The organism is Pedobacter cryoconitis, from assembly GCF_014200605.1.
GTDB lineage: Bacteria > Bacteroidota > Bacteroidia > Sphingobacteriales > Sphingobacteriaceae > Pedobacter > Pedobacter cryoconitis_B.
The window spans coordinates 1-115343 of sequence record NZ_JACHCE010000008.1; the positions used below are offsets into that span (position 1 = coordinate 1).

105 protein-coding genes, 1 tRNA gene and 4 pseudogenes (1 of these 110 running past the window's edge) are annotated in these 115343 nt (G+C 37.9%); 56 read left to right on the forward strand and 54 right to left on the reverse strand.

All coding sequences use genetic code 11. The annotated features are described in order from the left end of the window. The coding region (locus tag HDE68_RS20380) for a toll/interleukin-1 receptor domain-containing protein (RefSeq protein ID WP_183884090.1) at positions 1-462 on the reverse strand (462 nt) is incomplete at its 3' end. Between the two features lie 318 nt (positions 463-780). On the opposite strand from HDE68_RS20380, the gene HDE68_RS20385 reads away from it, so the two are divergent. From HDE68_RS20385 to HDE68_RS20415, 7 genes and pseudogenes are all read left to right on the forward strand, one after another. Further along, positions 781-1404, forward strand: a complete 624-nt coding sequence (locus HDE68_RS20385) for a hypothetical protein (RefSeq protein ID WP_183884091.1) — start codon at positions 781-783, stop codon at positions 1402-1404. A 34-nt stretch (positions 1405-1438) separates the two neighbouring features. Next, the gene (locus HDE68_RS20390; protein ID WP_183884092.1) at positions 1439-1963 is read left to right on the forward strand and encodes a hypothetical protein; all 525 of its coding nucleotides are present in this window, start codon (positions 1439-1441) and stop codon (positions 1961-1963) included. Positions 1964-1981: 18 nt separating this feature from the next. Then, the gene (locus HDE68_RS20395) at positions 1982-5269 is read left to right on the forward strand and encodes a sacsin N-terminal ATP-binding-like domain-containing protein (protein ID WP_183884093.1); all 3288 of its coding nucleotides are present in this window, start codon (positions 1982-1984) and stop codon (positions 5267-5269) included. A gap of 178 nt (positions 5270-5447) precedes the next feature. Continuing rightward, positions 5448-5738: a helix-turn-helix domain-containing protein gene (locus HDE68_RS20400; protein WP_183884094.1), complete on the forward strand. Its 291-nt coding sequence runs from the start codon at positions 5448-5450 to the stop codon at positions 5736-5738. A 231-nt stretch (positions 5739-5969) separates the two neighbouring features. Further along, the gene (locus HDE68_RS20405; protein WP_183884095.1) at positions 5970-6377 is read left to right on the forward strand and encodes a mobilization protein; all 408 of its coding nucleotides are present in this window, start codon (positions 5970-5972) and stop codon (positions 6375-6377) included. Beyond that, positions 6362-7624 (forward strand): relaxase/mobilization nuclease domain-containing protein, encoded by a 1263-nt coding sequence (locus tag HDE68_RS20410; protein ID WP_183884096.1) that lies wholly within the window; start codon positions 6362-6364, stop codon positions 7622-7624. Before HDE68_RS20405 ends, HDE68_RS20410 begins: the two co-directional genes overlap by 16 nt. A 10-nt stretch (positions 7625-7634) precedes the next feature. Further along, a pseudogene (locus HDE68_RS20415) lies at positions 7635-8981 on the forward strand (YWFCY domain-containing protein); the annotation flags it as partial. 138 nt (positions 8982-9119) lie between these two features. On the opposite strand, the gene istB reads toward HDE68_RS20415, so the two are convergent. Next, positions 9120-9866: an IS21-like element helper ATPase IstB gene (gene istB, locus HDE68_RS20420; RefSeq protein WP_183870316.1), complete on the reverse strand. Its 747-nt coding sequence runs from the start codon at positions 9864-9866 to the stop codon at positions 9120-9122. A gap of 23 nt (positions 9867-9889) precedes the next feature. Then, positions 9890-11419, reverse strand: coding sequence for an IS21 family transposase (gene istA / locus HDE68_RS20425; RefSeq protein WP_260171820.1), 1530 nt, complete (start codon positions 11417-11419; stop codon positions 9890-9892). A 305-nt stretch (positions 11420-11724) separates the two neighbouring features. Between istA and HDE68_RS20430 the strand changes: the two genes are divergently transcribed. Together HDE68_RS20430 and HDE68_RS20435 are read left to right on the forward strand one after the other, a co-directional pair. Continuing rightward, a complete protein-coding gene (locus HDE68_RS20430) occupies positions 11725-12543 on the forward strand; it encodes an ATP-binding protein (RefSeq protein WP_183884099.1) in 819 nt (272 codons plus the stop codon). Positions 12544-12928: 385 nt separating this feature from the next. Next, positions 12929-13330 (forward strand): response regulator, encoded by a 402-nt coding sequence (locus HDE68_RS20435; protein WP_183884100.1) that lies wholly within the window; start codon positions 12929-12931, stop codon positions 13328-13330. Positions 13331-13350: 20 nt separating this feature from the next. On the opposite strand, the gene HDE68_RS20440 is transcribed toward HDE68_RS20435, so the two are convergent. The 4 genes from HDE68_RS20440 to HDE68_RS20455 form a co-directional block, all read right to left on the reverse strand. Beyond that, entirely contained in the window at positions 13351-13851 is a 501-nt protein-coding gene (locus HDE68_RS20440; RefSeq protein WP_183884101.1) for a hypothetical protein, read from the reverse strand. Positions 13852-13883: 32 nt separating this feature from the next. Further along, entirely contained in the window at positions 13884-15059 is a 1176-nt protein-coding gene (locus tag HDE68_RS20445) for a hypothetical protein (protein ID WP_183884102.1), read from the reverse strand. 19 nt (positions 15060-15078) lie between these two features. Further along, positions 15079-19416: an NACHT domain-containing protein gene (locus HDE68_RS20450; RefSeq protein WP_183884103.1), complete on the reverse strand. Its 4338-nt coding sequence runs from the start codon at positions 19414-19416 to the stop codon at positions 15079-15081. Positions 19417-19877: 461 nt separating this feature from the next. After that, positions 19878-20852: a hypothetical protein gene (locus HDE68_RS20455; protein WP_183884104.1), complete on the reverse strand. Its 975-nt coding sequence runs from the start codon at positions 20850-20852 to the stop codon at positions 19878-19880. 119 nt (positions 20853-20971) lie between these two features. On the opposite strand from HDE68_RS20455, the gene HDE68_RS20460 reads away from it, so the two are divergent. The 4 genes from HDE68_RS20460 to HDE68_RS20475 all read left to right on the forward strand — a co-directional run bounded on the left by HDE68_RS20460 (position 20972) and on the right by HDE68_RS20475 (position 26432). Further along, positions 20972-22831 (forward strand): ATP-dependent nuclease, encoded by a 1860-nt coding sequence (locus HDE68_RS20460; protein ID WP_183884105.1) that lies wholly within the window; start codon positions 20972-20974, stop codon positions 22829-22831. Then, complete coding sequence (locus HDE68_RS20465; protein ID WP_183884106.1) at positions 22831-24729, forward strand: ATP-dependent helicase; 1899 nt, start codon at positions 22831-22833, stop codon at positions 24727-24729. The genes HDE68_RS20460 and HDE68_RS20465 overlap by 1 nt, the downstream gene beginning before the upstream one ends. 77 nt (positions 24730-24806) lie before the next feature. Then, positions 24807-25178 (forward strand): hypothetical protein, encoded by a 372-nt coding sequence (locus HDE68_RS20470; RefSeq protein ID WP_183884107.1) that lies wholly within the window; start codon positions 24807-24809, stop codon positions 25176-25178. Between the two features lie 6 nt (positions 25179-25184). Continuing rightward, entirely contained in the window at positions 25185-26432 is a 1248-nt protein-coding gene (locus tag HDE68_RS20475) for a hypothetical protein (protein ID WP_183884108.1), read from the forward strand. Positions 26433-27309: 877 nt separating this feature from the next. Here the strand turns inward: HDE68_RS20475 and HDE68_RS20480 are convergent. The 4 genes from HDE68_RS20480 to HDE68_RS20495 all read right to left on the reverse strand — a co-directional run bounded on the left by HDE68_RS20480 (position 27310) and on the right by HDE68_RS20495 (position 32448). Next, complete coding sequence (locus HDE68_RS20480) at positions 27310-28614, reverse strand: site-specific integrase (RefSeq protein WP_183884109.1); 1305 nt, start codon at positions 28612-28614, stop codon at positions 27310-27312. 244 nt (positions 28615-28858) lie between these two features. Continuing rightward, a tRNA-Lys gene (locus HDE68_RS20485) sits at positions 28859-28931 on the reverse strand. Between the two features lie 141 nt (positions 28932-29072). After that, a complete protein-coding gene (locus tag HDE68_RS20490; RefSeq protein WP_183884110.1) occupies positions 29073-30986 on the reverse strand; it encodes an ATP-dependent RecD-like DNA helicase in 1914 nt (637 codons plus the stop codon). A gap of 64 nt (positions 30987-31050) precedes the next feature. After that, the gene (locus tag HDE68_RS20495) at positions 31051-32448 is read right to left on the reverse strand and encodes a phosphatase PAP2 family protein (RefSeq protein ID WP_183884111.1); all 1398 of its coding nucleotides are present in this window, start codon (positions 32446-32448) and stop codon (positions 31051-31053) included. A gap of 216 nt (positions 32449-32664) precedes the next feature. On the opposite strand from HDE68_RS20495, the gene HDE68_RS20500 reads away from it, so the two are divergent. Beyond that, a complete protein-coding gene (locus HDE68_RS20500; protein ID WP_183884112.1) occupies positions 32665-35043 on the forward strand; it encodes an ABC transporter permease in 2379 nt (792 codons plus the stop codon). Positions 35044-35104: 61 nt separating this feature from the next. Here HDE68_RS20500 and HDE68_RS20505 read toward each other — a convergent pair whose 3' ends face one another. Continuing rightward, on the reverse strand, positions 35105-36331 hold the full coding sequence (locus HDE68_RS20505; RefSeq protein WP_183884113.1) for a macrolide family glycosyltransferase: 1227 nt from the start codon (positions 36329-36331) through the stop codon (positions 35105-35107). Positions 36332-36418: 87 nt separating this feature from the next. Here HDE68_RS20505 and HDE68_RS20510 point away from each other — a divergent pair, with 87 nt between their 5' ends. After that, a complete protein-coding gene (locus tag HDE68_RS20510) occupies positions 36419-37360 on the forward strand; it encodes a helix-turn-helix domain-containing protein (RefSeq protein ID WP_183884114.1) in 942 nt (313 codons plus the stop codon). A gap of 153 nt (positions 37361-37513) precedes the next feature. Here the strand turns inward: HDE68_RS20510 and HDE68_RS20515 are convergent, their stop codons facing one another. From HDE68_RS20515 to HDE68_RS20555, 10 genes are all read right to left on the reverse strand, one after another. Next, a complete protein-coding gene (locus HDE68_RS20515) occupies positions 37514-39178 on the reverse strand; it encodes a gliding motility protein RemB (RefSeq protein WP_221300837.1) in 1665 nt (554 codons plus the stop codon). Continuing rightward, complete coding sequence (locus HDE68_RS20520) at positions 39135-40682, reverse strand: gliding motility protein RemB (RefSeq protein ID WP_183884115.1); 1548 nt, start codon at positions 40680-40682, stop codon at positions 39135-39137. Before HDE68_RS20520 ends, HDE68_RS20515 begins: the two co-directional genes overlap by 44 nt. Positions 40683-40688: 6 nt before the next feature. Beyond that, positions 40689-41120, reverse strand: a complete 432-nt coding sequence (locus HDE68_RS20525) for a hypothetical protein (RefSeq protein ID WP_183884116.1) — start codon at positions 41118-41120, stop codon at positions 40689-40691. 149 nt (positions 41121-41269) lie between these two features. Then, the gene (locus HDE68_RS20530; protein ID WP_221300839.1) at positions 41270-42190 is read right to left on the reverse strand and encodes a phospholipase D-like domain-containing protein; all 921 of its coding nucleotides are present in this window, start codon (positions 42188-42190) and stop codon (positions 41270-41272) included. Further along, on the reverse strand, positions 42153-42368 hold the full coding sequence (locus tag HDE68_RS26380; RefSeq protein WP_221300841.1) for a hypothetical protein: 216 nt from the start codon (positions 42366-42368) through the stop codon (positions 42153-42155). Before HDE68_RS26380 ends, HDE68_RS20530 begins: the two co-directional genes overlap by 38 nt. A 47-nt stretch (positions 42369-42415) precedes the next feature. Next, the gene (locus tag HDE68_RS20535) at positions 42416-42739 is read right to left on the reverse strand and encodes a hypothetical protein (RefSeq protein WP_183884117.1); all 324 of its coding nucleotides are present in this window, start codon (positions 42737-42739) and stop codon (positions 42416-42418) included. Positions 42740-43011: 272 nt separating this feature from the next. Then, entirely contained in the window at positions 43012-43395 is a 384-nt protein-coding gene (locus HDE68_RS20540; protein ID WP_183884118.1) for a DoxX family protein, read from the reverse strand. Between the two features lie 174 nt (positions 43396-43569). After that, positions 43570-44700 (reverse strand): DEAD/DEAH box helicase, encoded by a 1131-nt coding sequence (locus tag HDE68_RS20545; RefSeq protein ID WP_183884119.1) that lies wholly within the window; start codon positions 44698-44700, stop codon positions 43570-43572. 195 nt (positions 44701-44895) lie between these two features. Next, the gene (locus HDE68_RS20550) at positions 44896-45432 is read right to left on the reverse strand and encodes a pyridoxamine 5'-phosphate oxidase family protein (RefSeq protein ID WP_183884120.1); all 537 of its coding nucleotides are present in this window, start codon (positions 45430-45432) and stop codon (positions 44896-44898) included. A gap of 65 nt (positions 45433-45497) precedes the next feature. After that, positions 45498-46241: an SDR family oxidoreductase gene (locus HDE68_RS20555; RefSeq protein ID WP_183884121.1), complete on the reverse strand. Its 744-nt coding sequence runs from the start codon at positions 46239-46241 to the stop codon at positions 45498-45500. Positions 46242-46400: 159 nt separating this feature from the next. Here HDE68_RS20555 and HDE68_RS20560 point away from each other — a divergent pair, with 159 nt between their 5' ends. The 4 genes from HDE68_RS20560 (at position 46401) to HDE68_RS20575 (ending at position 50171) form a co-directional block, all read left to right on the forward strand. Then, positions 46401-46970 (forward strand): Crp/Fnr family transcriptional regulator, encoded by a 570-nt coding sequence (locus tag HDE68_RS20560; RefSeq protein ID WP_183884122.1) that lies wholly within the window; start codon positions 46401-46403, stop codon positions 46968-46970. 2 nt (positions 46971-46972) lie between these two features. Then, a complete protein-coding gene (locus tag HDE68_RS20565; RefSeq protein WP_183884123.1) occupies positions 46973-48136 on the forward strand; it encodes an endo-1,4-beta-xylanase in 1164 nt (387 codons plus the stop codon). A gap of 20 nt (positions 48137-48156) precedes the next feature. Continuing rightward, positions 48157-48981 carry a GyrI-like domain-containing protein gene (locus HDE68_RS20570; protein ID WP_183884124.1) on the forward strand — a complete coding sequence of 275 codons (825 nt, stop codon included), beginning with the start codon at positions 48157-48159 and terminating at the stop codon, positions 48979-48981. Positions 48982-49076: 95 nt separating this feature from the next. Then, positions 49077-50171 (forward strand): agmatine/peptidylarginine deiminase, encoded by a 1095-nt coding sequence (locus HDE68_RS20575; RefSeq protein ID WP_260171821.1) that lies wholly within the window; start codon positions 49077-49079, stop codon positions 50169-50171. A gap of 50 nt (positions 50172-50221) precedes the next feature. On the opposite strand, the gene HDE68_RS20580 is transcribed toward HDE68_RS20575, so the two are convergent. Together HDE68_RS20580 and HDE68_RS20585 are read right to left on the reverse strand one after the other, a co-directional pair. Continuing rightward, entirely contained in the window at positions 50222-50653 is a 432-nt protein-coding gene (locus HDE68_RS20580) for a hypothetical protein (RefSeq protein WP_221300842.1), read from the reverse strand. 21 nt (positions 50654-50674) lie between these two features. Beyond that, positions 50675-50842, reverse strand: a complete 168-nt coding sequence (locus HDE68_RS20585; RefSeq protein WP_183884126.1) for a hypothetical protein — start codon at positions 50840-50842, stop codon at positions 50675-50677. A 124-nt stretch (positions 50843-50966) separates the two neighbouring features. Between HDE68_RS20585 and HDE68_RS20590 the strand changes: the two genes are divergently transcribed. Together HDE68_RS20590 and HDE68_RS20595 are read left to right on the forward strand one after the other, a co-directional pair. Continuing rightward, a complete protein-coding gene (locus HDE68_RS20590) occupies positions 50967-51689 on the forward strand; it encodes an SDR family NAD(P)-dependent oxidoreductase (RefSeq protein ID WP_183884127.1) in 723 nt (240 codons plus the stop codon). A gap of 17 nt (positions 51690-51706) precedes the next feature. Further along, the gene (locus tag HDE68_RS20595) at positions 51707-52624 is read left to right on the forward strand and encodes a helix-turn-helix domain-containing protein (protein WP_183884128.1); all 918 of its coding nucleotides are present in this window, start codon (positions 51707-51709) and stop codon (positions 52622-52624) included. Positions 52625-52664: 40 nt separating this feature from the next. On the opposite strand, the gene HDE68_RS20600 is transcribed toward HDE68_RS20595, so the two are convergent. From HDE68_RS20600 to HDE68_RS20615, 4 genes are all read right to left on the reverse strand, one after another. Further along, positions 52665-53747 carry an alkene reductase gene (locus HDE68_RS20600; RefSeq protein ID WP_183884129.1) on the reverse strand — a complete coding sequence of 361 codons (1083 nt, stop codon included), beginning with the start codon at positions 53745-53747 and terminating at the stop codon, positions 52665-52667. A gap of 54 nt (positions 53748-53801) precedes the next feature. After that, positions 53802-54392, reverse strand: a complete 591-nt coding sequence (locus HDE68_RS20605) for a TetR/AcrR family transcriptional regulator (RefSeq protein ID WP_183884130.1) — start codon at positions 54390-54392, stop codon at positions 53802-53804. A 107-nt stretch (positions 54393-54499) separates the two neighbouring features. Then, entirely contained in the window at positions 54500-55408 is a 909-nt protein-coding gene (locus tag HDE68_RS20610; protein WP_183884131.1) for a DMT family transporter, read from the reverse strand. A 4-nt stretch (positions 55409-55412) separates the two neighbouring features. After that, the gene (locus HDE68_RS20615; RefSeq protein WP_183884132.1) at positions 55413-55949 is read right to left on the reverse strand and encodes a GNAT family N-acetyltransferase; all 537 of its coding nucleotides are present in this window, start codon (positions 55947-55949) and stop codon (positions 55413-55415) included. Between the two features lie 72 nt (positions 55950-56021). Between HDE68_RS20615 and HDE68_RS20620 the strand changes: the two genes are divergently transcribed. Further along, positions 56022-56900, forward strand: coding sequence for a LysR family transcriptional regulator (locus HDE68_RS20620; protein ID WP_183884133.1), 879 nt, complete (start codon positions 56022-56024; stop codon positions 56898-56900). Positions 56901-56993: 93 nt separating this feature from the next. Further along, entirely contained in the window at positions 56994-57683 is a 690-nt protein-coding gene (locus tag HDE68_RS20625; protein ID WP_183884134.1) for a hypothetical protein, read from the forward strand. Between the two features lie 5 nt (positions 57684-57688). Here HDE68_RS20625 and HDE68_RS20630 read toward each other — a convergent pair whose 3' ends face one another. From HDE68_RS20630 to HDE68_RS20645, 4 genes are all read right to left on the reverse strand, one after another. Beyond that, the gene (locus HDE68_RS20630; RefSeq protein ID WP_183884135.1) at positions 57689-58078 is read right to left on the reverse strand and encodes a tautomerase family protein; all 390 of its coding nucleotides are present in this window, start codon (positions 58076-58078) and stop codon (positions 57689-57691) included. A gap of 34 nt (positions 58079-58112) precedes the next feature. After that, complete coding sequence (locus HDE68_RS20635) at positions 58113-59408, reverse strand: WD40/YVTN/BNR-like repeat-containing protein (protein WP_183884136.1); 1296 nt, start codon at positions 59406-59408, stop codon at positions 58113-58115. Positions 59409-59461: 53 nt separating this feature from the next. Then, on the reverse strand, positions 59462-60808 hold the full coding sequence (locus HDE68_RS20640) for a WD40/YVTN/BNR-like repeat-containing protein (protein WP_183884137.1): 1347 nt from the start codon (positions 60806-60808) through the stop codon (positions 59462-59464). 209 nt (positions 60809-61017) lie between these two features. After that, positions 61018-61923, reverse strand: a complete 906-nt coding sequence (locus HDE68_RS20645) for an NmrA family NAD(P)-binding protein (RefSeq protein WP_183884138.1) — start codon at positions 61921-61923, stop codon at positions 61018-61020. Between the two features lie 346 nt (positions 61924-62269). On the opposite strand from HDE68_RS20645, the gene HDE68_RS20650 reads away from it, so the two are divergent. Together HDE68_RS20650 and HDE68_RS20655 are read left to right on the forward strand one after the other, a co-directional pair. Beyond that, on the forward strand, positions 62270-65323 hold the full coding sequence (locus HDE68_RS20650; protein ID WP_183884139.1) for a SusC/RagA family TonB-linked outer membrane protein: 3054 nt from the start codon (positions 62270-62272) through the stop codon (positions 65321-65323). Between the two features lie 27 nt (positions 65324-65350). Further along, entirely contained in the window at positions 65351-66754 is a 1404-nt protein-coding gene (locus HDE68_RS20655; RefSeq protein WP_183884140.1) for a RagB/SusD family nutrient uptake outer membrane protein, read from the forward strand. 86 nt (positions 66755-66840) lie between these two features. Here the strand turns inward: HDE68_RS20655 and HDE68_RS20660 are convergent, their stop codons facing one another. Further along, a complete protein-coding gene (locus tag HDE68_RS20660) occupies positions 66841-69381 on the reverse strand; it encodes a beta-L-arabinofuranosidase domain-containing protein (protein WP_183884141.1) in 2541 nt (846 codons plus the stop codon). Positions 69382-69721: 340 nt separating this feature from the next. Between HDE68_RS20660 and HDE68_RS20665 the strand changes: the two genes are divergently transcribed. Both HDE68_RS20665 and HDE68_RS20670 read left to right on the forward strand, forming a co-directional pair. Further along, the gene (locus HDE68_RS20665) at positions 69722-72727 is read left to right on the forward strand and encodes a DUF2723 domain-containing protein (protein WP_183884142.1); all 3006 of its coding nucleotides are present in this window, start codon (positions 69722-69724) and stop codon (positions 72725-72727) included. 95 nt (positions 72728-72822) lie between these two features. Next, the gene (locus HDE68_RS20670) at positions 72823-74214 is read left to right on the forward strand and encodes a serine hydrolase (RefSeq protein ID WP_183884143.1); all 1392 of its coding nucleotides are present in this window, start codon (positions 72823-72825) and stop codon (positions 74212-74214) included. A 212-nt stretch (positions 74215-74426) separates the two neighbouring features. On the opposite strand, the gene HDE68_RS20675 is transcribed toward HDE68_RS20670, so the two are convergent. The 5 genes from HDE68_RS20675 to HDE68_RS20695 are packed head-to-tail and all read right to left on the reverse strand — an operon-like array spanning position 74427 to position 79902. Beyond that, complete coding sequence (locus HDE68_RS20675) at positions 74427-75623, reverse strand: winged helix-turn-helix domain-containing protein (RefSeq protein ID WP_183884144.1); 1197 nt, start codon at positions 75621-75623, stop codon at positions 74427-74429. 50 nt (positions 75624-75673) lie between these two features. Beyond that, entirely contained in the window at positions 75674-77263 is a 1590-nt protein-coding gene (locus HDE68_RS20680) for an MFS transporter (protein ID WP_183884145.1), read from the reverse strand. A gap of 2 nt (positions 77264-77265) precedes the next feature. Then, entirely contained in the window at positions 77266-78312 is a 1047-nt protein-coding gene (locus HDE68_RS20685; RefSeq protein ID WP_183884146.1) for an HlyD family secretion protein, read from the reverse strand. 10 nt (positions 78313-78322) lie between these two features. Next, complete coding sequence (locus tag HDE68_RS20690; RefSeq protein WP_183884147.1) at positions 78323-79657, reverse strand: TolC family protein; 1335 nt, start codon at positions 79655-79657, stop codon at positions 78323-78325. An 11-nt stretch (positions 79658-79668) separates the two neighbouring features. Further along, positions 79669-79902 carry a hypothetical protein gene (locus HDE68_RS20695; RefSeq protein ID WP_183884148.1) on the reverse strand — a complete coding sequence of 78 codons (234 nt, stop codon included), beginning with the start codon at positions 79900-79902 and terminating at the stop codon, positions 79669-79671. 89 nt (positions 79903-79991) lie between these two features. On the opposite strand from HDE68_RS20695, the gene HDE68_RS20700 reads away from it, so the two are divergent. Beyond that, on the forward strand, positions 79992-80780 hold the full coding sequence (locus tag HDE68_RS20700) for a helix-turn-helix transcriptional regulator (protein ID WP_183884149.1): 789 nt from the start codon (positions 79992-79994) through the stop codon (positions 80778-80780). Positions 80781-80863: 83 nt separating this feature from the next. After that, on the forward strand, positions 80864-82729 hold the full coding sequence (locus HDE68_RS20705) for a CocE/NonD family hydrolase (protein WP_183884150.1): 1866 nt from the start codon (positions 80864-80866) through the stop codon (positions 82727-82729). Positions 82730-83008: 279 nt separating this feature from the next. On the opposite strand, the gene HDE68_RS20710 is transcribed toward HDE68_RS20705, so the two are convergent. The 3 genes from HDE68_RS20710 to HDE68_RS20720 are packed head-to-tail and all read right to left on the reverse strand — an operon-like array spanning position 83009 to position 83810. Then, complete coding sequence (locus HDE68_RS20710) at positions 83009-83218, reverse strand: hypothetical protein (protein ID WP_183884151.1); 210 nt, start codon at positions 83216-83218, stop codon at positions 83009-83011. Further along, on the reverse strand, positions 83209-83502 hold the full coding sequence (locus tag HDE68_RS20715) for a hypothetical protein (RefSeq protein ID WP_183884152.1): 294 nt from the start codon (positions 83500-83502) through the stop codon (positions 83209-83211). Before HDE68_RS20715 ends, HDE68_RS20710 begins: the two co-directional genes overlap by 10 nt. A gap of 47 nt (positions 83503-83549) precedes the next feature. Further along, positions 83550-83810, reverse strand: a complete 261-nt coding sequence (locus HDE68_RS20720; RefSeq protein ID WP_183884153.1) for a hypothetical protein — start codon at positions 83808-83810, stop codon at positions 83550-83552. Positions 83811-84149: 339 nt separating this feature from the next. On the opposite strand from HDE68_RS20720, the gene HDE68_RS26385 reads away from it, so the two are divergent. The 5 genes and pseudogenes from HDE68_RS26385 to HDE68_RS20735 all read left to right on the forward strand — a co-directional run bounded on the left by HDE68_RS26385 (position 84150) and on the right by HDE68_RS20735 (position 85927). Beyond that, positions 84150-84395 (forward strand): hypothetical protein, encoded by a 246-nt coding sequence (locus HDE68_RS26385; RefSeq protein WP_221300843.1) that lies wholly within the window; start codon positions 84150-84152, stop codon positions 84393-84395. 14 nt (positions 84396-84409) lie between these two features. Then, positions 84410-84927: pseudogene (gene rhuM / locus HDE68_RS26585) on the forward strand (RhuM family protein). A gap of 3 nt (positions 84928-84930) precedes the next feature. Next, positions 84931-85314, forward strand: coding sequence for a GNAT family N-acetyltransferase (locus tag HDE68_RS20730; protein WP_183884154.1), 384 nt, complete (start codon positions 84931-84933; stop codon positions 85312-85314). 14 nt (positions 85315-85328) lie between these two features. Then, on the forward strand, positions 85329-85481 hold the full coding sequence (locus HDE68_RS26405) for a GNAT family N-acetyltransferase (protein WP_221300846.1): 153 nt from the start codon (positions 85329-85331) through the stop codon (positions 85479-85481). Positions 85482-85537: 56 nt separating this feature from the next. Next, complete coding sequence (locus HDE68_RS20735) at positions 85538-85927, forward strand: GNAT family protein (protein WP_317617723.1); 390 nt, start codon at positions 85538-85540, stop codon at positions 85925-85927. A 50-nt stretch (positions 85928-85977) separates the two neighbouring features. Here the strand turns inward: HDE68_RS20735 and HDE68_RS20740 are convergent, their stop codons facing one another. Both HDE68_RS20740 and HDE68_RS20745 read right to left on the reverse strand, forming a co-directional pair. Beyond that, on the reverse strand, positions 85978-86541 hold the full coding sequence (locus HDE68_RS20740; RefSeq protein WP_183884155.1) for a type 1 glutamine amidotransferase domain-containing protein: 564 nt from the start codon (positions 86539-86541) through the stop codon (positions 85978-85980). An 87-nt stretch (positions 86542-86628) separates the two neighbouring features. Next, positions 86629-87552, reverse strand: a complete 924-nt coding sequence (locus HDE68_RS20745) for a 2-dehydropantoate 2-reductase (RefSeq protein WP_183884156.1) — start codon at positions 87550-87552, stop codon at positions 86629-86631. A gap of 156 nt (positions 87553-87708) precedes the next feature. Here HDE68_RS20745 and HDE68_RS20750 point away from each other — a divergent pair, with 156 nt between their 5' ends. After that, complete coding sequence (locus HDE68_RS20750; protein WP_183884157.1) at positions 87709-88614, forward strand: LysR family transcriptional regulator; 906 nt, start codon at positions 87709-87711, stop codon at positions 88612-88614. Between the two features lie 78 nt (positions 88615-88692). Here the strand turns inward: HDE68_RS20750 and HDE68_RS20755 are convergent, their stop codons facing one another. From HDE68_RS20755 to HDE68_RS20775, 4 genes and pseudogenes are all read right to left on the reverse strand, one after another. Further along, complete coding sequence (locus HDE68_RS20755) at positions 88693-90276, reverse strand: GMC family oxidoreductase (RefSeq protein ID WP_183884158.1); 1584 nt, start codon at positions 90274-90276, stop codon at positions 88693-88695. A gap of 142 nt (positions 90277-90418) precedes the next feature. Continuing rightward, positions 90419-91656 (reverse strand): annotated as a pseudogene (locus HDE68_RS20760) (aldehyde dehydrogenase family protein). Between the two features lie 184 nt (positions 91657-91840). Continuing rightward, positions 91841-92458 (reverse strand): Crp/Fnr family transcriptional regulator, encoded by a 618-nt coding sequence (locus tag HDE68_RS20770; RefSeq protein ID WP_183884161.1) that lies wholly within the window; start codon positions 92456-92458, stop codon positions 91841-91843. Between the two features lie 122 nt (positions 92459-92580). After that, the gene (locus HDE68_RS20775) at positions 92581-93174 is read right to left on the reverse strand and encodes a TetR/AcrR family transcriptional regulator (RefSeq protein WP_183884162.1); all 594 of its coding nucleotides are present in this window, start codon (positions 93172-93174) and stop codon (positions 92581-92583) included. Positions 93175-93303: 129 nt separating this feature from the next. Between HDE68_RS20775 and HDE68_RS20780 the strand changes: the two genes are divergently transcribed. The 3 genes from HDE68_RS20780 (at position 93304) to HDE68_RS20790 (ending at position 95485) form a co-directional block, all read left to right on the forward strand. Then, positions 93304-93990, forward strand: a complete 687-nt coding sequence (locus tag HDE68_RS20780; protein WP_183884163.1) for a metal-dependent hydrolase — start codon at positions 93304-93306, stop codon at positions 93988-93990. A 166-nt stretch (positions 93991-94156) separates the two neighbouring features. Next, on the forward strand, positions 94157-94915 hold the full coding sequence (locus tag HDE68_RS20785; RefSeq protein WP_183884164.1) for an alpha/beta hydrolase: 759 nt from the start codon (positions 94157-94159) through the stop codon (positions 94913-94915). Between the two features lie 135 nt (positions 94916-95050). Continuing rightward, complete coding sequence (locus HDE68_RS20790; protein ID WP_183884165.1) at positions 95051-95485, forward strand: cupin domain-containing protein; 435 nt, start codon at positions 95051-95053, stop codon at positions 95483-95485. Between the two features lie 73 nt (positions 95486-95558). Here the strand turns inward: HDE68_RS20790 and HDE68_RS20795 are convergent. Then, positions 95559-96794, reverse strand: a pseudogene (locus HDE68_RS20795) (IS256 family transposase). A 126-nt stretch (positions 96795-96920) separates the two neighbouring features. After that, positions 96921-97700 (reverse strand): DNA-formamidopyrimidine glycosylase family protein, encoded by a 780-nt coding sequence (locus HDE68_RS20800; protein WP_183884166.1) that lies wholly within the window; start codon positions 97698-97700, stop codon positions 96921-96923. A 184-nt stretch (positions 97701-97884) separates the two neighbouring features. On the opposite strand from HDE68_RS20800, the gene HDE68_RS20805 reads away from it, so the two are divergent. The 8 genes from HDE68_RS20805 to HDE68_RS20840 all read left to right on the forward strand — a co-directional run bounded on the left by HDE68_RS20805 (position 97885) and on the right by HDE68_RS20840 (position 104162). Further along, entirely contained in the window at positions 97885-98562 is a 678-nt protein-coding gene (locus tag HDE68_RS20805) for a response regulator transcription factor (protein ID WP_183884167.1), read from the forward strand. Continuing rightward, a complete protein-coding gene (locus tag HDE68_RS20810) occupies positions 98559-99848 on the forward strand; it encodes a sensor histidine kinase (protein ID WP_221300851.1) in 1290 nt (429 codons plus the stop codon). Before HDE68_RS20805 ends, HDE68_RS20810 begins: the two co-directional genes overlap by 4 nt. 73 nt (positions 99849-99921) lie before the next feature. Further along, positions 99922-100356, forward strand: coding sequence for a thioredoxin family protein (locus HDE68_RS20815; protein WP_183884168.1), 435 nt, complete (start codon positions 99922-99924; stop codon positions 100354-100356). A gap of 8 nt (positions 100357-100364) precedes the next feature. After that, positions 100365-101297 carry an FAD:protein FMN transferase gene (locus HDE68_RS20820; protein WP_260171822.1) on the forward strand — a complete coding sequence of 311 codons (933 nt, stop codon included), beginning with the start codon at positions 100365-100367 and terminating at the stop codon, positions 101295-101297. A 1-nt stretch (position 101298) separates the two neighbouring features. Beyond that, positions 101299-101529, forward strand: coding sequence for a DUF4266 domain-containing protein (locus HDE68_RS20825; protein ID WP_111636083.1), 231 nt, complete (start codon positions 101299-101301; stop codon positions 101527-101529). Positions 101530-101538: 9 nt separating this feature from the next. Continuing rightward, the gene (locus HDE68_RS20830; RefSeq protein ID WP_183884169.1) at positions 101539-102756 is read left to right on the forward strand and encodes a DUF3570 domain-containing protein; all 1218 of its coding nucleotides are present in this window, start codon (positions 101539-101541) and stop codon (positions 102754-102756) included. Between the two features lie 52 nt (positions 102757-102808). Next, entirely contained in the window at positions 102809-103471 is a 663-nt protein-coding gene (locus HDE68_RS20835; protein ID WP_183884170.1) for a cytochrome b/b6 domain-containing protein, read from the forward strand. 1 nt (position 103472) lies between these two features. After that, positions 103473-104162 carry a VIT family protein gene (locus HDE68_RS20840; RefSeq protein ID WP_183884171.1) on the forward strand — a complete coding sequence of 230 codons (690 nt, stop codon included), beginning with the start codon at positions 103473-103475 and terminating at the stop codon, positions 104160-104162. 341 nt (positions 104163-104503) lie between these two features. On the opposite strand, the gene HDE68_RS20845 is transcribed toward HDE68_RS20840, so the two are convergent. Beyond that, a complete protein-coding gene (locus tag HDE68_RS20845) occupies positions 104504-106159 on the reverse strand; it encodes a PAS domain-containing sensor histidine kinase (protein WP_183884172.1) in 1656 nt (551 codons plus the stop codon). Between the two features lie 935 nt (positions 106160-107094). Here HDE68_RS20845 and HDE68_RS20850 point away from each other — a divergent pair. The 8 genes from HDE68_RS20850 (at position 107095) to HDE68_RS20885 (ending at position 110000) form a co-directional block, all read left to right on the forward strand. Next, the gene (locus HDE68_RS20850; RefSeq protein ID WP_183884173.1) at positions 107095-107502 is read left to right on the forward strand and encodes a mobilization protein; all 408 of its coding nucleotides are present in this window, start codon (positions 107095-107097) and stop codon (positions 107500-107502) included. Next, positions 107487-107852: a relaxase/mobilization nuclease domain-containing protein gene (locus HDE68_RS20855; RefSeq protein ID WP_260171823.1), complete on the forward strand. Its 366-nt coding sequence runs from the start codon at positions 107487-107489 to the stop codon at positions 107850-107852. Before HDE68_RS20850 ends, HDE68_RS20855 begins: the two co-directional genes overlap by 16 nt. A 40-nt stretch (positions 107853-107892) precedes the next feature. Further along, positions 107893-108117 (forward strand): transposase family protein, encoded by a 225-nt coding sequence (locus HDE68_RS26725; protein ID WP_183884174.1) that lies wholly within the window; start codon positions 107893-107895, stop codon positions 108115-108117. A 34-nt stretch (positions 108118-108151) separates the two neighbouring features. Then, positions 108152-108751: a transposase gene (locus HDE68_RS20865; RefSeq protein ID WP_183884175.1), complete on the forward strand. Its 600-nt coding sequence runs from the start codon at positions 108152-108154 to the stop codon at positions 108749-108751. Between the two features lie 5 nt (positions 108752-108756). After that, positions 108757-109128 (forward strand): hypothetical protein, encoded by a 372-nt coding sequence (locus HDE68_RS20870; RefSeq protein ID WP_183884176.1) that lies wholly within the window; start codon positions 108757-108759, stop codon positions 109126-109128. Continuing rightward, positions 109077-109475, forward strand: coding sequence for a transposase (locus HDE68_RS20875; RefSeq protein ID WP_183884177.1), 399 nt, complete (start codon positions 109077-109079; stop codon positions 109473-109475). The genes HDE68_RS20870 and HDE68_RS20875 overlap by 52 nt, the downstream gene beginning before the upstream one ends. Before the next feature lie 63 nt (positions 109476-109538). Continuing rightward, positions 109539-109838 (forward strand): hypothetical protein, encoded by a 300-nt coding sequence (locus tag HDE68_RS20880; protein WP_183884178.1) that lies wholly within the window; start codon positions 109539-109541, stop codon positions 109836-109838. Beyond that, entirely contained in the window at positions 109839-110000 is a 162-nt protein-coding gene (locus tag HDE68_RS20885; protein WP_183884179.1) for a hypothetical protein, read from the forward strand. 619 nt (positions 110001-110619) lie between these two features. On the opposite strand, the gene HDE68_RS20890 is transcribed toward HDE68_RS20885, so the two are convergent. Continuing rightward, the gene (locus tag HDE68_RS20890; protein ID WP_183884180.1) at positions 110620-110970 is read right to left on the reverse strand and encodes a winged helix-turn-helix transcriptional regulator; all 351 of its coding nucleotides are present in this window, start codon (positions 110968-110970) and stop codon (positions 110620-110622) included. A 130-nt stretch (positions 110971-111100) separates the two neighbouring features. Here HDE68_RS20890 and HDE68_RS20895 point away from each other — a divergent pair, with 130 nt between their 5' ends. Beyond that, entirely contained in the window at positions 111101-111874 is a 774-nt protein-coding gene (locus HDE68_RS20895) for an SDR family oxidoreductase (protein WP_183884181.1), read from the forward strand. Positions 111875-112042: 168 nt separating this feature from the next. Here HDE68_RS20895 and HDE68_RS20900 read toward each other — a convergent pair whose 3' ends face one another. The 3 genes from HDE68_RS20900 to HDE68_RS20910 form a co-directional block, all read right to left on the reverse strand. Next, on the reverse strand, positions 112043-112828 hold the full coding sequence (locus HDE68_RS20900; protein WP_183884182.1) for a PhzF family phenazine biosynthesis protein: 786 nt from the start codon (positions 112826-112828) through the stop codon (positions 112043-112045). A gap of 107 nt (positions 112829-112935) precedes the next feature. After that, on the reverse strand, positions 112936-113661 hold the full coding sequence (locus tag HDE68_RS20905; RefSeq protein ID WP_183884183.1) for a LytR/AlgR family response regulator transcription factor: 726 nt from the start codon (positions 113659-113661) through the stop codon (positions 112936-112938). Continuing rightward, positions 113658-114701, reverse strand: a complete 1044-nt coding sequence (locus HDE68_RS20910) for a sensor histidine kinase (protein WP_183884184.1) — start codon at positions 114699-114701, stop codon at positions 113658-113660. The genes HDE68_RS20905 and HDE68_RS20910 overlap by 4 nt, the downstream gene beginning before the upstream one ends. A gap of 272 nt (positions 114702-114973) precedes the next feature. On the opposite strand from HDE68_RS20910, the gene HDE68_RS20915 reads away from it, so the two are divergent. Next, a protein-coding gene (locus tag HDE68_RS20915) for a M1 family metallopeptidase (protein ID WP_183884185.1) crosses the window boundary here: on the forward strand, positions 114974-115343 show its 5' portion. 1481 nt of this gene lie beyond the right edge of the window; the window shows 370 of its 1851 coding nt (coding positions 1-370); the start codon lies at positions 114974-114976; its stop codon lies beyond the right edge, outside the window.

The following is a 115343-nucleotide window of genomic DNA, read 5'->3' on the forward strand; positions in this document are numbered from 1 at the left end:
CCTACGGAGCTGACTCCATGCTGAGAGATGAAAAATAATATATAAATTTGAATTCTCGCCTCCTAAACCGGTTCGAAAAAAGGGAGGGTTACAGTCTGAATGGTTTTTACGAAAATCAAGATAAACGAATTCCTTAAGGGCATCAGGCATCAGAATATCATCCAATAGTATTGGAATTATGGTTATATCACGTTTTTTTGCTTCAGAAACAAAGGCTTTGTTATAGTCAAATGTAAAAGGACCATCAGCGAACATTTTAGTTGTCAAACAAATTATTAAATAGTCGCTAGCATTTAATTCATAGGATATTATCTTATGCCAATTTGTGCCAGGGGCAATTAGCGAATCACTCAGAACTGAAAAGCCATTCTCGATGAGTCCATTTTTCAAGAAGTCTATTTTTTTCCTGTCATTAGCAGCATAGGACAGAAAAACCTTACTTTTATTTTCTTTTTCAACCATTACATTAAATGAAAACCTAAGTTAGCCTTTATTCTGTATTCAAGTATATGTTCGATTTAATTCGTTACAAGAATTCATGATGGTGATAGGTTAACTTGTAAATAGTACAGACCAACCATTAATTATGAAAAATAAGCTGCCGCCGTTATAGGAACTCTAAAGGTTAATGGTGATATCTTTTAGTGATATTTCTAGATCATCTTTCTCGGTAGTTGTGAACGTCTCTATTGAACTGTGATAAGTAATTGTTGATTTTTTTAATATTTTGAAATATTTAAGATAAAATGGATAATTTGGTAGCAAATTAATAATCTCACGTTGGCTAAATTTGGTGTTTATATTATCGAATCGCTTCGAAGCGAAGAATTTGCCGACGGTGAAAACCTAGCATCGATATTAAAATTGGCAAATATAGAGCACCAATACCACTGGGCAGATTCGGTTAGTCATTTTTTCGAACTTATTGCCGATTTTAAAATATCACGGTTCAAATATTTGCATATTTCCTGTCATGCTGATGAAGAAGGCATACAGATCAATGGCAATGATATATCCAATTCGGAATTTTCTGAAGCCCTTAATGGTACATTGCGAAATCGGAGGCTCTTCATGTCTGCATGCCGTGCGGCAAATGACGATCTAGCTGCAAGAGTTATTACCGTTTGCGGTGCGTATTCGCTGATAGGTACGGGAATTGATCTGAGATTTGTCACTTCCGCGGTATTTTGGCCTGCATTTTATCATGTGATGAAAGAAATTGATGCTGGAGCGATGTCAAGAGCGGATCTGAAGGCCAAACTAAAACAGTGTGCCGTTCTTTTCGGCTTTCCAATTCGCTATTACAGCTACCTCAAGGCAGACAGAAAGGGCAGTATTCGGAAACTAGAAATCACGGGCTTTGAAGATTCACCAAGGACTACAACAATCAACATAAAGACATAGTTTATCCGTTAAACCTATCCAAATGCGAAAATAGATGAGAGAATTTTTATGCTTACCAGATGCAGCAATTTACCATATTACGACACTGGAAAATTATGAATTGATAATCGATAGAGGACTTGAATCGGATACGCTTGGCAGAATATTTGTTTGCCGAAGTGGTGATCTTGGCATCCTATATAGTATAGCGATTTCCCAAGTCCTGACTAAAAAAAACTACAGTGGTTTCGCAATCTTGAAAATCCCCCTTGCATTAAATACCTTTGATGCAAGGGCATTCAGTCCAGATTTTCAAGCCAACGAAATAACGATGCCCTTTCAGAGCATTTTGCATCAGTGCCATATCGAAGCTAAATGCATTAAACTATTATCCGTCGTTGACGATCCAATCGACCAGGTTGGAAATATTGCGAATGCCAAAGAGGCTTCACTTGCAAACTCAATTGCCCTTAATGAAGCGCTAGAAATAACCTATGAAACTGACAAAGGGCTCCAATACTGGGTTAAAGCCAAGCGGGAAAATGGTATTTGGAGCTTTGAAAGGACCTATACAAAATAATTTTAGATTATAAATCGAATGTCCGAAGAATCTATAGCCAATCTAAATCCGGATAGCCTTGACCAAACTAAGGAGCGGGTAATGAGTGCAAACAATGCCAACGAAATTCATGAACACCTTAAACAACTTGGCAACGATCCAAAACATCGCCAACGATGGATATGGGAATTGATGCAGAATGCCCAGGATGTTGCTATTGATGGAAAGGTCGATGTCAATATCGAATATAATGGAAGCGAACTCACCTTCAGCCATAATGGACATGATTTTACCGAAGAAGACATCACCCATTTGATCTATCATGGCTCCTCTAAACCAGGACTGGCAGGTAAGACAGGAAAGTTCGGTACTGGATTTATGACTACCCATCTGCTTTCGAAAAAGGTCAGGGTTATGGGCAGTCTGATCGATGGAAGATCCTTTGATTTTGAGCTTGATCGGGAGGCCATCGATGGCAAGGACATGCTCAGAGTTTTGGATAAATCTTGGATAAGTTTTAAGAAGTCCATATCAGAAGATGTATGTACCAAAAAAACCTCATTCACCTATATTTCCGACAGCAACAATGACATCCAAGTTACGGTAGACGCCGTGCTGGGCTCGCTTGATTCACTGATGCCAGCGGTAATGGCATTTTCATGCATCATCAGGAATGTCTGGATAAAAAATCGTGATGAGGTAAGCTCATTTAGTATTATTCAACAAGACAATCCAGACGAAATTCATATCTATAGGTCTTCCACAGATGATGAGACCATTTTTAAAACCAAATTACTGGGAGATGGGCTTGGTACGGTGGCTGTTCCGATGGATAGCCAGTATCGTATTATGGCTATTCAGGCAAATCTGCCCCGTCTCTTCATCACTTTTCCGCTAGTAGGAACCGACAAGGCCTTTCCATTGCCATTCTTGATTCACAGTCAAGGTTTCGAACCGAACAAAGAGCGCGAAAAGATATGGATAGAGGCAGATACGGCCGAAGCAAAGGCGAACAAAAGTATTTTGGAGGCGGCCTTTAGTGCATACTATGAAATATGCAGGCTGATTTCATCTTCTACAGAGTATATGGATATTCACCTTCTCGCCGGACTTGGTGGAATGCCATCTACTGAGTGGCTAGACAGAGATTGGTATGCCCAGAAAATGGTTCAGCTTTTCGAAAAAATGGACAGCTTGCCTCTGGTTGCCAGTGAAGGGGGCACATTGATTTCGCTCGACGCCGCGACTGTACCATATTCTGATCCACCTGTTTATGAACAACTTTGGACAGCTTGGAACCAGTATCAAGATGTAAAGGTACCACAGCTTAGACAGGCGATATACTGGAAAAACCTGCTAGACGACCGGATAACATTTTCCAAATTGGACCAACATCCCTCTGCCAAAACACTGAAGGATTTATGCGAGAGAATTGATGCTACCGAAGGAAAGAAATTAGATCATATTCGGGTTAAAGAAGGCACAGCGGAAGAGTTTCTCATCTATCTTATCAAGGTGATAGAGAATTCTAACAATCAGGATCTCTGGACTGAGTTTACCGTCCTTGCCAATCAGAGCGGAGAGCTTCGAAAGTCTGGGAATCTACAACGTGAGGAAACCTCAGAGAAACAGATTGAAGACAGGTTAAAGGATATTTCATCTGGCTTGGACTTCAATGTCAGGGACATGCTGATCAATCCCTTGCTTGTTATCAAATCAAAGGATCATCAGTTGCAGGAATACAAGAAATCAACCCTTGTTAATGCACTTGTGGATAAGGTGAAAACTACAGTTATAGCAGAAAAAACAGAGATTTTCCAGAACAACACGGCACAATTTCTATTTTGGCTGATCGAAGATGGACAGGGGAGCGCTCTTCCTGGATATCCAATCCTGATGCGTAGTAAGAAGTGGGAAAAAATTGCTTCTGGTGCTGATCTGTTTCTTGGCCCTGTGTCCATCTGGCAGCAAGGTTTTCAGGATTACGCTGAGCTGTTCAACGATGAATTCATACTTGATGATAGCTACTTGTTTATGTTTTTGGAGGAAAATTCAACCAACAGGACGAGTACCTGGCTACTACCCGGACCGCTTTATTCAGAGACTGCTACGATTAAACCTGAAAATATTCGCTACCTGGTTACCAAGCGTGAGGATAGGGACAAGCTATCGTCCAGCAAATCTGGGGAATGGGCAATGGTTGATACAATAGAACTTAGCCAGATTGCCTATTTCAGCCGTCCTGCGGACAAGGGCGTCATCGATCGGGTCCGTGGTTCAATCCGAAGAACGAAGCTGTTACTAGAAATGATTACCCAGGTGCTACTGAGAGAAGACCAGTATGGCACTACGCGAAAAGAAGTCACCGTAGAATCGGATGGACAGAAAGTTCAAGTTAGTATATTTCCGAGCATTTGGATGCGAGACATTAAAGCAAGGGATTGGATAAAAAGCAATGTCTCCAATACCTCGGACAAACCGTCGGTAGAATCGCTTCTCCCTTACTTTACCTCTTCGGAAGAAAGTCGGGTGCTGTACAGTTCGCTACAGAAGCCGGAAGTAGTTCGTTGGCTTCACTTCTTAGATATTGGCGTGGGTGACCTTTTGCGAAATATTCGATCAGGCGACGATGAAGACGAGCGGATGGATTGGGACCAGTCTTATGTGTCAATTTTAATGAATAAGGAACTGACGCCGGAAAAGGTAACTGGAATACTTGGGGATAGTGAGCTATTAGCAGCCTATGACATCAAAAAGCAAGAAGAGGAAACCAGAAAGAAAAACAAGGAAATTGGCGCACTAGTAGAAGCAGCATTCTTCGAAGCAGTGAGCCAGCTACCGGGATATAGGATCAAACGTGTGCCAATTGGAAGCGATTATGTTGTGGATTCAGATGACGACCATTATCTTTTACTTGAGCGTGAAGATAAGCGGAAACTTACCATTGAAATAAAATCTTCAAGATCTGTACAAGTAAAAATGACAGGAAAACAGGGTGATACGGCACAAGAGCTTCGAGATAACTATATCTTGTGCGTGGTACCACTCGATGATTCACCTATAGACATTTCCCTAATCCATAGAAATGCCTTATTTGTAACCGATATCGCATCATTGCTAGACAAAAAAGTGGAAAGGGTAAGGCAAATCAAATACCTGCAAGACATGCGTGAGGAGTTCGATGAAGAAAACCAGATCTGGACAGATCTGAGCGGTCTGGATGTTCGTTATGTAATAGGGAAAGCCTTGTGGTCTAGGGATAGAGATGCAGTGTTCGGTTTTTCCAGTTTTGTCGACAGGAATATTAATCAGGATAAATTATTGTAGACTAAATTTCCAGGTAATTATAGTACGACTCTGAAATCAATTATCCGTATTTTTCTAACAAGTATGGCAAAACGTAAATTAAAGCTCTCAAAATATATTAATAGGTACTACCCATGTAGTACCCAACTCCTATAATATATCCTTCCCAATTTTGCCATACTATTTTAATATTCAAATTATGGCAAATATCGAATTTCTAACCAAAGAGGATCTTAATCAGTTTAAACATGAACTTTTTTCGGAACTGAGGCGACCAGGGCAAAGGTTGCATAAAATCAGCGAACAGAAAGAGTGGCTGAAAAGCTATGACGTTCGTAAGTTATTGAGCATATCTCCTGGTACTTTGCAAGGGCTCCGAGATACTGGCAAACTCAAATTTAACAAAGTTGGTGGGTTGATTTTCTACAAGTATGACGATGTGATTGCACTCGTAGAAGGAAATAATATAACTTCGAAATCCCGAAATTAAAATCAATTAATTCACAATGAAGATAAGTCTCATTCTCACGGGAATTAACAAAGAACCGAAGTATAATATTTTACAGTTTTAATGTCCAAAACCAATGTTCTATGGGCTAAGTGCAAACACCCGTGTGTTTAGCAAAGATGTATTTTCGTATACGAAAATCTCTTTGCTGTCCTATAAAGGACAGAGGCTCACTCGAAACTCGTGATCCTGAAGTCAATAATAAGTGTATTTATGGCAAGGAGAAAAGCAAAAGATCAAGATAAGATTTTAAGCCATCCTATTATTATCCGATTAACTGAACAGCAGTATAAAAAGGTTGCTGATCTGTGGCTTAATAGCGATTGCAGGTCCATTGGTGAAGTGGTTAGAAAGATCATCGCTAACCGTCCTATAAAACTTTTGCATAAAGATATTTCTATGAATGCGCCGATGGAAGAAATGGCGCTTATAAGGAAAGAGATTAAAAGGATTGGTGTAAATATTAATCAACAAACTCATAGTTTCCATATCAGCCAAAATCCAATTGAGCGATCTTTTCATTCGAGTAAGACCGCAGAAACCTATAAAGCAATCGAACCTAAGATCGAAAGACTTATGGAACTGATCTCTAAACTAGCTGAAAAATGGTTGCAAAAATAAAAATCGGAAAAAGCATAAGGGGGATTCTACATTATAACGAGCACAAAGTTATGGGAGGTGATGCCAGGCTAATTTTAGCAAGCGGTTTTGCTGGAGAAGTAGAAAACATGGATTTTGAGCACAAGTTGAAAAGATTTGAACATTTAACAGCACTTAAATCGAGTGTTAAGACAAATGCACTGCATATCTCACTTAATTTCCATTCAAGCGAAAATATTAATGATACCAAAATGCAGGATATTGCAATTGCTTACATGGACTCGATTGGCTTTGGTGACCAGCCTTTTCTAGTATATAGGCATAATGATGCTGCCCATCATCATATTCATATAGCAACTACAACCATTCAACGCAATGGCAAACCGATTAAAACCCACAATATAGGTAGACTGGTTTCGGAGCCAGCAAGAAAGAAAATAGAGAGAGATTTTAATCTAGTTATTGCAGAAAGCAGAAAATATAGTCTTGAGCCAGGCATTAAACCTATCGATCAAACTATCATTACCTATGGCCGTTTACCAACAAAGACATCTATAAATAATGTTCTCAGTGCAGTTATAGGCTCATACAAATATACCTCACTTGCCGAATTGAATGCAGTACTGAAATTATTTAATGTTGTCGCAGATAGAGGGAATGAAGAAACTGAGATGTATAAAAAGAAGGGACTAATATATTCTATTATCGATCAGCATGGAGAAAAAATTGGTGTACCGATTAAATCAAGTTCTTTTTATAGTAAACCAACATTACAAAATCTGGAAAAGAGATATGATAAAAATTCTGAATTGCGCAAGCCAGCTAAACATGATTTAATAAAAAGGATTAACAAAGTCCTTAATTCTTACCAAAGCATAACAAAGAATACACTTGTTTCAGAACTGAAGAAAGAAGGTATTAGCCTTATATTAAGAATGAATGAGCAAGGACGTATTTACGGGACAACTTTTGTAGATCATATTAATAAAGCTGTTTTTAATGGAAGTGATTTAGGTAAGCTATACAGTGCTAATGCACTTTCATTGATGATTGGCTCTTTTGACACCAATAAAACATATCTGAAGCCTCTTAAGCGGCCTGATAGTTATCTAAAAAGCAGTAAAGACTCTTCATTACAGTCAAATCTAACTTCAATTCAGACATCTTCATTATCTCTCGGTGACATTTTTGGTAAACCAGAGATAGATTATGGCCCAATGCCAAAGAAGAAGAAAAAGAAAAAAAGAAATCAAGGAATAACCCTTTAAAACTATTCATATGAATACAGGTGAAGATACACAGGGCTTGCGTAAAATCATTGATTTTACGAGACTAATTAGTATAACAATTCTTACCATCCATTTCTATATCTGCTGTTATACAGTGTTTAAAGAATTGGGATGGACTGCAGAAATTACTGACAGAATTATATATAATATATCTAAAACAGGTTTATTTGGTAATTTCTTAAATCCCAAACTCGTAGCTTTATTGTTCTTAGTTATTTCGCTTTTTGGAGTAAAAGGGAAAAAAAATGAAAAATTGAAACGGGGCTCGATAGTGTTTTATTTGGTGACTGGTTTACTCTTTTATTTTATCAGTATAGTTATATTGATATCACCATTTAGTTTATTTCTAGTAGCTGTTTTTTACATTGGGGGAACCTCTGTAGGTTATATGCTGATCCTAACTGGGGGAGGGCTAGTGTCAAGACTCATAAAAGATAAGCTTAATAAGGATACATTCAACATTGAAAATGAAACCTTTCCTCAGGAGGAGCGTCTGCTCAAAAATGAATATTCGGTAAACTTACCAGCTAAGTACAGATTAAAGGATAAAATTAGAAATAGCTGGATTAATATAATCAATCCATTCAGGGGAATACTTATTGCGGGAACACCCGGAGCAGGAAAATCTTACTTTGTCATCAGACATATCATTGAGCAGCATATTAAAAAGGGATTTTCCATGTTTCTTTATGATTATAAATATGATGACCTTTATCGAATTGTATACAATATGCTTTTAGAATATTGGGGAAATTACAAAGTGAAACCCACTTTTTGGGTTATCGACTTTGAAAATATCATGCATAGGTGTAATCCATTGCATCCTGAAAGCATGGAAGACATCACAGATGCTACAGAATCTTCAAGAACCATAATGATGGGATTGAACAAAGACTGGTTGAAAAAAAGTGGTGATTTTTTTGTTGAATCACCAATTAATTTCCTCACTGCAGTGATCTGGTATTTACGGAAATATCAAAATGGTAAGTTTTGCACGCTTCCACACGTAATTGAGCTAATGCAGGCAGACTATGATAAGTTATTTGCCGTATTGCAGGAGGAAGATGAGATCAAAGTTTTGATCAATCCATTTATTTCAGCTTTACAAAATAATGCAATGGCTCAATTGGAAGGACAGATTGCTTCGGCGAAAATTGGTTTGGCAAGGTTATCCTCACCTCAGCTCTATTATGTGTTGAGTGGCAACGATTTCACGCTCGATATAAATAATCCTGAAGAACCAAAGATAGTATGTGTTGGTAATAACCCTCAAAAGCAACAAGTTTACGGTGCTGTGCTTTCTTTATATATTTCAAGGATGATCAAGTTGGTCAATCTGGATATACCAATTAAAATGACCCCTGAAGACCTGTGCAAATTGACCCCTCAGAGTTAACCTTAAAAAAAGGTAAAAGTTGTTGTACAGATTGGCTCTTTGAATAGACTACTTTATCCTGATTAACAACTATTGTTTTTACAAAAATACATTTTCAGTTTTAGACTTTCTTCTCCTGAGAGATTCTCCATATAATTCAATTCTCAACGAGTGGTGTACGATACGATCGAGTACAGCGTCGGCAATAGTTTTTTCACCGATGATGTCATACCATTCTTTGACGGGGATCTGTGAAGTCACTATAGTAGAACGCTTCTGATGTCTGTCTTCAATCACATCAAGTAAAGCAAGCCTTGCCTGTGGATCGAAAGGCTGTAGTCCAAAGTCATCGAGAATGAGCAGGTCTACCCGCTCAATTCTTTTCAGTTCTGCCAGTATATTGCCCTTAGCCTTAGCTAATTTAAGTTGCCCCATAAGTTTAGCAGTATTGACATACATCACTCTATAGCCGATCTGACAGGCCTGGTACCCAAGAGCTGTTGCCAGATAGCTTTTTCCAGTTCCGGTGGAACCGGTAATGAACAGGTCTTTACGTTCTTTGATAAAGTCAAGTGCGGCCAATCTATGAACCTGGTTTTTATCCAGCCCGCGATCCACGGAATAATCGAGCTGCTCCAGGGCAGCTTTATAGCGAAAGCCTGCTACTCTTATTGCACGTTCTATTGCCCGGTTACGCCTGTCGTCCCACTCACTGGCGACTAGCAGCGCAATAAACTGGTCAGCAGTAAGGGATTCTTTGACTGAGGTCTCCAGGTTAGTTTTAAAAGCATCATACATGCCAAACAAGCGAAGCTGTCGGAGCTTTTCTAGGGTTTCATTATTCATTTTCTTTTGTTTTATACGGTTGATTATTGATAATAGTCTTTACCTCTGATGTTATCATGGGATGGGATTGCGGGTGTCGGTTCTTCCTGTTCAATAGGAAGCTGGTCCAGACGCTTATGGAGGATCTCTTCGATCACAGGATAATTGTACTGCCCCAGCTTTTCAGCCCAACGACAGGCATCGGTAAGCCGCTGGGGCCCAACGCGTCTGGCGAAACTCAAAATACCCGAGCAAGACTTATAGGCCTGTTCAGGATAAACTTTGTGTTCCAGTACTTTAGAAATATAAAGCGCAACATCTTCATGAATAGCTGTTGCTTGAGTGATGAATTTTTCCGGTGTCCATTCCCCTAGAAAACGATGCTGTAAGGCCAGATGGTTTTCATCAGTAGTGTACTGATATTTAGTTCTGTCACGTGTATGACAAGCGATTAAGGTGTACTGATAGTAGATTTTTACCAACGTACTGGTGTACAAGAGCTTTACTTTTTTTCCAATGTAGGTGTATGGTACACTATAGTGATGAATATCCTCCCCCAGACGAACATAACCAGTTTTGTTGACTGTGACCATTGTTTGCTTATGTACCTGATAAGGCAAAGGATTAAGTGCCCCAAGCATTTCCCGTTCAATTTCTTCAAACTGCTCGCGCCGGGAGTAACTCCGACCAGAAAACGGCTTATTGTTGTGGATTTCAAGGCCAACAAGTATGGCTGTATTCAATGCACTTAAATCATTGAATTTACGCCCTTCCAGTCTGCTGTAAATGCTACGATAGATTAACTTAACTGCTCCTTCTACCAAAGACTTGTCCCGGGGTTTATAAACCCGGGCAGGAACAACCGTAACCCCGTAATGCTCCGCAAAGCAAGCAAATTCATCATTAAGTACCGCTTCGTATTTGCTTCCTTTAGTGACCGCAGAACGAAGGTTATCCGGCACAATAGCTTGAGGAATACCTCCGAAATAATGCAAGGCATTTTCACAGGCCTTAATCAGGTCTTCTTTGCGCTGACTTTCTACCGCTTCTACATAAGTCAATTGACTACAACCTAGAATGGCAACAAAAACCTCCACATCACGTGCCGTACCTTCCTGCGGGTCAACAGAAAGCTTACTCCCGGCAAAGTCAATATAAATTTTATCACCAGCCTTATGCTCGATGTGCATGACCGGACGGGAAAGCCGTAAATAAATATGAATAGTATTATTAAATCGGGAACGGCTATAACCTGCGGGATGCTGCGCTAAATACTCTTTATACAACATGTCGCGAGTTACGCCCTTCTTTTTGAGCTTCTTGCAGATCTCAGGCAGTAGTGATTCCAGTTGCTTCATGCGTGGGCTACCTGAACTTTTGCCAACTGGCGTACAAAATAAAACGGAAAGCTCACCATCATTCTTAGCGTTGAATTCTTCCTGACTCAAGCCTAAACTGTGCCATAACCGCACATATTTCTTAATCGTATTTCGGGAGGTATCTATCATCCCATGGATCGTCTTAATCCCTACACCCTGGCAGTATAGACGGATAATCTGTCGTAGTTTATTCATTTTGATTGGCGTATTGGACATCGTAATTAGGGGTATTTGTTGAACTAAAAAGCTAAACAAAAACCGCGTCTCAAAGAATCCGATCAGATAAACACTTTTACAGTTTTTAGGGGGTCAACTTAATTGGCCAAAGGGGTCAGTTTGCATTGGCGAACTGGGGTCAATTTGGTCAGGCGAAGGGGGCATTTTGAATTGGTCAGCAGGGGTCAGTTTCGTGTGGTTTATCCAAACAGGCTATCAATCTTGAAAAACAACTTAAATCACAGCTTGAAGACTATAAGAATAACAGGGAAAGAACAGTCAAATTGTTAAAACTAAGATATGAACTTTATGAGAAAGTTGTTTCAAAAGTAAACGACACTAAAAAGAACATAGATGACGAAATAACTTTGGAGGCTAAATTACTCTATAAACAAGAGAACTTCCCCTTTCTCGATCAAGTGAATAAGGCAGCAACACCGCAAGGAAGCGAATACCATAAATTTTTCTTAGATAATAATATCAATTATGCATTTGTTCCTGAATTTTACTCTCACCAGTTGAGGATAAATGACGATAAGCTTTATCTAGATGCTGAACGCTATATTGCCGTTAGGCAAAAAGTGTCCTTAGAAGGCGTTCTTAGGTCTTTAATAAAAGATGCATTTGAGATAGATTATACCGTAAGTTATAAAGGGGATGATTTACTCAAGATGTCACCAGGAAAGAAGGGCACAGTATTGTTAATCTTATTCTTGCAAATTAGCTCATCTGAGTATCCAATTTTGATAGATCAACCGGAAGATAATCTTGATAATAGGACTATATATGAACTGCTATGTAGAATGATCAAAGAAAAAAAGAAAGAACGACAAATTATAATTGTATCTCACAATGCTAATCTGGTAGTCGCCACAGATACAGAAAATATAATTGTAGCTAATCAGGAAGGACAAACCACGCAAGACGAAGCTGGAAGGTATAGGTTTGAATATATCAACGGATCATTAGAACATACCCGGGAACTTGACAGGGGTAACAAAGCTATTCTCCAAAAACAAGGTATCAAAGAACATGTGTGCGATATACTTGAAGGTGGTAATCAAGCGTTCAAACAACGCGAGAGAAAATATGCAATTAAATAAATTTTACTAAAATAGTTATCGGACTAGTCATCAGAGAAGGCGAATGTCTTCAATTAAAATTTCTTTGAAACTGGGAAAGCTTCCTGTAGCGAAGACAACTACCAAATCGATAAATTCATCCGCGAAGGTCTTGAACAGCAGTTCCCATATGGGAACTGCTGCCTTGAGAATTGTACCATATGGGAACGAACTTTATGCTAATAAGCGACAGCTCTAATTTGATAAAACCCTCTTACATTAACCCCAAACAGGTATTTCTAAGATCTTCAAGAAACTTTCCTATATTCGATCAAAGGAAATATAGTTGTATCTTTAGGCTGGAACCGAAAACCGTACTATGATTATGAGTTGTTTTCTCTTTTTGGATTTCGATAAGAAATAAAATATGGAAACGGAAACAATAATTGTCCAGAATACCGACGTGGCTATCCTCGATGTACTTACAGAGGCTTTGTCAAGTGAAGGCTTCAATGTCTATCCAGTGCTCAATTGCGATCAAGATTTTATAGCTTTGATCGAACATCACCGACCACACGTAGTTATGTTAGATTATCGCCTGAATGGAGAAGTCTGCAAGGAGATCTGCCTTAAGATCAAATCGGTTTACCCTCATCTTCCTGTGATCGCATTAAGTTGTAATTATAACATTGATAAGCTTTATGGAGAAAACGGTTTTGATAATTATATTCGTAAGCCTTTCGATTTGGATCTTCTATATTCAATTTTAAGAAAATATATCCCAGGCAAAGAATTGAAAAAATCAGCTATTGCACCAACTGAACACTAACGCTTTCAGTTAAAGTCTTTTTAATTAGGAGTTGTACTTTTGTCATCAGCTAATAGGATAGCTCTTATTCGGTCAATATGAACTTGGGACTGTTCAGATCTTTCCACTGCTGATCTGGCAACGGCACCAGTTTGGGTTTTTGCATAGGTAGTTAGGAGGTTTCTTCTTTCTTCAAACATGCGCAGGGCAGTCCACATAGTTTCTTCAATTTTGGTTGTTTGTTCAGCGAGCAAAGATTTGTAGGTATAAGCATGGCCAGTATGACAACGATACCGTAACTCTTTACCTCCACCAATTTTCCAAAGTACTCCACCACATCCTGGGCAATTAAAAGGAACCTGTTCTCCTAATGAATTTACAGCTTGAAGGTCACTCAAAACACGTTCAGCTATTTTCGCTTCAGTAAGAATATCTTTTGGTACTGTTTTTCTTCTTAATGGTAGCTTTTTGGTTGTCAGCTTTGTAAGTAAGTTGCCAATTTCTGATACTGGAAGAATGTAATCAGCTTCTATTTGATTCATTGCATTGGTAGGCATATTAGGGTACTGTGCGTCTATTCCTTCGAGAATTTGATTTCAAGTCTTCTACCTTCGTTCATGTAAAAGCCTTTCAGCACATTGTTCAGAATCACTTCGGGAGATGTTTCGAGGTTTTTCTTTAATCTTTTTAGATCTTCTCTCAGGTGGAGGCCATCTTTAAAGGTAAATTTGATTTTGTTTCCAGGCCCTTGACCAAATATGATGGACACGTTCAATGCCTTTGATCCGGGAGTTTCAGGGAAGTTGAGTTCCGTTTGGATATACTTTTTTCTTGAGTTAATTTTTACTCCCTGAGGAGAATTGCTTACAGTCAGGTTACTCAGTGACACGTTAGGATTTACAAAACCAAACATGTGAGTCAATTGCTGACTGAGCAGGTTGTAGTTATTTTGCTTGTCAATCAGCCAGAAAAGTTCCTGGAAGAACAGGCGCATGTTCGTATAATTGGATAACAGAAAATCCGGCTTATAAATCTTGATCGCCCAGAACTCGCGCTGAGGTACCAGTTCAATCGCACGTCCGCTGGATTCTACGATCTTTTTAATTCCCGCCAATTTGGATTCCGACACCAGACCCTGATCGTGTACTAAACGGTTTCTTAAATTTTGAAGGTCTCCAAGGATGTTTTCGAAGGGATCTATCTCAATCATCTCCAACAGTACCACCAGCTTTAAGTATTTGATGGAAACGGCCATATAGTCTCTGCTCCCAAAATCTTCCAAACCTAGCTGGATGCTTTTTTCATTTTGCAGCAGCCCACAGAGGGTTTTTAGCTCGGATTCTAGCAGCGAGTACAGCATCATCACTGAAGATTTATAGTAGCTGTCCTTCATGTCCTGAAAGAATTCAGACAGTGGTTCATCACTTTCCTGGTGCTGGCCCTCGATCTGATCGATTCCGGAGTAATGTGAAGCATATTGACTGCGTTCATGATCTGAACCTATAATTTCATTATACAGCTCATGATACCGGATTTCAGCAGCCTCCATAGCGGCATTGTAATCGTCATCATTTTTTTTCTTTGCAGTCTTCTGTTCAGTTTCATATAATGAGGCTGTCATACTGACCTGGCGCTCGTAGGCACTTATTTTAAATTCAAGATGGCGAAAAAATTCTTCAACATTACCCAGTGTTCTTTCTTCAAAATTGTAGTAAAACCAAAATCCAAAATCTATTTGTTGCTCTTCCATTGATTCTTATTTTGTATACCTAATTGTCCATTGTTTCTATAATTGTATCTGCCTTACTTCTCATGGCCTCTGATAACAATATTGTGTCAAACACATCCATTAGTTTTTCCAAATAGTTTCTTCCTGCTTGTTTAGCGCTAAGATTGGTATAGATTGCCAACACCAACTGAATAGGTAGTTTCTCCATAAATGACCTGCGCTGCAACGCTTCTCCGAAATTGAATGCGCTCAGCAGTTCTAGACATTCATAAGGATGTTCCCTGACCTGACTGAGAAGGTACTGGAAATAGTAGCCCGGATCGCGCTGGGCGGAAACGGATTGATTGTATACTCTCAGAAATGGTAGGACTGTCTCAAAAGACATCAGTTTAAATTTACGCAGTATCATGGCCGAAAGTTCACGCGACATGTTTTCCGAATCATAGCCAGCAATTCTGCTGTACAGTGCAAGGCCTTTCACCTTATCGGCGAGCAGATATTGTTCAGCAACCTGAACACAGCGTCCAAGAACCAGGCTGTCCGGCCTCAGTAGTTTCTCAAGATAGGGTTGAAGGTTTTTTTGATCCTGATAATAACCATTGATAAATATATTGATACTTGCTTCAGTGATCAGTTCAGGTGTGGCCATGATGTGCGCAAAATAGGAGTGCATCTGATCCAGGTAATAATCTTTAATGAATAGTGCATTGGACAGGGATCCAATGATCATTTGGTTGCTGCCATCTGTTGTAAGCAGCTGGAAATTACTGAAAGCACGCTTTCGGTCCATAGCCCAAATGTTCTTGAATTTTCCCATTAGGGCAATCTTAAGTTCGTCGTCCTCACCTAAACAAATCCAGTTTGCGAACTCAAAAATTTCTTCAAAGAAAGCATCATGTTTGAAACAGTACATAACAGCTGTAACTGCTCTGGAACCGATCTGCAGTGTGTTTTCTTTGCTTCCAACCTGCTTTGGCCTGAGATCTTCAATGTGCAGATGATCGATTGCCGTCTGCTTTACGTAATCGAAGAGTACCTGATTGACAGTTCCGGAGCCCGAGAAATAGTCAAAAAGGTAAAGACAGTTAGCATGATCGTAAACTGTTTGGCAGGCGCTTATGTAGGCTTCATATATGGGCCTTATTTTCAGAGGATCATATTTTGCCTTTATCAGTCCCCTGAGGCCAGCTTTAAGATATGAACTGTAATGCTCCTGCTGGTTAAACATGTCTTTGACGAAGGGATAAAAGCGGACTGATTCCAGGCTGACAGCCATTTCAAATGCATCTTCTATTTGGCTGACCATATCCAGGAAGTCCCGGTGATGTTCTGCCTTGTCAGAGTTTTTTGGATGATAGGTGAACATGATTCGCTCCCAGTTTCCCAGACTCAATTTATCAAAGGCGGGTTTTGTAAGCGGATTTTGTTTGCCTGTCTCGCTTACAGGATCCCATTTCTTTATAGCTCTTATGACATTGAATAATCTTTGCCATTCTCCAACCCTTCTTTTTAGGTCAGGAACGACCATCACATGTTCATAAGGGAGTGCTTTAAGATACTTGAATTGTCGCCATCCGGCATATTCTGGTTTTTGTTTTTCTTCACTGCGCCAATCTGAAGTAAGGCGGTAGGGCTTGTAATTAAAGATCGACAATAAGATTTCTGTAGTGATTTGTTGGGTCTTTGCCGACATCAATGCGAAGTTCTTGCCAAGCATAACCCTGAGTTCTTCCTGAATATCACTATCATATTCCATCAGGAAGTTTTTTTCTTTAAGGATTTTCAGAAGTTCTACTGCTTTTTCAGGATCTGGACTGGCCGTAAGAACTTTAATGAACAGACCGATAAATGCGATAAAAGGAGTTTGGAGATGCTGAGAGAAAAATTCGTTAAACCATGAGCTGCCAACCCGCGCAATTAGGTGCGCTTCACAGATTTCAAATATCTTGGTGTGCATGCTATCCAGATGATGATGCGTCCTGTAGTTATTTTGAAATAGCGTGTTGAAAAACGGGAAATCGTATTCCCGTTCAAATACCTGTTCTTTAGTATTCTCCATGATTTCCATGAACTCAACAAATATCAGTTCAAACGTTTTGTCTGGGTGCTGGTCATAAAGTAAGGTCAAAACATCTTGCAGATAATAATCTGAGCCGGACTGTTCGGCTTCTGCCAGTTCTTGCTTAAGTACTGGCACCACCCGATGAAATACGAATTCTGGATGGTGGAGCAGTATTTTTTTTAAAACCTCGAGGTAATAATAATTAATAGTTTCCGTAGTCTTGCTGTATATGATGTATTCATCAAACAGGACCAATAAAGCAGGGTTTCTCCAATCGTCTAGGCTGCTAAGTACCCAATCAATTGATTCGGTAAGTGGACCGCTGTTTTCCAGCTGCTTGAAGAAGGTAATACTTTGTTCCAGGTTGTCACTAAAGTGAGTGCTTAATGCTGCCAGTACCCAATTGACCTGGTATTGATACTCCGCATTTACAATTCCTTCAGTGTACAGATTTTTAAGGTCGTCAGTAACCAGAAAGCGTGTATACCAGCCATTAGATTTCAACGATCCGAAAAACAGTTCTGCATTTCTTTTTTCCGTCAGTATAACTTCTTTAAAAAGTTGGTACTCTTTGGCAGTGGGTAGCTGGATGCGGGCAAAGCCGGAAATGAGTAGTACTTTTAAATGAAACCTGGTATCTTTTCTGGAGATCAGCTCTGCAAATGTTTTTATATAAGCTGTATTGTCAATTTCGCGAAGATAGTCGGTTACCATCTTTACGACCGGTCGCACAGCAATGCCTTGATGTTCCTGGAAAATAAAGGCAATGAGGTCCTGCCCTGATTCTACAAACTGAAGCGCAAATGTATATTCATAAAAGGTCTGATGAAAAAAACTCAGTCCGTTGGGGTCTTCAATGATAATCTGGTTACTTTTGGCAAATGCAAGTTCCGCTTCATAGTTATCTCCGTAGTTATCGGGAACTATGGGAAGACCATGCTCACTCAGCTTTTTGGCTATAGCAAAAAACAGGTCCTTTAGTTTCCTTTTGTCCGGGCATTTTGACATGATCGATTTCCAGAGCGCGTCAAACAGCTTTTTCTGACTATTGATCAACAGGGCGGCATGCCTGGCTTTATGATCCAACATACAGAACATGTTCAGATGGTTGGGGATCCTTAGGAGTTCAACCAGCTGTGGGCTGGGATGATGAACACTTATTTCCGATAGTACGATTTTCACCTGATCCGCAGTGAGAGTACTGGCTTTGATCTTGTAATATTGTTCGTCTTTAAAGGCTTTAAGTTCTGAATCGTAGTCCAGATCAAAGGTCCTTGCTGAAAATATGATACGTGTGCCTGGTACGGCCAGCAACTGGTAAATCAGTTGGGTATAGGTGATGATGAAGTCTTTGCTTACCGAATGGGTAAAGGATAGGGCATCCAATTGGTCGATTAGAATTACCACTTGTGGATACTGGATCAGCAGGGCTTTTACGCTGTCTATTATACCAAGGTCAGTCCTTCCAAACAATCGTTCTTCCAGGGCGCTTAAAGTGGGGGCTTTTATCAGATCGGATTTTATGGCCAGCACCGGAATACCATTTTCGCTTAGGTTTGAAAAAAGGTCCTTCAGTATAATGGTTTTACCGAGTCCAGCACCGCCTTCTAGTACTGCAAGCCCCTTTTTTTCGTTTGCAAGAGGCTTTTCCAACCAAGCCTGAAGAAGCCGGGTTTCTTCTCTTACAATGTGGTGCCTGCTATTTCCAAAAACTCCTGCTATTTTATTTAATGTTATCGAAGAGACGCCGAAATGTTCCATTATTTCCGTTATTTTCCTTGCTTTGCCCCCAATTTCTTTTTCATAAAGGGCATCCCCACAGTGCGCTTTACACCAAGCCTCCCCGAAATGGTTATAAACAATTCTCGGGTGAGCCTTCAGACTTCGGTTGATGAAGTTGGCGTCCCATTTATCGAATTCAATGCCAAGATTTAGAAGGTCATTTTTGTGTTCTTCGAATTCCTCGAGTAGCTGAGTACTGCTGATTTCAGTGGTGGTACAAAGTACAAATCGATTACTTTTACCCGACCAATTGCCGGTTATGAATAGTTGTACAATTTTTCGAAGGTCAGCGGGATTCAGAACTTGTACGCGCTTACACTGGTAGGTGCTATAACCTACATCCGGTTTTCCTGCATATATATCTATTCCACTTTGGTCTTGGCCTCGTATTCCAAAGACATGGGTGTGGGCGATTGGATAGTTGTCTATTTCAACTACCATATCCAAGCACAACAATTCGAATTGTTCCCAGGGCATGATCGCTAAAGGGAGCTGATTGTTTAGGGATCTTATAGGAGGTGGATAAGTGGTCATTTGATGCGTTAATGTTGTATTAATGTGGGGTTGTCTTTTTGAGAAAGTAATTTAAGTCAATTTTATAGAAATTTATTCTTTATTCTGTAAGGGAGAGTTTTCAAAGAAGAAGCTGAGCATAAATGTGGAGTTATAGAGCTTCCTTACATAACGGATTGCAATGATCCAGATGAAAATTAATAATATTAAGGAAATATTCACGTCAGGCATAATGCTAAGTTAATATAAAATCGTTTCCGGCGTTATTTGAGGCCCTATGCCTCAACTCGCTTTTACGAGAATTTTTTTGATTTTTTTTACTCTCAAGGTGTTAATAACTTTAAATCTAATATGAATCAAGATTTAATCCTATACTACAAAGGGCAAAGGGATATGAACAGATTTATAATAAGCCAGAGCGTCAAAGCAAGTTGATTTCTGCTGAAGGCATTTTGCAATTATATTTGAAATGCACTTATAATTTAACCGCCATATTGTACGATGAAACCATCTAATCCTCTTGAAATCCTATTGTTTTCAGAGTCGATTTGTCTGTCAATAACGGACGACTGGTTACGAATGTAGAATTGTTCGATATCATCGAATTTCCTATCAACCAACAACTCATAGATTTCCACATCCAGCCCAACTTCAATATCCAAATTGTTAGCCTTTAGATTTAGCATTCTAAAATCCTCACCCCTTAATCTAGATGTTTTGCCTCTCGGGCTGTTGAACTCCTCAAGCGCAAAATACGGTGAATAATAGGTTTCATAAAATTTCTCAGGATCAATAACAATTTTTTTTACACCTTTCTGTGAAGGCGGATCGACAATTTTGGAGAATATTCGATCTTTCCCAAAAGATGTGGCACAGGCGGTTATTGTCGACGGGACCAGTCCATGTATGGTATCGACATTTCCCCCTTGATCCTTTGCCTCTTTGATTTTACTATTCAGGTGTTTAGCGGTAGTACCTTTTGCTTCAAATACATGCCATTCTCCATTTTCAGACACACCAACCAGATCTGGCTCAAGCTTTGAAGTTGTATCAACGAATGTAATCGCGCCTTGTTTTTTCAAAGATTCAACATGAATTAAGTTCGGGATCGACAACAATTTTTCCGCGTAATATTTCGCCACCGCCATACCAAGATTGTAGCTGACTATCCTTTTTTGATCACTTACATAATCATTGTAAATTGGATGTAGATTCAGGTCTTCTCCAGATTGGATATTTGTGAAGACTATCAAACACTTTTGGATAATAGAATTTGATAAGGCCCTCCAAAGGCCGTAATTCCGGATGTCTATCTTGGTGATGTAACTCGGATTGCCTACTGTCATAATACACCTATAGAGATCCAATTTGCTGCATATCAAAGGTGTTTCAACCAACTGGTTGATATTATCATATGGCGCTGTGTAGCTAGATGCTGTGTAGAATATTCTACCCATATAGATTAGAATAAAAGAGAGTTTTAGAATTAATTTTTAATTAACTAATATACAGATTTGCATGTTTCTGAATAATTTATTCTAGGTTAAACTTAGTACCTTAGTAAAAATACGCTTTCATGCATCTTAAAACACTAAAAATCAAGGGCTACAAAGCTTTCAGTGGCGAATTTACTGTTAAATTGAACAATGGGTTAAATATTCTCGTTGGAGAGAATGCAACAGGTAAAAGCACCATAATTGATGCGCTAAGACTTATTCTATCAGAAGACGAGTATGGTAGAGGTGGCATAACCGCATCAGATTTTCACAAACCTCTTCATCTTTCAACGAAAACGAAGGGAGCTCCAAGAATTTCAATAGCATGTGAATTCGATAATTTGAATGATGATGAACAGGTAGTTTATCTTCCATGGTTAAACTTAAATGATCCCAAAAAGGCGATCCTAAGTTTAGCAATTGAGAATAAAGAGGATAATCGTGGCAGGTTTAAAAGAAAAATATGGGGCAACGAATCTGAAAGTGGATTATTTGAATGGGAGTTACTCAATAGGATAAACTGCATCTATCTTCCCCCTTTAAGAGATGCAGAGGACAAATTGAAAGCATACAAAGGGTCACGTCTTTCTCGACTCTTGAAGAACTTGCGTATTCAGGATGAAAGCGATGAAATGCACCCGCTAGAGAAGAAGTTCGCCATGTTAAACAAAGACCTTTTAAATGATAGCTCTATTCAAATAGCTAACTCTTATATAAAAGACAACATTTTAAAGGCTGTTGGACCTGTTTTTGGCCAAGATGCTTCGTTACAATTTACAGAGATCAATTTCGACCGTATCGTTGAAAGAATAAGGCTACTTTTTTATCCTGTCATTCCCGGAGCAGGGTCAACTAATTCTGTTGATATGTTTCGAGAACTTAGTGAAAATAGTCTCGGGTTTAATAACATTCTTTATTTAGCCACAATTCTTGCCGAATTTGATGGAACGGAAACGACAGATACATTTCATAAAATATTATTGATTGAGGAACCTGAAGCACATCTTCATCCACAATTGCAAATCCGATTGATGCACTATTTACAACAACGGTCAATTGAAAATAAAATCCAGATAATTGTCACCACCCATTCGACGACTCTTGCCTCAAGCGTAGATTTAAATGCAATAAAAGTATTATCTGCCACAAAAGATAGCTCAATGCCCATATTTACAGCTGTAGAAGAATGTTGTTTACCTAGCCCCACCAAAGATTTTTTAGAAAGATGGCTTGATATAACAAAATCAACGCTGCTGTTTGCAAAAGGCGTGCTATTAGTCGAGGGCATTGCTGAGGCCATGCTTATTAAGCAGTTGTCGAAAACTGTATTAAGAGAACTCATGGCTGAAAACCCTGAGAAGCACTATTGTGATACCCTTGACGATTACGGTATTTCTATTATAAATTTAAACGGGTTATATTTTAATCATTTTATGGCTTTGTTTAAAGGCTATCACCGCAAATCTGAAGATGTTTTTGCAGGTTGCAGTGGAATTCCCGTTAGATGTGCAGGCCTTACTGATAACGATCCGGACAAAGAAGGAAGGCCAACTCAATCTAGTCCACTGATCGGAAAAAACCATCAGTTATATTTAGTTCAGGAATTAGAAGACAATTCCATTAATTGCAGGCTCTTTACCAATCTTAAAACTTTTGAATATGACTTGGCTCTCGAGGGCACCAATCTATCTTTAATGTGTGATGTACAATTAAAATTGATGGAAACTGACGGAACGATAAAATCCCAACTTCAAACTTATATTGATAATGATTGGGAAGCGGCAACGCCTGAGGAAAAGGCCGATGCTGCTTTTTGGTTACTCAACAGAATTGATAAGGGAGTTTTTGCTCAAGCTCTAACCCAATATCTAGTTAAAAGCCAGACTGAATTCCAAGTTCCGTTATACATTAAAAAAGCGATCAAATGGTTAGTCGATTAATGACAAATAAAAAGAGACTTAAAATCTGTTATAAGCTCTACAAACTAATTCGTTGTGATTTATCATCGATGATTAAGCTGAGTGGAGAACAATTATTTTATATCAATCAAGCTATTGGTGAAAATACCTTTCTGCAAGCATGCCCAGGAAGTGGTAAAACAGAGGTGATCGGACTTAAAGCATCTTATCAAATTTTGTCTTGGCAGCATTCACTGGGTGGGTTGGCTATTTTAACTTTTACAAATAGTGCTGCAAAAGAACTCAGTACCCGCATCAGGAAATATGCTGATCTCAGTCTTGGGACTCATCCACATTTTGTTGGAACTTTTGACAGCTGGTTGCATAATTTTATTCTTCACCCATTTTGTCATTATCTTACCGCCTACAAAGGTCAGGATGGAGATAAAAGCGTTCGAATAACTGATCAAGACAGCAATGCGGATTTTTTGCATAATTATGAAATAAAATTAGAACATAATGGTAAAAGTATTCCTATTGCTGCCACTGAATATCATTTCATAAAGGATTGGGAAACGATTGTTGGAGATTCGGACCTAGCCAAAAGCCTCATAGAAAAAAAATTGACTGAAGAACAGAAGTCGGTGTTTATAAAGAACAAAATCAAGTTCTTTCAAGATGGGTTTGCCACGTATGCAGATGCAGAATTTCTTTGCTACAAGTTGTTAGTCAAATATCCATTTTTGAGGAAAAGACTTTCGCAAAGATTTCCTATAGTCATTATTGACGAGTGTCAAGATTTGTCGGACGGTCAGATTTCATTCTTGGATCTACTGATGCAAGAAGGATCAAAGCTAGATTTTGTTGGCGACATTCACCAAGCGATTTATGATTTTCGTTATGTCAACCCTGAAAATCTTTTAAGTTATATTGATGTAAAGAAATTTAAGAAGCTATATCTAACAAAGAACTTTAGAAGCAATCAAGAAATTGTTAACGTAACATCTTTTTTGAAGAACGATGGGATAAAAATTTACGCAAATATTGAAATGAAGTCGTCAATTACATGTGTTTTATGGCAATATGATGAAACTACATTTACTGACTTGCCCAGCAAGTTTGCTGCTTTGTTGAAGCAATACTCTATTCCAGCGAAAAACTGTGCTATCCTTGCACGAGGGAAAACAACCCTCGATTTACTTAGAATTCAAAATCAGTTGTGGAAATTTAGTAAGATTGAATTATTTGCTGTTAGTTTACATTGTTGGTTTAAATTAGACCGAAGTTCCACTGATTTGACGAACGCGCTGACTTATGCAGGCAAATTCATTTTTTCTGTAGCCTATCTGGGAAGAGCTGACATCAGAAATCAATATCGTCCACAGTCTTTTGATTCTATCCGCTGGCGGTTACTAATAAAAGAATTTTTGAACGCCTCGAAGTACCTTTATACTTACGGCGAGCAAAATGACGGAGTCAATTGGAAGAATTGGAGTAGCCTTGTAAAACAATTTTTAAATCTTAATTGGCATTATTTCGATAATAGTCAGACCACTTTTGATAATATTAAAAGTAGAATTAAGGCCCCCGCAAACCTTGGAGATATTCCTGTTAATGACTTATTTAAGGATAAATCGGGGCATAATGTTTTTAGAACAACCACTATACATAGTGTAAAGGGTGAGACATTAGATGCTGTGATGCTGGTGTCGCATAAAAATAAACAAAGTAGAGGTGGACACTTTTCTCATTGGATAAGAAATGAAAAATCAGAAGAAGAACATATCCGTTTTGCATATGTTGCATGTTCCAGACCAAAGCATTTTCTTGTCCTTGCTACCCCTAAACTCTCGAAGCTGGATTTACAACACTTGGAAAAGATAGGTTTTAAAGCAGATCATAATATTTTCACAAATGAATCTAGTGATGGAGGTCAATAATATTCAAGTAATTAGTTATCAGCACATGTGCTTCAGAAGGACTACATCGTTACATTTGTAAATACAAAAATAATTATATGGCTCTAAGTGATTTTTTCCGCATAAATTTTCCTAATGCTATTGCTCGTGATCCTGAAATTAGGTGGTACGCGTTTAATAGAGAGTACATGCCACTTGGATGGCATAAGAAGGATCATTCAGTTTTTAATCCGACCAAACTTGAAGAGATCCGAAAAATAGGGTCAAACTATAACAGCTTAACTGAGAAACACTTGCTTGTATTGGCAGACGGACCAAATAGTACCGACAGAGATGAGCATGGCAAGATTACCAGAATTTGGTTTTACAGTGATGGTAGCAATCCCAATATTGATTCAAAAAACTATGAACCATACATTAAGAAAATCAAAAAACTTGGAAAGCTTGAAGTTAATCGAATTGCTGAATAGATAATTATGTATAGACGTCGTACTTCAACCATATTTCGGGGAGGGAGAATTTCGGAAGTTTTCCAAAAAGCTTATGACAACATCAAATCGACAATAGATGGCGAACGAGAAGATTACATTCTCAACGTCAATGAAGCTGATTATGTCAAACATTTAGAAACAAAACATAAGCTATTGCCTCCAGTTCTTCATTTTGACGAGGTAAGTGCAGATAGCTATGAGGGAGACATACCAGCAGAATACTTTCCAGGAAGTTTCAATCTCTATGAGGGTAAGAGTTATAAGAAGGAAGTAATCCAGTTTTTTGTCCCTGTTTCAGGTGACATTAGTTTGCTTCGATATCGTCCTGCAAGTGTAATCTATTTTGGTGGCAGTGGGGATTTTGAAATTAAAGGCGATTCTATTTTAGCCGAGTTTATTAACTTTTCTAACAATGCCGAGGAAATAAAACAGAAGTATGAAAGAGAGGTCAATGGACTGCATGCGAATTATAATATCTTGAAAGTGGATATTGAGAGTTTTAATAACACCCTAACTGACCAAATACTAAACTATTTCAACGAACGAAAGGGAAAAATTCTTAGTAAGAAGAGCTTACTTTCTTCTTTAGGGATACCATTGAGAAAAAAAGAACACATAGCTAATACTTTTGCTATTCCTAAACCAGAACTACGTGAAAAAATAGTGGTCAAACCGATAGTCTACGAACAAGGATTTAAACCTGAACCCACATTAGATGATGACAACTATCACAAGATTTTGAAAGTTATCAACGATGTTGGCAAAAACTTTGAAAGAATGCCGAGTGTCTACAAATATAAGGGCGAAGAAGATTTAAGGGATCATATTTTATTGACACTCGATCCAAACTTCGAGTTTGGGAGTGCGAGTGGAGAAACTTTTAATAAATCTGGTAAAACAGATATACAACTGCGATATGACAGTTCTGTTGTATTCATTGCAGAGTGTAAATTTTGGAGTGGAGAGAAGAATTATCTCGCAACTATTGATCAGCTTTTAGGTTACCTCACGTGGAGAGATACCAAGGCTTCAGTAGTGATTTTCGCAAGACAAAAAGACTTTTCAGCAATTTTAAAAAAGGTCCGTGATAGTACAAGTAACCACGCCAATCATTTGGGTTTCGTGTCTAACGTAGACGAAAATTGGTTCAACTTCAGGTTTCATATAAACGGGGATAGAAATCGTGAAGTAAAAATAGCTGTCCAACTTTATCATTTGCCGGATACGCAATAAGTTTATCTACAATACTAATAAGTGAAATATAGTTTTGATCAATAGTTAGTGAAATTAGTAGTTTTCCCCCAGCTCAAGCTTCATTCTGCTATTGAAGATATCAACCGTTTGGAAATGCTGGTGAAAACGACCAGATCATACTGAAGAGGGTATGCGAAAAATTTGAACATACGGCAAAAGATATTGAAATTTACTACCAAGCGCTTTTCAACAGTAAGCTGGTGTAGAATAAAAGACTTCTTACATAACCGTTGCAAAAATAAATTTTGTGGTTTTAAGTTATACGGCTTAAATTGCCTCAGTAAATGAGAATCAATGTTTTTGAATTAAGTTTAGGCCCAATGAGTGGTCCCCTAATAATCTTCTAACCTAGCTACTTCGTTTAAAATACTATTCTATTTAAATAACTAAATAATTTTGATATGTTGAATAGAGATCAGAAATTGTTTTTTTGATAATGTCAAGTTTTCGGTTCAAAGCAAGACCAGCCAAAGTATTTTAAAGAAAAAACACAAATTATATCCTTAGATTTTTATGTGTTTTATAAAACTTTTTCCTTTTAAATCTTCAATAATGGGTTCTATAAGCCCTAAAAACCGTTCTAAGTGTTCAAAGTATTCCCGCTCATGGGTATGAAAATCAGTATGACAGCTTTGAAGATACCATAGAAATAAAGCGTACTGATGATGGAAAATATTATATTCAGCAATTATCTAATAGTATATTTCAACAAAAGTTTAAACCGAAATAAAGTGTCAGTTGAAATACGGAATCACTGGCCATTTTCCCTGAAATACCCACATAGTACTAATTACACCAAATAGTTTAAGGAGGGAATAACTTAAAGTGATTACCTCCTTGAATTTATAACTATGGTTTAATCGATCGGAGGAAATGCAGCCTTTTTAAGTTGTCCGTCAGCGTCAAATAACAAATGCTTGAAGAGGTTCATTTTTTTACTAATTCTATTTTTTTTGACCCTAGCATATCTTTGTGTTGTTCGTATGTTCTTATGTCCGAGCATTTTACTTACATCTTCTAGGGGGAAATCCATAGTGTTGAGCATTAAATCGGCAAAGGTATGTCTGGCTAAATGGCTATTTAGAGGCCGACCAATTCCACATAGGTCAGAAAGCTCCTTTAAGTAGCAATTATACCTGAAATTGCTGTTTACGGGAATTAACTTTTTATGAAATATGCAATAAGGATCGTCCTTATATTTCGCAATAATTTCCTTGACTATTGGGAGAATTGGCACCATTTCTGTAACTTTTGTTTTACCTCTTTCCTTTATTAACCACTTTTCATTTTCTGCTCCGACCTTTACAATGTTTTGGGGTGATAGATTGTATATATCTTGGTAGGCAAAGCCTGTGAAACACTGAAATATAAATGCGTCTCGTACTTTTATAAGCCTGTCAATGCTAAGATTCTTGCGCCAGATACTTTCGACCTCAAACAATTCTAAAGGTAGAATTTCAGGTTCTTCGGATCCGCATCTAAATTTCTCTATCGGATTATTAATAATCCATTTATTAGCTTCCGCGATGTTGAGCAATTGTTTAGTGTTTTTAATCTGCTTCATAGCTGCCGCCTCCTGAATGGATGGTTTTCTTTTAACAATTAAGAAGGTATGAAATTTATGAGCAAAGGATTGGTCTATTTCTGAAAGTTCAAGATCCTTTGATTTAAAAGTGTGTGTAATAAATTCAGCTATCTTTTTCTTTGTCGATTTCCACTGCTTTAAAGTTTCCTTTGATCTCTGGTTTTTTTCCACTAGTAAAGAGAAGCTCTCAATATGAAGAGAAGCCAATTCCAGTAAGGTTGGAATCTTATCTTCAGTTTGTTGCTTTTTTCCGTTATAATCTGTAGAGAGGTTTCTATAACTTTTCCGGAGCATTGCAGGGCTTACTACCTGATGCAATGATTGTAGTATGGTAAAATGCTTTTCAAGCTCACATTGTATCCTGTTTAACGCAGAATTGATGCTTTTTGCTTCTGGACAAGGCAAGATTCTTTTCTTTTCCATATCCCACCTATAACTAGGAATTTTTTTTGCTGTAGAAAACTCTATTTGTTTTCCATCAATGGAAATTCTACAGATAATAGGAGCATAGCCGTTGATGTCAGCTTTTGATTTACGGTGCCAAAAAAGAATGGACAGGTTTTGGTTACTTTTCATTTCTCAATCTGTTAAAGTTAAAAACTTGTTTATGGCCGGATAACCCGGTAACAGCTTGCTCTTTGATAATTTGGAGTCAAATGAATCTTTTTGACTGGTGCCCAAACTTAGCAATTAGAATCGGGCACCAGTTATGGCACCAATCAGATTGGTTTAAGTTGGTATGAAATGACTTATTATTTTTTGAAAAACCCCTTTGAAAAAACATTTTAAACAGAAAAGGCGCAATTTCTTGCGCCTTTCGTGATCCCGCTGGGATTCGAACCCAGGACCACTACATTAAAAGTGTAATGCTCTACCAGCTGAGCTACGGAATCAATTAATTCCCTTTGTTTAAGGAGGTGCGAAGATATAAATTAAATTGTAATAAGCAAAACGGTTTGAAGAAAAAATGAAAATAATTATTCTAAACTCTCCAAAACCGCTAAAAACAGTGATTCTAACTATTAATTTATGGATTAAAACAATTGCAATGTTGTCGACTGTTGATTACCTGATGATGTTTTTGCTTTTACATTTGCCCTTGCATGATGTTCAGTAATCCAGGAAATGTAATCTTCCACTTGAATTGGTTCTTTTAATAAACCACCTGCAACCTGTAAAAGAGAAATTCTTTGTTCAATAACCTGTCTGTATTTCTGTAAAAGATGTTGCAATTCCTGCTGAACTTTATTTTTCGGCTTAACCCTGATGTTTTTATTCACAGGATTTAAAATCTGCATATTGATCTCTTTTGTAAAATAAACAGAAGCAGATTCTATCCTTTCCTGCAGCACCGGCAAATCGTTAAAACCAGATTGCTTATGCAGATTGATAACCTGAGTCTGAAAACGATCTGATAAAACGATCAGGCTCTTAATTGATTTTTTAAGCTGAGAAAATAAAACTGCATATTCCGGGATATTTGATCTCGCAATTTCCGGGCGGGTAATAACCGTTTCCAGCTCGCTTAATAACTTGTTAAATGAAAAGTGGTTAAGTACCAGCTGCAGAATAAACCCTTGCTGGCCGCTAACCAGAAGATGATCAAGCTCATCTTCTTTAACAGACTTCATATAATTGATTACTTCTGTATTTGATCTTAAACTTTCAGTACCAATCTTGGATTTCAGAATCAGCCCATTCAGTGTTCTGACACGGCTTAGAGCCACATATACCTGTCCGGCTATAAATGATTTTCCGGCGTCAATAATCGCATGGTCAAACGTTAACCCCTGGCTTTTATGGATCGTTACTGCCCAGGCTAACTTAATCGGATACTGAGAAAACTCGCCAACCTGTTGCTGCACAATAACTTCTTCGGTATCTGTTTTATATTCAAAAGATTGCCATGAAGTCTTTTCTAGTAACAAATCTTCCTCCTGAGGAAATGAAATATAGATCTCACCATCTTTAACGGACTTTATTTTTCCAATCTTTCCATTGTAGAACTTTCGATTGTCACCGGTATCATTCTTAATGAACATCACCTGTGCACCTTCCTTTAATTTCAGTGTTTGTTCTGCCTGTAAACCAGCATCTCTGAATTCACCGCTGGTCTCAGCCATAAAAGTATACTCTTCACCAGGAAGCTCATCCAGTTTAGCTTTGTTAACGGTATTAGCTTCTGCATTATGTGAAGTGATAATAATAGGACTCAATTCGTCCGTCGCCATAAACTGCGGATCATATCTTTTATTGAGCAAAGCCAGGTCGGCCTCAGTAATCTGGTTATTTCTGATACTGTTTAGAATATTGACGAATTCTGGTTCAGTTTGACGAAATACTGTCGTTAATTCTATCTGTAATAAAGGGTTTCTGCGAATAACATAACCCTCAAAAAAATAGGGGGAAGCATAAGCTCTGCTCAAAAATGCCCATTCTTCTCTTTTAGTAACAGGAGGCAATTGGTACAAGTCGCCGATTAATAACAACTGTACACCGCCAAAAGGGATATTATTTTTTCTTACCGAACGGAGTATGGCGTCAATCATATCCATTAAATCACAGCGGACCATAGAGATCTCATCAATGATTAATAGCTCTAATTCGTTGAACAACGTTGTCTTTTCCCTATTATAACTTAAATCATTGACCATAGACTCAATAGAGGTTATGCCCAGTTGTAAGTCTTCCAAACCAATTTCGCCAGGGAAAAAAGAACCAGCAGGCAGCTGGAAAAAAGAGTTGATTGTAGTACCCTTTGCATTCATCGCAGCAACACCGGTAGGGGCTACCACGACCATTTTTTTAGAACTTTCTTCTTTTATACGTTTAAGCAGTGTAGTTTTTCCGGTTCCTGCTTTTCCGGTAAGGAATATATTTTGATTAGTGTATTCAATAAATGATAATATTTTGTCGAAAATTGAATTAGAAGGCATGCCATTACTCATTTGGCAAATTTAGCCGATTTTTTCTTTAGTTGGGATAATATTGAAATGTTTGCGCCTGATCTGTTTACCAGATAAACGCCGTAATCCCCAGTCCAAAAGTGATATTATTGTATTTTGTCTTTCCTAAAGTTTCAGGAAGAGGTTCATAGATAAGATGGCCGTTGTTATCCCTATCATTCAAAACCTCTATATCAAACTTGTGGACTGATCCAAAATAAGTCGTATAAGCTTTAATTGCAGTATTGCGGCCAATACGTTTCTGAATTCCAATTCCTGCAGACCAGCTGAATGCTGTTTTTGGTTTATATCTTGCATAAGGCAGTTCATCTGTCCCAAATTCATTTTGATATTCTGGCTTAATATTCAGAATAAAGTTTCCGTTACTCCCAGAAGATATTCCTGCATTTACTTTAGCTGTAATGAACCAGTTATTGGCAAGAGGCAGACTGAAATAAGGTCCAATATTTAAATATTTAACACCAAGAGCCTGTGTATACAGTCCATTACTGACTTCTATAATATCAGGGTCGAGCACAGCGTGCTCTGAATTTAATGGAAAACTGGTAAATGCAAGTTCCCCTCCAATACCGAAATTTTTATTCATAAACCAGGCACCTTCCAGGCCTAAGTTAAAGCCATCTTTGTTGAAAATGTTTTCATGTGCTGTACCTGTAAGTTTCTTTTCTGTAGCAATAGCATAACCGGCATGTAACTCAACAAAGCCCGGGTTATTACTGATAGGCACGGGGTTGTTTTTTAAAGGTGCGTTCATCCCTCTGTTTTTCATAATCTGGTCAGTCACAAAATACCCCAGTTCAGTAGAAATTATACCTACTCCGGCACCTGTAAGTACATCTGTGATCCAGTGCCTGTTGTTCAGGCCGCGTCCCAAAGCTGTTGCAGTGGCCATCGCATAACCTGTAATACCGATTAATGGGTATCCATACTGCCCATATTCCTTATCCAGCATGGTTGCATTCATAAAAGCGGTAGCGGTATGTCCCGAAGGAAAGGAATTATTTGAACTCCCATCCGGACGCTCCACTTTACTCGTAGATTTTATCCCGTTTACCATTGCACCCATAATGCCCATAGAAAAAGCATAAGAGATCAATGTACGTTTTGGTGTGTGTTTACCTTTTACATTAAATGCATTTAAAGCTAATACGGCCGCCGCCGGAGCATATTGAAGGTAATCATCGTATCTGTATTTGAAATCGGGGATAAACCTGTTTCTTACTTCCCTAACCGTTTCACGATGAGGCCAGGCCAGAGCAGTGGCACTAAACAGCACTAAAGGAACAGTTGTTTTTTTGACAAAATCCTTTTTCCAGAAGTTATTTACAGGGTGTTGCAGGATAAGACTGTCTGTAGCCTGTGCATTTATAGTCAGTGTATTTATTGCAAGTAGGGTAGTAAGTAGTAGCTTGAATTTTGTCTGGCTCACACAAATAGTTAACATGGGCGAATATATTAATTTGCCAGTTTAATTGGCGTAAACCTAAATGAAATTTTTTGGAGCTTAAAGCGTTAGCCGGACGTTCAATTGCGAACATAAATTGTTCGATAATGAACATGATAGATTGTAATAGCTCACTAATTTGCCATTCAAGCCGTTTTATTTACTTAGTTTAGAACTGGCATACAATTAGAACCTAAGGTGTAAATTCGCTTAATTATGTTTTTCATTAATTTAAAAATAGCCTTACGTAATCTTAAAAAGAACAAAGGGTTTTCACTGATGAATATCGGTGGTCTGGCCATTGGCATGACTTGTTGTTTATTGTTATTACTCTATGTGAGTTATGAATGGGGATACGATAAACAATTTAAAGATATTGACCGTATTTTCTTTACGCGGTTAAATATTGATATTAATGGAAAATTAGCCACTACTATTGCTACGCCTGATAAATTAGCTGGTACCGCACTACAAACTTTGCCAGGGGTAGAACAGGCCAGCCGAATGGATCTTGGGCATCGTGATAACAAATTATTTAGCCATAATCATGAAAATTACAAGTTGAGTGCACCTTTTGTAGACCCATCTTTTCTCCGGATTTTTGAGCATAAATTTATATATGGTGATGCCCTGACAGCCTTAAGTACGCCTAACTCTGTGTTAATTACGGCTTCAGCTGCCCGCAAATTATTTGGTCATCAAAATCCACTCGGGCAAAGTATAAAATATGATAACAGGAAAATGCTGAAAGTAACTGCCGTAATTGAAGACCTGCCAGAAAACCAGAGTCTTCGGTATGATGCTTTATTAAGCTGGGCCTTTTTTCAACAGGAATTTCCTGAAAGTAAGAACAATAGCTGGGGATCTATTACCTGCGCCACTTATATTAAGCTAAAGGATAAAAGTCAGTTTGCTGCTGTAGACGCAGGGTTGCGAAAGATGATCAGGGCCAATGAAAAAGATGCGCAGCTTGAAGCCTTTTTATTCCCATATGCAAGGTACCATCTTTACAATGAATTTGTAAATGGTAAATCGGTTGGCGGGAGAATAGATCAGGTAAAATTGTTTGCGTTTCTGGCTTTTTGTGTATTGCTCATTGCAAGTATCAATTATATGAATCTTTCTACCGCACGTTCAGAAAAACGTGCCAGAGAAGTAGGGGTAAGAAAAGCATTAGGCTCTACCAGGAAAAGTTTAATGGGGCAGTTCATGATCGAATCTATGTTGTTTTCATTAATTGCTGTGATTATAGCTTTTGGACTTCTCGAATTAAGCTTGCCATATTTTAACAATTTGTTGGGTATCCAGATGAAAATCGACTATAGCTCTTATACTTTCTGGCTTACACTGAGCATTATGGTTTTATTAACCGGTTTTCTTGCAGGTAGTTATCCAGCATTCTACTTGTCATCATTTACGCCAATAAAAGTTTTAAAAGGCATAACAGGAATTGGTCAGGCTTCTTTGCCCGTACGTAAGATATTAGTAGTACTTCAGTTCAGTCTTTCTATCTGTATGATTATTTGTGCTATAATTATCTATACACAAATCCAATTTATGCAAAATAAACCACTGGGTTTTTCCAAGGATAACCTGGTTGAAATGAGTTTAGAAGGAGAGTGGAGAAAACCAGAGAGACTGGAGCTTTTTAAAACTGAACTTAAAAAATCTGGTGCTGTTATCTCTGCAACAGAATTTGCACAATACTTTACTCAGGAAGGTTCTATTACGGGTAATCTTAACTGGCCAGGAAAGCCTGCCAATGATAACTCAATTATTGATTTCCGCAGTATTGGTTATGATTTTAGTGCGACCATTGGTGCAGAGATTGTGAAAGGCAGAGATCTTTCCCGCAAATTTCCCACAGATACTGCTGCTGCTATACTGGTTAATGAGGCCATGGTTAAAACAATGAGGTTAAAGTCTCCTGTAGGAACTGTAGTTCGGTGGGGAGAAGATGCGCCTTTAACTATTGTAGGCGTTATTAAAAATTATTCCAATGAAAACGTTGGAGGAAAAACTCTTCCCACTTTCTTCTATTACAATGTAAGAAAAAGTAATGTTTTAATTATCAGGATTAATCCGGATGAGAACTTAACTGCTGCTATCAGTAAAATAAAACAGATTAGCCAGAACCTTAACCCGGCTTACCCAGCAGAGCTAACCTTTGTTTCCCAGGATTTGAAAAATAAATTGAAAAGTGAACAGCTTTTAAGTGTCCTTTCTAATTTCTTTGGTGGCTTTGCTATCTTTATTTCCTGCCTCGGCTTACTTGGACTGGCACTTTATATGGCAGAACAGCGTAAAAAAGAAATCAGTATCAGAAAAGTTTTGGGTGCAGATCTGCAAAGTATTTTGATCCTCCTGAACAAGGACTTTATTAAGCTGGTTATGATCTCTAATCTGATCGCCTTTCCTGTTGCGTTTATTTTTGCAAACAATTGGTTAAAAAGCTATGATTACAAGATTTCAATAGCTGCATGGCCTTTTATTATTGCGGCAATAATGTCTTTAGGTATAGCCTTGCTCACCGTAAGTTTGCAAAGTTTTAAGGTTGCTAAGGCAAATGCTGTTGACGCATTGAAATACGAGTAATTCATAGCTCTGGAAAATGTGTTTTTTGTCAGTCCTCAATAAATGGTTATTAAAAAATCATTTATTGAGGACTCTTTAATTTGAAGATCTCATCAACTGCTTTTTTATAACCACCAGCCCGAACAAAGGATTCGCTGATCTTATGAATATTTTTCAGATATGAAGGGTCGGTCAGGACTTTTGCAACCGAGCTTTTTAATAAATCAGTATTAAGATTATTGATGTCAAGAACTATAGTTGCGCCTAATTCCTGTGCCCGGTTTGCAAGATAAAACTGATCTGCTCCTAATGGGATTGAAACAAAAGGTATATTATTATACAATAAATCACCTATGCTGTTCATGCCTGCATGAGTAATAGCTACTGTAGTATGTTTTAAGATTTCCAGTTGTGGCACATATTCTCTGATAATAAAGTTGTCAGGGACCTCATATTTTGAAAGGTCTACCTGGTAAGCAGCCATCACCACGACAGTATCAGGGTCTGTAAAACTTTGAAAGAACATGTGATTCAATTCAGCAGAATAGTTACTGAAAACAGTACCCAGGGATATATAAATAACTTTCTTACCTTTCAGTTTTTCAAATGGAAAATCTACCTCATATTTCTTATTATAGATAGGGGGACCAACAAAAATATAACTCTCATCATAGTTCTCCGGATTGGGGATGAAATATTCAGAAGTATAAATGATATTCAGGTTGCCCTTGTTAAATAAGAGGTTGAATATATCTTCATTGATTTCAACCTTATATTTCTCAATCAGCCTTTGACGGACAATTTTGAATTCTTCCACAGTCTCTGGAGTAATGCCCATCATACCTTTAGGTTTATTTACAGCCCCATCAGGTCCGTTAGTTTTAGGCATCAGCTCTTTTAGCGTTGCAAAAACTGCAAAAGAAGAAATTGCCGGGATCTGTAATATGCTGGCAATTGTACTGGCATAAGGATAGGCAGCTGAAAAAATAATATAGTCAAACTTTAGACCTTTAATTTGATTCAGCAAGACATCTATAAATTTTTCTGGCTGTAGTAAAGCACCAATAAGTCCACCGGAAGACTTTTTTGTAGTTTGATCAGTTGAAGGTGCATCCTTTTTCGTCTGAAATAGATTTAAATCTTCCTGATAACACTTAAACTCAGCACCAATTTCTTCAATTGTTGTTTTGAATTCTTCAGAACTAAAAAATGTTATTTCTTCGCCCCGATGTGCCAGTTCTGTTGCTAAACCAAGAATTGGATTCATGTGTCCGTGGGACGGTATGCTTAAAATTAATACTTTCGACATGAGCTTTTTTTTATTGATAACAAAATTACTTGTCAGGAAGCGAATAAAATATCTATATTCATCCAATTAATAGTCCAAAACAGTATTATGATTTTTGAATCTGCCGATGCAAATAAAATTGGTTTAATGAATGCACTTTCTAAAATAACAGGAAGTGAGATCAAAGACAGGAAGATTATTCTGCCAGAAAGCTATGGTGATGGCTACATGAAGTTTTTTGATTTTGGCCCTTTCATGAATATGATGATCAGTGAATTTAAAATGAAAGAGGATCTGGTACTAAAAAAAACAAAGACAGGACAAAGAAAAAATGAAATCATCTTTAGCTTCAGGAATGTGTTACGCGGAGGCGATACCAGGTTATTGCCTTCAGTACAGGTCTCTTCAGCAGATATAGATATTGAAGTTTCTATTTTGGCAGGTACACAGGTTAACACAATCCTGATAGTTGTACATGTAGATTTATTGAAAGAATTGATTGGTCAGGAAACAGGCAACCTATTATTACAGAATATCATATCTGGAAATCAGCCCTATTTATATGATGAAATTATTTCTCCGGAGATACAGTCTGTAGCTACTAAAATCATAGAGATAAAGGACGAAGAGCAGCTGGGAGATTTCTATCTTAAGCTAAAAGCAGGGGAGATGATCTACTTGTTTTTTGTAGAATTGTTAAAACGGCAGAACAGGGCTGGCTATCCACTAAATAGTTCGGATGTAGAGGCTATGTATTCAATCAGGGACAAAGTGGTTTCGGATTTAAGTGTTCCACCAAATCTTTCTGAGCTGACACAGATTTCTAATATGAGTGAAAGCAAGCTGAACCGCTTATTCAGACAGATTTTTGGTAATAGTGTTTATAATTATTATCAGGCCTTAAGAATGAAAGAAGCTGCTTATCTGATTAAAGAAGAAAAGCTTTCCGTTTCTGAAACGGGTTATCGTTTGGGATTTACTAATTTAAGTCATTTTACCCGGGTTTTTGAGCGGCATCTTGGACTTAAGCCCAAGAAATATTCGAAATAAAATTCGAAATCGGGCCATGTTGTATTTTCAGGGGGGACACTATACTTCCGTTTAAAAGCTGGAATAAAGTGAGTGGAATTTTTTTAAATATCCGTGGACATATTTTTTTTTCAAAAATACAATACTTATTATCAATCTATGGATTAATTAGTTTTAATGAGCAATGTGCCTTGAGGTCAGATCTGAGTAAATATTTCTGAAAGAGCTGCGTAGCCCAAAAGTCAACAGGGTAGTTGTGGTATTAGAAATGGCATTTTTTTCGTCCCGTAAAATTGCCCCTAATTCTATTCTTAAATTATATTTAGGGTTAAGTAAAAAAGCGGCTTTCTCTTCCACATAGATCATATGGGTTGCTAATCCCTGTTCTGTATAGTTATCAAGGAATTTTGCCGGATTAGTATAAACTTTAAAAATATCTTTTCCATAGTTTAGTCCATTTATATCTAATCCATATTTTCCTAAGTCAACCTCACTACTAAAATCAAATCTTTTATAAGTATAGTTTAACAATGCTAAAATTTCTCTGAAATTAGCACCCCAGGGATGCGCAAGCGGTTCTCCATTTTCAGAATAGTTTGCTATAGCCGATCTTGCCGAATAGGTATAAGGTTTTGCACTATTGGTTTCTAACAAATAATTAAGTCCCCTGACCTTAAGCAGGTTAGTTCCTCTAAAGCCAAGCTGCCAGCCGTATTTGTTCCCATAACTTCCATTACTGGAAAAGAAATCTTTTGAACGAAATTCATTAAGGGCGAATTGCCCATAGGCGGTAATACCATCATTGATCTTGTATCTGGCAGTTAAACCCATTAGGGATTTATCAGAGTTGTCACTTGCATTATTAATAGGTTGCAAAAAGATAACCGGATTGATATAATTAACATCAAAAGGGCGCTTTACACCATTATCATCAGTATGAAATACCATAACGTTATCAAAAAATCCAATCGAAAGTCTATTGTTGACTGTCCAGTCCAGATAGTGGAAGACACCAAATTTCTTTCTGTCAATGTTATATTGGGAAGTTGTTGCCGGATCATTCATATAAGTCCACATCACCATATATCTGACGTCTCCAAGAGTTCCGGTTAGTTTAAGAAATGGATAAGGAGATGCATAATCAGATAACAGCATAGAGCGATATCCGTCCCCAATAAAAGTTTTGTCACGTCCGGCAGTGATATTTAAGTACTTTATAGATGTATAGGATATTGATGCAGTTATATAGTACCAGCTATAATTTTTGTTATTTGAAGAACGGGCATAAGCTTGCCCGGGTATAATACCAATATCATTAATATAGGAAGTGAGATAATTTGGAAAGCCAGCTTTATTGACATAGCTGCTAACGTAATAAGAAATTTTACTACCTTCCTTTCCACCAAACTGTATACCCAGAGACCCCAATCCTGTGGTTTTATGATCAGAAAAATCCCTGCCGATTGTAAAGTCAGGTAAGAGGTCAGCAAAGAAAGATGAATGTGGAGCATTAATCTCCACCAAATGTGCATTGAATAACTTTCTATAGATCAGACTCTGTTGATTATCACCCTGCTTATTGTCTAATAGGGAATCAATAGGGCGAGATATCAACGAATCATCGGCCAAAAATGGTTTTAAAGAAGAATGGCTCCTGGTTTTTGTGGAATAAATATACTCATTAAGCTTTTGATAAAATTGATAGGAATAGGGTTCTGGAACAGACTGTGCGAATAATGGAATCACTGCAAGCTGGCTTAATAGTAAAATGAATAAATATCTATTAATGATTGATTTAAAAGTCATGGTATAGGTTTCTAAAACTGCTGCGTAGTCCAAAAGTGATCATATTGGTTTTATTATCATTCAGGCTGTTTTTTTCCTGTCTTAATAAGCCTGAAATTTCTAAACGGAAATTGTATTTAGGATTAAGTAAATAAGCTACTTTACCTTCTGCATATTTTAAAGTTGAGGCTAGCTCTTGTCCACTCTGATTAAGAGTATAATGGGCATAATTGATCTGCCCCTGGAAATCAAACTTATGGATAGAATAATTGACGATCCCTAACCATTCTTTAAAACCTGCCCCGAGAGGGTGTGCAAGAGGCTCGCTCAACTCTGTATAATTGACAATTGAATAGGCAGAAGAATAGGTATTAGGTTTTGCGGTATTGTATTCAAATAAATAATTTAACCTGTTGATTTTAAGAAGGTCAGAACCTCTGAGCCCTAATTGCCAGGCATAATTACTATTACCTGTTGACTGGTCAAAAACCATTTGTCCATAAGCAGTAGTTTTTGTCAGGACCTTGTATTTACCATTAAAGCCAATTAGGGTATGGTCCGGTGTGGTTCCCGCTGGTCTTAAAGCAGAAGAAAAAAGTATAGGATTGATATAATTCAGATCAAAACCATGAAGTTTGCCCTGGTCAGTGGCCTCTTCCACTATTAATGCATTAAAAAAACCTAAAGAGGTTTTATTCGTTATATTCCAGTCGATATAATGAAAAGCACCCCATTTTCTTCTGTTATTATAGAATGAATTAAACTGTGGTGCCTTCTGATCCTCCATATATGCCCACATTGCCATGTATTGAATTTTTTTACCCAGGTTTGCAGTGAACCTAAGCATAGGATAGGGGGCTGAGTTATCAGATAATAACAAGGACCTGTAACCATCGCCTATAAAAGTTTTATCCTGACCCAAGGCTATTGTAATTGCTTTAGTCGGTGTATAACCTATTAATGTAGTTACATATGACCAGTCCTTTGTCGGGGCTCCCTGATTTTTATCATAGCCCTGGCCAGGCACCATTCCTGTCTGATTAATATAATGATCCTCATAAGCAGTAAATTTCCCTTGATTTTCATAACCACTGGTGTAAATGAAAAATTTAGAACCTATAGTTATGCCTAACTGAAAGCCACGCGTATTTAGCCATGTTGTTGTTTTTTCATTAAATGATCGTCCTAATTGAAAATCAGGTAAGAAATCTAAATAAAAAGTATAGTCTTTGTTTTTTACATCTACTAAGTGTTGATCAAATAATATTCTCTGAATGAAGTTCCTTTTTGTCGTTTCCCTGTGATTTGTAGTCAAAGAATCATAAAGTGGTCTCAGGTAAGAAGAATCGGAAATGAAATAGGGTTTTATTGCAGTATGAAGATTGATATCTGATGAATAAATAGTTTTATTTAACTTTTGATAAAACTGATAAGAATAAGGCTGAAAAATTAATTGAGCATTTCCTTGCTCAGTTTTCATCAGCATCAGGATAAAGAAGAGAGCCAGACTGATTAATCTTTCTCTTCTATCTGAATAATTATATTTTAGTTGTTTCATCTTTATTTAATCGTTTTCATCACGTTTGCGGTATATCCAATCGAATACAGAGTGGAAAACATACAAACTGAACATCATGGCATAAAGAATTTCGTCAATAATTACTCTTGTCAGTGGCCTTGATGTTTCAGTTCCGATCTCATTTGAAATTGATGCTGCAAGTAAACTAATACCAGTAATCATGGCAATCATTGATACCGTTCGTATTTTGGGAGTTATATCCAGTTTAATCGTATGATAAATGGTTTGCCGCTGTCTTGTAACCACCTTTGCATTATCAATTGTAAAATGCTGAACAATTGATTGAAGATCTTTTTTCAGGAACTGTTGTTTAGTAGTTAGTTGAAGCATATCAGTTGGCAGAGGGGCTGCTTGAAGAATGCCCGTGAAAAAAAACAGGGCTATAGCAATCGTGATTGCGAAAGATTTCAAACGCATAATATTATTTTGAATACCAAAATTAAGTAAGGCGTATTTAAATAACCTTTATTTAAGATGTGAAAGAGATTATAAAAGCATTAGAATCTCTTAATGTGCTGGTATTTGGATTCTAAAATTGTTTTCTAAGCATTTGAAGATTTCTGTAATTATTTCTTAGAAAAGAGTTCTCTATCCCGAATCTTTTGCGGATTTGTATAACTTCCTGACCACCATGGCAGCTCTCCGGGTTTGGCAGGAGGAAGCTGGAGATAAAGTTTATGATCTGCTGCTGCAGATTTTTGCTGTACATCCCTAAACTCGTAATGATCGAACATGGCTAAGGCTTCAATCATATAAGATACTGCAACCCTGCGATCCTGGATCAGTAACAGGTTTTCACCATTATGTAAATCAGCTGCGGAAGAGAAATTATAAGAACCCATATAGACCCTTGCAGTCGGTTTGTCGAAATCGATTACCACAAACTTATGGTGCATCCTTATACCACCTCCATCTGAAGCCTCTGTTTTAAAAGGTTCGGGGAGATTGGTGAGCAGTCTTGCCGGAAAAACGACCGGTGGGTCTCCATCAGGTTTTTGTAAATCTAACCCTCCGACACTTTTATCGGAGATGCCATAAACGAAAATGTTATGATCTTCTGTTTCTTTTTTTATGGAATTAATGATTACGCCTGGGGTCTGGTACAAAAAAGCAAGCGAATATAATAAGGTTGAGGTAGTCTGGGCTATATCTTTAGCGATATCTTGCAACAGGGCATTGTCTGCATTATGAGGTGAAAAGCCAATTTTCGCCTTAACATTGGGTAGATGGAGATCATTCCAGTGAGCTGAACCGGTTGCCGCAAAACCACTGGCATAATCAGGATCACCGTGACTTCCTGAATCATCAATAATTATTTTAAGCCAGGTTTTTAATTTAACCAAACGTTTTACAATTTCTGGTTCATTAAGATCATAGACTGTTACCCTTACCTGGGCATTGGTGTCATTAACAGCCTGATCAAGCAGTTTCAATATCGCGGCCCTGGCTTCAAAAATCCAAAAATGATAACCGGTTATTGACCGCATAAAACTGAGTGCCGCCTGGTTCCTGATATTCAATAGCAAAACCAGCAAAATTATCAGGTGGTGGGCCATTAAGCCAATTCATGCCTAAAAGTGCCATACTTTCTCCACGAAATATCTTTAAACAAAATGGAGCGGCGTTATTTTGACCAAAAACTTCAAAATCAGGTGTAAGTTCCATAACTTGTTAGAGGTTAATTTGTTATACATACCTAATCAAATGTTATTTCAATTTAAAATATCTTTAATTTTAATTTCTGAACCTTTAAATACGATACTTTGTATACCTTTACTGCCTTTTAACAACCTGATTTTTGACAGGTCAAGGCCCAGTGCCTTCAGTAAATTCATATCAATAGATTCTTCTCCCACTACAATATAATCAACGGTTGCAATTTTATTGGGATGACTGATTACCTGCGGCCTTGGATCAGGAGTATAAACAGACATGATAAATGGTTGTTCAATATCCTTTGGAAAGATCAGGTGCCAGGTAAGTCTTTGCTTTTGAATATTGGTTCTTTTTCCAAAATGTGTAGTGAATCCTGACATTAAATCCTGCTGTAGTAAGTTTTTGAACTGCGTTATGAAGGTTTTCTACCTTAAATAGTATGTGGCTTAATCTTGTCATCTTTTTTTCCTTCAAAAATGCCGGAATGTATTGGCATTATAGTAACGCAATCAGGAATGAAAATATCGCAATACGGAATTTGTTGTGGTTGATAAAGATTTCCTGGGATGAAATTAAATCATTAAGGCTCTAAATTATAGAGCCTTAATGATTTAATGAGATGAAATGGATAATTTATAGAAGAATAATATTGTTAAGTATTTGAACTATTGATCATAGGTTTATATTTATTCCGGTTGTCTCCGATTATCCATAGATTGATTAGAAAAAAAGGTAATGCTATAGAAAGACCAGATGGTTCGAAAATGGCATTATGAACTATAATACCTACCATAACAGGTAAAATGACAATGGCACCAAGCGCTCTGTATTTTGGTAGCATAAAGAGCAGGCCCCCGACTATCTCAACAATTCCAGTTAAAGGCATCAACCAGGAAATTTTAACAAAAGCTTCCATGAGCTTCATCTGCTCAGCCGTCATTTTTGGCATAGGCATGTAGTTAAATAATTTGTTTAATCCGGCATTAATAAACATCAGACCGAAAAGAATACAGAGTACAGTTTTTACGATTTTCATTTTATTTATTTTAATGGTTAGTAATCCTTAGTTTAACGTTTTTTCTGATCAGAGCGATTGCTTTCCCTAATCAGATTTTAGCAGGATTTAAATTACTATTTTAAAATTTGAAAATCAATACATGTTTCTTTGATCATTAAAAAGCCTCAGAATCTATTTTCTGAGGCTTTTTAATTACGGCATATTTTCGCTGTCAATGATTTCTACTTTTTTACCCATCTTTTTCTGAATGACCTCAAAATGGTGTAATTCATTTTGACTAACCAGTGAAATTGCTTCTCCAGGCGTATCTGCACGTCCGGTTCTGCCTATTCGGTGAATATAATCCTTCGGTGATCGTGGTAATTCATAATTAATCACAAAGGGAAGGAAACTGACATCAATTCCTCTGGCCATTAAATCTGTGGCCACTAAAACTCTGAGTTTACCTGATTTAAAATGTTGTAACGAATCAGTTCGGTTTCCCTGACTTTTTTTGCTGTGAATAGCTTTTGCGTCAATATTATTTTTACGGAGTTTATTTACAATAACCTCCGCCTGTTTGACCGAGGATGCAAATACTAATACCTGCTTCATCTGGTGATGATTTATCAGGTAACGTAAAAACGGGCCTTTCTTTTCATCAGAAACTATATAAGCTATCTGATTGATCAGATCAAGCGATTCTTCTTCATCCTCAATTTTAATAACTACAGGATCATGCAGTAAAATCTGATGAATATGCTGAAGATCTTTATTGAGGGTAGCAGAAAGCAAGATATTTTGGCGTTTTGCAGGTAAAAGTGCAAGAATTTTATTCACTTCTTCTTTAAAACCTAAATTCAGCATTTTATCTGCTTCGTCCAATACTAAGGTTTCAATAGCGGATAAGTGTACTGCATTTGAATCCACTAATTCCAATAATCTTCCTGGTGTTGCAACAAGTACATTTACACCCTGCATAGCCATCATTTGTGGGTTAATCGAAACGCCACCATAAACAGCAAGGGTTTTAACCTTTTCAGGAAGTGCCTGGCTAAAACTCTGAAACACATTTTTCACCTGTTCGGCAAGTTCACGTGTAGGCACTAAAACCAATACATTCGCATGGCGGTTTTTCAACCCCAATGTTTGCTGTAAATTCATTAAAATTGGTAAAACATAGCTGGCTGTTTTTCCAGAACCTGTTTTAGCAATCCCTAAAACATCTTTTTTATTTAATATGGCTGGTATGGCTGTTTGCTGGATAGGAGTGGGTACGTTGAAATTCTGATCTACCAGTGCTTTTAACAAAGCAGGAGATAAACCTAAGGATGTAAAAGGCATAATACTCAATTTTTGATGTAAAAGTAAACTAATTCCTGTAAGATCAGTTGTCCTTTGTCTCAAAACCTGATGCTAAATCTGGATTGATATAGCCTTTTATAACTCTGGATGACTGTTTAAGTCAAACACCCCTGACAAAAATTTAACTAAAATCTTTGCCAGGGGTGTTCTCTTCATCTGCCAGTTGCGGGGATACTAAACTGTAAGATCACCTTCAATAGAATCATCCAGTGTTTTACCAATAGCCGCACCGATCGCCATTTTAATTCCGGCAATCACATTTCCATGTTTATTGTCCCAGTAATAACCTGTTTCTGGCGATACTCTGATCAATGCAATCCTTGGATCATCTTCACCTTCAGTGAACCACGTTTTCATGATAGGGTTCCATAGTTCCTTAATTCTAACTTTATCTGCCGAAAGTATAGCTGTTCCTTCAAGAAACAGAAAGTCAGAATGAGGGGAACCCTGGAAGTATAATTTCACGCCCGGATCAGCACTGATGTCCTGATAAGTATGACTATCATTTGCCACAAGAAACCAGAGTGTACCTTGCTCATCTACTTCCTGAACATTCATGGGACGTGTCCCGTTTGACTCTCCTGCCGAAGGGTTTGTACAAAGAAAACAGGTTTTAGCAATGCCGGTTAATTCTTTGATCTTCTTAATAGCCGGTTCATTATCCAGATTCTGGTGATTCTCTTCAGTTTGATTTTGATTAATACTATCCATAATTTATGTTTTATTGGAGCATTACAATCCAGCTGAATATTTGTTTAGATTTTTAAAAAACCTGCTTATACCAATATCGCGCCGCCATCAATAACAATCGTTTGTCCTGTACCAAATTTCTGACTGATAAGGTATAAAAAGGCTTCAGCAACATCTTCTGGTTTACCTGATCTTTTAACCAGTGATTGTTCGCTCACCATCTGGTACATGTTTTCGCGGTCTGCCGCAGACATACTATCCCATAGATTAGTTTGGATGACGCCAGGGGCGACACAATTTACGCGGATAGGGGCAAGCTCTACTGCCATTGCTTTTGTAAATCCTTCCATTGCACTGCAAATGCTGGTGGCAACTGACCAGCCAGCTCCAGGGCGCATACTGGCAATTCCACTGGTCAATGAAATAGATCCTCCCGGATTAAGCAGAGGAGCTGCATATTTAACTGAGGCAAAAGCACTCCAGAAGCGCAGATTGAAAAAATCTTTTGCTTGTTCGACTTCTGTTTCAGCGATCGTTTTCAGGTTAAGGTTTTCGGCAGCTGTGTAAACAAGATGATCAAAGTTCCCTATCTGTGCAAAAAAACTCCTTATTTGTTCTTCCTTAGTTAAATCAACTGCATAACTCGTGCTACTTAAAGAGAGCTCTTTCAATGCTCTTTGAAGACGTTCTTCATTGCTTGAAACGATGACTACATTCGCTCCATATGCATCAGCAAGTTTAGCTGTTGCAAGGCCTAAACCAGCACTTCCGCCTAATATGATCACTTTTTTACCATTCAGTGAGTTATTAATTGCATTTTCGTTTTTCATGTTCTTAATTTTTTATGAGGATACAAATTTCAGGATACCAGAGACGGATCTACTGAACAATTGGTAATTAATGCAGTAAGCTGAATCTTTAGGATCAATATCGTTTGATCTTTATTCTTTGTAAATTTGGGATACAGAATCACTTATCCGTTTAGGTTTATGCAAGCGCAATTAATCTCTTTTTTAACCTCCTATCATCCCATTACGCAATCAGATGCGCAATTAATCAGTCTTGTCGCCGAAAAAAAAAACTTTTCCAAAGGCAGTACTTTATCTGAGGCGGGTAAGGTTTGCCGGGAACTCTTTTTTATATGCAGTGGAATACTAAGAATATTCAGGAGCAATGAAAATGGAAATGAAGTTACGCATGTTTTTTTAGGAGAAAACAGATTTTGTACTGTTTTGCAGAGTTTTAATGAAAAAACTATTTCCCTGGAAGCCATTCAGGCTTGTACCGATACAGAGGTCCTTGTTGTTTCTTATTCTGACTTACATAAACTGTATACTCAGATCCCATATTTAGAAGCTTTGATTCATCAAATCCATCAGCAATCCTTATTGGATAAAATTCAGCTTCAAAATGCCTATAGAGGTTATGATTCAAGTGAAAGGTATGAGCTGTTTTTGAAGCGCCAGCCCGAAATTGCCTTATATGTTTCTCAAAGTGATATTGCTTCTTATTTAGGGATCACACCGCAAAGTTTATCCAGAATCAGAAAAAACAGATAATTATGAAAGCTTCCCTGATCTTATTGGCACTGGCCGGTTCTATTTACCTGGGTGATACAGAAAAGATATTGCAGACTGCTAATAAAAATGTGACTACAGGTGCGGCAGTCAATGTCAAACTTCTGACTGAAAATGAGCTTTACAGAAAGCTTGTAGAAAAGGAATATAATAGCCTGACACCAGAAAATGCGATGAAAATGGCTAGCCTGCAACCTCGTGAAGGTAGTTTTGAGTTTTCAAATACAACTGCTCTTGAAGACCTGGCTTTGAATGCCGGGAAAAAGCGTATTCACGGTCATACATTAATCTGGTATCGTTCGCTGCCGCAATGGGTAAAAAATTGGGAAACGCAGGCTTTGCCTTCGGGCATGACAAGGGCTCAGAAAATGGACAGTGTGATGAGTATTCATATCAGAACTGTGATTAGTCATTATGATAACCCTTCATCAATTTATAAGGATGACCTGGGGAAACCACTACTGAAATCGTGGGATGTCGTTAATGAGGCGTTTGATGACAATGGAAATTACCGGGCTCTGCCAGAGGCTTCAAATCAGGAGAACGGTGGGAGTATATGGTATCGGACCATTGGAAAATCTTATATTAAAAAGGCCTTTACTTATGCAAGAACTACTGCCGAAAAAAATGGTGATACTGGTTTAAAGCTTTTTTACAATGATTATGGACATGACTATTCCGTTAAAAAACTAGATTCCATTTATAAAATGGCCATGGCTTTAAAACAGGTTAAAGTAAACGGAAAACCGATTATTGACGGTATAGGGATGCAATTTCATATCAATATCAATACCTCTGTAGAAAATATCAAAAACGCATTGATTAAAATGAAATCTACAGGTTTGCTGATTCATATTTCTGAGCTGGATATCTCATTAAACAAAGCAGGATTGCCTTTCCCTACAGAAATATTAGCTATACAAAAGCAGAAGTATAAGGACGTTGCTTTGTTATACAGAAAATATGTGCCAGCAAACCAACGCTGGGGTATTACGTTATGGAATGTGGGTGATCAGGATTCCTGGCTCACTTATAAGGGATCGGATCAGGTAGATGCAGCTTGTTTATTTGATTTAAACTATCAAAGAAAACCTGCTTTTTTCAATTTCTATGATGGTTTGAAATTAGATATCCCTGCGGGTTATTAATTGAGATAAAATCTATTGAAATGAGTTTAGCAAAAATTCAGCATATCATTAAATATATTGAAGAACACTACGATCAGGATATTTCAGTTCAGAAATTAGAACAATTGTCTAATTATTCTTACAGAAATGTACAGCGCGTATTTAAAAATATCTTCAATGAATCATTAGGTGCATTTCAAAAAAGACTGAAGCTTGAAAATGCTTATAAAAAACTAATTTATACCCATGATCCGATTACTGATATTGCTTATTCTGTAGGTTTTGAAAGTTTACAATCCTTTTCTAAATCATTTAAAAAACAGTTTAATATTTCACCTATTAAAGCAAGGGAGGAAAAGATAATCGTTTTCGAAAATTTTATCAATAGTTATCGTGAAGGAAGCAGAAGTATAGCTTACGAGATTGTTTTTTTTAAAGAAGTTAAAGTGTTTTATATCGGAATTCAGACAGAAAACTATAATGGTGCTGAAATAGAATCGTTGTGGGATGGAATAGATATAGTCTCTGAAAAGAATACAACAGCACATTATGGAATCATAGTTGATCAACCTCTGATTACAAATAAATTAAAATGCAGGTATGAAGCGTGCATAGATCAGGAACCTGTGAGTAAAGGGTTTTCTACTACTACTATTCTTGGCGGCAGATATGCTAAGTATCTTCATGAAGGTAGCTATAGTTTGATTGAAGATACATACAGGAGAATTTATATAGACTGGCTTTTTAATTCTACCCTTGAATTTGATTATTCTCCAATTATAGAGCATTATGTGAAAAATGAATGTAATGAAGAAAATAGAAATAATTATATGACGGAAATCCTCATTCCGGTTAAAAAGAAATAGTTGTCAACTTTGGACAACTTACCTATCCTTAATATTGCTCTTTTTGTAAAAAAAAGAATGTTGAAAATAAAATGATAAACAAAATGCTATTATTAATGATACCACTGTTAACGATTTTTTCTTCTTGTCAAAAAAACGAAGAAAGTATACAACCAGCAGATACTGCGATTATATATACCATGCCCGAAGAATCTGCAAGGCATGAAGGCACATGGCTTCAATGGCCACATCAATATCAGTACGGAACTACCTATCGAAACAGATTGGACGCTACCTGGGTAAAAATGACAGAAGAACTTACAGGCGGTGAAAAGGTTCATATTATTGCTTATGATGAACAAGAGAAGATCAGAATTACAGATCTGCTCTTAGATGCAGGTATATCTTTGACTAATGTTGATTTTAAGATTTATCAGACTGATGATGTTTGGGTAAGAGATAATGGGCCAATCTATGTAAGAGATAAGAAAGGGCAGCTTATTATAGAAGATTGGGGTTTTAACGGTTGGGGAAAAAAAGCAGCGTATCAAAATTGTAATCTTATCCCTTCAAAAATTGCAAATGATCAAAACACTACAAAAGTTGATCTGAATAAGATGATGGTAAATGAAGGCGGTGCTGTTGAAGTTGATGGGAGCGGAACTTTATTAGCAACTAAAAGTGCTATTCTGAATAATAATAGAAATCCGGATATGACACAAGCACAGGCGGAAGCTATTTTTACTAAATATCTTGGTGTAACCAGATTTATCTGGCTGAAAGGAAAGGCTGGTTTAGAAATTACAGATATGCATATAGATGGATTTGCAAGATTTGGTAATACAACAACCCTGGTAACCATGAATTACGATGATTTATTGGATTGGCAGGTTCCCGAAGAAGATATTAATACGCTTTATGCAGCGACTAACAAAAATGGAAAACCCTATCACATAGTGAAACTTCCATTGACTCAAAATAATGTAGAAACTGTTTATGGGAAAAAACTGCCCTACAAAGGTTCATACGTGAATTATTATATTGGAAACAAAAAAGTATTAGTTCCCAATTATAATGATCCTAATGATGCAGTAGCGAATAGAATTATACAAAGTCTGTATCCTAACAGAACTGTAGTCGGGATAGATGTAAGAAATTTGTATGCAAATGGCGGAATGATACATTGTGTTACTCAACAACAGCCTCAATAAATCAGCAATACACTGCCCCCAAAATTCAGATACTTTATGGGGGCAGTGATTTAGTTTCTATCAAATGTCTGAGGTATTTTTCTGTCACTTCTTTCTTTGTCAAATGTCCAGGAAGCGATCCACCATCTATCCGCTGAATAATAAAGCTGGATACTATTTATTCCACGTCTCACAACGGGTCCGTTTTTTACTAATCTGGTTTCATAAGTGCTCCAGACATGTACAATATTACCAAAGACTCTTACTTCTTTATTGATTTCGCTTTCATAAAAAGCTGTTTTTGAGACCAAAGTATCTGTCTCTTTATGGAAGTCCTTTAAAGGCATGGCCACTTGCAGTAACCTGCCAATTATTTCCTCTTGAAAGTCTCTTTCCCATGCTCTGACTTCTCCGGCTTCGCCTGAAACAACTTCATAAGATGCACTAATAATTCCATCAATAGTGACATCTTTTTTTAACGGATATTTTTTTTTATCCCACAAAGCTAAATCAATAAAGGACCGTTAAATATAGTTCTTATCTGATTTTGTATGAATTTCTACATAATTGCCCAAGCCTTTGATCACGGTAATGCCGTCAAAAAAAAGCCTGATCATTTTCTTATCTGTTTTGATAAAAGCGTAAGTCTTATTTTCCATATCTGAAAAGCCAAATTGCAGTTTTTTCTTCAATTTTAGTGATAAAGGTTATGCTAAATTAATTCAGGTTTTGGCTACAACAATGGAGGATTAGCCTACAGCCGGCATTCAGGGAAACAGGATATTTGTTTTTAAAATCAAATTAATATAAAATAAGATGAAAACAGTTTTGATTACCGGAGCAAATAAAGGTATCGGTCTGGAAACAGCAAGGCAACTTCTGGAGCAGGGATATTTTGTCTACCTGGGGAGCAGAAATAAAAAAAATGGTCTTGAGGTGGCAGAACAATTGAAAGCAGCAGGCCTAAGTCACGTAGAAGCTATTGAGCTTGACGTGACAGCTATTAATTCTATTCTTAAAGCGAAGCTCCTATTGGAAGGCAAGATACCTGCTCTTGACATATTGATTAACAATGCTGGTATCCCAGGAATTCAGCCTCAAAATCTTTCAACAGTTGATATCGCTGATATCAGGCAGATCTTTGAAACTAATTATTTTGGCGTCATCCAGACCACACAGCAATTTCTTCCTTTGCTTAGAAAATCTGAAGCGCCATCTATTGTAAACGTTTCAAGCGAAGTTGGGTCCCTGACCATGAATACCGCTCCGCAAAGGCGTGCCAACTGGGATAACTACCAGGTTTACGGTTCTTCCAAAACAGCACTTAATGCTTTTACCATCATGCTGGCCCACGATCTCAGGGATACCAGCTTTCGGGTAAACAGTGTTACCCCAGGTTATACCGCTACCGATTTAAACGGATTTCAAGGTACAAAAACGGTTGCGCAGGGTGCCAAAGCTATAGTGGAACTTGTCACCCAGCCTTTACCGGGTACAACTGGTAAATTCTTTATGGACGGTGGTGAAATTTCCTGGTAATCTGCTTATTTTTGAATATGGCCAATCAACAAATTCACCGGATAAAATCGATTAGCGAATATCACAAGGTCAGAGGTCTTCCTAAGCCCGAACATCCGTTAATCAGTCTGATAGACTATTCTACTATTAAACATTCACCTGAAGACAATAACATAAGCTGGGTATATGATTTCTATTTCATTGCGTTGAAAAAGAATATGAATAGCAAGTTCAAATATGGTCAGAAGGAATATGATTTTGATGAGGGCACGATGTTTTTTATTGCACCGGGGCAGGTTTTCAGAGTTGAGGTAAACCAGGATGCACCTGGCAAATCAGGATGGATGTTATTGATCCATCCCGATTTTTTGTGGAATATGCCATTGGCAAAAACAATAAAGAAATATGAATACTTTGGCTATTCGGTTAATGAAGCCCTGTTCCTTTCAGAAAAGGAAGAGGATATAATTGCCCGTTTCATGCAAAACATCCAGCACGAATACCACCAGAATATTGATAAATTTAGTCAGCAGATCATAATTCCTCAAATTGAAGTTTTGCTCAATTATGCAGACAGATTTTACAGTCGTCAGTTTATTACCCGCAAAATTGCCAATCACCAGGTTCTTGACAAGCTGGAAGCATTATTAGATAGCCATTTTAATGGTAATGCCATCATCAAAGGATTACCTACAGTTCAATATATTGCAGGGCAGCTTAATCTTTCTCCCGATTACCTGAGTACCTTATTAAAGGTAACCACAGGGCTCAACGCACAGCAGCATATACATGAAAAACTGATAGAAAAGGCAAAGGAAAAATTAGCTGTCAGTACGCTGTCTGTTAGCCAGATTGCTTATGAATTGGGATTTGAACATTCTCAATCCTTTAGTAAATTGTTTAAATCAAAAACAAAGCTTTCGCCCATACAATTCAGGCAATCATTTGAAATTTGAAAGAGGTTATCAAAATTTATGATAACCTCAATGCCATGTGCTATGAATTTATAAAAGTATAGTCCGTATATCCTTTTTCATTGCCACCATAAAAAGTTTCCCTATCGTAATGATTGAGTTCTGCATTCGCTGCAATCCTTTCCGCAAGATCGGGGTTCGAAATATAATAGCGGCCAAATGCAATCGCCGAAGCTTTACCAGTTTGCACATACGCTGTTGCCTGTTCAATCGTAAAGCCGTCTGCTGCAATCATAGTACCCGGATATAAATTCCAGAGTGCCTGTTCTTTTTCAGCAACTAGTTCATCTGTCAGTTCCTCAGCCCGATGGCGTATCATATGCAGATAAGCCAGGTTATATTTAGCGAGTTCCTTAACCACATAGACAAAAGCAGGGTAAGAATCCGGATCAAAGCTATCATTAGTGGTGCCAAAAGGGGATAAGCGGATACCCACTTTGTCTGCGCCCCATACAGCAACCAGTTTGTCCAGTACTTCAAACAGAAGTCTGCTCTTATTCGCAATGTTTCCACCATATTCATCCTGACGTAAATTAGTTTTGTCCTGGAGAAACTGCTGGATCAGATAGCCGTTTGCAGCATGTAATTCTATACCATCGAAACCTGCAGCTTTTGCATTGATTGCAGCTTTTTCATAATCATTTACTATTCCGGTTATCTCAGCTAATTCCAGGGCCCGGGGTGTTTCAAAAGGAACCATATTCCACTCTGAAGTGAAAGTTTTGCCTGCTGGCTTAACCGCTGAAGGAGCTACCGGCAGCCCATAATCCGGTTGATGAGAGGAGTGAGACATGCGGCCAACATGCCACAATTGAGTAAAGATCAGACCGCCTTTTTCATGGACTGCATCGGTCACTTTTTTCCAGCCGTCAATTTGTGCTGCACTATAAATTCCAGGGGTCATCGGGTAGCCTTGTCCTTGCTGCGTGATTTGGGTTGCCTCTGTAATGATCAGGCCAGCAGATGCCCGCTGCGCATAATATTCGGCATTCATAGAATTAGGGATCATATCCTTTGAGCGCATGCGCGTAAGCGGTGCCATAATGATCCGGTTTTTTAGTTGGTAAGCGCCTAAATTCAGGCCTGTAAGCAGTGTGTTTTCCATCTTAAAGATTTACTTAAATAGACTTTTTAGTCTAAAAATGATTAAAAAAAATGATTACTTGATTTCATAGCTTTTTAAATGTGCTTTTAGCATCCGCACCAAACCAGCCATATATTGTGAATTACCGCTAACTCTTGACATCATCATGCCACCTTCAAGAGAAGCAAACATCTGCAAAGCAAAGTCTTCGGCATTGATATCAGATGATAATTCACCATTTTCCACACCTTGTTGTATTGTGGTGATGATTCGGTTCTGACCTCTTTCTATGACTGCTTTTAGCTTATTCCTCATCACCGGGTCGGTATCATCGGCCTCTACACTAAAATTAAGAATAGGGCAGCCGCCGGGTATAAAAGAATTAATTGGGTCCAGCTGGTCGTTCATATAAGCAAACAACTTTTTTATAGCAGTTTTTTCTCTGGCCATAATGGTTGTCATCCTGTTGCCCAGTTTTTCAAGCAGGTAATCAACAGATTCCCTCGCCAGTTCGTCCCGATTTTCAAACCGGCCATATATGCCCCCCTTAGCCATTCCGGTAGCCGACAGTATATCATCAACAGTTGTCCCTGCAATTCCCTTTTGATTGAAAACAGGGGCCGCCTTTTCTATAATAAATTTCCTGGTTTCTTCAGCTTTGCCCATTATGATTTGTAATCCGGGTTCAAATATAGACTTAAAAGTCTAAAAACAAAAACTATTTTTATAGTATATCCTATTTGATAGGTTGTCATCAAACTTCTATCACTGGATTAGCGCCAATGCTCTTTTTTCTTTAATATCCCGGGCAATGAAGTGAGATTTGGAATTTGCAACTTAAGCTCTGATATCAGCGTCGCTGTAAAGATCAGTCCGCCACCAATCAATAGTCTGGATGAAATATCTTCTCCAAGGATGAAGAAAGCTGCTATCGCTCCGAAAACCGGTTCAAAAAGATATATAATAGACACCCTCTCGGCGCTAATGTATTGCTGGGAAATATTAGATATCGTATACATATAAGCTGTTGAAAACAACGCGCAAAAGATGATTCCCGTCCAAAAAATATTTTGCCGGGGTATCCATATGATGTTTTCCTGGCTAAAAGTCAAGAGCAAAGCTAATATGGAGCAGGTTGCAAACATCGGTACAATCGTAGGAATAATATCTCCGCTCTTTGATTCCCTTTCGATTTGGATCAGGTAAACTGCAAAGCAAAAGGCCCCGGTAATGGTATATAAGTCACCGGTACCAATACTGAAATTATCCTTAATGGATATCACGAACAGACCAGAAAGTGCAGTAAAGGCAGCTATCCATATTTTTAGTGGTGGAGATTTTCGATAAATTATTAGTTTAAGTATAGGAATGATCACTACGGTTATTCCGGCCACAAATGAACATTGTGAGGCCGAAGTATGGGTTATCCCTAATGTTTGTAAATATATACCAAGTACCAGGGGCAGCGCAAGACCGGCTCCTGTCTTAACTGAAGCCGGATTTAAGCTTTTCACCTGTTTCCAGAAGACGATCGATAATACGATTGTTGCCAGTGAAAAGCGGTAGAATAAGAACAAGGAGGACTGGTTTTCTCCAATGGCGAGTTTGGTAACCGAAAAAGAAATTCCCCAGAAAGCAGTACCGAGTATTAATAAGCCGGGGAAAATTTTTCTTCTTTCCATCAGATTATAGTCCGTTAGCTACAGGCAATATTTTTTTCATCAACAAATCCGTTTGTTCGTCACTTCCCAACCAGAATGCATGTTTGCCAAAAGGAGTAAAGCCGTTCTTTTCATAGAACCTTAAGGCCCTGTAATTTTCTTCCCACACGCCGAGCCAGACATAAGGAGCCTGTATTTCATGGGCAAGTTCTACGGCTTTATGATAAAGAATCTGACCGACCTTTTGACCGTGAAATTCTTTTAGCACATAGATCCTCTCAATTTCTAATGCCTCGTGATCCTGTTTTTCAGTCTGAGCTTCTCCAAGATTGATTTTTAGATAACCGATCACCCTTCCATCAAGCAGGGCAAAATAGATCTGAGAATCTTTCTCCGTAAGTTCAGCTGTCAGCTTATCTGTCGAAAAACTCTGTGCAAGGTATTGCTGCATATCCTGCTGACTGTTCAGATGTGCAAAGGCTTCACAGAATGTAGTTATTCCAATTTCCTGTAATTTCGTTATTTCCCCAGGTGTTACCCTTTGGATTGTGATACTTTCCATAGCACGAATGTAGCGAGTCTTTAAATGAATTAAAATGCTATTTATTCATTTATTAATGAATATATTGCATTAATGGACCTTCAGCGAATCAAATACTTTTTGGCTCTTTCCGAGCAGCTTCATTACTGGAAAACAGCAGAAAAGATAAATATCACACAGTCTGCGCTTACCCGTCAGATCCAATCTCTTGAAAACGAACTCGGTCTGCAGCTTTTTGAACGCAATAAAAGAAATGTGAAGCTTACCCCGGCAGGTAAATTCTTAAAAGAAAAATGGGAGGTAGAGCTGAGCGAACTTGAATATATTCATCAGTTTGCTAAACAAATACATTTGGGCGAAAGCGGAACCATTACTATCGCACATCCCGATTCTATATCGGCCTCTATTATGCCCGATATCCTGGCAAAGATAGCTGAAACATTTCCACAGCTTCAAATTAAACTTGTGCAGGTTTTGTATGAAAACCAACTGGAATTTCTAAGAAACTATAAAATTGATCTGGCGATTACCAGGGATATTAATAACGAGCCAGGTATAAAATCAAGAAAGTTATATTCCGATCATTTGGCTTTAGTAGTCCCGCAGGACCATTCCTTTAAGGAATTCGGGGATTTATCAGCGGAAAAGCTTAAGCAACAAAAATTCTTTTTGCCAACCCGCGATGAGGGCAGTAGTTATAGTGACATTATTCATGGGCTTTTCAAGTCTTATGATTTTGTTCCCGATGTATTTCTTCACTCAGAATTTGGGTCTACAATTATCGCACTCGTCAAAAAAGGTTTAGGAATAGCTATCTTACCGGACTCTTACCTGCATCACCAAATTCCCGGGCTTCGTTTCATTCCTTTGCCTTTTAAGACCGATCTATTCATCAATTGGCGTGCAGATGACCATAATCCTGTACTTGTCAATATTCTGGAACTTGTCCTTTCTACTCAAGCCATTAAATGAATTGATAATCTGGCTTAATAAATTTATGTTTGTGGCAAGCTGATAGCTCAAAATGATAATTTATCGGCTCATTTTAATGGAGAGAAAGGGAACATGAAGCGAATTATATCATTCTTATTGCTAACTATTGCAGGATATACTGCTCAGGCACAAACCAGGACTTTATTTCAGGAAACTTATAAAAGTAACAGCCTTAAAAAAAACTGGTCTGTTATAAATGGGGATTGGAAGGTGAATGAACTAGGAATTACTGGAAACAAAAATACAGACTGGGCCATCTTAATCTCTAAAAAAACATTACCCAAAGACTATATATTAACGTTTTCTTCATTGGTTGATCCTAAGGCTTATCTTTTTGAAGTGATCACTAACTTAAACGGAGAGAAATATTTGGGTTTTTTACTCAATCAGTTAGAAAATAGAGTAGCTATAGAAGACCGCTCTTTATTTGCAGATCCTGTTAAAAAAGGTACTTTTATTCATAGTACGGGGCATATCGGCCTCATGCCTAAAGTTAAAAAGCCTTCAGAACACATCTGGCAGAATTGGAAAATACAAAAAACAGGTAACCAGATTTTTGTATGGATTAACAATGATGCTATAATCTCTTTAAATGATACTACTGGTTTTGTAAAACCTAAAGGGACTTTTGGTTTTGCTATCAATGGAGAAGCTATGATTAAAGATGTCAAATTGATAAAAACCAGGGGAGAGGCTAGTTTACCACCAAAATCTTTTGTATTAAAGTCTCCTGTTGAAAAGCCCTTTTTTGTATTCGAATAATTTTCTTAAACCTCATCGGCAGACCAATCGTTGCTCAGACGGCCCATCCACTGGTGGTACATTTCATCTCCCGAATGCTGTGTGAATTCAATATTTAGCTGATTTACTTCCAGTTCTAAAATCTCATTGCAAATTTCAACCAGCTTTTTTGACAGAATTTCCCTGGTTTCCTTTGTACGGCCTTCCCGGATATCACACATCATGATGGCTGCGGGTGCCGGTTCGCCCTCACTGCATCTCCAGATAGAACCTTCTCCGAGTTCTCTGATAGTTACGGTTATTCTTTTTACACTGGCCTTCATGATCTTTGAATAGGCTTCACCTATAGCTTTTGCCAGTTGCTTTTTAGTCTCCGCAGGATAATGTTTATTGGTCTCTATTTGTATATATGGCATAAATTAAATATTAGCAGAGCTATTTATACGATGATTAGTTCTTGTAATATAGGCCATCCTGACCAACCAGTAAAAAGTTTCCATCAGGTTTGATATAGTAAGAATAAATATCTTTGCCAAAACCCAGTTCTAATCTTCCCCAATTGTTCCTGATACTATAAATACCCGGTTTAGGAGTATGACGTACCAGATAAAAAACATCATCCTGAAAAAATGAAATATTAGCTACAGATTGTGAGCTGCTGTTCCATTCATAATAACGTTTTGCAGTGCCCTTTAGTGTTACTGGCGATACCTGAGCGATTGTGGCATCATCTGAGCCAATGTAGAGATTGCCATCCGGGCCAATTGCAAAACCAGAGGGTTGAGATAGATAATAACCATAATCCAATTTGATAGACTGCCAGGACTTTCCGGTATCTTTCGATCTGAAAAGCGTTCCCCAGTCATCAAAAAGATATAGACTTCCATCAGTATGTTTATTGAAAAACATGAAACGTTGTGAATTTAGCGATACGATTGATTTTTGCCAAAACCCTCCATTATCAGTAGAGATATAAGGTCCGTCAAAATAAAAGCTAACCATAAGCACATCGTCCTTAACCATAAAACCAGTAGGGTCTCTTTTATCTATGATTCCATTATTTATTGTCTGCCAGCTTTTTAGATCTCTGGAGTACAGGACGCCGTCTGATCTTGTAAGTATATAAAGCCACCCCTTGCTATTGAACTGTGCGGAGAATATACCAGAGGATTTTGGAATTCCATCGACTTTTTGCCAGTTTATACCGTTATCATCAGAGGTATAAAGTTCCCCTGCGGTTACCATATAGAGTGTCTTATGATCAAAGGTTGTTATCTGAGTGTTATAAACGTCCGGAATCCCACAACCACAGGCTCTTGCCCAGCCCTCAGGCTTTTTGCCTGTAGCCTTGATTTCAACTGAATCTTGTGGAACGGGCGGTTTTCCATCTCCTGGATAAGGCTGCTGGGCATATACATAGGCTTTTATTTTCTGACTAGGGGTGTTGCATCCCAGTTGCCATTTGACTTTGACCGTTCCATCAGGCAGTATATTAAATTGGGAATACATCTCGCTATTATCAACTCTGCCATTGCCCTGAACCAGCGCAAACTGTAAATAATACTGCGTTAACATTTGATCTTGTGGAACAGTAATTTTAAAAGTCAATTCATTAGACAAGTATTCACCGTAGACCCCTAACTGACTGTTACCGCTTGTCAGACTAATCTTTGCCGCTGGTTTAATGTCAACATCAGGCTTGATTTGAGGTTTCTCATCTTTTTTACATCCTGTAAGCATTATCATAGCAGCCAATAAGAGAAAGAGAGATTTTATAGCGTATGTAATTTTTATCATGATTATGGCTTCGAAAGGTCGTAAGTTAGAATTGAAGATTGTTGCAGACCGAAAATGGTATTTTCGTCTTTTATGATAGCTCTTTGTATGTCGTAAGCACCATAATTGCTTTTCATGATTTTTGTCCAGCTTATCCCATTATCTCTCGATTCTGAGATTTCTCCCCCTGAGCTAACCAGATAGCCATGTCCCTTTTCGAAAAAGCGGATGGCAATAATAGGAAAATCCGCTCCACTGGATATTTTTTCCCAATGCTCACCGCCATTAGTAGTACGCAGGAGTGCACCGTTTTGTCCTCCAATAAAACCAATTGAGCTGTTTATAAAGTAAATTTTATTGAGGTCATTGTTCACTTGAACAGGTTGCTGTTTCCATGTTTTGCCTGCATTAATTGTTCGTGCAATAAAACCAACTGAACCACAGGTGAATAGTGTGTCGTTGCCGATGTGAGTCAGGTCGTTGAGCCTATTCAATATATTGAAACTACCTGATTTATCCCAGGTTTGCCCACCATCCATTGTTTTTGCAATATTGCCCTGTAAGCCTACAGAATATATTGTGTTCCTGTTTTGCAAGTAATAGCTCGTTGAGCTCCGGTGCCCTATAGTAGGAGGAGTCCAGTTTTTTGACTGAAAAAATGTTTTCCCCCCATCATAGGTGAAAAAGGCATAATTGTTTACAATGTTTACCAGGGCCGTGTCCCGGCCTGTGAAAGAAATAATATAAGCATTGTCATCATTCCTTACCGGCTCACCGCGTAACCAGGTCTTTCCACCATCAGCGGTCCTGATTACTCCTGAACCTTCTCCCACAACTATTCCTTTATAAGTATCAATGAATTGGATATCCTGCAATACATTATATCCGCCCGTGCTTGCAGAATATATACTTTTCCAGGGCTGGCGCGATTTAGCAGAGATAACTACTGAGTCCATTTTCTTACAGGTCCTGAATTGCATTTCGCTATAGCTGCACTCGGATGATAAATAAAGCTTTATAGCGGGGTTTTCTGAATTAGAGGTCGACTGCCAAAATGCTTTTATAATCATATCTCCACCAGATCTGGCCTGACTAAGTATTTGGAAACTATCGTAATTGCCGCTTGATTTAATGTAATAAGCTAAAGGTGACCCGTCAGCTGAGGCATTCAGCTTAACCTTTAATATGATTGTATCCAATCGCGCTCCTTTATAAGCCAGTTGATTATTTCCACTGATAATTTCAATACCTTTTACTTCACGTACAATGGGGTCGGGAACTTTATCGGGTGCAGGCGGATCATTTTTTTTACATCCTGATATATAAATGGTGCAAATTATAAGGAGAAGAGAGCGGGATATCCTTGACATTGAGAACTGATATTTTTTTTAAAAGTAATAAATATTTGAACATTGGGGAAATTTAAGTAACATGTAATGATTATGGTTAATACTTTTGGTTTATTGAAGCCCTTTGTAAATTTAATTGTAAATAAATGAGAAAATATTGTTCTTTTAAATACATATATGATTTGTTTTTTCAGAAAATCATATATGTATTTAGGCCTTATACGTTGCTTTTATTCCCTTTGATAAGCTTTAGCAAAATCTTCAGCAAAATCTTTCAGCTTTACTTTGCCTAATAAGGGTTTATGCTGATTGTAATCTTCGTAAAGACTACCATTCCCCTGGCTCTCCTGCAATTCGGTAAAACCCCGGGCTACCTGCTCATTAAAACCAATACTTAGCCAGTTATCCAGTAGCTGCTGGCTAGGAATAACCTGCCATTTCAAATCGGGTTTGCCGATGGCTTCTCCCAGAGCCTCAGCAATTTCATTGGGCGAAACCTCATCGCTTGCCACATATCGTATTGTTTTACCCTCAAATTTTCTATCCACCTCTTCGGCAATAACAGCAGCAATATCTTTTGGCGAGACCCATGGTTCTTTAACATCACCGCCGTAATTGGAAATGATCGCCCCCTTAGACCTGATATCATGAATCAAAGAAAACAGGTTGATATAAAAGCTGACCGGACGAATGAACCTGATCGATATGTTATCCGGCAATTGTCTGAGCGTGGTTTCGACATTGTGATGGAAAAGGATGATACCAGTCCCTTTATTCGTGTGTGCACCAATACTGCTGAGATGTATAACCTTCTTTACACCAGAACGCTCTATAGCCTCTTTGTAATTTTCGCCGATTTTAGTGATGTCGCTGATAAAGTCAACTGATTTATCGAACATATCACCAGCAGCTTCCATGGTTTCCATAAGGTAAACGATTTCAGCACCTTTAAAGGTTTCCGCTAAGAAATCTACATCCTGCAGTTTACCAATAGCTGCTTTCGCGCCGAGAAATTCAATCTCTTGCTGACGGTTGGGATTGCTGCTGATCACAGTGACTGCATGACCGTTATTTACCAGCGTTTCTGTGAGTGGCCTGCCAATATTTCCAAGCGAGCCTGTAAGTACAATATTCATATTCTTGTTTTTTTTGTTGATGCAAATTCCGGAGAATGGACAACACGGATGTAGCCAAAAGTCTCCATGTTGTAGCCAAAAGCATGTGGCGGTCAGAAAATAGTGTATCAGGAAATTACATTCAGAATTATTTCAAACGCTTGAAATGATAGAAATTGGGTCATTAGCTCATTTAGAGGGATTTAGCTTAAACCATTTGTAACACTGTTGTTTAATTTCAATTCCTAATTAACCAAACCAAATATAATGAAGTCTCTCAACCTCTCCCAGAGATGTCTGCATCCTGATATGGCCTTTAATCAAAAACCTATCCTCATCAAAACCAACCTAACCAAAAAATAATCGTATGAAGAGAAAAATCATTTTACTACTTGCGTTTCTATTCACCGGCTTGTTTCTCGCTAACGCTCAGGACATACAAGTGAATGGATTCGTTAAAGACTCCAAAGGAGAGCCACTGCCAGGCGTTTCCGTCAAACTAATGGGTACAGCAAAAGTCACCAGCACATCTGCAAAGGGGGCTTTTCTGATCTCTGTTCCTGCCACCGGTACTTTAATTTTCAAGAGTATCGGTTTTATTGCTAAACAACTGCCAGTAAATAACCGTCAGCAAATTGAGGTTACACTAGAAGATGATCATACAAACCTGGATGAGATTGTGGTAGTTGGTTACGGTTCTGTAAAGAAAAGTGACCTGACCGGTTCTGTTTCCTCAATTGGCTCAAAAGACATCAAAGCGACTCCGGTTGCCTCTTTGTCGCAGGCTATTCAGGGAAGGGCTGCAGGTGTTCGGGTTTCACAATCTTCGAATGCCCCGGGAGGCGGAATGAATATCCGTATTCGTGGAGGGAACTCTATTCAGGGGGGAAATGAACCGCTCTATGTAATTGATGGCTATCCGCTTTATAACGAAAACGGACCGGGAATTAATCCCAACGACATTGAATCCATGGAAATTTTGAAAGATGCATCAGCAGCAGCTATTTATGGTTCCAGAGGTGCCAATGGAGTTATCATTATCACCACAAAACGGGGGAAAGCAGGAGCTAACCGTATCCAGTTTGAAAGTTATTATGGTTCTCAAACCTTAAGGAAAAAGCTGGACCTTCTGGATGCCTCACAGCTCGCTGCATTAATTAATGATGGTATAGCCAATGTGAATGGGGATAATATTGGTAAACCAGGTTACCCTAAGCCATTGACTTATACTGATGCTCAGATAGCTTCTTTAGGTAAAGGGACTGACTGGCAGGACGAGATTTTCAGAGCTGCCCCTATACAGAACTATCAATTGACATTTACTGGCGGGACAGAAAAAAGCCAGTATGCTGTATCGGGTAACTATTTTAATCAAAAAGGTATTGTCTCTAATTCGGGTTTTAAGCGTGGCTCGGTAAGGTTGAACCTGGATCAGGAGTTATCAGGTAAATTTAAATTCAGCAATAGCCTGACTGTAACCAATAGCACCAACAATTCTGTTGCTACAGACGGTGATGGAGGCGGTAATGCTGGTGTAATCTATAGTGCACTATTTTTCTCTCCAACTGTTCCGGTATATGATGCTCAGGGACAGTATAGTATGAACAACAGACCCGGAGGGATTTTAATCAGTAACCCATTGGCTTTAGCGAATGAAAGAACAAATATTGAGCTCAGAACCCGCATACTGGGCAATACTTCATTGGAGTATAAGATTATTGAAGGCCTGACTTTAAAAACTATGTTTGGTGCAAATATGGCCTTTGGTAAAACCAATTTTTATCTGCCAAGGACTGTCTATGCAGGTCTGGCTACTAATGGAAGAGCCGAAGTTACTACATCGCGATATTTTGAGTGGCTTAACGAAAATACATTAAACTATAAAAAGGTAATTTCTAAGATTCATAGTTTCAATTTTTTGATAGGTTATACCTTTCAGAATGCTGATTATGAAGATTTAAAAGCCAGCGCACAGAATTTTGCCAGTGATATCCTGAAATTCAATAATTTAGGTGCGGCCCAGCAAACTAATCCGAATACCTCTAATGCCTACGACTGGAGCTTACGCTCTTATTTAGGCCGTATAAATTATGATCTGAGTAATAAATATCTGTTCACCGTTTCGGGAAGATATGATGGATCTTCAAGATTCGGAATGGGTAGAAAGTATTCTTTCTTTCCATCCGGATCTGCAGCATGGAGAATATCCGGTGAATCCTTTATGAGTAAACTGAAAGCAGTGAGTGATTTAAAACTCAGAGCTAGTTATGGTCTGACAGGTAATCAGGAAATTGGTCAATATCAGTCATTAGGAGCCTTACAAACCGAAAGCTATAACTTTGGAAACGTAATCGCTATTGGTTATGCCCCAAATCGTATTGCAAATCCTAATCTGAAATGGGAAACTACTGCCCAGTTAAATTTTGGTCTGGATCTGGGTTTGTTTAAAAACAGGATTACTGTAACTACAGACTGGTACCAGAAAAAAACCAAAGATCTGTTGTACAATGTTTCCCTGCCAATCACTTCAGGATTTAATACCTCATTACAAAATATTGGAAAAGTTAAAAATGAAGGATTTGAATTTGCTATAAATACAGTTAACCTCAATGGCGTTTTTCAATGGAATACAAACTTTAATATCTCATTTAACAAAAATAAAATACTTGATCTTGGTGCAGTCACAGACGATATTCCATCAGGAGGAGGGAGTGGTCACCTGCAATTAGGCAGCTCTGGAATCCTTCGTACAGGACAGCCAATAGGTGTTTTTTATGGATTAGTGACTGATGGTATTTTTCAGAATGCTGCCGAAGTTGCTGCATCCGGACAAAAAAATGCTAAACCTGGAGAACGCAGGTATAAAGATGTGGTCCCCGATGGTGTAATTAACTCATTAGACCGTGTAATTCTGGGACATGCACAGCCGGATTACACTTTTGGATTTACTAACAACTTCTCTTACAAAGGATTTGATCTTTCCATATTTATTCAGGGGGTACAAGGGAATAGTATTTTGAATTTAAACAGGTACGAACTGGAATCTATGACAGGGGTAAGTAATCAATCTGTTAATGTTCTGGATCGCTGGACTCCTGCTAATCCCAGTAATAGTATGCCACGTGCAAGTTCGGCCGGTTCTCCGTACCAGATAACCAGTCAGCAGGTAGAAGACGGTTCTTATATCCGTTTAAAGAACGTACAGCTGGGTTATAATTTTAGTCCGGATTTACTTAAAAAGATCAGACTATCGAATGCAAAGATTTATATAAGCGGACAGAACCTTTTAACTAAAACCAAATACTCAGGATATGATCCTGAAGTAAGCCGGTTTGGGCAGGATAACTTAAGCCAGGGTATAGATTATGGCAGTTATCCATCATCAAAAATATTCCTGGTAGGCATTAATATCGGGCTGTAAAATTATCACCATTAAAAATATACTCCAATGAAAATCTTTAAATATATATTACTCCTGAGTGTGTTATGGACCACATCCTGTAAAAAACTTAATGAAAATCCAGAATCATTCATTTCACCAGAAAACTTTTATAAGACTAAAAATGACGCAATTTCGGCAATTACGGCTGTTTACGCGCCAGTCCGGTTAAATGGTTTTGTTGCGCGTAACTATGTTATTCTCGGAGAAATCACTACAGATAACATGTTCCCTTTAAATAATAGTGCCCCAAGAATTGAACTGAATACTTACACACATACTTCTCAGAATGGTATTTTACGGGAGACCTGGGATAATTTTTACATTGGTATCACCAGGGCTAATGCTTCTATTAATCGAATACCCGGGATCAACATGGAAGAGGCATTAAGGACAAGACTAGTCGCTGAAGCTAAATTTCTGAGGGCGTTTTATTACTACCAGCTGGTCAGGCTGTTTGGGGACTTGCCGGTTGTAACTTCCGAAGTAAGTTCTTTAGATCAGCTTACTTATCCAAAACGAGATCCTAAAACTGATGTTTATAAACAGATTATCGCAGATCTGAAGGATGCTGAAACTATATTGCCTCCATCTTATAGCGGGGCAGACCGGGGAAGGGCAACCAGCGGGGCGGCAAAATCTTTTCTGGCTAGTGTATACCTGACTCTAAAACAATTCCAGCTTGCTGCAGATAAAGCAAATGAGGTAATGACACTTTCTGGTGCAGGTTATGGGCTGTGGGACAGCTATTCCGATGTTTATGATATTAAGAACGAATTTGGAAAAGAGGCCATATTTGATGCGCAGTTTGTGAGTGGGCCTGGTGGGCAGGGCGGTAATCTAATTGCCTTTTTTGCACAGGAAAATAATAGTGTAGGAGGAAGGGGCTTTGGTTCTTTTCAGCCTACTACCGAAATATATGATAGTTATACCGCTGGCGATAAACGTAAAGCTATTTTCTTTGTCAAAGGTACTGATGGGAAATATTACGTGAATAAATGGGTTGATGCGGATGCTACAACAGAAAACCAAAGTGATAATAATTTCCCTTTGATGCGTTATGCAGAGGTCGTATTAACCTACGCAGAAGCTTATAATGAGTTAAACAGTCCTGTGAATGATAACCTTGCTTATAAGGCTGTGAATAGTATCAGGAAAAGAGCAGGTTTACCAGATCTGGCGAATTTAACACAAAACGATCTTCGCGATGCAATTTTGCAGGAACGCAGGTTAGAACTTGCTTTTGAAGGAAGCCGGTGGTTTGACCTGGTCCGCACCGGTAAATTGGTTTCAACTTTAACTGCTAAAGGAACAACTAATGTCAGGGAGTACCATAATTTATTCCCTGTTCCACAGTTTCCTATGGGTGTGAATCCAAATCTGGCACCTCAGAACCCGGGTTACGCTCAATAAATTCGTGTTTTTATGGCTAATCCAGCTCTCTTAATGAAATTTCATTGAAGAGAGCTGAATTGGCCATTGAAAATAACCCGGACAAATTATTGTTTACTGGTCATTTGAAGTTCCTTAACTACTATGTTATCAATACTTGCCAGTGAATCGTAGGCTCTGACCCCTATAGCACCATTTTTGAAAGTGATGTCTGTTACTGAAATTACAGGTCCGGCAACTTCGTTAAAATACACTTTAATAGAACTGCCTTTTGCTTCTATTTTGACTTTATATGCCTTTCCGGTTTCCATTTTTTGTGCTTGCGATGCCAATAAGATCCATTTTTGATCAACCGACTTACCCAATTGTATCCTTCCTGCTGCTGCATCAATTCCTAAATAATAACCATTGTAAGCATCAGCTCCGATAACCGGATCACTAACCCTGAACAACAGCCCTGCATTACCTTCTTTTGAATTGAGCCGGATAGTGGCCTCATAACTCAGATTATCAAATTGTGTACCGCTTGCAATCGCTTTTGATCCATGTATCCCATATCCCCATGAACCTTTATTTGAAGCAGAATGGAATGCCCCGTCTTTAATAAACCAGCTTCCGCCATAAATCAGCCAGTCTTTAATGGTTGCCTGAGTAAAATCTTCCTTAAACTGTTTTTCCGGGGCTTTGGGAATACCGATAACAGGGAAATTACTGATCCTGATATTTTCACTTCCATAGGGTGTAAGTATAATTTCTTCAGTTTTTTCTGCAGACGCAACAGGGCTGGCGGGTACTTCTAAAGCATGCATTTTAGTATAAGCCAAAGTCCAGGAAGGTATCTTTTTAGCTGAAACTTGAAGTTTAATAGGTGTAGTGGACTGAATAAATGGATTTTCTGGCATTTTAGTCTGCTGGACTTTTATAGATCCTTCCAAATCATTACGATCAATTACCAGCCCGTAATTCCAGGCAGATGCAGCAGACACTTCATAATCGAAGAAGCCAGCTACCGGATGTTTTTTTACAATGTTATATTTTGCATCAATCTGTAGTGCATATACAATCGGGCCGCGCTCTACCGTTACAGCATTATTTACCTGATCAGTTATCTTTACTTCCATAGGGAACTTGAGTACAACCTGATCCTGGTTAGCCCATTTTCTGTTAACCGTATAAATCTGACCTGTTTTAACCCCCGTCAATTGTTTATCATTCATAGTGATCTGTGGGTTTTTGCACCATTCCGGGATTCTTAGCTTTAAAGGAAAAGAAGCCGGTTTTGACAGCTCTATTTTAATCCTTATTTTTTCTTCAAAAGGATAATCAGTAACAACCTGAAGCTTAACCGGAACTGAATTTGCAACAAAAGCATTGACCTCCACCGGTGCATAAGCAATTACAGCCAGACCTTTGTCCGGGGTTGCTGTCCAACTGTTTTTTACAAAATATGGCCAGCCCATGTGCATATTATATCTGCAGCAGCCCATACCTGAATAAGGACTTAAAAGCAGCGCCCCATCATAATCTTCATCAAACCCGGAGTTCCCATGCTTGCACACTACCTGATTTGGCTGTGTATAATATAAATGAGATCTGATATCCCTGCTAAATTGTGAGGGTAATGTATTAAAAGCAATTTTTTCCAGTCTGTCCCCAGGCTGTGCATCATGAACTATTCTGGCCGCAGTCTCCAGGCTCTGCATCCATTCGACAACAGTACAGGTTTCAGTACCCTGAAAAGAACTTTTTCCGGCTAGAAATTCTGTTCCGGAGGCAATTCCTGAAGCCTGACCATGATCTCTTATTAAGTTATCAATCCCTTTTTCGGTAGCTTCTCTGTAAAAGGGTGTCTGTTTTAATTGTGAATAGATAACCGGAAATTTAAGAGCCTGACCCACGCTAACGCTATGTTTGGTATGGAAATCGTCACCATAAAAGAAAAATTGATTGTTGGTATAGATATCTGCCCAGGGATAAGCTTGTGATTTTAGTTTCCCGGCAAGTGTTAAAAGTGATTTTTCACCCGTTATATTATAGAGCCAGAATATGATTTCAATATTATCTCCTGTTCTGGATTTGCTCCATTCCTTTAGTGGTTTCTGATCCAGATTGTTTAGCTGATAGTTGAAATACCTGGTGAAAAAATTAATAACCCTTTTGTCGCCTGTAGCCTCATAATAACCTTGTATTGCATACATCATAGGCATTCTGGGCCACCAATCGTCCATTTTTACGGGGCCAAATGAACCATTGGCCTGCTGATGATCTAAAGTCCAGTTTATCCATTTCTCAGCTTTTTTCTTTAAATCTGCATCATCCAGTGTATAGGCAAGTGCGACCAATCCCTTTACATAATAGGGGACGCGTTCCCAGCTTTCACCCTGGCCGCCAAGCCAGTCAGAACCTGCACCCAGATTGGAAGCTTCCGGATAAAGTTCTTCAGCGTGTCCTGTTGCTCCTTCTTTTTGCAGTTCCAGTTGTTTTAATAACCAGCCTTTAGCTTTAATACTGCCCAGGGGAAGTTGTATATAAGAAGCTGGCTGGAGAGGGGCACGGTTATAATGATAGAGCGATCTGGCCTTATGCTGAGCTCGAAGTAGCGAAGGAACCAGAATGAAAACTAAAATTACAGATTTACTAAATTTCATATTTATAAAGCATTATACTATCTCAAGTGTAAGTTCAATATAAATAATAAGTGTTTTACTGACAGGTGATAAATTGATACGATATGAAGAAATTTTGAAACAAATCAGAATTATACCAAAATAATTAAAAAGAAATTTTATCAGACAAACACCTTTAAGTATGGAGTTGGAATGGCAATCGGAATTACCCTTACATAAAAAATATTGAGCCTTTCAGCAAATTGTTGAAAGGCTTTGTTACTTATCCCTGACACATTAGATTTCTTTAATGTCTGCCTGATTTATTTAATGGTTAGCTAAAAAATAGTGATATTTAAATAAGTACAAAAAACATTGATAAATGGAATACAGAAAAATCAATAATCTGTTAGGCTGGCTATGTTTCCTGATAGCTTCTTCTACCTATATCTTAACCTTAGAGCCTTCAGTAAGTTTTTGGGACTGTGGCGAGTTCATTGCAAGCGCTTACCGTTTACAGATAGCCCATCAGCCCGGATACCCGGTATTTGCGATGTTAGGGAAAATGTTTTCGCTATTGTCCTTTGGGGATCAAACTAAAGTGGCTTATTTTATGAACATGGGATCGGCGATAGCTAGTGGTGTAACCATTATGTTCTTGTTCTGGACTATAACTGCAATCGCAAAGAAACTACTCCTGAGCAAACGTGATGATGTGGTTGAGCAGTCAAATCTAATCCTGATTATGGGAGCTGGTTTAGTTGGTGCCCTGGCATTTACTTATACCGATACTTTTTGGTTCTCCGCTGTTGAAACTATTGTATTTGCTTTATCTTCCATGTGTACAGCGATTGTATTCTGGGCCATTTTAAAATGGGATGCTCATGCTGATGAACCCAGATCTGATAAATGGCTGGTTTTCATTGCCTATATTATGGGTTTATCAATAGGTATCCATTTACTTAATTTGCTGACTATTCCAGCTATAGCAATGGTATATTTTTTTCGGAGGAGTAAAAATATCACTGTTAAAAATGGGGTATGGGCTTTTCTGAGCGGGGTTGCGATACTGGGTTTTGTACAGTATGGAATCCGTGGGTATACTGTTAAACTTGCTGCATATTTTGACCTTTTCTTTGTGAATTCACTAGGCCTTGGTTTTGGTAGCGGAGCTTCGTTTTTTATATTATTACTTGTTGCAGCTATTGTATGGGGTATAGTATACAGTATCCGAAATAAAAAAACAAAACTTAACCTGGCATTATTATGTATAGCTTTCATCTATTTTGGCTATGCTTCATTTGCCTATATCCCTATCAGGGCAGCTGCGGACCCCCATTTGAACAACTCTCATCCTGATAATGCATTTACCCTTTATGGTTACCTGAACCGGGTTCAATACGGAGATAACCCTTTGCTGACCGGGCCATATTATGATTCGAAAGTTATCGAACAAAAACAAGGTGATATCATTTACCGTAAAGGAAAAACGCAATATGAAAATGCCGGGCGCAAGATTGAGCAGATTTATGACAGAACTACTTTTTTGCCACGTATGTATAGCACCAGTGGACAGGACGTTCAGTTTTATAAATCCTGGTTACAAATTCCAGATAACCAGCCTCCAACATTTGCAGATAACATGAAATGGATGTTCAGCTGGCAGATGTCTCAAATGTACTGGCGATACTTCTTCTGGAATTTCGTGGGCCGTTATAACGATGCCGATGGACAGGCAGATAATCAAAGTATTGATGGGAACTGGACAAGCGGTATCTTTGATGGTGGCAGGCATCTTCCAGCATCAGTGATTCATGGTGTCACCTATACGCCATTATATGCGCTGCCTTTATTTTTAGGCCTGATCGGATTTGTTTACCATATTCAGCGTAAAAAGAAAGATGCATTGATTATCTTACTGCTTTTCTTTTTCACAGGTTTAGCTATCGTACTGTATGTTAACCAGCCCTCCTTACAACCCAGGGAACGTGATTATTCTTATGTAGGTTCCTTTTATGCCTTTGCTATCTGGATAGGGCTTGGTGTTATAGCGATTGCAGAATCGATCCGTAAATTTATACCTGCTAAAACGGCTGCTATGGGTTCAACTGTTATTTGCCTTTTGCTGGCACCCGTATTATTGGCAGGTAAAGAATGGAAAAGCCATGATCGTTCCACTAAACGGGTAGCACGCGATATGGCTTATAACTACCTTGTTTCCTGTCCGCAAAATGCGATTTTATTTACCTACGGTGATAATGATACTTATCCATTGTGGTACGCTCAGGAAGTAGAAGGAATAAGAACCGATGTACGTATCGTTAACCTGAGTCTTTTAGGTACTGACTGGTATATACGCCAGATGCAGAAGAAAATGAATCAGTCAGCACCTTTACCTATTACCATGCCTTATGACAAATATGAGGAAGGTGTCAGAGATGTGATCTATTATAGTGATCAAAAAATTGCCGGACCTGTAGAGCTGAAAGAATTATTTGATTTTATCACCTCCGATAATAAACAAATCATGCTGGAATACCAAAGTGGCGAATATGGTAACTATCTGCCAACTAAAAGCTTCAAAATCACTGTAAATCCGGATGAAGTGATTAAAAATGGTGTAATTACTCCAGACCAGAAGAGCAAGCTTACTAAAAGCATGGAATGGCAATATACATCAGACTATATTACCAAAGATAATCTTGCAATGCTGGATATACTGGCACATAACAACTGGAAAAGACCGATATGTTTTACCACAACGATGAATAGTGAGAACTTTATTGGTTTACAGCCTTATTTATACAAAGAAGGTTTTATATATCATTTAATCCCTTTTGAAAAAGACACCGCAGCTCAAAGCCCGCGGGCTAAAACAAATACAATGGTGATGTACAAGAATATTATGGACAAGTTTGAATATGGGAATTTTAAAAATGCAAGTTATCTGGACCCTCAATCCAGGTCAGTATATTATCCGGTAATTACAGCGACTTTTATTGAACTGATCCAAGGTCTTATACAGGAAGGACACCCTGAGCTTGCATTAAAGGCCCTTCAACGCTATGATCTTAGAATGCCAGATATCATTCCTTATTTCGATTTTTCTGCTCAAAAACTTTTCTTAGCTCAACTGGCCTTTCAATTAAACGACGTTACTTTTGGCAGTAAGCTGGTAAATACGGTCGACAAAGCTGTTGTTGATCAGTTGGAATATAATTATCACCTGTATACTGAAAATAAAAGCAAAGCAGATTTACGGGAAATAGAATTCAGTTTTCAGTTACTGAATACAATGGCTGATTTCACTAAAAAGAGTAAACAAACTTCACTTTCCAATCAAATACAGGCGCAACTGGATGATTATAAGAAGAGGTTCAGCAATTAATCAGGCTAACGTGCTTGAATACAGATGTCTCCTTGCTTGTATGGAATTAAATCTTTTGTTGCAACTTATTCAGATAAAAGTAGTCTTGTGATCATATGGCATTTAGAAAGTATTATTTATTACCGGTTTGTTTGATGCTGATTTCTGTTAGTCTATTTGCTCAAACACCCTTACAGCTCAAACATATCGATTCCCTGATGCTTACTGCATCAAATCGTGGCGTTTTTAATGGCACCCTGTTAGTTGCCAGACATGGTAAGGTTATTTATGATAAAGCCTGGGGTTATGCCAATGCGGGCAAAACCCAAATGCTGACTACAGCAATGCTGTTCGACATCGGGTCGATTTCTAAAGAATTCAATGGGGTTAGCATTATGCTGCTGAAAGAACGGGGTAAAATTAAACTGGATGACCCTGTATCTAAATATCTCACAGATCTGCCGGATTGGGCAGGTAAAGTACAAATCAGGAATTTGATCAACTATACCAGTGGCCTGCCGAATTTTAAGGCGCAGTCGGATGAGACAGATCATGAGCTTTTGGATTCGCTTAAAAGTCTGACAAAGCTGAAATTCGAACCCGGTTCGGCCTATATTTATGCACATGCAAATGTTTATCTGCAAAAGCGGATTATTGAAAAGGTTTCCGGATTATCTTATACAGATTTTGTAAATAAATATATATTCAGGCCTTGTGGTATGAAGCACAGTATTATGGATGCCGATCTGAACAGGCCGGACATAGCCCGGGCATTTGATAATGATTTCAATGCTACGCCTTATATTCAGCTGACGACCGGCTTTCCCAGACTTACCTCTGCCGATCTCTATACATTCATTACACGGCTTGAAGCATTGAAAATTATCAGTAAGGAATCTTTTGATCAGTTAGCTGTTAACTTTCCAGGCGGCGAAAGCAGCCTTGGTACTACTGGTTTTAAAGACGGAGAATTGCAATGGCATCGCCACCAGGGTTCCAATAGCAATTACGAAGCACTCATCTATACCGATCATGTTCAGGACATTTCTATGGTCATGGAAACGAACAACCAAAATTTTAAAGTGGATGCTATCAAAGGCGCTATACTTGCTATCTTACAAGACCAGCCCTTCAATATCCCTAAAAAATCGGTATACCTGGATATCAGAGATAAGATGGTGAAAAACATGGAACAAGGCCTGGCCTTTTACCGCCATATCAAAGCAGAAGGACGGGAACAATATGACTTTGAGTTTGAAGCAGGTGATCTGATCAGTACCGGGAAGTATTTGCAACGCAGGAGTCGCTTTGATGATGCCATCAGCTTATATGCCCTTGCCTCACCACTATGCGCCAGGAAGGCTGATCTTTCTTATGTTGATGAACTTACTGCTGAATGTTATTTAAAAAAGGGAGATCACGTGCAGGCAAAGGCCTGGTATGAAAAGGCTCTGGTGGCAGATGCGGGCAATAAGAATGCAAAAGGAATGATCACTACCTTAAAATAAGCAAGATGTTGATATAACAGGCAATGACAGAATTATTTCCTGTCATTGCCTGTTATATAATGTCTCTCACCAAATAATTTTTTATATCTGGGTCATACCACCGTCAGCTACCAGATCAATACCTGTATGATAGTGCCTTTGTCATTCAGCAGTGCAGTGGAAGTGCTTTCTGAACAGTAAAGAATGTTCCTTTCGCATTAACAATGAATTTTCTATGTTAAAAAACCTTTATTTATAGCTTTCAGGTAAGTTTCATTATTGGATTTCCTGAAGCTAATATTCCTGCATTGATTGAATAAAACGAAAGCTTTTAAAGCCTGTATAAATTTTTCAATAGTGATTTGGTCGATCTCAACTGGTTCAAAATGCAGATTATGAATAATCAGCACTTTTTGTTTGCGATCGGCTTTCGCATCCATCCTTGCAATAAAAACATCGCCACAAAGTACTGGCAATGAGAAATAACCATACTTGCGTTTAGCGGCAGGTACAAAACATTCAATCTGGTAATCGAAATCAAAGAAGTCTTTCAAGCGGTGGCGAAAGACATTAAGGATATCAAAAGGGGAGAGGATGAAAACATCTTTAGCCAGTTCAATATCTATATTCTGGTTCGATAGCATATATAGCTGTGCGCTTTTTAGTCCATCAACACTGACTATTTGTACTTCGCCGTCTGCAATCATTTGCTCCAGCTCAGTTTTTACCAGATTTCCTTTCACTCTCCTTGCCCTCCATTTTAACTCTTTAAGATAGGCTATTCCCAGTGCGCCAAGGGTACGACGGATAATATACCTGGCAAATTCTTCCTTTGATGGCATGGTCAGGTCAGTTTCCGGAGAAACTAAATTGAGCGGCAGGTTGTATACTTTCTGGAAATTTTTGGTCCGGCTGATCATGAGGTGGCCCTCCAGATACAGGCGTTCGAGTGCTACTTTAGCTGGTCGCCAGTCCCACCAGCCGGTACTTGCTTCTAGTCTGTCGTCATCGAAATCGCTCACCATCAAAGGTCCTTCCCGTTCCACCCGGTCAAGTGCAACTTTCATCATCCGCGTTTCGGCCGGGGTGAAAGGTTTTCCATGATTTGCAAATGCTTCTTTAACCGGTAATGAATATTTAAAGTCCCGAATGGGCAGATAACCTGCATCTGAGGTGAAATACTCAAATATCCGCCCGTCTTCGCCAAGTTCAGCCAGCCATTCTGTTTGGTAGTCTGGTATGCGTGCGGCCATTACATGGTGATGCGCACGCTCTACAACGTAATTAGTATCAAGTTGTACAAAACCTAAATGGTCTATTACCTGATAAACGGCTTCGATTCCCTCACCAAATTGTGCTTTCCTGGCGAGGCCGGCAGCGTTAAGGATAATTTTGCGGGCTTGCGATTGGGTAAGGAAAATAGGTTCCATGGTGCTAAAATAGTATAAAGATTGATGTCATCAAACCCCGGTCTAAAAATCTAGTAAGGAATAATGCCCTTCCTTAACCGTAAAATAACCTTCTGAATCTGTGGTGAAAAAATAAGGATAGCAATGATGAAAACTAAACCTGCAAGCATCAGATCATAATAATCCCGGGTAGCACGGGCTAATATTTGTTGTCCTACCAGTTTATTAAAATACGCTCCTGAAGCTTCTTTTGCTGTATAGATGTCATTGCCTGCATTCCTATATTTATTTTGAATATCCAGCAGGGTAAGAGGTAATTGTGGATTCGTTTCGGTTAATGTTTCCCGGATCTTCTCCCTAACTGCAGATTTCGAAAATAGTTGAATTTCGTTATTCAGGGCTAAACTCGCGGTAAAACCTGTGAACCTTGCAAATATTCCAATAAGTGACGCATTTAATGCAATATTTGGGGGTGCTACGGAGCTGGTGAATGAAACAATCGGAACAAATAAAACCCCTGTTGCAACACCATAGATAAACATAGGCAGGATGAAATCAATTGTTTCTCCCTGTACAGAAACAAAAAGTATCATATAGGCATAATACAAAGCCATAAAGCCAAAACCTGCTATGATAAGCCTGATCAGGTTAAATCCCATTAAGACAAATCGGGAGGTAACAAACATACTCAGGGCAGTTCCGGTAATTACTGCAATCCATATCGGAATGGTACTGAGTGGATCATTGCCCAGAATAACTTCAAAATAGCCATAAGCAAGTCCGGTACTTCCTTTGAAAATGTAGAATGTGAAAAGCAGCAGCAAGCCGATGACAAAATTCTTTACCTTGAAAATTTGTAAGTTGATCAATGGCCGTTTAAGCTTCGATTCTCTAATAACAAATAGCATCAGGATGATTAAATTCCCAAGGGTCAGAAAAACGATTAACGGACTGTCAAACCAGCCCAATTGCCGTCCATAGATCAGGCTGTATCCTAATATCAGAATAAAAGATACATAAAACAGATACCCAGGCCAATCCACCTGATAAAGCGGGATCTTTTTTGTAAACCTTGCTTTGCTGTTCATCGTCAGCAACACCACAAATGTCAGGATGATGAGCATGATATTGAACCCATAAAATAACCAGTTGAAGTCATAAAAATAAAGTACTGTACTGGTATAGATGGAATAAAACGGAACGGAGATTTGTATACTTCCATAAAGGAGGGTATAGGCAATCACCCGGGCACGTGTAGACTGCAATCTTGGAAAGGTGAGTTGCAAGACAATACCTGACATCAATGCACAGGTGATCCCCTGCACAAACTGGCAAATGATAAAGAGTGTCCAGTCTTTGAAATGAAAACAGAGGACGGAACATATGGCATTGACCGCGAGTGCCATGATCAGATATTTCCTTGGCGAAAAATACTTTACAATGCGAAAATCCAGTGCCAGAAAAGCTACTGTTGAGCCGTAGATAACTACCATGCCATATTGAACATCGGTAGACTGTACGCCATAAAAGCCCATTACCGTAACCGGACTACTGTAAAAGGCGAAACTAAACAGGCAAGTCATCAGAATAGCAAATATTACAGACCTTGCCATCCATTCGCCTACCCATGGTTTGAAAACCGGAATTTGATGTGCTTGCATGATTAATCTTTTAAAATGTAAACATTGGCATTCATTCCAGCAGAGAGCTTCGCTAATTTTTCGGGCGTATCGGTAAGCTTGATCCGGACGGGAATACGCTGTATAATTTTAATAAAATTACCTGTAGCGTTATCTGGAGGCAGTAATGAATAACGGGAACCGGTAGTTGGAGAAAGTGATTCGATAACTCCGCTGAATTTTTCGTTTGGGGAAGCATCTACTTCAATGGATACTGATTGCCCTATCCTGAAATTGCCAATCTGTGTTTCCTTGAAGTTCGCCATTACCCATTTTTCTTCTGTTTGGTTTACCAAAAATGCCAGCGTTTGTCCTGGCTGTATCAACTGTCCTTCCTGAATGGTCTTTTTGCCTATCTGTCCGTCAAAAGGTGCAGTGATCACGGTATATTTAATATCTAGTTCCTGCCGTTCAAGCAGTGCTTCCTTGATTTTTATTTCTGCCGTTATCGCATTGCGCTGTACTTTAAGATCATTTAGTTTGGATTCGGCAACCTGCAGGGAAGCTTTTGCCTGATCATAATCTGATTGTGTGATAGTCAAAGAGGTACTGATATTCTCGAATTTTTGTTGTGTGGCAGATTCATCGGCCAATAATTTTTTATAACGGTCAAATTCCCTTTGCTGCTGATTCAGTTTCGCTTTTGCACCTGTTAACTGTGCTTTGATTACTCCGATGCTCTTAATTTGTGTTTCTTCATTAGCAGCCAAAATGGGTAATTTGGCATGCGAACCCATCAGTTCTGCTGCTGCGGCATTTCTTTTCAGTCCGTACTCGTCCATTTCGATCACTACAAGTGTATCTCCTCTTTTAACCTGCTGGTTGTCTTTGTAATAAATTCTTCTGATATAGCCACCTACCTTTGCATTTACAGGTGATAAATACGCATCTACCTGTGCATCATTGGTCTGTTCATAACGGTGTGCTTTTAAGAAATATACTGCCCCCCAAATGAGCATTGCTGTCAATAGGGCAATGCCAAACCATTTGGTTAGGGTTACAATTATTTTATCTGTTCTATTCTTGTCCATAATTTTTGTATTAAAGAATTCCTGCGATTGCCAGTAATCGGATATGACTGAGTTTTAAATTTGTTTGTGCGGTTGTCAGGTTAAATTTTGCCTCCAGCAAAGCATTTTCTGCTTCCAAAAGATCGGTCAGAAGTGATTCCTGATTGAGATAACTGTTTCTGATGACCCGAACGGTTTCGACAGTTTTATTCATGTTTTTTTCTACGGTTTTTACACTTTCCAAAGCCTGTTGCTGTTGTAAATAAGCTTCTTTTACCTGAATTGAAATTTCATCCTTTTGAATGCTGGCTTTTTCTTTTGCCTGATTATTTACGGCCTGGGCACGTGCAATGGAATGTTTGCTTTTGTATAAATTATCAATAGAAAATTGCACCCTGATCCCTGTTTGCCCAAATCCCCATAAATCATTGGAGTAAGGATAAAATGAGATCTGCGGATAGGTATAATTGTAATTGGAATACAAGGAAATTTTAGGTGACAGCGTAGCTTTAATTTGCTTAATATTTAGTTCACTCAATTTAATGTCGTTATTGACCATTTTATACGCTGGCGATTCGAGGAGTGCGATAGCCAGGTAATCGGTGTAACCGGAATCCTTAAGGGGCTCCATTTCAAAACCGGCTTTATAGGGAATAACTAATTCTGCTTCGTTATCACGGCCTGTCAGGATGTTGAGGCGTTGTGTGGTCACGTCAATTTTCTTCTTAATAGCTGAAAGGTTTAATTCCAATTGAGATAATTTCACCGAGGTTCTCAGCACATCACTTTTCAGCACAATACCGTTTTTATGTAAGCTTTCTATAAGTGATAGCTGTTTTTTCTCAGCAGCGATTTCTGCAGCAAGAAAATCACGGAAGTGCAGATATTTATACAGATCGAAATAAGCAACAGCGACATTGTATTTTACGCTGTGCTTTTGCAAATCGGTTTCATACTGCCTGTGTGTCTCTTCTTCCTGCTTCATCCTGATATTTCTTCTGTCTTTACCACCGTTGAAGAGGTTAAAATTTAAGTTGTATCCGACTCCATAACCATAACCTTTTACAGGCACATCTTGTGGAGATGAGAATAATCCATTATCGTAAATGAGAAATTTGGTATTGAGTTTTACATCCCCGCCTATTGAAAGTTCCGGTAGCAGACGGTCTTTGGCTTCGAGTACTTCTAAATTACTTTGCTGGAGGTTTAAATCCGATAGTTTTAGTTGCCGGTTGTTCTTTTCGGCGACCTTCCATATTTCTTCCAAACTCCATACCCGGGCCGTTTCTGCGTCCTGGGCATGGAGAGATTGTGCGAATAATAGCAGTATAGCTCCCAAAATTGGAATTGATTTATAGCGTTTCATGGATTTTATTTTTAGGAATGATTTGTACGTTCTCTTTTATTTGGGAACCAGTTTTTTACTATCTTTCTTAACTCATCAAAAACAAAGGTTAAATCGATCAGGGGCATGAAAGGATAAGAAGAAGCCAGCCAGTAGATATAAAGTGCTTCAATGTCTTCTGCTGAATTAGATTCTGAATGGTCACAAGGTTTCTCTTGTGCCAAAAGCTCAACGTCTTGATTAGGGTTTGTGATTTTCTGTTTCATAATGACTCTATTATTTACATAGCAAAACTATTCATGCGGGTAAAACATCTTTTTATATAATCAGCCTAATATTTGTTATATTTGGCCATATGGATATGCTTAGGCAACTTATAAATAGTGTTGATCAGAATCCTGACTCTATTTTGGTGGTTCGACAGCAAACCGAACAGCGATTGCCTTCACATCAGCACGATAAAGCTCAGTTGCTATTGGTTTTTGGTGGGATTGCTTACTTGCAGACGGATGAAAAGGATTACTATATTCCGTCCAGTCATTATATCTGGATACCTAAAAATTATCCGCACAACCTGATGTTCAACACGCAGGATCTGTACATCATAAATATTTATTTTCCCGGAGAAAGTTCCGGCGAATTTTATAATGAGCTGGGCATTTATCCGGTGAGTAAGCTCTTATCTGAAATGCTGTATTTTAGCGAAAAATGGCAGGGTGATTATTTCAGGGGATCATGGGAATTTGAGTTTCTAACCACACTGAGAAACGTGCTGCCTAAAGAAAATCTTAAAAAGTTTTCCATCCAGCTCCCCACTACTGACGATCAGCGGCTCCAGGCTATTGTTGGTCAGCTTCGGAGTCTGTTGAATGAAAACCTTACCTTAGAAAGTACGGCCAGACAATGGGGGATGAGCGTAAGAAGTTTGACAAGATTATTTCAGACGAAACTTCACATTACCTTTATTCAATATGTGAAAATGCTGCGGATTATCCGGGCTATGGAATTGATTAAAGACAGCGATCTGAATATGACCGAAATCGCCTATGAGATTGGATATTCGAATATAGCTGCATTCAGTAATAATTTTCATCAATTGACAAACATGAGGCCTACTGAATTTAAGACAATGTCAAGAGTTTAGGGTAAATTGCAGGTAAATATTTTATATTGCTGCTGTGATTAACAGATATATGATCACCCGCTTAACTAAAATACTTGTGTGATATGAAAAAACTGATCCTGCTTTTTCTTCTTCTGCTTGCAATCAGGGTTACTGCCCAGGAAGCTTCAGCTGATGCAGCCTATATTAAAGAAAATTACAGTAAATATGAATACCAGGTACCCATGAGGGATGGGAAAAAATTATTTACAGTAGTCTATGCCCCAAAAGATCATTCTAAAACCTATCCTGTCATGATGCAGCGGACCTGCTATAATGTTGGTCCATATGGCCCTGAACATTATAAGACAAGTCTTGGGCCTTCTTCATTATTTTTGCATGATGGATACATTTTTGTTTATCAGGATGTAAGGGGCAGATGGATGAGTGAAGGGATTTTTCAGGAGATGACCCCTGCACTTGAAGAGCATAAAACCAGTACCGACATAGACGAGGGGACAGATACTTATGATACTATTGACTGGCTGCTTAAAAACGTATCAGGAAACGATGGGAAGGTTGGTGTCTGGGGGATTTCCTATCCGGGTTTTTATACAACCGCGGCTTTATTGAGCAGGCACCCTGCATTGCTGGCTGCTTCTCCGCAGGCACCTATTGCCAATCTTTATCATGATGACGCCTTTCACAACGGGGCGTTTATGCTGACTGCCAATTTTGGTTTTTATCCTTACTTTACCAACCGGCAGGATGATAAACCAACGCAGCAGGCAGGAAAGCGATTTGAGGCAGGGACTAATGATGGCTATGATTTCTTTCTGAAAATGGGTAGTCTTCGAAATTCTAACGTTAAATATTATCAGGATACGATCCGGCTATGGAACGAAATGATGGACCATCCTAATTACGATCAGCACTGGAAGGACAGGAATATTTTACCGCATCTCCATGATATTAAAACAGCTACACTGGTTACCGGTGGATGGTATGATGCAGAAGACTTATATGGGGCCATTAAAACCTATAAGGTGCTGAAGATGCGAAACCCGAATACGCCGGTCTATTTTGCTATGGGCCCATGGGTGCATGGCGGATGGGCCAGGGGAGATGGTGACCATCTTGGTGATGTGGATTTTGGCGCAGCTACTTCTGCTTATTACAGGGAAAAGATTGAATTTGCTTTTTTTAGCCATTATTTAAAAGGAACAGTTTTAGACTTGCCAAAGGTTTCTGTTTTTGAAACCGGTGTTAACCAGTGGAAGGCTTATAATCAATGGCCACCAGAGGACTCTAAAGAACAGAATCTTTACTTTCTTCCGAATGGAAAACTTTCTTTTGAGGCACCAAAAGATAAAGGCAATGCCTTTAATGAATTTGTTTCAGACCCGAACAAACCTGTACCCTTTATTAACCATAAGACTATGGATATGGACAGGGAGTATATGACTTCTGATCAGCGCTTTGCTGCGGCAATGCCAGATGTCTTGACTTACCAGACTGATGTTTTGACTAATGACGTAACCCTGAGCGGGGATATTTGGGCGCACCTGAGCGTTTCTACTACTGGGACAGATGCCGATTGGGTGGTAAAGGTAATTGATGTTTATCCGGATACTGCCCAAAATAACAAATGGACAGGTAAAGAAGTTCAAATGGCCGGTTACCAGCAGATGGTAAGAAGTGAAGCGATGAGAGGTAAGTTCAGGCATGGATTTGACAGTCCGGTAGCGTTTACGCCTGGAAAAGTAAGCCGGGTAAATTTTGAACTTCAGGATGTACTTCATACTTTTAAAACCGGGCACCGGATCATGGTGCAACTTCAGAGCACCTGGTTCCCGTTGATTGACCGCAATACGCAGCAGTTTCAGGATATCATGAAAGCAAAGGATACTGATTTTAAATCAGAAACACACCGGGTTTTTACTTCTGCTGTAAATCCGAGTTTTTTAAGGGTTAAAGTTTTGCAGGAATAGTAGTGTTTTGAAAATCAGGTAATTAAGAGGTGTAGTTGTTTGTGGTCTCTTAATTGCCTGATTTTTTCTGACTCAATTACGTCAATTTGATCTTTTGGCCTGTTTACAGCTTTTTTATTAACTGATTGATATGCAAAAAAGGAACTTTTGCATTTTCAAAAGCTGCAATAGATGCTGAGTCAAGACATTCTAAAAAAGAAAGAGATTCCAGTCCTTTCATAGACGTCATAATATCCGGTTCTATTGCATTATCTATATGATTTTTTCTTTCAGAAATTATTATCCTTTGTTTTTTGATAGTTTATTTTCTAATAATTCGATTTTTTTATTGAGTTGGATTATATAAAGAGTCATCTCTTCTGTTTTTTGTAATAACTTCAGCTGAAAATCTTTCATGTCTATCCCATTTTCAATCATTTCTTTTTCAGATGCGATTTCGGGTAAATGATATTTTGTTTTTACGAAATCTTCCAGCCTATTTATATCCATGAGGTTATATTTTTTTCGAATACAAAATCGCACCCTTGTGAAACGCAAACCTTAATCTCATTCGCTCTAATGGTTCCGTCTACATCTAATTTTACTGTTGGGTTATTTAAGCCTATTCCAACATTTCCATTTCCGGTTACGATAAAAGCTGTGCCTGGGCCGGAGCCTATATCTCTTAATCTAAGGAAATAACTTCTAGCTGCATTTGTTTCTGTGCCAAAAGTTGAAATATCTACATTTATTGCGCTAATTAAATCATTGCCACCAGGTATATCAACAAGCAAATTTGAGCAATTCAATTTCTTAGCATTAAAGTCTGTATTAGAGTTGTTCAGGTTGCCTGAATGCCAAATTTTGTTCCAATTGGGTTAGTAATACTTGAATAATTATTGGGATCAAAACCAAAATTTAATCCTTGATAATAAATGCCGCCTAATGTGTTATTAGTTGGGGTGACCGCTCGCCATTGACCATTAATTGTTGAAAATGCATTTAGGTTAGATTCCGAATTATCTTTAGAGTATTGGGCATGTGCCATTAAAGAACTAATTAAAATCATTACTAAAGTTGAGAAGTGTTTTTTAGAATTCATATTTTTAAATTTTTCATGCAAAATAAAGAAACTTGTCAAGTACCTGAAACCTTTTTAGTGTTCTTAAATCATATTCTTCTTTATCTGTTTAAAATTTCATATTTAAGTTGTTTGTTTTAATCTATTGTGTAATATGTTTTTTATTTTTTGCCTGAGTAATTGTGTTTAACACTATCGACAATTATTTTGGCTCCACCCACACTAAGTGGGGTATGCACTGTATAAGCCTCTACTCTCATACTTTCCAGATAAGTGTTCAGGGTAACAATTTCTGCTGGTCGACATTTCTGCACTAACCCCGTCGCTCTCAGTAGCTAAATCATTTATCACAGTAAGTTAATGGAAGATTCAAGTATAATTATATATCAAACTGAAGATGGTACTACAAAAATAGAAACCCGTTTAGAGGATGAAAGCGTTTGGCTTACAATTGATCAGATTGTTGAACTTTTCAGTAAGTCCCGTTCAACAATAAATGAGCATATCTTGAATATCTATAAGGAGTTTGAGCTTATTAAAGCGATTCTAGTAGAAAAATCGGAATTTCCGATTTTTCTACTAGAATCGCTAATTACTATAATTTAGATGTAAGTATATCTGTGGGTTACCGGGTTAAAAGCCTGCAGGGGACAAAACTCCTTCAATGGGCTATTGCCAGACTCAAGGAATATATTATGAAAGGATTTACAATGAATGATGAATTATTGAAGCAGGCTGGTGGAGGTAACTATTTCGATGAATTGCTCACCCGTATTCGTGACATACGTTCCTCCGAAAAAGTCTTCTGGCGTAAAGTACTGGATGTATATGCAACAAGCATTGATTATGATCCAAAAACAGAAGTGTCTATGCTGTTTTTTTAAACAGTGCAAAATAAAATGCATTGGGCTGCTGATGAGCATACAGCAGCCGAAATTATCTATCAGCGTATTGATGCTAATAAATCTAATTTAGGTCTGACAATAAGGATACCAAGCCGACTAAACAAGAAACAGAAACAGCTAAAAACTATTTAGATGAGAATGAATTAAATCTACTTAATAGAATGGTGTCTGCTTATTTGGAATTAGCAGAATTACAGGCTCTCAATCGTAAGCCGATGTATATGAATGATTAGATAATGCGTTTAGATAATTTTATTACAATGACAGATTATGGAAAATGTAAACAATTTATACAAGACCGTTTAACTCAGGAGCAGTCCCATATCTTTTTGGTCCATGTAGAAGGTAAAGCTGCTGGCTTTGTTCAACTATATGAACTCTACCACTATGCTAAACTAGAAAAACAATGGCTGTTAAGCGATTTGTTCGTTCATCCGGATTACAGAGGCAAAGGTCTTTCTATAGCCCTAATTGACCGAAGCAAGCAATGGTGCGATGAAACAGTTGCTTGCGGACTGATGGTAGAAACCGAAAAGACGAACGACATCGGTAACAAACTTTATCCGCGTTGTGATTTTGAATATGACGGGTTACATAACTATTATCATTGGTGGAAATAAAAGAAGGATAAGAAATGATAGACTTTGAGAAAGATTATATTTTAGAAAATGAACGTGTTTTGCTACGACCATTAAAAGCAGAAGATTTTGATTCTTTACTGGAGTATACAAACGAACCGGATACGTGGGATTTTAATGCATTGGCGCTAGTGGTGGTGAGAATTTAAAAGCATATATCAATACTGCTTTAACTCATAGGGCCGGAAAAACTGAATATCCATTTATTGTTGTGGACAAAGCAGACAATAAAATTGTTGGAAGCACACGTTTTTACAGGATAGATACAGTAACTAATACCCTTGAATTGGGTTATACGTGGTATGGAAAGAAATATCGGGGAACCGGCATCAATAAAAATTGTAAATATTTGCTTTTAGAGTTTGCATTTGATGTGTTAAATGCAGAGCGGGTAGGATTCCGTGCTAATCATTTAAATAAACGGAGTATAAATGCAATGAAAAGAATAGGCTGTGTAGAGGAAGGAGTTTTAAGAAACAGATCAATAAATGGCAAGGGGAAAAGAATGGATGTAATCGTGTTGAGTATAATTAAACAAGAGTGGGTTGAATCAGTTAAACAAACTTTATTCAATCTTAGCACTACAAATTGCTAAAAGCTTAAAATGGAGCCTAAGGGCTCCATTTTAAGCTTTTTACTATGTTATCAGGAATGTTGCTCTTCATGAACCCCTTCTGCAAATTCTTCGACCATCTTATTGTTAAATGCAGGAAGATCGTCCGGACTTCGGCTGGTTACAAGTCCTTCATCAACAATTACTTCCTCATCCTCCCAATGCGCACCTGCATTGACCAGATCAATTTTTATAGTTTTCGTGGAAGTCATCTTTCTGCCTTTAACTACTTCGGCAGTTATCAGAACCTGAGGGCCATGGCAAATGGCTGCGACAGGTTTTCCGGCACTAAAAAATGCTTTAACGAATGCAACCGCCTGATCGTTTTTTCTTAAGGCATCAGGATTTAATACACCACCTGGGATAAGTAATCCATCGTAATTTTCTGGCTCAGCTTCGGCGATCGTTTTGTCGACATTAACTTCAATAGTCCACTCATGATCACCTTTCATAGCTTGAATCTTTCCTGATTTGGAAGAGATGATATGAATTTTGGCACCTTCTTGTTTTAATCTTTCAACCGGACTGGTCAATTCTGTTTCTTCAAAACCGCTTTCAGATAAAACGGCGATATTTCGATTATTTAATTGTCCCATACTATTTTTATTTGAGTTTACTATTATAACTACAACTCCTGCTTACATAATGTTTTTACATTTTTTAATTCGTAAATATTGTTATTCCTATTTTGTTGTCAGTGAGATTTCACTTAATTCATTATACAAATTAATAGTTTCTATCATCTTATATCCTGCTTCCATGGCAGCAGCAATTGGTTTTTGATACATATATTGTAATTCCAGTGGCAGGCACCTGTCAAAATCATATTTCATACTCGGGGAATAATCTTTTATTTTTTCAGTAAAAATAATCAGTTCATCGGCAAATGATAGGGGGAGTTCTATTCCGTTTGCATTTGCTCCTTTAATAACTTCATGCATGATTGTTTTACAATACTCAAAATGATTGGCAATAATTTGTGCAGTTGTTGAGTTTAATACAACTGAAAGGCCATTAAATGCCATATTCCAAACTAATTTTTTCCATCTTAGTTGCAATAAATTCTGATGAGAAGAAGGTATGTTTATAGCATTGAAAATTGAAGCCAGATAGTCAAGTCTGGTATTTTCCTTCACATTATAACTGCCAAAATCAATATTACCATAACCTTCATGTACGATCAGTCCATTTTTTTCTTTGTGAATACCGACCAGGGCAGTGGCTCCAGCTATTTGTAAAAGAGGAAATTCAGCCGAGAGATCTTCCTCCATTCCCAAGCCGTTTTGGATAAGTACAACTACCGTGTCTTCATTAGTAATATGTGGTAGTACTTTTGGTAACACTGTTTTGTTCTGACCTGTTTTTAAGCAAACCAGGACTATATCTGAAACAGGCATATCGGATGTGTCATTGTATGCATTTATTTCTGGTAGATGAATATTTCCATGCACTACGGATTGCAATGTCAATCCATTGGACTTTACAAAATCGTAATCACTGCGCAGTAAAAAGTGTACATCATGCCCCATTTGAGAAAGTAATATTCCATAATAACCTCCTATAGCTCCTGTACCTACTATTGATATTTTTAACTTTTTATCGTTCATATATTTGTTTTTTTAACCTGTTGGTTATCATTGACTTGACTGTTAATCTGTTACGTTGTTGTTTTGAAAAAAGGTTTGCTGCGTTGCGAAAGTATCAAAACGCTACATTTTAAACAATCAAAACTATTTGTATTTTTACTTCAAAAAAATTGAAGTATGGATGTCCATCAGCTCAGGAGTTTTAAAACTATTGTAGAAAAAGGAAACTTTCAAGATGCTGCAAATGAACTGAATTATTCTTTGTCTGCTATTAGTTATCAGATACAGCAGCTGGAAAATGAGCTTAAATTCCCATTATTTGAAAAAATTGGCAGACGAATGTTTCCAACCGAACAATCTTTAAAACTAATTCCACATATTAAAAATATTGAAGAAGAGCTGGAACAAATAAAGCTTTTAAATTCAAGTAGCAATAAAGTAGGAGGGAGTATTAATATCTCTGTATCGGAAAGTTTGCTGACTTATATCATTCAGCCCGTTTTAAAAGAGTTCCTGGAGAAAGCTCCAGCTGTGAAAATGAAGCTAAAAGTGAAGAATTGTTATGAGACACAAAATGATATTATAAAGAATAATATTGATTTGGGAATTCATTTTCAGGTTAATGGATATGATTCCCAAATTCAGGTTATCAGTCTCGCACAATTTGATGTGGGCTTAATGGCTTCACCTGATTTCGCCAAAAAAGAGAGAAATTTTGATCTTAAAAACCAGATTAAGCAGTGTCCGGTCATTAATAATGATCCTAATGGGGTTTATCAGGGTTATTTTGAGGGTTACTTAAAGGATAAAAACATACAAGTGGGGCAGAGTATTGAATTATGGAGTATAGAAGCAGTTAAAAAAAGTGTCATGAATAACCTGGGAATTGCCTGCCTTCCTCATTTTGTTGTAAAGGAAGAACTGATTAGTAAACAGATTGTTGAGATCCCTATTAAAACTTTTAAACCCAAAATTACGATGATTGCAGCACATCATACCCATAAATGGATAAGTCCTGCTATGCTATTATTTCTCGAAATCTTAAAACTTAAAATGAAGGAATATATCTGGACTTCCGATTGAAGTTCCTCCAAAAAGATAATAAAATAACCATCAATTAACGGCAGGTGGCGACCCCGCCGTTAATTGATGGTTATTTTATTATCTTTTTTTTAGTATTAGCTGGGCAGCGAATTCTCCTATCATAACAGTTGGAGCATTAGTGTTCGATGTTGTAATTCTTGGCATGATAGACGCATCGGCAATCCGCAAACCTGTTATACCATAAACTTGTAGCTTATTATTAACAACCGAATCGATATCACTTCCCATCGCACAAGAGCCAACCGGATGGAAATAGGTTGAGCAGGCATTTTTCACAAAAGCTTTAATATCATCTCTATCTATTCCTGATTTAGGAGCCACCCAAGATTTAATAATATTTTGCATAGGTTGTTGTGAAACTATTTTCATGCAAAGTTCTACTGCATTAATCATAGCTTCCATATCCCTTTCATCTGCCAGTAAATTTGGTTGAATTATAAGCTGGGCACTGGGGTCCTTCGACTGCAACTTCACAAAGCCGCGGCTATTTACCGAAACCAAAGTCGCAAATACACTAAAGCAATTCTCTGGTAATTGTACATGATCGGCTATCTCAGCTGACATTATAGGTACCTGAATCGGTATAAGGTTAATGTCTGAATTTGGAAGTTCCGGTCTGCTTTTCCAGTATAAATTACTTCCACCAAGATTGTAGGTAAAATAATCAATTGGTTTATTTGCCTGATAAGTCAGTGATACCAGCGGATGATCTTGCAGATTTTTTCCTACACCAGGAAGATTAAACTTAACATTGATATCAAGTTCTTTTAAATCATTCTCGTCGCCGATACCTGAAAGCATCAGGAGGCGTGGCGTTTCAAATACTCCAGCACAGAGTATAACTTCCTGGCTGGTAGATACATGATGAATTTTAGCGTCTTTTGTGTAAATTAATCCAACGCACGCACCATTTTCAATAGTCAGTTCATTTACATTAGCACCAGTTATCACCGTCAGATTAAGGCTTTCTAAAACAGGTTTTAAATATCCGGAATATGGGCTGCACCTGATACCATCTTTAATATTTAAGCATAATGGTGCGGCACCTTCCGGGGCGGGGCCATTGATATCAGCCAAATAAGGAATCCCAAAAGATTTCGCAGCAGCGATGAATGAAGAATCGATAGGGTGAAGGTATTTAGTATTTCCTATAGATATAGGGCCACCTGCTCCATGAAACATACTTTCTCCGCCTTCCCAATCTTCCGCCTTTTTGAATAATGGTAAAACAGAATTATAATCCCAACCTTGATTTCCCGCTGCTGCCCAGCCATCATAATCATCCTTGTTTCCCCTTGACCATATCATCCCATTAATACTGCCTGATCCACCCAATACTTTTCCTCTGGGCGCATAAATTAATCTGTTATTTAATAATGGGGACGGGGAATACTGATAAAGATAATCTTGTACTGATCCAATATTTTCGAGCCAGCGCGCTGGATTAAGTATGGTATCTATACCTTCGCCACTTTCGCCGGCTTCAATGAGCAGAACTGTGAACTTATTACTTTCTACAAGCCGGCGTGCAATCACGCAGCCCGCAGATCCACCACCAACAATAATATAATCATAGTGCTTGTTAACCTGATCTTTTGCATCTTCACTGGATTGATTTGAATTTTCTTTTTTAGTTGTCATAATTGAATATTTATATTCAAAAATCAGCTTACCAATAGCTAAAATCGTTCACCTATGGTAATAAATGAATGCCTGATAAGAAACGATTATAATTCTATTTTAATAAACAAACCATTTATTAAGCTCTTGAACCTTTTTCATATCAATGGTGGAAAGAGGTGCTTGATATCTTTATCTGCTGGCGAAAACAAGATGCCTTTTGCATGTGTGAGCGAATCAAACCCCATTTGCCTGCATAATTACCCATACCTGAATTTCCTATACCTCCATATGGCATAGTAATTATAAAGAGTTGAATATTAGTTTGATTTACTGCCCCTCCTCCAAAAGATAAAGTGCGAAGTAAGAATGCAGTTTGTTCTTTATCCTGGCTGAAAATATAAGCAGAAAGAGGCTTTCCGTTATCTTTTATTTTAGTTACTACTTCTTTAATATCCCCATAAGACATAATTGGTAATATAGGATCGAATATTTCTTCCTCCATAATTTTATCGGTCCACTCGGTTGGGTAAATTAAAGTGGGTGCAAAATATCTGTTTTCTTCATTTCCATTACCGCCAGCAACTATTTTTTCCGGATCAATTAGTGATAATAATCGCCTTACTTGCACTGCGCTGATAATGTTTGAAAGATCATTTCCATTGACTGGAGTATTGCCATAAAAATCAACTAATGCTTTTTTTGCCTCAGCGATAAACTCTTCGGTTTTCGATTCATGGACATAGACATATCCTGGTGATGAACACCACTGTCCTCCCCAGGCCGTTGCGCCCCAAACTAACTTTCTTGCAGCATCTGCTATGTTTGCAGTCTGGTCAACGATGGCTGGATTTTGTCCACCTAATTCTAAAATTACTGGAGTTAGGTTTTCGGCAGCAGCGCGCATCACAATTTTTCCGACGCTTACACTTCCGGTAAAGAAAATAAAATCAAATGGTAATTCTAATAATTGTGTTAATACTTCCTTTCTTCCGTGCACAACACTTACATCATGTTCCTCAAAATATCTTGGAATAAGAATATTGAGCAATGCGCTGGTTTCTTTCAATTCTTCGTGTGTCTTTAAAATGACTGTATTACCCCCGGAAAGTGCGGTAATTGCAGTAACAATAAACAAAGCAGCGGAGCGTTAAATGGGCCTACTACTAGCGTAACACCATATGGTTCCCGGTAAACTGTCCCATAATGACCGGCTTCGGAAAGAAATTTAGGAACTGGAACCGTTTGCGGCTCCATCCAGTTTATGAGTTGCGATTTAGTAAATTCAATAATACTAACGGGTGCATTAACTTCGATCACCACATCCAATAGAGCTGACTTGAAATCTGAACTTAGAACTTGATAAAATGCCTGATCGTTTTCCTTTAACATTTTCTGCATTTGATTGAGCTGTTTTACACGCCATTCGTAACATCCGTATTAAAGTTGGCTTTCTGCTTGTCAAATAATTGATTAAATTGATTCATGATTGTGTTTTTTATTCACTCAAAAATCGACTAATGAAAATAGTCAGGCATTCACCAATGGTAACTAATGATAAGGTGATCGCTTTTTACCATTAAACCTACCGTTCTTTGGCCATTCTGCCTCTTATTCTGCTTAAAGATTGTGGAGTGATCCCGAGATAAGAAGCGATATAATAATTGGAAAAAAGTTGCAATAGGTGTGGTTCTTCAGCTAATAATTTTTTATAACGATCTGTTGCAGACATAGTCAGCATTGCAAACACGCGGTTATAAGTGACAATAAATACTTTTTCGTTCAAAATTCTTGTCCAATGCTCATATAATGGCTGTTTTTCAATGAGGCTAATTACATTTGACCTGCATAATTGTATTGCCTTAACTTCGGATAATGTTTCGATATTAAATGTTGACGGATCTCCAGTCAGAAAACTTTTATAGTCAATTAACCAGTGATTTTTAATATGACCGGATGAATTATTAAAATGAAATAACCAAGTCGTTGTTTTACCCGTAAATTCTGTGTAAAACGATCTCGCTTCACCTGAAACTATGAGATAGGCATATTTGCAGTCATCACCTTCTCTAAGTAAAAGATGGTCTTTGGGAAATGAAACCTCTTTACAATTTTCGGCAATTGCATTGATCGTTTCATCATCAAGTTTTACATCTTTTTTTATTTGATCTAAAAGCGGCAAATAAAATTTATTTTCAGTCATACCAATTTATAATATTTCTAATTTAATAGACGAAGCTATTGCAAGGAGACTTTTAATCAAACTAAAAACCTGCGAATTTGGCATTATCCGTCCTCAGTCAGGCGGATCGCTGAGCGAAATGGCTAGACCGTTCGCTCTTCCACTTCACGTTTTATAATTTTGATTAAAACATTCATATTCATTGAATCCTGATATACTCTGGACATCAATACGCCGCCTTCTAACATTGCGAAAATCTTCAAAGCATACTCATCTACATCCCAATCCTTTTGAAACTCCCCATCAATTATTCCCTTTTTAAGGATCGCAGCAATACCCAGTTGTGCTTCTTTGATAGCAATTTGTACTTTCTCCCTGATCACCGGGTTAGTATCGTCGGCCTCCGTGCCGAAATTTAGCATCGGGCATCCGCCTTTAATAGGATGGTTGACCGGGTCATGAAGAAAATCAAGAAATGCGTATAGTTTTTCTTTAGCTGAATATTTTAAATTTGTTACTGTCCCCATCTTTACAAAAAAATCATTCAGGTTGTAGTCAACAACACTATATGCCAAGTGTTCTTTACTTTCAAAATGTGTGTATAGACTGCCTTTTCCCATTTTAGTAGCTTCCATTATATCACTTATTGTGGTAGCAGCAACACCTTTAGTATTAAATACTTGTGCTGTTTGATGTATAATGAATTGCTTTGTGATTTCCGATTTTGTTCTTACCATAATTGGCAAATTTACGATGAACATTCGTTCGTTTATTTTTTATTTTATTTTATTTTACTTGTAAACGAACGATCGTTCGTTTACATTTGTGCTTTCAACAGACACAAAAACACTTTAACTCATTAATTTATGGAATTTACCTATTACGGACATTCTTGCTTTTCGGTATTAGCAGGTGGAAAAAGACTCTTATTTGACCCGTTCATTACTGGAAATGAACTAGCTAAGAATATCAATATAGAAGAGATCGAAGCTGATTACATTTTCGTATCTCACGGTCATTTTGATCATATCCTTGATGTGACAGTGATAGCAGCCCGTACTGGGGCAAAGGTTATAGGGAGCTGGGAACTTTATAACTACTTTAATCAGCAAGGCGTAAAAGACACACTACCCTTAAATCCTGGTGGTAAGGTGTCCCTTGACTTTGGTGTAGTAAAGGCGGTGGCAGCACAGCATTCAAGTAGTTTTTCTGATGGCAGCTATGCCGGAACAGCAAGCGGATTTATTATAACCAGCAAAGATGGGAATTTCTATTACAGCGGCGATACTGCTCTTACTTTAGATATGACATTAATCAAGAGCTTCGCACACATCGACTTTGCCGTTTTCCCAATAGGTGACATGCTTACCATGGGTATAGATGATGCTATCCAGGCGGCTAAGTTTGTCGAAACAACAAAAGTAATCGGTGTACATTATGATACTTTCGGATTCATAAAGATTGATCAAGAAGCCACGATCCGCGAATTTAGTGCTTCCTCCATAATATTGCAATTACCCAAAATCGGTGATCGTATAACTATCGAAAAATAGAATTGCAATAACAAGTCAGAATTGCAGCATTAAAAATGCCTGGCTCAACTGTTATTTTGTCTAACTCGTCATGTTGGGAATTGATCTTTTGTCAGGATCACTATAATTTCGAATTACAATTATATAAATAGAAAACAAATTAATATTAACCATAAATAAAACACAAATGAAATCAGTAAAAATGTTATCTTTTATCCTGTTGATCCTTCTGGGCTCCAATGTAAGCCGTGCTCAGAATAAGACTACCAATAAACCCACTATTATCTTTGTACACGGTGTATGGGCTGATGGCTCAAGTTTTGTTGATCAGATTACTGCATTGCAAAGTAAAGGGTATAATGTTATTTCCGTACAAAATCCAGTGACTTCTCTGGATGATGATGTTGCAGCGACAAAAAGAGCGATAGAAATGGCACCTGGTAAAGTTATATTAGTTGGACATTCATGGGGCGGTTTTGTAATTACGCAAGCTGGTAATGATCCAAAAGTTTCCGGTCTTGTTTATATCGCTGCTTTTGCCCCTGATTCAGGTGAAAATGTTGCAACTTTATCATCAAAAGGCCCTGCTACTGAAATAAGTAAGTATTTTATCACCTCCGGGGAATTTATTTTCTTATCAAAAGAGGGAATGCAAAAGTCTTTTGCACAAGATCTGAGCGCTAAATTACAAAATCTGATTTACGCGACACAAATCCCATTAAAACAATCAGCATTTAGCGATAAAAGCCTTGCTCCTGCGTGGAAACAAAAAGCAAGCTGGTACATTCTTACCAAAAATGATAAAGCTTTAAGTCCTGAATTGCAGCGTTTTATGTCTAAAAGGATTAAGGCAAAGACAATTGAAATTGAATCTGGACACGTGGCTATGTTTTCCCATTCTAAAGAAATTTTGAATGTGATTGAAGAGGCCGCAAGCGCGCGATAATTCAAGTTATTTTAATCAGGTAATTAAAGATTAATAAGGGGCAATGCAAAACTTATTGCCCCTTTATCAATTATTTACTGAATAGTAAGATAAACGATCTTAATGATGAACTATTGTAAAAAATTAAAATAAAAGATGAAAATCTACAGAAAATCTCTCCTAACCCTAATTTCTATTTTAAGTTTATTGGTATTATTTCTTCCTGGAGCAGCTAAAGCGCAACAGTCCGGAATTACACGTACAGATCTTCAGCGGCATGACATCAGTGTTGCTGGATATGAAGCAATTCAAGTTCGCGTCGATTTTAAACCCGGAATTGAGTTTGGCTTACACGCTCATTTTGGAGAAGAGATTATTTATGTACTTGAAGGAATACTAGAATATGATATTGAAGGTAATCCCCCGGTTAAGCTAAAGGCAGGGGATGTGTTTTTTGTGCCGGCCGGGAAATATCATTCCGCTAAGAATATAGGGAACAATAATGCCGCAGAACTGGCAACTTATATTGTAGAAAAAGGTAAACAAATCCTTGTAATGAAAGAACAAGACCATTCAAAGAATAAATTGTAAATTATTACAATGGCAAATTAGCCATAAGGGGGGAGTGTAACGTGAACTGTGTCAGTTAATAAATTAACGCCTCTCAGAAGCCTCTATTTTCCTTAAGGATTCTTTCACCAAATTTAATATAAAGTTGTGAAAATGCCAGGCCCCAATTATGCATTGGCATTGTCCATTTCTTACTAATGTTTTTAATGACCAGGTACATGAGTTTCATTAGTGCCAGTTCTGTAGAAAATACACCCTTGGTCTTAGTTATTTTACGGATTTGGCGGTGTACACCCTCAATCGGATTGGTGGTGTAAATTATCTTGCGAATCCCTTGGTCGTATTCAAAGAATGCAGAAAGGTTCAGCCAATTGTCCAACCAAGACTTGCAGCTCAAGGGATATTTCTTGCCCCATTTCTCTTCAAACTCCAGCAACCTTTCATAGCCTTGCTGTTCATTGTTTGCCTGATAAATAGGCTTCATGTCCGCCATCACTGCCTTTTTATCTTTCTCAGGGACGTAACGCATCGAAGAACGGATCTGGTGAACGATGCAAAGTTGTACCCTGGTTTTTGGAAAGATAGCCTCAACTGCTTCAGGGAAGCCTTTCAGTCCATCAATACAGACAATAAGTATATCTTCCACACCACGCGTTTTCAGATCAGTTAAAACCGAAAGCCAGAATTTGGCGCCTTCATTTTCAGTAGTTTACAGTCCCAAGATATCCTTTTTGCCTTCAATGTCTACTCCCAGGATATTGTAGATCGCACGAGTTTCCACTACACCATTTACCCTGACTTTAAAAAACATACAATCCAGGAATACGAAAGGTTAGACAGCCTCTAGCGGCCTGTTGCGCCACTCTTGCACCGCTGGCAGCACACTGTCGGTGATTCTTGAGATCTCAGCAGGAGAAATTTCCATAGCATACATTTCCAGCATATAATCACGCATCGCACGTGTACTCATCCCCATTGCATACATCGAAAGAATGTTGCCTTCTAATTCTTCTGTAATAATCAGTTGTCGTTTGGGTACCACTTTAGGCTCAAAAGTGCTGAGCCGATCTCGGCCAGTTTCCAGTTCAAACTCACCGGAGTTTAAACTGCGCACGGTCTTCTTGCTTTTGCCGTTTTTGCGATTTGGCTGCCCGGCTAATTTACTCTCAGCAATGTGGTGCTCCAGCTCGCCGGTCATCTTCGATTCTAGAAAGTGTTTCATCATAGGTGCCAGTACTCCGTCGGTACCAGTCATCTTTTTGCCGGAATATAAGCCGGCTATAGCTTCCTTTTTGAAGCTCTCAAAATCAAAGTCTTCTAGTGTTGCCATGTTCATATCGATAGTTTAAAGTTACACTATTGACACAGTTTGGGAAACACCCTCCATAGGGGCTACTATCCGTTTTAAATATGTCTTGAATACTCAATATATATTCAAACTTATTTCAGATTCTGGTTATATATAGAGGTATTGCTCATCAGTATAATAGACTTTTTTATCAGAAATAACTTTCATTTTAATCATTCCTCCAGTTGGACTATTCTTTTTGCTTATATTATGAATCAACAATAAATCACTATCTGTTTTATTATATCCTATAGGATTTATTTTTCTTACTTGTTTAATAGCATCAATAAAAACATATTTGATTGTTTTGTATAACAGCTTTACCTTAACAAGTGGAATCTTACTTACTATTGAAAAAGGAGAGATTCCAGCATACCAAAGAATTTCATCCGCATAGGCTTCTCCAATTCCTCTAATCAGATTTTGATCCATCAATACACACTTAATTTCTTCACTTTTATTAGAAAATAAACCTATTAAATAATTAAAGGTGAATGCCTTACTTAAGGCATCAGGAATATCTGTATTGATAGGATTCAATCGAAACGTACTTGATTTTCGGGTATCTTTTACAGAAATAATTGATCCTCCGCTAAAATGGAGATTCAGTAAAAAAGGATCAGCCTCCAAATTTTGTTCTATTACCTGAATGAAAGCAGAAGTTGAGAAACTTAGCTCCAAGACAGAATAACTCTTGAATTGTAACCTCAGTGACAAACCATCTCGCCATACTCTTTTTAATTCATGTTCGACAATGCTTTCACTTAGTATTTCTCTAGAAACATTTATAGATTTTTCACATTGAAGGTCAACTTTTTGCAGAACTCTATTCTTAAATCTTTTTTCTAAGATTTCGGCACAATTCTCTAAATAGGGTATTTCAAACATAGTTTTCTTAGGAATTAGATGCTGTTAATAGTAATGATACGATGCTTTGGTTGTAATATTATGTCTCTTATCAATTCAGTATTGATCTAAATCAATTCTAACATGGATTTTAATAATATAATTATTGCATTCTTAAATTAATTAAGCTTCAAAAAGTCTTCAGATTTTAACATTATATTTATTTATGAAATTTCTAATTGTTGAGGATGAAGAAAGCCTGAGAAACAGTATTAATCAATATCTGACAGTTGAGGGAAACATTTGTGATCATGCATCTACCTATGAACAAGGTTACCAGAAGCTATCCATTTATGATTATGATTGTATTTTACTGGACTTGACCCTGCCTGACGGAGAAGGTCTTCAACTATTAAAATATTTAAAAAAAATAAATAAAGCAGACGGTGTACTGATTATTTCTGCACGCAATTCTTTAGATCAGAAAATTGAAGGATTAAGTCTGGGTGCTGATGATTACCTGATCAAACCCTTCCATTTGTCCGAGCTTTACGCCAGGGTACAATCCATAGTAAGACGCCGGCATTTCAATGGAAATAGTATATTTCATTTCAATGAAATAGAAATTGATACTACTGCTAAGGAAACTAAAGTAAACGGGAAACCTATATACCTGACCAGGAAAGAATTTGAACTCCTGTTGTACTTTGTAGTCAACAAAAATAAAGTAATCTCCAAAGCCGCAGCAGTAGTCCACATTTGGGGCGATGATGCTGATATGGCCGACAGTTTCGATTTCATTTATACCCACATCAAAAATGTGAGAAAAAAACTAACAGATTCAGGCTGCAAAGACTATTTCCATTCGGTTTATGGAGTGGGCTATAAATTTACCGATTCATGAAATTATTCAGCAGTTATAACAGGATCTTGGCTATCATCACACTCACAGGTCTTATTGTTATAGGATTTCTTTTTTATCAAACGCTCGGACAATATATCGATAAACAGATTGATGATCATCTTTACGAGGAGCTTCTCGAGGTACGTGACTTTACGCACGTTAAAAATATCCTCCCATCCCCGGATGGATTTGATGATGTTATTGTTGACTATAAAAAAATAAACAAGCTATCTGATAAACGTAAATATTTCGCCGATACAACTTTCTACAATCCTAAAAAGAAACATGACGAATCAGCAAGATATCTGAAAACAGCATTAATCTTAAACAGACAACCATACGAAGTGATGATCATGGCTTCTAAATTTGAGCGGCAGGAACAGATCAAAAGTATTATTCTGATTATTTTATTACCAGTAATTATTTTGTTATTGATTTTATGGTTGGTCAACAGAATTCTGATTAAAAGAATGTGGTTGCCGTTCCGCCAATTGTTAATCAATATCAAAGCATTTAACATTAACCAGGAGAAAGTATTTGAGCCGGTTCAAACCAATATTGAAGAATTCAGAGAGCTGAATAATGCCGTTCTTGAAGTATCGCTGAAAGTAAAATCAGATTACAAAGAAATTAAGCTATTTACTGAAAATGCATCTCATGAAATGATGACTCCCCTTGCAGTGATCAACTCCAAACTTGACACTATGCTGCAATCCAATACACTTGGCAAAGAAGAAAGTGAAATTCTGGCCGATCTGTATAAGGCTACCTCAAAATTGACAAAGTTAAATCAATCACTCCTGCTGTTGGTCAAAATTGACAATGATCAGCTTCAGGACAAAGAAGAAATCGACCTTAAAGCATTAATTGAGGAGAAGATCAGCTATTTCCACGAACTCATTCAAAAAAGAGAGCTACAGGTAGAAACAAAGATCAGTGTATTCTCTGTCTTTGCAAACCGTTCTTTAATAGAGATATTAATCAATAATCTTTTCAGCAATGCTATAAGACACAATAACGATGGCGGCTCAATGATGGTTACCATAAAAAATGATAGCCTTATATTTTCAAACACCGGATCACGTACCGGGCTTCATCCTCAAAAGATTTTTGAAAGATTCTATAAAGACAATGCTTCAGATGGTACAGGTCTGGGTCTGGCCATTCTGAAACAGGTCTGTTTAAAACAAAACTATGAATTGAGTTACAACTATAATAAGGAGTATCACCAATTCATTATCAATTTTAAAAGCTCCGAGAATAAAAGTCAGCTAATAATGCTTTAACATTTTTTAACAGACAACTTCATAATGTCTTCAGAATTCACCTTGATATTAGCTTAACATTAAGGACAGACAGATGAAAGTATTACTAATCACATTTTTATCAATTCTTGCTGGTTCGTTAAGCTGGATGAGCAATTTTACCCAGGCACAACAGCAGGCTAAAAGCACTCATCAACAAATCCTGGTCAATTTCTCAGGGTCAGATTGGTGTGGCCCCTGCATCCGTTTAAGAAAAGAAATCTTAGAATCAGAGGTTTTTGAGACTTATGCTAAAGCTCATTTAGTATTAGTACGTGCAGATTTCCCACGCCAAAAGAAAAACCAGTTGTCTGCCGAACAGATTAAACTAAATGAAGCCCTGGCAGAAAAATATAACCCTGATGGTAAATTTCCTTACACCCTGCTGCTGGATGAAAATGGGGAAGTTTTGAAATCGTGGGACGGCTATCCTAATGAAACTCCTGAAAAATTTATTCAGGAAATCACAAGCATTGAATCTGCTAAATAAATTATTAGATGGCGGACGCGACTTACAATAGGGTATTAAAACTCATGGGTAACCGTTTTGAGTTTACGGTAATTGCGGATCATGGAACTGCTGGCGAAAAAGCTATTGATGCAGCTATAGCAGAGGTTAGCAGGATTGAAGAATTACTAAGTACATTCAGAGAGACCAGTCAAACCAGCCTCATCAATCAATATGCAGGTATAAAGCCAGTTAAAGTTGATCCTGAAGTGATTGAGCTCATTCAGCGTGCAGTAAAAATATCAGACATTACCCAGGGTGCCTTCGACATTAGCTATGGTTCTATAGATAAAAGCCTTTGGAACTTTGATGTCAATATGACCTCACTGCCAGATTTTGAAACAGCACGTCAATCAGTCGGTCTGATCAACTACCAACATGTAATTATAGATCCTGAAAATTCTACGGTCATGCTTAAACAACAAGGCATGCGGATCGGATTTGGTGGCATAGGAAAAGGATATGCAGCCGACAGGGCCAAACAAATATTGCAGCGTATAGGAATCGAACATGGAATAGTAAACGCAGCAGGTGACCTGATTACCTGGGGCAGCCAATCAACTGGTAAGCCCTGGACGATAGGCATTGCCGATCCTGATCAAAGCAGCCGCCCTTTTTCTGCGCTAAACATTAGCAATATGGCTATTGCAACATCTGGAGATTATGAAAAGTATGCTACTATAAACGGTCGCAGATACTCCCACACGATTGACCCCAAAACGGGTTTACCGGTTAGTGGAATTAAAAGTGTAAGCATCATTTGTCCAAGCGCCGAACTAGCCGACGCACTTGCTACACCTGTGATTGTAATGGGTGTGCAAATAGGCCTTGATTTGATCAATCAGTTAAAACATGTGGCCTGTATCATTATAGATGATCAGGATCAGTTGTATACTTCAAAGAACATTAATGTAAAACAATGATATGAAAAAGTCCATTCCAATAGCAGTATTACTCGGCTCGGGCATTTTTGCAATGAGCCTGCTGAGCGCATGTGCAACAGTAAAACCGTATCAGAAAAATAAGCTCAATGATTCTGAAATGGCTTTATCCTCCCGAACGGCGCAAAAGTTTGAACAGAGTTTCCAGTTATACCGTGAAGGCGGTTCTGGTGCCAATGGTGGCAAAAGCGGTGGTGGTTGTGGTTGTAATTAAATAAAAATCATGAGAAAGATCTATCTGCATGTACTGCTGCTGTTCCTCGGTGTTTTAGGTGCCCATGGACAAATTAAAAGCAAACCTGCCCCTGCCGACAGCAGTAATTATCAAAGCAGGAAACTTAAACTGGACGAAATCAACCTGGTATCGGCCTACTATCATCAAAATGGCAACAATTCAGCCGTTACAGGTGGTATTGGAACTGAAAAACTAACAGATTTTGCTAATACAATCGATCTGCAAATGTCCAATTTCAATAAAGCAGGCAAGAAAAACACCTTTTTGTTTGAACTGGGTGTAGATCATTATACTTCTGCTTCTTCTGATAAGATTGATCCAAGTACGATTTCTTCAGCATCGATGGCTGATACTCGTATTTATCCGTCTTTAAACTGGACGCAAAGCAATGAAAAAACCGGAAATGCTTTTGGTTTTACAGGTTCTTTCTCCAAAGAATATGATTATCAGTCACTAGGTGCCGGATTTAACCTGACCCGCTTATCGAAAGATAAAAACACTCAGTTTGATTTTAAACTACAGGCATTTTTAGATACATGGAAAGTCATTTTGCCTATTGAACTGCGGCCCGCAACAAGCGGCAACGGTCGCGAATCTAGAAGTGAAGGCTCTAGCCCAAGAAATTCATTCAGCACTTCTTTTTCTATTTCACAGGTTATCAATCCAAAACTTCAGGCACTGATTATTATTGAACCTGCTTATCAAAAGGGTTTACTAGCCACCAAATACCAACGTGATTATTTTACAGATGGTTCTGTAAGAGCAGAAACGCTGCCTGATAAAAGATATAAATTACCTATTGCCGCAAGGTTAAACTACTTTGCCACTGACCAGGTGATTATACGGACTTATTACCGTTACTTTATGGATAACTGGGGCATCAGAGCACATACCGCAGAAATAGAAGTTCCGGTGAAACTCACCTCATTTGTCTCCTTAAGTCCATTTTACCGCTATAACAAGCAAACAGGAACCCGATATTTTGCACCCTATGGGCAACATGATCCTTCTGCTACCTATTTTACCAGTGATTATGACCTGTCAACCCTGAACAGTGATTTTTATGGGGCGGGAATCCGGCTTGCACCTCCGCACGGTGTATTTGGCTGGCGACATCTGAATATGCTGGAACTGAGATACGGGCATTATAGCAGATCTACAGGACTGGTTTCCAACATCATTACTTTAAATTTAAAAGTAAAATAAAAACACAAAGCATCTGGAACATAAAATCCAGATGCATTAAAACGCAATCAACATGGCTATCATTGAACCATTGAGGAACGACATTGATCATCCTGCTAAATTGAAAAAGCACAGCAGATCTATCAGGCTGTGGCATTGGCTAAATCTGCTGGTCATTACCGGATCACTACTCACAGTGCTGTTAAACTCAACTTTATTCGATGTAAAAAGTAATACCAAATTTATACTACAGCAATCTGGTACCTCAATAACCGCTCAACAAGCCAAAGATATAGCAAATGGTATGGAAGATCAGATTTGGAGTATTCATATTTACTTTGGTTATACACTTGCAGCATTATTCTTGTTCCGGCTACTCTCTGCATTTTCTTCGTCTACAGGGCAAGGCTTTTTCGGTAACTTAAAAAGTGCTTACCAGGCTTATCGTAAACAAAGTAAGGAATCTCATGTAGCCTTACACGAGTTTACGGTTAAATGCTTATACCTTATTTTCTATTCATTACTTGCCATCATGGTTATAACAGGCTTAGCTATGACATTCGATCAGGAATTAGGCATCAGTAAAACTGTAAGTCACAGCATTAAAGGATTTCATGGTTTTTGTATGTATTTAATCCTGATCTTTATCTTGGTACATATCGTTGGTGTACTTCTGGCAGAACGGAAAGAAAGCAAAGGGATAGTATCAGACATGATTAACGGAGGAAAAACATAATATGGAACTTGAAGAACATTACACCAATAGAAGTGGTTGGTTAAGAGCAGCCGTTTTAGGCGCAAATGACGGTATTCTTTCTACAACCAGTCTGGCCATTGGCATTGCCGCAGCGAGTACTACACGAGGACCAATTGTATTGGCTGCCTTGGCAGGACTGGTTGCCGGAGCATTGTCTATGGCTGCCGGAGAATACGTTTCTGTGAGTTCACAATCGGATATCGAAACTGCCGATTTGAAGAGGGAGAAAATGGAATTGGAAAAGATGCCAGAAATTGAACTGAAGGAATTAGCCAAACTTTACCAGCAGAGAGGTCTGGAAGAAAGTCTGGCCTTGCAGGTTGCTACACAGCTCACTGCGCATGATGCTTTAGGCGCACATGCGAGGGATGAACTCGGCATCAATGAGATTACCCAGGCAAAGCCAATGCAAGCTGCTTTAGCTTCAGCAGGTTCATTTATTACGGGCGGAATGCTCCCGATGCTAGTGTCTATTTTTGCACCACTTCACCTGATGGTCATTTATCAATATAGTTTTTCGATCGTATTTTTAGCTTTTTCTGCAATTGTTGCAGCGAAAGCAGGCGGATCTTCTGTTAGTAAAGCTGTTATCCGGATTTGTTTCTGGGGAACAGCAGCGATGTTAATGACTGCTGCTGTTGGCTATCTTTTCGGTGTTAAAACAGCCTAGTTTTTTTATGGATTATTTATCTATTTCTTTATTTAAAATGTGTAGTTTTTGTGCTTTTTTAATTTATCCTAATCGTAGAACTGGGCTGACTTTTTTCTTTTAACCTCAAAATTATAATTTAATGTCACTCGAGTATTTTGTGTTTGTTTCCAGTGAACCTGTGAGGTGTTTTTCAGGTATTTAATATCTGTCCGCGTAACTGAAGTATTAAAGATGTCATTCAATTGAAACAACTCTGGTTAGATTTTAGATTCAGGAACAACTAACTAGTAGTCTCCAGATTTTATTAAATTTTTTAAAATTTCCTTTTTTCATAAGCAAAAGAGGGGCTTTTTATTAATTTAATAGGTTGATTTGTAATCAAGAGGTAGTGTGAAATAGAAAATAGCACCTTGCCCTTCTTGAGATTCACACCAGAGTTTTCCACCCATAAGTTTGATGATCTCATTAGAAATAAATAGGCCTAGACCCATACCAGGATAAGGGTATTGTGTGATGATCTCAGTTGACCTGTAGAAGCGTTCGAATATTTTTTGCTGTTCGGCCTTTCTGATTCCAATACCTTGGTCTGATATGCTAAAGCTAATCTTTTCGTTATTTCCACTTGTACGAATAAATATGTTTCCGCCATCGGGTGAATATTTAATAGCGTTTGAAAGTAAATTTGAAATTACCTGACCAATTCTTGCCCTATCCCCAGAGTACAAGTTTCTGCATCCAAGTTCTATTTGGATATTATGCTTACTATCCGAAATATATATTTCACTTGCGATCTTCTTTACAAGGTTATCGAAACTAAATTCTGTTATAGTAAGATGAATTCTACCGCTGTTAAAATTCGTTCCATCCAACATATCTGTTATGATATGGTTAAGCTTATTGATTTGTGAAGTCATTTTAGTCAAAAGCTTAGAACTATCATCCCCGTTTTTTTCTGAAACTCTCATTATCAGTTGAGCATATCCTTTAATACTTGTTATTGGGGTCTTAAGCTCGTGACTTATAATCCTTAAAAGATTTTCTTTTTCTCTTTCTAAAGAAAGAAATTCGTCGAAAGAAAATGCACTTGATAGACAATTTCCTATTACACCACCAACATTTTCAATAAACTGTTTGTAGTCGGTATCATTTTTTTTTCTCGGGGATAATCCAACTATCATATAACCCGAAATAGGTGCATTTTTATTTTTTAGTGGTATGATTGCGGCCTCGCAGCAGGGTTCAGGATAAAAAGTTATAATCGGCTCTGCTAAATAGTCGGAAATGGAGTCGAGAAATACCGTATTTCCAGATTTTAGTAAATCTTCTACTGGCCATTTGTGATGATCAATTGTTTGATCAATTCCTCCCGAGGCAACCAGTGTATAAATTTTGTGTTTTCCTTTTAGGTAAATTAAATAAAATGGAATTTCTTGTTGCTCCTCGTTTAACGCTATTTTACAATTATTAAAATACTTTTCAAGTGTTTGTGCGGTATTTCCAATTTTTATTAGCTTATTCAACAACTCACTTCGCCTTTGTCCAATAACTTTGTTTGTAGTTTCTATAACTAAATTAAAAATGCCTTCTATTTTCCCCTCAGCATTGTAAATTGGAGATAGGGTATAATCAAAATAACATTCTTCCAAATAACCATTGCGATCTAACAGAAAAGGAGCATCAGGTAATTTTATAGTGGTACCACTACTTATTACCAATTTTAGCTGTGGTTCAAGGATGTCCCAAATCTCTGCAAAGACAATTTTTGTAGGGCTACCAAATGCCTTGGGATGTTTTCCGCCTAAAATCAACGCATATTGGTCATTATAAAATAAAGTGAATTCCTTGCCCCAGCAAACTGCAATCGGGAAACCAGAGTTCAGGCAAATTCCCAATGAAGTCTTAAGTGTCGGTGTGCTAATTTCTGGGGAATTTAATATTGCTATTTTGGATCGTAAAATTCTAAATAAACTATCCATATTTCTTCCAGCATTTAAAAAAGAGTAATCAATATCCATATACATCCATTTTCAAAAAGAAGTTTACTTCTAAGTACCTGCGTAAATTGTCAATTATCAAGTTCTTTAAGCACAAGTGTTTTAATGAAAGATTTGTTTTCATTTAATTCTGATCCTTCAAATGGGATAGATGACTTTGGCAAAGGATTTCTGAATTATGACTTGTAATTTTACTATTTCGAATGTTTGTCATTTTATTGAATTTTAAATCTTTATATATAGTTTTTTTATGTATCAAAAAAATATAATTACGCTTTGTTACAAACATATTAATCATAATTAAGTCTTAAATATTACTTTATCGTAATAATTTTATTAGATCTATGAAAAGTCAAGAAGCATTTTTTTGAGCAGTTGCTGGATGAGTTTTTAAAAAAGAAGATCATCAAACTATTCTGGAGCTGGCATGGAAGGGAAAGTCAAAATGAGATTCTGTTGATGGTGTGATTAACTTCCTCAATTCCATCTATTGTTCAATTATTTCTAGGTACTCCCTAACTGGTTGTCAATTTTTAATAATTTACACCCCCATATTTGACTTTATTTTAATCTATAAAGTCATGAAAAAGCCCCCAAAAAAAACACCCAATAAAACCAGTGATTTTCTCGGAACGTTCCATCCAAAAATAAAACGGATCAAAACAGAACCTCGTCAACGAATCAGACATCTTCTGCGTTCTTCTATACCTCTTGGTCAGGTCAATATCCTACGCAAAACGGATAGTGAATCTATGACCTGAGCTAAGAAAATCTATCACTAAAATCTAAATTATTACTAATACAGACCGAAGTTCACCAAGCTATCGGAGTAGGAACCTTGAAGCACTCGTGTGCTTAGCGAAGATGTATTTTCGTATACGAAAATCTCTTTGCTGTCCATGAGGACATAGGATCACTCGGAACTCGTGATCCTAAAGTCAATAATAAGTGTATGTATGGCGAGAAAAAAAGCCAAGGATCAAGATAGCATTCTAAGCCGTCCTATTAATGTGAGATTAACTGCAAGTCAATTCAATAAGCTGGATAAGTTGCTTCTAGAAAGCGATTGTAAGTCTATCGGTGAGATTGTCTGGAAAATAATTACCAACCGCCCAATAAAACTTCTACATAAGGATATTTCTATGAACGCCCCTATGGAGGAAATGGCCCTTATCCGAAAAGAGATTAAAAGCATTGGAGTAAATATCAATAAACAAACACATAGTTTTCATATTAGCCAAAATCCTATGGAACGTTCTTTTCATGCTAATAAGACAGCAGAAACCTATAAGACCATTAAACCTAAAGTAGAAAAACTCATTTCGCTTATATCTAAACTAGCTGAAAAATGGTTGCAAAAATAAGTATCGGTCGGAGTATTAGAGGAATTCTTCATTATAACGAAAACAAAGTTATAGATGGAGAGGCCAAACTCATTTTACCAAGCGGTTTTGCTGGTGAAGTTGAAAATATGAGTTTTGAGCATAAGTTGAAAAGATTCGAGCATTTAACCATTCTTAAACAGAGTGTAAAAACTAATGCGCCGCACATATCACTTAATTTCCATACAAGTGAAAATATAGATGATGCAAAGATGCAGGATATTGCAATAGCCTATATGGAATCAATTGGGTTTGGTGATCAGCCCTTTTTAGTTTATAAGCACAACGTGGATATACCAATTAAAATGGCTCTTCTTCAATTTTGGTGGTAAACAAATGATGTAATGTCTCTGGTATTCGTTATTAATTCTAATGAATGCCACAAAAATCATCTTTAAACCTAAAGATCCGTTCCGGGTAATTTCTGTAGTTAACCAACTCGACAGGTTCAACATTTATGTTCAGCGTAAAAGAAAAAGCAGCCGCTGTCCCAATTGTTTGGTCTTTTCTTCTAAAACGCACAGTTATTATACCAGAAAGTTTATGGATCTACCTTGCTTTGGAAAATCTACCACAGTATTCTTAAGGGCACAGTAAATTTTACTGTCGTACCGATGAATGTCCATTCAAGGTGTTTACAGAAAGATTTGACGATCATTTTCGTCCATATAAGCGAATAACAGATCGACTTAAGGAAACTTTATTAAACATTACCCTGGAAGCAGGTGGAAAGTCAGGAGAACGCATCTGTAAACAGTTTTCAATCGGCATCAGTGACAGTACGCTGTTACGCATTATTTATAATACAGTTTTACCAGATTGTAAAGAGGTTATTGCATTGGGGGTAGATGACTGGGCTATAAAAAAACGTGACCGTTATGGGAGTATCCTGGTAGATCTTACTACAAATAAACCTATCGCACTGCTTGCTGACAGAGAAGAAAATACGCTTACAGCGTGGTTAAAAGACAGACCGGAAATACAGATCGTATCCCGGGACAGGTACGGAAATTATCAGCGGGCAGTTAATAAAGGTGCCCCACAGGCTGTTCAGGTAACAGACAGGCGGCACCTGTTAAAAAAATTGGGAGAAGCTGTCCGAAAAGTCATCGATCGCGAGCATGCTGTAATGAAAAAGGTTCGTACAGTATACCAGGAAACTAAACAGGCCAAAATCGAGCCCCCAAGAGTCTTGCTTCTGAACGTCAACATGAAAAGTTCAGGCAGGTAAAAAAAATGCTCAAAGAAAATATTTCTATCAAGGAAATTGCCAGAACATTTAAAATGAGCCGTATAACTATAAGAAAATACAGGTATTGTGAGGAACTCCCAAGACGAAATTATCCCAGTCCTTCTGGATTGGAAAAACATCTGACTTACATAAAAAAACGGTTGAAAGAAGTTCCTGAACTTCAACTGAAACAGTTACTTGCTGAATTGACAGATAGAGGATATCCCGGAACATATAGTACACTTTCAGACGGGTTAGCCAGATATGGCTTTAGGCTGGGTAAGAAAAGAGGCAGAAAAATAATATTGCCGTCCAATTTGGCACTATGGAGGCCATCAAAGACAGCAATGCTGTTTTTGGGGATAAGCAAAAATTGACCAAACAAGGACATGATATATTAGACGAATTGTGTAGACAATCGGAGATACTGAACCAGACCTGGTTTATAGTAAGACAATTTTGGCAGATGATGTTGCGGGATCGCAATAGTGATGGATTAAATGAATGGATAAGTACAGTAAACAATTCTTCAATACCAGAGTTGCAGGGCTTCGTCAATGGATTACTACAGGACTTTGAACCTGTGAAAAATGCATTCGATTATCCATGGAGTAATGGCCCGGTTGAAGGAAATGTAAACAAGCTCAAAACTATCAAAAGGCAAATGTATGGTCACGCATCGTTGAATCTCTTGGAAAGAAGGCTGGTGTTATCACTATCATAACCACCAAAATTGGGGAAGAACCGCATACTGACCCCTTAATTGATTTGATTTTGGTTTATTTAGGTGAATATTCTTTCACTTAATCCGAGTGCTGATGGTTGGAAAAGCAAAAGCAATGAGTCAGATCAAACAACTATTACGCCTGCATCAGCAGGGAGATTCCATGCAGGTAATCCCGCTTATAAAGATCCCAGGGTTGAACATTTGAGCGCTCATCTGGAAAGCTACAGTAAGCAATTGGGACTGGTTGGTGTAACCAGAAAACTCCTCTGGGAGGAATATATCATCGATTATCAGCAAGGCTACAGTTATTCGCAATTCTGCTTTCACCTACAGCAGCAATTGCGGGCCCACCGGCCGTGAATGAAACTGGATCATCAGCCAGCCGATAAACTATTCGTAGACTTCGCAGGAAAGCCCCTTCATTATGTCGACCATTCTACCGGTGAGGTGGTTGCCTGTCAGGTATTTGTAGCCTGCCTTCCTTTTTCCGATTACAGTTTTGCAATGGTAGTTCCCAGCTAGCGAATTGCCGACTTCCTTCATTCATTAGGCTGCTGCCTTCAGCATATTGGCGGAACGCCTAAAGTATTGGTTCCTGATAACTTGAAATTCGCATTCAAATCTGAAAGTTGCAATAAGGAAAATGTAATTAATCTTTATTCTATTGCATCTATTGTAGCACAATGGTATAACACATTTATGCATGCGTATGTTCTATTAAGGTCAAATATTTTTACTAAATAGTCCATGTTTCACGCTATTATCCCACATTTAAATACTTAGACTGAACTAAATTTTTGATATGCTATTGGTTTAGATACTAATCGAGGCCAAACTTTTTTAGATCTTTCTTTACAAAAAGTAATTAAGTAAATTTTAAGGGTATGGAAGCCATTCTAATCGAAACTTGATCAAAATGGTTCTACCTTAGCACGGCTGAGAGTACCGAGCCGGAGTTAGTTTTAACTCCTTTTTTTATGCCTTAAATTGTTTAAATCAAATGGTAGTAATCCTGAAGTATTCACTTATCAATTCTGCGAGCCTGATGAAGAAGGTATGGTTGCATTAAAATTTGTATGATATCAAGGAACAGAAGTATCCATTGCATTCGTACCTCAGGGAGGTTCAGAACCCTAAAAGATTATCTATTATCTTGTTTTTCACCCGCTTTTTTTTTGAACATTATTGCCCATTCTTTCATCTGATCTAGGATTGGTTTCAGTGTCAGACCTTCTTTTGTTAAACTGTATTCAACAGTGATAGGAACTGTATTAAAAGTTTGCCTGTTTATTATGCCTATAGTTTCCAAGTCTTTTAATTCTTTGATCAGCATTTTAGGGGAAATCCCCATCACTTCTCTTTCTAATTCTTTAAAGCGTTTTTTGCCGAAATACAATTTAGTAAGGATATGTAACTTCCATTTACCTCCTAAAACTCGCAAGATGAACTGTAAATCACTCAAATCAACCACACAATTTTCGAAATTTTCCATTATTATTTTATTTTAACTACCTAATATACAAAAAAGTAACTTTTTGTATATTAATATACTTAATGGTAACTACTTGCAAAAGTATATCAATGAATTTACATTTGCAAAGCAATTTTTTTTAAAAAAAACTATGAAGAGAAGTGATAATACGGTATTGATAACTGGCGGTGCCACAGGCATAGGCTTGGCATTGGCAGAAATCTTTTTGAAGGAAGGAAATGAAGTAATTATTTGTGCGAGAACAAAAGCAAATCTTGACGACGCACAAAAACGCTTCTCACAGCTACATATCATTGTTGCGGACGTGTCTACTATGGAAGGAAGAAAGGTTTTGACGACAGAGGTAAATAATCGATTTTCTAAATTAAATATTCTTATAAACAATGCCGGCGCCTATAGTATAACAGATATCATGGATTCAAATTATATCGAAACTTTACAAACAGAGTTAGCTACAAATTTGGTCTCCCCGGTGGCTTTAATACAGCAACTGATGCCAGTTTTAGAGACGCAGACTGATGCTATCATTGTAAATGTAACTAGTGGTTATGTTTTTATTCCCTCTGCACAATCATCTGCATACAGTGCGAGTAAAGTTGGTTTAAGGGCCATTACGCAGAGTTTGAGATTTCAACTTAAAAAGACATTAATAAGAGTAGTAGAAGTAATACCACCTGCTGTTAATACAAAAATGAACAAAGGAAAGAATATATCGCTGATGACCACCGAGCTTTTTGCTCATAAAGTTTTCAAGGGATTAATCTACGGTGAAGATGAAATTGTGGTAGGTGTATCAAAACTTGGGAAATTGCTATCTCGAATAGCACCGAAATTTATTTTTAAAAAAATGAATACTGATGAAGAGAAGCAACGTATTGAAAGAAGCCCAGGAGTGATTTTATAAAATCGATAACCATATTATAAATGCAACCGAAACTAATATAGGTGGATTGGTTTGAAAATGCTGCGGCTGGATTAACCAGGCAGATCATGGATGATATTTCTTGATTTTGCTAAGTCATGGAATGATAATCAGCAGCCACTTTTTAATTATGGCTGCCGACAAAGTATATCAAATTTCTATTTCTCCTTTGAGGTAAAGCACGGCCTGGCCACCAAGTTCTACACGGCCGTCTAATAATTGACAAAATACTTCACCTCCTCGTTTAGACAGCTGATATGCATTTAACTTTTTCTTGTCTAACTGTGTGGCCCAGAAGGGGGTGAGTGTAGTATGGGCTGAGCCACACACAGGATCTTCATCTACACCAACTCCAGGACCAAAAAACCTGGAGACGAAATCATGATTTTTACCAGCTGCGGTTACAATTAGTCCCCTGATATTTTGTTGGGCTATGATTTTAAGATTTGGTACCATTGTTTGAATATCCTCTTCATCTTCAAAAACTAACATGTAGTCGCTATTCCCCTTAAAAGCTGCTATGGGCTTTTTATTGGTTAGTGAGACCAATGTTTCGCCAATAGATACTTCCTGAATATCATCAACTGGAAAGTTCAGTATGAATTTATTTTCTTTAATTCTAGCAGTTAGCCTGCCACTTCTAGGTGAATAAAATTCAATTTCTTCTCTTTTGTAATTTTCCTGATGATAAAGAACGTATGCCGTAGCTAGTGTTGCATGACCACAAAGATCTACTTCTGTACTTGGCGTAAACCATCTGATTTCAAAGCCGTCATTAGTTGGTACATAAAATGCCGTTTCTGAAAGATTATTTTCGGCGGCAATCTTTAAAAGTATTTTTTCATCCAGCCATTCGGTTAATGGGCAGACAGCTGCTGGGTTTCCCTGAAATACTTTGTCGGTGAAGGCATCGACTTGATATATTCTAATTTTCATAACTTTTTAATTTTAGGAAAGTTAAAATGATCGGATTACAGACTAAAGAACTCGAAATAAAAGCTATAAAATTCATATAAGAATAATTTTTGAACATTAATTAATGATTACAGGTTTTGCAACCTTACAGCAACTTTTTTTAGATAGGTGCGCCCGATTGGAAAACTTGCTTCCCCAATCTCTATTTTCGAGGCTGAAAAAGAGTTGATATGATTTATACCGACGATTAACGATCTATGTATCCTGAGGAAGAGGTTGTCAGGCAATCTTTCTTCGAAATAATTTAGCGACTGATAAGTTACGATCCCATGATTCAAGGTATTGATTCTGATATGATCTTTTATTCCTTCAAGGTATAAAATTTCCTGTAGTTCGATCTTTACCCTTTTCTTTTCCGTCTTTACATAAATAAACGGCTCGCTGCTTACTAAATTCGTGTCTGTTAATGTACGAGGATAATCGCTAAGTCCGGGATTTATTGAGTTTTCATATTTATCAATGGCCTGTAGAAACCTTTCAAAAGATATTGGTTTAACCAGATAATCCAATACATTCAGATCGAATCCATCCAGCGCAAATTCTTTATAGGCCGTTGTGATGATAACTGCTGGCCTTTTGGTAACAGTACGAAGCAGATCCAGTCCTGAAACCTGGGGCATCTGTATATCCAGAAAAATAAGGTCGGCATATATTTCCTTCATAGCCCTGAACGCCTCAGCTCCATTAGTACAGATAGCCACCACCTGCAAGCGCTCCAATCTGCTAATATGATTTTTAATCACATTTCGTGCGAGTGGTTCGTCATCGGCAATTATACAATTGATTTTTTTCATAAATCGATTTTTAAATCTACCAGATGAACATTTACTTCTTGTTCAATCTTTAAAGTATGTTTGAGCGGATAAAGTAAATTAAGGCGTCGTTTTACATTTTTTAAACCTATTCCATGGGGTATAGATGTTGATTTCGCTGAATAACTGTTTTCAACTTTCAGGTAAATTCGATCTTCAGAGATTTTAATATCTATTGTGATCCAACTCTTAATGTCTCCAATACCATGCTTAAAAGCATTTTCCACGAATGGGAGTAATAACAATGGGGCTATCAATTTACCGTCGGGTCTACCCGAAACAACGAGCGATAGATCAAGCCGATCGATAAATCGAATTTGTTCAAGTTCGCTATAATTCTTTAAATGTTTAATCTCATTACTAAGCAATACTTTCTCTTGACTAGAATCATAAATCATATATCTCATTAGGTCAGCAAGTTTAAGGACAATTTTGGGTGCATGATCAGAACGGTCTAAAACGAGTGAATAAAGACTGTTGAGCGTATTAAAGAAAAAATGAGGATTAAGTTGTGCTCTCAGGAAATAATTTTCGGTTTTGAATCTTTCGCTTTCAATCTCTATTAGCTCCTTTTGTTCTATGTAAGAATTTCTCATCAGCTTAAGTACCATGGTAATGGCTATTACAGGTAATAACTTGCCCATGTTTTTGACAATTCGCGCCAATATCCAAAAGTCCGATGGTTGGAACGCTGCCAGTCTTGGTGATCGCTCAATGGGGATCCATAGCCAAAAAGCAAAAAAGCGTATCCATAATCCACCGGCTATTAATAATAAAAACAAGCTAAGGGAGTAAATGATATATTTTTTCTTCAGATAAAGCCTGGGCATCAGCAGGTAAAGATTGAGATATACTAAAAAAAGTGCTATACTCAGATTGGTTAGGATCTGAGGTGCGACATGAAAGTTCCATGTATCATTGTCCTGCCATCCATCATTCAATAATGTAAACAAAACAAATGACAGCCAAAATAGAAAATGCCGCCAAGCTGTTAGTCTATCTATGTTCACAGATAATTTCATTTAGTAAAATTGCGTATTAAACTAAAGCTTTTGTTTCTTTTTTCCGAACGACGTCTTCTCAGCCCCCAATGACGATTATTTAGCCTGAAATACCTTGAGCTGAATTTAATGTTATTTAAGGTATAATAATAGTTACTGAACTAAAATAGTAATTATTAATATACTTCTTCTTTTATTTGAAAATGAAAAAAATATATCATAGCTACTTTGCTGGTTTAAAGATGATAAGCTCAAATATTTTTAACCAAATTAAGACATCGGTATCTATACTGATGATCATTTTTATTAGTTTTTATTTCACAGCGCAGACCAAAGCTCAAGACCTGCCAGTTATTCGCACAGTTCAAAAAGCTTATGCTAAATCCACCCGTAATCAAACGGGCGTTTCCGGTAAATCATACTGGCAAAATAAAGCGGATTATACAATTAAAGTAAATTTTAATCCGGCTAGCCGTGAATTGAAAGGGGAGGTATTAATTGATTATACTAATAATAGCCCGGATACCCTGAAAAGTTTAGTTTTAAAATTATACCCGAACTTTTATAAAAGTAACTCTATGCGAAATATGCCGGTGTCAGTCTCCGATCTGAGTGACGGTGTGTCTATCGAAAAACTAAACATAGACGGAAAGGAGGTAGGCA

Excerpts from the sequence above, each read along its gene's own strand:
- HDE68_RS20390 (WP_183884092.1), top strand. The coding sequence starts at position 1,439 with ATGAGAGAATTTTTATGCTTACCAGATGCAGCAATTTACCATATTACG.
- HDE68_RS20395 (WP_183884093.1), top strand. The coding sequence starts at position 1,982 with ATGTCCGAAGAATCTATAGCCAATCTAAATCCGGATAGCCTTGACCAA.
- HDE68_RS20400 (WP_183884094.1), top strand. The coding sequence starts at position 5,448 with ATGGCAAATATCGAATTTCTAACCAAAGAGGATCTTAATCAGTTTAAA.
- HDE68_RS20405 (WP_183884095.1), top strand. The coding sequence starts at position 5,970 with ATGGCAAGGAGAAAAGCAAAAGATCAAGATAAGATTTTAAGCCATCCT.
- HDE68_RS20410 (WP_183884096.1), top strand. The coding sequence starts at position 6,362 with ATGGTTGCAAAAATAAAAATCGGAAAAAGCATAAGGGGGATTCTACAT.
- istB (WP_183870316.1), bottom strand. The coding sequence starts at position 9,866 with ATGAATAATGAAACCCTAGAAAAGCTCCGACAGCTTCGCTTGTTTGGC.
- istA (WP_260171820.1), bottom strand. The coding sequence starts at position 11,419 with ATGAATAAACTACGACAGATTATCCGTCTATACTGCCAGGGTGTAGGG.
- HDE68_RS20435 (WP_183884100.1), top strand. The coding sequence starts at position 12,929 with ATGGAAACGGAAACAATAATTGTCCAGAATACCGACGTGGCTATCCTC.
- HDE68_RS20440 (WP_183884101.1), bottom strand. The coding sequence starts at position 13,851 with ATGAATCAAATAGAAGCTGATTACATTCTTCCAGTATCAGAAATTGGC.
- HDE68_RS20445 (WP_183884102.1), bottom strand. The coding sequence starts at position 15,059 with ATGGAAGAGCAACAAATAGATTTTGGATTTTGGTTTTACTACAATTTT.
- HDE68_RS20450 (WP_183884103.1), bottom strand. The coding sequence starts at position 19,416 with ATGACCACTTATCCACCTCCTATAAGATCCCTAAACAATCAGCTCCCT.
- HDE68_RS20455 (WP_183884104.1), bottom strand. The coding sequence starts at position 20,852 with ATGGGTAGAATATTCTACACAGCATCTAGCTACACAGCGCCATATGAT.
- HDE68_RS20460 (WP_183884105.1), top strand. The coding sequence starts at position 20,972 with ATGCATCTTAAAACACTAAAAATCAAGGGCTACAAAGCTTTCAGTGGC.
- HDE68_RS20465 (WP_183884106.1), top strand. The coding sequence starts at position 22,831 with ATGACAAATAAAAAGAGACTTAAAATCTGTTATAAGCTCTACAAACTA.
- HDE68_RS20470 (WP_183884107.1), top strand. The coding sequence starts at position 24,807 with ATGGCTCTAAGTGATTTTTTCCGCATAAATTTTCCTAATGCTATTGCT.
- HDE68_RS20475 (WP_183884108.1), top strand. The coding sequence starts at position 25,185 with ATGTATAGACGTCGTACTTCAACCATATTTCGGGGAGGGAGAATTTCG.
- HDE68_RS20480 (WP_183884109.1), bottom strand. The coding sequence starts at position 28,614 with ATGAAAAGTAACCAAAACCTGTCCATTCTTTTTTGGCACCGTAAATCA.
- HDE68_RS20490 (WP_183884110.1), bottom strand. The coding sequence starts at position 30,986 with ATGAGTAATGGCATGCCTTCTAATTCAATTTTCGACAAAATATTATCA.
- HDE68_RS20495 (WP_183884111.1), bottom strand. The coding sequence starts at position 32,448 with ATGTTAACTATTTGTGTGAGCCAGACAAAATTCAAGCTACTACTTACT.
- HDE68_RS20500 (WP_183884112.1), top strand. The coding sequence starts at position 32,665 with ATGTTTTTCATTAATTTAAAAATAGCCTTACGTAATCTTAAAAAGAAC.
- HDE68_RS20505 (WP_183884113.1), bottom strand. The coding sequence starts at position 36,331 with ATGTCGAAAGTATTAATTTTAAGCATACCGTCCCACGGACACATGAAT.
- HDE68_RS20510 (WP_183884114.1), top strand. The coding sequence starts at position 36,419 with ATGATTTTTGAATCTGCCGATGCAAATAAAATTGGTTTAATGAATGCA.
- HDE68_RS20520 (WP_183884115.1), bottom strand. The coding sequence starts at position 40,682 with ATGAAACAACTAAAATATAATTATTCAGATAGAAGAGAAAGATTAATC.
- HDE68_RS20525 (WP_183884116.1), bottom strand. The coding sequence starts at position 41,120 with ATGCGTTTGAAATCTTTCGCAATCACGATTGCTATAGCCCTGTTTTTT.
- HDE68_RS20530 (WP_221300839.1), bottom strand. The coding sequence starts at position 42,190 with ATGCGGTCAATAACCGGTTATCATTTTTGGATTTTTGAAGCCAGGGCC.
- HDE68_RS26380 (WP_221300841.1), bottom strand. The coding sequence starts at position 42,368 with ATGGAACTTACACCTGATTTTGAAGTTTTTGGTCAAAATAACGCCGCT.
- HDE68_RS20535 (WP_183884117.1), bottom strand. The coding sequence starts at position 42,739 with ATGTCAGGATTCACTACACATTTTGGAAAAAGAACCAATATTCAAAAG.
- HDE68_RS20540 (WP_183884118.1), bottom strand. The coding sequence starts at position 43,395 with ATGAAAATCGTAAAAACTGTACTCTGTATTCTTTTCGGTCTGATGTTT.
- HDE68_RS20545 (WP_183884119.1), bottom strand. The coding sequence starts at position 44,700 with ATGCCTTTTACATCCTTAGGTTTATCTCCTGCTTTGTTAAAAGCACTG.
- HDE68_RS20550 (WP_183884120.1), bottom strand. The coding sequence starts at position 45,432 with ATGGATAGTATTAATCAAAATCAAACTGAAGAGAATCACCAGAATCTG.
- HDE68_RS20555 (WP_183884121.1), bottom strand. The coding sequence starts at position 46,241 with ATGAAAAACGAAAATGCAATTAATAACTCACTGAATGGTAAAAAAGTG.
- HDE68_RS20560 (WP_183884122.1), top strand. The coding sequence starts at position 46,401 with ATGCAAGCGCAATTAATCTCTTTTTTAACCTCCTATCATCCCATTACG.
- HDE68_RS20565 (WP_183884123.1), top strand. The coding sequence starts at position 46,973 with ATGAAAGCTTCCCTGATCTTATTGGCACTGGCCGGTTCTATTTACCTG.
- HDE68_RS20570 (WP_183884124.1), top strand. The coding sequence starts at position 48,157 with ATGAGTTTAGCAAAAATTCAGCATATCATTAAATATATTGAAGAACAC.
- HDE68_RS20575 (WP_260171821.1), top strand. The coding sequence starts at position 49,077 with ATGATACCACTGTTAACGATTTTTTCTTCTTGTCAAAAAAACGAAGAA.
- HDE68_RS20590 (WP_183884127.1), top strand. The coding sequence starts at position 50,967 with ATGAAAACAGTTTTGATTACCGGAGCAAATAAAGGTATCGGTCTGGAA.
- HDE68_RS20595 (WP_183884128.1), top strand. The coding sequence starts at position 51,707 with ATGGCCAATCAACAAATTCACCGGATAAAATCGATTAGCGAATATCAC.
- HDE68_RS20600 (WP_183884129.1), bottom strand. The coding sequence starts at position 53,747 with ATGGAAAACACACTGCTTACAGGCCTGAATTTAGGCGCTTACCAACTA.
- HDE68_RS20605 (WP_183884130.1), bottom strand. The coding sequence starts at position 54,392 with ATGGGCAAAGCTGAAGAAACCAGGAAATTTATTATAGAAAAGGCGGCC.
- HDE68_RS20610 (WP_183884131.1), bottom strand. The coding sequence starts at position 55,408 with ATGGAAAGAAGAAAAATTTTCCCCGGCTTATTAATACTCGGTACTGCT.
- HDE68_RS20615 (WP_183884132.1), bottom strand. The coding sequence starts at position 55,949 with ATGGAAAGTATCACAATCCAAAGGGTAACACCTGGGGAAATAACGAAA.
- HDE68_RS20620 (WP_183884133.1), top strand. The coding sequence starts at position 56,022 with ATGGACCTTCAGCGAATCAAATACTTTTTGGCTCTTTCCGAGCAGCTT.
- HDE68_RS20625 (WP_183884134.1), top strand. The coding sequence starts at position 56,994 with ATGAAGCGAATTATATCATTCTTATTGCTAACTATTGCAGGATATACT.
- HDE68_RS20630 (WP_183884135.1), bottom strand. The coding sequence starts at position 58,078 with ATGCCATATATACAAATAGAGACCAATAAACATTATCCTGCGGAGACT.
- HDE68_RS20635 (WP_183884136.1), bottom strand. The coding sequence starts at position 59,408 with ATGATAATGCTTACAGGATGTAAAAAAGATGAGAAACCTCAAATCAAG.
- HDE68_RS20640 (WP_183884137.1), bottom strand. The coding sequence starts at position 60,808 with ATGTCAAGGATATCCCGCTCTCTTCTCCTTATAATTTGCACCATTTAT.
- HDE68_RS20645 (WP_183884138.1), bottom strand. The coding sequence starts at position 61,923 with ATGAATATTGTACTTACAGGCTCGCTTGGAAATATTGGCAGGCCACTC.
- HDE68_RS20650 (WP_183884139.1), top strand. The coding sequence starts at position 62,270 with ATGAAGAGAAAAATCATTTTACTACTTGCGTTTCTATTCACCGGCTTG.
- HDE68_RS20655 (WP_183884140.1), top strand. The coding sequence starts at position 65,351 with ATGAAAATCTTTAAATATATATTACTCCTGAGTGTGTTATGGACCACA.
- HDE68_RS20660 (WP_183884141.1), bottom strand. The coding sequence starts at position 69,381 with ATGAAATTTAGTAAATCTGTAATTTTAGTTTTCATTCTGGTTCCTTCG.
- HDE68_RS20665 (WP_183884142.1), top strand. The coding sequence starts at position 69,722 with ATGGAATACAGAAAAATCAATAATCTGTTAGGCTGGCTATGTTTCCTG.
- HDE68_RS20670 (WP_183884143.1), top strand. The coding sequence starts at position 72,823 with ATGGCATTTAGAAAGTATTATTTATTACCGGTTTGTTTGATGCTGATT.
- HDE68_RS20675 (WP_183884144.1), bottom strand. The coding sequence starts at position 75,623 with ATGGAACCTATTTTCCTTACCCAATCGCAAGCCCGCAAAATTATCCTT.
- HDE68_RS20680 (WP_183884145.1), bottom strand. The coding sequence starts at position 77,263 with ATGCAAGCACATCAAATTCCGGTTTTCAAACCATGGGTAGGCGAATGG.
- HDE68_RS20685 (WP_183884146.1), bottom strand. The coding sequence starts at position 78,312 with ATGGACAAGAATAGAACAGATAAAATAATTGTAACCCTAACCAAATGG.
- HDE68_RS20690 (WP_183884147.1), bottom strand. The coding sequence starts at position 79,657 with ATGAAACGCTATAAATCAATTCCAATTTTGGGAGCTATACTGCTATTA.
- HDE68_RS20695 (WP_183884148.1), bottom strand. The coding sequence starts at position 79,902 with ATGAAACAGAAAATCACAAACCCTAATCAAGACGTTGAGCTTTTGGCA.
- HDE68_RS20700 (WP_183884149.1), top strand. The coding sequence starts at position 79,992 with ATGGATATGCTTAGGCAACTTATAAATAGTGTTGATCAGAATCCTGAC.
- HDE68_RS20705 (WP_183884150.1), top strand. The coding sequence starts at position 80,864 with ATGAAAAAACTGATCCTGCTTTTTCTTCTTCTGCTTGCAATCAGGGTT.
- HDE68_RS20710 (WP_183884151.1), bottom strand. The coding sequence starts at position 83,218 with ATGGATATAAATAGGCTGGAAGATTTCGTAAAAACAAAATATCATTTA.
- HDE68_RS20720 (WP_183884153.1), bottom strand. The coding sequence starts at position 83,810 with ATGAATTCTAAAAAACACTTCTCAACTTTAGTAATGATTTTAATTAGT.
- HDE68_RS26385 (WP_221300843.1), top strand. The coding sequence starts at position 84,150 with ATGGAAGATTCAAGTATAATTATATATCAAACTGAAGATGGTACTACA.
- HDE68_RS20730 (WP_183884154.1), top strand. The coding sequence starts at position 84,931 with ATGCGTTTAGATAATTTTATTACAATGACAGATTATGGAAAATGTAAA.
- HDE68_RS26405 (WP_221300846.1), top strand. The coding sequence starts at position 85,329 with ATGATAGACTTTGAGAAAGATTATATTTTAGAAAATGAACGTGTTTTG.
- HDE68_RS20740 (WP_183884155.1), bottom strand. The coding sequence starts at position 86,541 with ATGGGACAATTAAATAATCGAAATATCGCCGTTTTATCTGAAAGCGGT.
- HDE68_RS20745 (WP_183884156.1), bottom strand. The coding sequence starts at position 87,552 with ATGAACGATAAAAAGTTAAAAATATCAATAGTAGGTACAGGAGCTATA.
- HDE68_RS20750 (WP_183884157.1), top strand. The coding sequence starts at position 87,709 with ATGGATGTCCATCAGCTCAGGAGTTTTAAAACTATTGTAGAAAAAGGA.
- HDE68_RS20755 (WP_183884158.1), bottom strand. The coding sequence starts at position 90,276 with ATGACAACTAAAAAAGAAAATTCAAATCAATCCAGTGAAGATGCAAAA.
- HDE68_RS20770 (WP_183884161.1), bottom strand. The coding sequence starts at position 92,458 with ATGACTGAAAATAAATTTTATTTGCCGCTTTTAGATCAAATAAAAAAA.
- HDE68_RS20775 (WP_183884162.1), bottom strand. The coding sequence starts at position 93,174 with ATGGTAAGAACAAAATCGGAAATCACAAAGCAATTCATTATACATCAA.
- HDE68_RS20780 (WP_183884163.1), top strand. The coding sequence starts at position 93,304 with ATGGAATTTACCTATTACGGACATTCTTGCTTTTCGGTATTAGCAGGT.
- HDE68_RS20785 (WP_183884164.1), top strand. The coding sequence starts at position 94,157 with ATGAAATCAGTAAAAATGTTATCTTTTATCCTGTTGATCCTTCTGGGC.
- HDE68_RS20790 (WP_183884165.1), top strand. The coding sequence starts at position 95,051 with ATGAAAATCTACAGAAAATCTCTCCTAACCCTAATTTCTATTTTAAGT.
- HDE68_RS20800 (WP_183884166.1), bottom strand. The coding sequence starts at position 97,700 with ATGTTTGAAATACCCTATTTAGAGAATTGTGCCGAAATCTTAGAAAAA.
- HDE68_RS20805 (WP_183884167.1), top strand. The coding sequence starts at position 97,885 with ATGAAATTTCTAATTGTTGAGGATGAAGAAAGCCTGAGAAACAGTATT.
- HDE68_RS20810 (WP_221300851.1), top strand. The coding sequence starts at position 98,559 with ATGAAATTATTCAGCAGTTATAACAGGATCTTGGCTATCATCACACTC.
- HDE68_RS20815 (WP_183884168.1), top strand. The coding sequence starts at position 99,922 with ATGAAAGTATTACTAATCACATTTTTATCAATTCTTGCTGGTTCGTTA.
- HDE68_RS20820 (WP_260171822.1), top strand. The coding sequence starts at position 100,365 with ATGGCGGACGCGACTTACAATAGGGTATTAAAACTCATGGGTAACCGT.
- HDE68_RS20825 (WP_111636083.1), top strand. The coding sequence starts at position 101,299 with ATGAAAAAGTCCATTCCAATAGCAGTATTACTCGGCTCGGGCATTTTT.
- HDE68_RS20830 (WP_183884169.1), top strand. The coding sequence starts at position 101,539 with ATGAGAAAGATCTATCTGCATGTACTGCTGCTGTTCCTCGGTGTTTTA.
- HDE68_RS20835 (WP_183884170.1), top strand. The coding sequence starts at position 102,809 with ATGGCTATCATTGAACCATTGAGGAACGACATTGATCATCCTGCTAAA.
- HDE68_RS20840 (WP_183884171.1), top strand. The coding sequence starts at position 103,473 with ATGGAACTTGAAGAACATTACACCAATAGAAGTGGTTGGTTAAGAGCA.
- HDE68_RS20845 (WP_183884172.1), bottom strand. The coding sequence starts at position 106,159 with ATGGATATTGATTACTCTTTTTTAAATGCTGGAAGAAATATGGATAGT.
- HDE68_RS20850 (WP_183884173.1), top strand. The coding sequence starts at position 107,095 with ATGGCGAGAAAAAAAGCCAAGGATCAAGATAGCATTCTAAGCCGTCCT.
- HDE68_RS20855 (WP_260171823.1), top strand. The coding sequence starts at position 107,487 with ATGGTTGCAAAAATAAGTATCGGTCGGAGTATTAGAGGAATTCTTCAT.
- HDE68_RS26725 (WP_183884174.1), top strand. The coding sequence starts at position 107,893 with ATGAATGCCACAAAAATCATCTTTAAACCTAAAGATCCGTTCCGGGTA.
- HDE68_RS20870 (WP_183884176.1), top strand. The coding sequence starts at position 108,757 with ATGCTCAAAGAAAATATTTCTATCAAGGAAATTGCCAGAACATTTAAA.
- HDE68_RS20875 (WP_183884177.1), top strand. The coding sequence starts at position 109,077 with ATGGAGGCCATCAAAGACAGCAATGCTGTTTTTGGGGATAAGCAAAAA.
- HDE68_RS20885 (WP_183884179.1), top strand. The coding sequence starts at position 109,839 with ATGAAACTGGATCATCAGCCAGCCGATAAACTATTCGTAGACTTCGCA.
- HDE68_RS20890 (WP_183884180.1), bottom strand. The coding sequence starts at position 110,970 with ATGGAAAATTTCGAAAATTGTGTGGTTGATTTGAGTGATTTACAGTTC.
- HDE68_RS20895 (WP_183884181.1), top strand. The coding sequence starts at position 111,101 with ATGAAGAGAAGTGATAATACGGTATTGATAACTGGCGGTGCCACAGGC.
- HDE68_RS20900 (WP_183884182.1), bottom strand. The coding sequence starts at position 112,828 with ATGAAAATTAGAATATATCAAGTCGATGCCTTCACCGACAAAGTATTT.
- HDE68_RS20905 (WP_183884183.1), bottom strand. The coding sequence starts at position 113,661 with ATGAAAAAAATCAATTGTATAATTGCCGATGACGAACCACTCGCACGA.
- HDE68_RS20910 (WP_183884184.1), bottom strand. The coding sequence starts at position 114,701 with ATGAAATTATCTGTGAACATAGATAGACTAACAGCTTGGCGGCATTTT.